Annotated in this window: 128 protein-coding genes and 1 rRNA gene (1 of these 129 running past the window's edge); 88 read left to right on the top strand and 41 right to left on the bottom strand. The window is 55.2% G+C overall.

Annotation, left to right across the window (positions count from 1 at the left end; all coding sequences use genetic code 11):
* The 9 genes from mdcH to glpD all read right to left on the bottom strand — a co-directional run.
* Positions 1-452 carry the 5' portion of a malonate decarboxylase subunit epsilon gene (mdcH, locus tag IBT54_RS11275; protein WP_201252173.1) on the bottom strand. The gene continues 451 nt to the left of window position 1, outside the view, so only the first 452 of its 903 coding nucleotides appear in the window; the start codon lies at positions 450-452; its stop codon lies beyond the left edge, outside the window.
* A complete protein-coding gene (locus IBT54_RS11270; protein ID WP_201252172.1) occupies positions 449-1066 on the bottom strand; it encodes a malonate decarboxylase holo-ACP synthase in 618 nt (205 codons plus the stop codon). Before IBT54_RS11270 ends, mdcH begins: the two co-directional genes overlap by 4 nt.
* A 1-nt stretch (position 1067) precedes the next feature.
* Complete coding sequence (locus IBT54_RS11265; protein ID WP_201252171.1) at positions 1068-2027, bottom strand: AEC family transporter; 960 nt, start codon at positions 2025-2027, stop codon at positions 1068-1070.
* A gap of 133 nt (positions 2028-2160) precedes the next feature.
* A complete protein-coding gene (gene mdcE / locus IBT54_RS11260; protein WP_013359312.1) occupies positions 2161-2961 on the bottom strand; it encodes a biotin-independent malonate decarboxylase subunit gamma in 801 nt (266 codons plus the stop codon).
* On the bottom strand, positions 2961-3794 hold the full coding sequence (locus IBT54_RS11255) for a biotin-independent malonate decarboxylase subunit beta (protein ID WP_013359311.1): 834 nt from the start codon (positions 3792-3794) through the stop codon (positions 2961-2963). Before IBT54_RS11255 ends, mdcE begins: the two co-directional genes overlap by 1 nt.
* Positions 3787-4086, bottom strand: coding sequence for a malonate decarboxylase acyl carrier protein (gene mdcC / locus IBT54_RS11250; RefSeq protein WP_033784182.1), 300 nt, complete (start codon positions 4084-4086; stop codon positions 3787-3789). The genes IBT54_RS11255 and mdcC overlap by 8 nt, the downstream gene beginning before the upstream one ends.
* Positions 4087-4094: 8 nt before the next feature.
* Positions 4095-4955, bottom strand: a complete 861-nt coding sequence (locus IBT54_RS11245; RefSeq protein WP_013359309.1) for a triphosphoribosyl-dephospho-CoA synthase — start codon at positions 4953-4955, stop codon at positions 4095-4097.
* The gene (gene mdcA, locus IBT54_RS11240; protein WP_201252170.1) at positions 4956-6611 is read right to left on the bottom strand and encodes a malonate decarboxylase subunit alpha; all 1656 of its coding nucleotides are present in this window, start codon (positions 6609-6611) and stop codon (positions 4956-4958) included.
* A 349-nt stretch (positions 6612-6960) separates the two neighbouring features.
* On the bottom strand, positions 6961-8466 hold the full coding sequence (gene glpD, locus IBT54_RS11235) for a glycerol-3-phosphate dehydrogenase (protein WP_013359306.1): 1506 nt from the start codon (positions 8464-8466) through the stop codon (positions 6961-6963).
* Positions 8467-8696: 230 nt separating this feature from the next.
* Here glpD and glpE point away from each other — a divergent pair, with 230 nt between their 5' ends.
* The 5 genes from glpE to malQ all read left to right on the top strand — a co-directional run bounded on the left by glpE (position 8697) and on the right by malQ (position 15317).
* Complete coding sequence (gene glpE, locus IBT54_RS11230; RefSeq protein WP_049788879.1) at positions 8697-9023, top strand: thiosulfate sulfurtransferase GlpE; 327 nt, start codon at positions 8697-8699, stop codon at positions 9021-9023.
* Positions 9024-9052: 29 nt separating this feature from the next.
* Positions 9053-9874, top strand: coding sequence for a rhomboid family intramembrane serine protease GlpG (glpG, locus tag IBT54_RS11225; protein ID WP_013359304.1), 822 nt, complete (start codon positions 9053-9055; stop codon positions 9872-9874).
* Between the two features lie 32 nt (positions 9875-9906).
* Complete coding sequence (locus IBT54_RS11220; protein ID WP_013359303.1) at positions 9907-10665, top strand: DeoR/GlpR family transcriptional regulator; 759 nt, start codon at positions 9907-9909, stop codon at positions 10663-10665.
* A gap of 155 nt (positions 10666-10820) precedes the next feature.
* Positions 10821-13226 carry a maltodextrin phosphorylase gene (gene malP, locus IBT54_RS11215; protein ID WP_201252169.1) on the top strand — a complete coding sequence of 802 codons (2406 nt, stop codon included), beginning with the start codon at positions 10821-10823 and terminating at the stop codon, positions 13224-13226.
* Between the two features lie 9 nt (positions 13227-13235).
* Positions 13236-15317, top strand: a complete 2082-nt coding sequence (gene malQ, locus IBT54_RS11210; protein WP_201252168.1) for a 4-alpha-glucanotransferase — start codon at positions 13236-13238, stop codon at positions 15315-15317.
* Positions 15318-15352: 35 nt separating this feature from the next.
* Here the strand turns inward: malQ and nfuA are convergent, their stop codons facing one another.
* Together nfuA and gntX are read right to left on the bottom strand one after the other, a co-directional pair.
* Positions 15353-15928: a Fe-S biogenesis protein NfuA gene (nfuA, locus tag IBT54_RS11205; RefSeq protein ID WP_010253194.1), complete on the bottom strand. Its 576-nt coding sequence runs from the start codon at positions 15926-15928 to the stop codon at positions 15353-15355.
* A gap of 58 nt (positions 15929-15986) precedes the next feature.
* Entirely contained in the window at positions 15987-16667 is a 681-nt protein-coding gene (gene gntX, locus IBT54_RS11200; RefSeq protein WP_201252167.1) for a DNA utilization protein GntX, read from the bottom strand.
* A gap of 34 nt (positions 16668-16701) precedes the next feature.
* On the opposite strand from gntX, the gene bioH reads away from it, so the two are divergent.
* Both bioH and IBT54_RS11190 read left to right on the top strand, forming a co-directional pair.
* Entirely contained in the window at positions 16702-17478 is a 777-nt protein-coding gene (gene bioH / locus IBT54_RS11195) for a pimeloyl-ACP methyl ester esterase BioH (protein ID WP_147789592.1), read from the top strand.
* 170 nt (positions 17479-17648) lie between these two features.
* Positions 17649-17918: a YdgH/BhsA/McbA-like domain containing protein gene (locus IBT54_RS11190; RefSeq protein ID WP_003853019.1), complete on the top strand. Its 270-nt coding sequence runs from the start codon at positions 17649-17651 to the stop codon at positions 17916-17918.
* Here the strand turns inward: IBT54_RS11190 and IBT54_RS11185 are convergent, their stop codons facing one another.
* The 4 genes from IBT54_RS11185 to yjbE all read right to left on the bottom strand — a co-directional run bounded on the left by IBT54_RS11185 (position 17919) and on the right by yjbE (position 23064).
* The gene (locus tag IBT54_RS11185) at positions 17919-19604 is read right to left on the bottom strand and encodes a sugar phosphorylase (protein ID WP_201252166.1); all 1686 of its coding nucleotides are present in this window, start codon (positions 19602-19604) and stop codon (positions 17919-17921) included. It lies immediately after the preceding gene.
* Between the two features lie 127 nt (positions 19605-19731).
* Positions 19732-22059, bottom strand: a complete 2328-nt coding sequence (locus IBT54_RS11180) for a Tex family protein (RefSeq protein WP_201252165.1) — start codon at positions 22057-22059, stop codon at positions 19732-19734.
* Between the two features lie 103 nt (positions 22060-22162).
* Positions 22163-22636: a transcription elongation factor GreB gene (greB, locus tag IBT54_RS11175; RefSeq protein WP_013359296.1), complete on the bottom strand. Its 474-nt coding sequence runs from the start codon at positions 22634-22636 to the stop codon at positions 22163-22165.
* 179 nt (positions 22637-22815) lie between these two features.
* Positions 22816-23064 (bottom strand): exopolysaccharide production protein YjbE, encoded by a 249-nt coding sequence (yjbE, locus tag IBT54_RS11170; protein ID WP_013359295.1) that lies wholly within the window; start codon positions 23062-23064, stop codon positions 22816-22818.
* Between the two features lie 535 nt (positions 23065-23599).
* Here yjbE and ompR point away from each other — a divergent pair.
* Together ompR and envZ are read left to right on the top strand one after the other, a co-directional pair.
* Complete coding sequence (gene ompR / locus IBT54_RS11165) at positions 23600-24319, top strand: two-component system response regulator OmpR (protein ID WP_003853014.1); 720 nt, start codon at positions 23600-23602, stop codon at positions 24317-24319.
* Positions 24316-25683 carry a two-component system sensor histidine kinase EnvZ gene (envZ, locus tag IBT54_RS11160; RefSeq protein WP_013359293.1) on the top strand — a complete coding sequence of 456 codons (1368 nt, stop codon included), beginning with the start codon at positions 24316-24318 and terminating at the stop codon, positions 25681-25683. The genes ompR and envZ overlap by 4 nt, the downstream gene beginning before the upstream one ends.
* A 39-nt stretch (positions 25684-25722) precedes the next feature.
* Here the strand turns inward: envZ and pckA are convergent, their stop codons facing one another.
* From pckA to IBT54_RS11135, 5 genes are all read right to left on the bottom strand, one after another.
* Positions 25723-27342, bottom strand: a complete 1620-nt coding sequence (pckA, locus tag IBT54_RS11155) for a phosphoenolpyruvate carboxykinase (ATP) (RefSeq protein WP_135907570.1) — start codon at positions 27340-27342, stop codon at positions 25723-25725.
* Positions 27343-27710: 368 nt separating this feature from the next.
* Positions 27711-28577, bottom strand: a complete 867-nt coding sequence (gene hslO, locus IBT54_RS11150; RefSeq protein WP_195857619.1) for an Hsp33 family molecular chaperone HslO — start codon at positions 28575-28577, stop codon at positions 27711-27713.
* 50 nt (positions 28578-28627) lie between these two features.
* Entirely contained in the window at positions 28628-29029 is a 402-nt protein-coding gene (hslR, locus tag IBT54_RS11145; protein ID WP_013359290.1) for a ribosome-associated heat shock protein Hsp15, read from the bottom strand.
* 13 nt (positions 29030-29042) lie between these two features.
* Entirely contained in the window at positions 29043-29690 is a 648-nt protein-coding gene (gene yrfG, locus IBT54_RS11140) for a GMP/IMP nucleotidase (RefSeq protein ID WP_013359289.1), read from the bottom strand.
* Positions 29691-29746: 56 nt separating this feature from the next.
* A complete protein-coding gene (locus tag IBT54_RS11135; RefSeq protein ID WP_041457130.1) occupies positions 29747-31882 on the bottom strand; it encodes an intracellular growth attenuator family protein in 2136 nt (711 codons plus the stop codon).
* Positions 31883-32273: 391 nt separating this feature from the next.
* On the opposite strand from IBT54_RS11135, the gene nudE reads away from it, so the two are divergent.
* Positions 32274-32837, top strand: coding sequence for an ADP compounds hydrolase NudE (gene nudE / locus IBT54_RS11130; RefSeq protein ID WP_033784164.1), 564 nt, complete (start codon positions 32274-32276; stop codon positions 32835-32837).
* 75 nt (positions 32838-32912) lie between these two features.
* Here nudE and mrcA read toward each other — a convergent pair whose 3' ends face one another.
* Entirely contained in the window at positions 32913-35462 is a 2550-nt protein-coding gene (gene mrcA, locus IBT54_RS11125) for a peptidoglycan glycosyltransferase/peptidoglycan DD-transpeptidase MrcA (RefSeq protein WP_013359286.1), read from the bottom strand.
* Between the two features lie 117 nt (positions 35463-35579).
* Between mrcA and pilM the strand changes: the two genes are divergently transcribed.
* The 5 genes from pilM to hofQ are packed head-to-tail and all read left to right on the top strand — an operon-like array spanning position 35580 to position 39001.
* Complete coding sequence (gene pilM, locus IBT54_RS11120) at positions 35580-36386, top strand: type IV pilus biogenesis protein PilM (protein WP_061063551.1); 807 nt, start codon at positions 35580-35582, stop codon at positions 36384-36386.
* Positions 36383-36928 (top strand): PilN domain-containing protein, encoded by a 546-nt coding sequence (locus tag IBT54_RS11115; protein WP_236263107.1) that lies wholly within the window; start codon positions 36383-36385, stop codon positions 36926-36928. Before pilM ends, IBT54_RS11115 begins: the two co-directional genes overlap by 4 nt.
* Entirely contained in the window at positions 36921-37418 is a 498-nt protein-coding gene (locus IBT54_RS11110) for a hypothetical protein (RefSeq protein ID WP_201252164.1), read from the top strand. The genes IBT54_RS11115 and IBT54_RS11110 overlap by 8 nt, the downstream gene beginning before the upstream one ends.
* A complete protein-coding gene (locus IBT54_RS11105; protein WP_201252163.1) occupies positions 37408-37791 on the top strand; it encodes a HofP DNA utilization family protein in 384 nt (127 codons plus the stop codon). Before IBT54_RS11110 ends, IBT54_RS11105 begins: the two co-directional genes overlap by 11 nt.
* Positions 37730-39001: a DNA uptake porin HofQ gene (hofQ, locus tag IBT54_RS11100; RefSeq protein ID WP_201252162.1), complete on the top strand. Its 1272-nt coding sequence runs from the start codon at positions 37730-37732 to the stop codon at positions 38999-39001. The genes IBT54_RS11105 and hofQ overlap by 62 nt, the downstream gene beginning before the upstream one ends.
* Before the next feature lie 91 nt (positions 39002-39092).
* Here the strand turns inward: hofQ and IBT54_RS11095 are convergent, their stop codons facing one another.
* Entirely contained in the window at positions 39093-39266 is a 174-nt protein-coding gene (locus IBT54_RS11095; RefSeq protein WP_223811662.1) for a hypothetical protein, read from the bottom strand.
* Between the two features lie 97 nt (positions 39267-39363).
* Between IBT54_RS11095 and aroK the strand changes: the two genes are divergently transcribed.
* From aroK to trpS, 7 genes are all read left to right on the top strand, one after another.
* Complete coding sequence (gene aroK / locus IBT54_RS11090; RefSeq protein ID WP_003852989.1) at positions 39364-39885, top strand: shikimate kinase AroK; 522 nt, start codon at positions 39364-39366, stop codon at positions 39883-39885.
* A gap of 38 nt (positions 39886-39923) precedes the next feature.
* Positions 39924-41012, top strand: coding sequence for a 3-dehydroquinate synthase (aroB, locus tag IBT54_RS11085; RefSeq protein ID WP_033784158.1), 1089 nt, complete (start codon positions 39924-39926; stop codon positions 41010-41012).
* Between the two features lie 72 nt (positions 41013-41084).
* Complete coding sequence (locus tag IBT54_RS11080) at positions 41085-42137, top strand: SPOR domain-containing protein (protein ID WP_201252161.1); 1053 nt, start codon at positions 41085-41087, stop codon at positions 42135-42137.
* 93 nt (positions 42138-42230) lie between these two features.
* Positions 42231-43046 carry an adenine-specific DNA-methyltransferase gene (gene dam, locus IBT54_RS11075; protein WP_013359279.1) on the top strand — a complete coding sequence of 272 codons (816 nt, stop codon included), beginning with the start codon at positions 42231-42233 and terminating at the stop codon, positions 43044-43046.
* A 67-nt stretch (positions 43047-43113) separates the two neighbouring features.
* Entirely contained in the window at positions 43114-43797 is a 684-nt protein-coding gene (gene rpe, locus IBT54_RS11070; protein ID WP_013359278.1) for a ribulose-phosphate 3-epimerase, read from the top strand.
* On the top strand, positions 43781-44458 hold the full coding sequence (locus IBT54_RS11065; protein ID WP_147789583.1) for a phosphoglycolate phosphatase: 678 nt from the start codon (positions 43781-43783) through the stop codon (positions 44456-44458). The genes rpe and IBT54_RS11065 overlap by 17 nt, the downstream gene beginning before the upstream one ends.
* Before the next feature lie 16 nt (positions 44459-44474).
* A complete protein-coding gene (gene trpS, locus IBT54_RS11060) occupies positions 44475-45476 on the top strand; it encodes a tryptophan--tRNA ligase (RefSeq protein ID WP_013359276.1) in 1002 nt (333 codons plus the stop codon).
* Positions 45477-45531: 55 nt separating this feature from the next.
* Here trpS and cysG read toward each other — a convergent pair whose 3' ends face one another.
* Genes cysG through nirB form a run of 3 tightly spaced genes read right to left on the bottom strand, consistent with a single transcriptional unit; the run spans position 45532 to position 49805 of the window.
* Positions 45532-46896, bottom strand: coding sequence for a siroheme synthase CysG (cysG, locus tag IBT54_RS11055; protein ID WP_201252160.1), 1365 nt, complete (start codon positions 46894-46896; stop codon positions 45532-45534).
* 45 nt (positions 46897-46941) lie between these two features.
* Positions 46942-47268 carry a nitrite reductase small subunit NirD gene (gene nirD, locus IBT54_RS11050; protein ID WP_013359274.1) on the bottom strand — a complete coding sequence of 109 codons (327 nt, stop codon included), beginning with the start codon at positions 47266-47268 and terminating at the stop codon, positions 46942-46944.
* Complete coding sequence (nirB, locus tag IBT54_RS11045) at positions 47265-49805, bottom strand: nitrite reductase large subunit NirB (RefSeq protein WP_201252159.1); 2541 nt, start codon at positions 49803-49805, stop codon at positions 47265-47267. Before nirB ends, nirD begins: the two co-directional genes overlap by 4 nt.
* Positions 49806-50026: 221 nt before the next feature.
* Between nirB and IBT54_RS11040 the strand changes: the two genes are divergently transcribed.
* On the top strand, positions 50027-51304 hold the full coding sequence (locus tag IBT54_RS11040; protein WP_013359272.1) for a cytosine deaminase: 1278 nt from the start codon (positions 50027-50029) through the stop codon (positions 51302-51304).
* Between the two features lie 35 nt (positions 51305-51339).
* Here the strand turns inward: IBT54_RS11040 and tsgA are convergent, their stop codons facing one another.
* Entirely contained in the window at positions 51340-52518 is a 1179-nt protein-coding gene (gene tsgA, locus IBT54_RS11035) for an MFS transporter TsgA (RefSeq protein WP_033734170.1), read from the bottom strand.
* Between the two features lie 261 nt (positions 52519-52779).
* On the opposite strand from tsgA, the gene ppiA reads away from it, so the two are divergent.
* The 5 genes from ppiA (at position 52780) to IBT54_RS11010 (ending at position 56124) form a co-directional block, all read left to right on the top strand.
* Positions 52780-53352 carry a peptidylprolyl isomerase A gene (gene ppiA, locus IBT54_RS11030; RefSeq protein WP_003852970.1) on the top strand — a complete coding sequence of 191 codons (573 nt, stop codon included), beginning with the start codon at positions 52780-52782 and terminating at the stop codon, positions 53350-53352.
* Positions 53353-53451: 99 nt separating this feature from the next.
* On the top strand, positions 53452-53622 hold the full coding sequence (locus tag IBT54_RS11025) for a YhfG family protein (protein ID WP_013359270.1): 171 nt from the start codon (positions 53452-53454) through the stop codon (positions 53620-53622).
* On the top strand, positions 53612-54205 hold the full coding sequence (locus IBT54_RS11020) for a putative adenosine monophosphate-protein transferase Fic (RefSeq protein ID WP_147789579.1): 594 nt from the start codon (positions 53612-53614) through the stop codon (positions 54203-54205). Before IBT54_RS11025 ends, IBT54_RS11020 begins: the two co-directional genes overlap by 11 nt.
* Before the next feature lie 41 nt (positions 54206-54246).
* On the top strand, positions 54247-54822 hold the full coding sequence (locus IBT54_RS11015) for an aminodeoxychorismate/anthranilate synthase component II (RefSeq protein ID WP_033784151.1): 576 nt from the start codon (positions 54247-54249) through the stop codon (positions 54820-54822).
* 81 nt (positions 54823-54903) lie between these two features.
* Positions 54904-56124 carry an aspartate aminotransferase family protein gene (locus IBT54_RS11010; RefSeq protein WP_201252158.1) on the top strand — a complete coding sequence of 407 codons (1221 nt, stop codon included), beginning with the start codon at positions 54904-54906 and terminating at the stop codon, positions 56122-56124.
* A gap of 1 nt (position 56125) precedes the next feature.
* Here IBT54_RS11010 and IBT54_RS11005 read toward each other — a convergent pair whose 3' ends face one another.
* Together IBT54_RS11005 and crp are read right to left on the bottom strand one after the other, a co-directional pair.
* A complete protein-coding gene (locus tag IBT54_RS11005; RefSeq protein ID WP_201252157.1) occupies positions 56126-58201 on the bottom strand; it encodes a YccS/YhfK family putative transporter in 2076 nt (691 codons plus the stop codon).
* Between the two features lie 57 nt (positions 58202-58258).
* Complete coding sequence (gene crp / locus IBT54_RS11000; RefSeq protein WP_003852956.1) at positions 58259-58891, bottom strand: cAMP-activated global transcriptional regulator CRP; 633 nt, start codon at positions 58889-58891, stop codon at positions 58259-58261.
* A gap of 303 nt (positions 58892-59194) precedes the next feature.
* Between crp and IBT54_RS10995 the strand changes: the two genes are divergently transcribed.
* Positions 59195-59599, top strand: coding sequence for an OsmC family protein (locus IBT54_RS10995; RefSeq protein WP_013359265.1), 405 nt, complete (start codon positions 59195-59197; stop codon positions 59597-59599).
* 496 nt (positions 59600-60095) lie between these two features.
* On the opposite strand, the gene IBT54_RS10990 is transcribed toward IBT54_RS10995, so the two are convergent.
* From IBT54_RS10990 to IBT54_RS10980, 3 genes are all read right to left on the bottom strand, one after another.
* A complete protein-coding gene (locus IBT54_RS10990; protein WP_013359264.1) occupies positions 60096-60965 on the bottom strand; it encodes a phosphoribulokinase in 870 nt (289 codons plus the stop codon).
* A gap of 61 nt (positions 60966-61026) precedes the next feature.
* On the bottom strand, positions 61027-61245 hold the full coding sequence (locus IBT54_RS10985; protein ID WP_013359263.1) for a YheU family protein: 219 nt from the start codon (positions 61243-61245) through the stop codon (positions 61027-61029).
* A gap of 4 nt (positions 61246-61249) precedes the next feature.
* Positions 61250-62266, bottom strand: a complete 1017-nt coding sequence (locus IBT54_RS10980) for a hydrolase (protein WP_201252156.1) — start codon at positions 62264-62266, stop codon at positions 61250-61252.
* Between the two features lie 58 nt (positions 62267-62324).
* On the opposite strand from IBT54_RS10980, the gene IBT54_RS10975 reads away from it, so the two are divergent.
* Positions 62325-62927 (top strand): LysE family translocator, encoded by a 603-nt coding sequence (locus tag IBT54_RS10975; RefSeq protein WP_013359261.1) that lies wholly within the window; start codon positions 62325-62327, stop codon positions 62925-62927.
* 1 nt (position 62928) lies between these two features.
* Here the strand turns inward: IBT54_RS10975 and IBT54_RS10970 are convergent, their stop codons facing one another.
* Positions 62929-63909: a LacI family DNA-binding transcriptional regulator gene (locus IBT54_RS10970; RefSeq protein ID WP_201252155.1), complete on the bottom strand. Its 981-nt coding sequence runs from the start codon at positions 63907-63909 to the stop codon at positions 62929-62931.
* 236 nt (positions 63910-64145) lie between these two features.
* Here IBT54_RS10970 and tauA point away from each other — a divergent pair, with 236 nt between their 5' ends.
* Genes tauA through tauD form a run of 4 tightly spaced genes read left to right on the top strand, consistent with a single transcriptional unit; the run spans position 64146 to position 67560 of the window.
* Entirely contained in the window at positions 64146-65123 is a 978-nt protein-coding gene (tauA, locus tag IBT54_RS10965; RefSeq protein WP_107320139.1) for a taurine ABC transporter substrate-binding protein, read from the top strand.
* Positions 65124-65132: 9 nt separating this feature from the next.
* Positions 65133-65900, top strand: coding sequence for a taurine ABC transporter ATP-binding subunit (gene tauB / locus IBT54_RS10960; RefSeq protein WP_201252154.1), 768 nt, complete (start codon positions 65133-65135; stop codon positions 65898-65900).
* A complete protein-coding gene (gene tauC, locus IBT54_RS10955; protein WP_013359257.1) occupies positions 65897-66724 on the top strand; it encodes a taurine ABC transporter permease TauC in 828 nt (275 codons plus the stop codon). The genes tauB and tauC overlap by 4 nt, the downstream gene beginning before the upstream one ends.
* Positions 66721-67560: a taurine dioxygenase gene (tauD, locus tag IBT54_RS10950; RefSeq protein WP_095706597.1), complete on the top strand. Its 840-nt coding sequence runs from the start codon at positions 66721-66723 to the stop codon at positions 67558-67560. Before tauC ends, tauD begins: the two co-directional genes overlap by 4 nt.
* A 31-nt stretch (positions 67561-67591) precedes the next feature.
* On the opposite strand, the gene IBT54_RS10945 is transcribed toward tauD, so the two are convergent.
* The gene (locus IBT54_RS10945) at positions 67592-69496 is read right to left on the bottom strand and encodes an ABC transporter ATP-binding protein (RefSeq protein ID WP_095706598.1); all 1905 of its coding nucleotides are present in this window, start codon (positions 69494-69496) and stop codon (positions 67592-67594) included.
* A gap of 112 nt (positions 69497-69608) precedes the next feature.
* On the opposite strand from IBT54_RS10945, the gene kefG reads away from it, so the two are divergent.
* The 4 genes from kefG to slyD all read left to right on the top strand — a co-directional run bounded on the left by kefG (position 69609) and on the right by slyD (position 72946).
* Entirely contained in the window at positions 69609-70160 is a 552-nt protein-coding gene (gene kefG, locus IBT54_RS10940) for a glutathione-regulated potassium-efflux system ancillary protein KefG (protein ID WP_013359254.1), read from the top strand.
* Complete coding sequence (gene kefB, locus IBT54_RS10935; protein ID WP_013359253.1) at positions 70161-71969, top strand: glutathione-regulated potassium-efflux system protein KefB; 1809 nt, start codon at positions 70161-70163, stop codon at positions 71967-71969.
* A gap of 24 nt (positions 71970-71993) precedes the next feature.
* Complete coding sequence (locus IBT54_RS10930; RefSeq protein ID WP_010253033.1) at positions 71994-72188, top strand: YheV family putative zinc ribbon protein; 195 nt, start codon at positions 71994-71996, stop codon at positions 72186-72188.
* Between the two features lie 197 nt (positions 72189-72385).
* Positions 72386-72946, top strand: a complete 561-nt coding sequence (gene slyD / locus IBT54_RS10925; RefSeq protein ID WP_009087618.1) for a peptidylprolyl isomerase — start codon at positions 72386-72388, stop codon at positions 72944-72946.
* A 97-nt stretch (positions 72947-73043) separates the two neighbouring features.
* Here the strand turns inward: slyD and IBT54_RS10920 are convergent, their stop codons facing one another.
* Positions 73044-73262: a SlyX family protein gene (locus tag IBT54_RS10920; RefSeq protein ID WP_095706600.1), complete on the bottom strand. Its 219-nt coding sequence runs from the start codon at positions 73260-73262 to the stop codon at positions 73044-73046.
* Between the two features lie 269 nt (positions 73263-73531).
* On the opposite strand from IBT54_RS10920, the gene fkpA reads away from it, so the two are divergent.
* The 11 genes from fkpA to bfr all read left to right on the top strand — a co-directional run bounded on the left by fkpA (position 73532) and on the right by bfr (position 81773).
* The gene (gene fkpA, locus IBT54_RS10915; RefSeq protein ID WP_013359250.1) at positions 73532-74377 is read left to right on the top strand and encodes an FKBP-type peptidyl-prolyl cis-trans isomerase; all 846 of its coding nucleotides are present in this window, start codon (positions 73532-73534) and stop codon (positions 74375-74377) included.
* A gap of 166 nt (positions 74378-74543) precedes the next feature.
* Entirely contained in the window at positions 74544-75266 is a 723-nt protein-coding gene (locus tag IBT54_RS10910) for a transcriptional regulator (protein WP_013359249.1), read from the top strand.
* The gene (tusD, locus tag IBT54_RS10905; RefSeq protein WP_013359248.1) at positions 75266-75652 is read left to right on the top strand and encodes a sulfurtransferase complex subunit TusD; all 387 of its coding nucleotides are present in this window, start codon (positions 75266-75268) and stop codon (positions 75650-75652) included. The genes IBT54_RS10910 and tusD overlap by 1 nt, the downstream gene beginning before the upstream one ends.
* Positions 75652-76011, top strand: a complete 360-nt coding sequence (tusC, locus tag IBT54_RS10900; protein WP_110330961.1) for a sulfurtransferase complex subunit TusC — start codon at positions 75652-75654, stop codon at positions 76009-76011. The genes tusD and tusC overlap by 1 nt, the downstream gene beginning before the upstream one ends.
* A 9-nt stretch (positions 76012-76020) precedes the next feature.
* Positions 76021-76308 (top strand): sulfurtransferase complex subunit TusB, encoded by a 288-nt coding sequence (gene tusB / locus IBT54_RS10895; RefSeq protein ID WP_095706601.1) that lies wholly within the window; start codon positions 76021-76023, stop codon positions 76306-76308.
* A 124-nt stretch (positions 76309-76432) separates the two neighbouring features.
* A complete protein-coding gene (gene rpsL / locus IBT54_RS10890; protein ID WP_003852912.1) occupies positions 76433-76807 on the top strand; it encodes a 30S ribosomal protein S12 in 375 nt (124 codons plus the stop codon).
* 96 nt (positions 76808-76903) lie between these two features.
* Positions 76904-77374 (top strand): 30S ribosomal protein S7, encoded by a 471-nt coding sequence (gene rpsG, locus IBT54_RS10885; protein WP_009087603.1) that lies wholly within the window; start codon positions 76904-76906, stop codon positions 77372-77374.
* 90 nt (positions 77375-77464) lie between these two features.
* Positions 77465-79579: an elongation factor G gene (gene fusA / locus IBT54_RS10880; RefSeq protein ID WP_147789573.1), complete on the top strand. Its 2115-nt coding sequence runs from the start codon at positions 77465-77467 to the stop codon at positions 79577-79579.
* Positions 79580-79647: 68 nt separating this feature from the next.
* Positions 79648-80832 carry an elongation factor Tu gene (gene tuf / locus IBT54_RS10875; RefSeq protein ID WP_013359243.1) on the top strand — a complete coding sequence of 395 codons (1185 nt, stop codon included), beginning with the start codon at positions 79648-79650 and terminating at the stop codon, positions 80830-80832.
* A gap of 172 nt (positions 80833-81004) precedes the next feature.
* Positions 81005-81199 carry a bacterioferritin-associated ferredoxin gene (bfd, locus tag IBT54_RS10870; protein ID WP_033784140.1) on the top strand — a complete coding sequence of 65 codons (195 nt, stop codon included), beginning with the start codon at positions 81005-81007 and terminating at the stop codon, positions 81197-81199.
* Positions 81200-81299: 100 nt separating this feature from the next.
* Entirely contained in the window at positions 81300-81773 is a 474-nt protein-coding gene (bfr, locus tag IBT54_RS10865) for a bacterioferritin (protein WP_013359241.1), read from the top strand.
* Here the strand turns inward: bfr and IBT54_RS10860 are convergent.
* The gene (locus IBT54_RS10860) at positions 81760-82527 is read right to left on the bottom strand and encodes an A24 family peptidase (protein ID WP_201252153.1); all 768 of its coding nucleotides are present in this window, start codon (positions 82525-82527) and stop codon (positions 81760-81762) included. The genes bfr and IBT54_RS10860 overlap by 14 nt on opposite strands.
* 393 nt (positions 82528-82920) lie before the next feature.
* Here IBT54_RS10860 and rpsJ point away from each other — a divergent pair, with 393 nt between their 5' ends.
* The 32 genes from rpsJ (at position 82921) to IBT54_RS10700 (ending at position 99609) form a co-directional block, all read left to right on the top strand.
* Positions 82921-83232: a 30S ribosomal protein S10 gene (gene rpsJ, locus IBT54_RS10855; RefSeq protein WP_001181005.1), complete on the top strand. Its 312-nt coding sequence runs from the start codon at positions 82921-82923 to the stop codon at positions 83230-83232.
* Positions 83233-83264: 32 nt separating this feature from the next.
* Positions 83265-83894 carry a 50S ribosomal protein L3 gene (gene rplC / locus IBT54_RS10850; protein WP_003850712.1) on the top strand — a complete coding sequence of 210 codons (630 nt, stop codon included), beginning with the start codon at positions 83265-83267 and terminating at the stop codon, positions 83892-83894.
* Positions 83895-83904: 10 nt separating this feature from the next.
* Entirely contained in the window at positions 83905-84510 is a 606-nt protein-coding gene (rplD, locus tag IBT54_RS10845; RefSeq protein ID WP_003850711.1) for a 50S ribosomal protein L4, read from the top strand.
* Entirely contained in the window at positions 84507-84809 is a 303-nt protein-coding gene (gene rplW, locus IBT54_RS10840; protein WP_003850708.1) for a 50S ribosomal protein L23, read from the top strand. The genes rplD and rplW overlap by 4 nt, the downstream gene beginning before the upstream one ends.
* A 17-nt stretch (positions 84810-84826) precedes the next feature.
* Positions 84827-85648: a 50S ribosomal protein L2 gene (gene rplB / locus IBT54_RS10835; RefSeq protein ID WP_013359239.1), complete on the top strand. Its 822-nt coding sequence runs from the start codon at positions 84827-84829 to the stop codon at positions 85646-85648.
* 16 nt (positions 85649-85664) lie between these two features.
* The gene (gene rpsS, locus IBT54_RS10830; protein ID WP_001138115.1) at positions 85665-85943 is read left to right on the top strand and encodes a 30S ribosomal protein S19; all 279 of its coding nucleotides are present in this window, start codon (positions 85665-85667) and stop codon (positions 85941-85943) included.
* Between the two features lie 13 nt (positions 85944-85956).
* Positions 85957-86289, top strand: a complete 333-nt coding sequence (gene rplV, locus IBT54_RS10825; protein ID WP_008927136.1) for a 50S ribosomal protein L22 — start codon at positions 85957-85959, stop codon at positions 86287-86289.
* Between the two features lie 17 nt (positions 86290-86306).
* On the top strand, positions 86307-87005 hold the full coding sequence (rpsC, locus tag IBT54_RS10820; protein ID WP_008927135.1) for a 30S ribosomal protein S3: 699 nt from the start codon (positions 86307-86309) through the stop codon (positions 87003-87005).
* A gap of 12 nt (positions 87006-87017) precedes the next feature.
* The gene (gene rplP, locus IBT54_RS10815; protein WP_008927134.1) at positions 87018-87428 is read left to right on the top strand and encodes a 50S ribosomal protein L16; all 411 of its coding nucleotides are present in this window, start codon (positions 87018-87020) and stop codon (positions 87426-87428) included.
* Positions 87428-87619, top strand: a complete 192-nt coding sequence (gene rpmC, locus IBT54_RS10810) for a 50S ribosomal protein L29 (protein ID WP_003850146.1) — start codon at positions 87428-87430, stop codon at positions 87617-87619. The genes rplP and rpmC overlap by 1 nt, the downstream gene beginning before the upstream one ends.
* Positions 87619-87873, top strand: coding sequence for a 30S ribosomal protein S17 (gene rpsQ / locus IBT54_RS10805; protein WP_003850147.1), 255 nt, complete (start codon positions 87619-87621; stop codon positions 87871-87873). Before rpmC ends, rpsQ begins: the two co-directional genes overlap by 1 nt.
* A gap of 358 nt (positions 87874-88231) precedes the next feature.
* The gene (locus tag IBT54_RS10800) at positions 88232-89584 is read left to right on the top strand and encodes an 8-oxoguanine deaminase (RefSeq protein ID WP_201252152.1); all 1353 of its coding nucleotides are present in this window, start codon (positions 88232-88234) and stop codon (positions 89582-89584) included.
* A 248-nt stretch (positions 89585-89832) separates the two neighbouring features.
* Positions 89833-90204, top strand: a complete 372-nt coding sequence (gene rplN, locus IBT54_RS10795) for a 50S ribosomal protein L14 (protein ID WP_006120590.1) — start codon at positions 89833-89835, stop codon at positions 90202-90204.
* Between the two features lie 10 nt (positions 90205-90214).
* Positions 90215-90529: a 50S ribosomal protein L24 gene (gene rplX, locus IBT54_RS10790; protein ID WP_003850150.1), complete on the top strand. Its 315-nt coding sequence runs from the start codon at positions 90215-90217 to the stop codon at positions 90527-90529.
* A 14-nt stretch (positions 90530-90543) separates the two neighbouring features.
* Positions 90544-91083, top strand: coding sequence for a 50S ribosomal protein L5 (gene rplE, locus IBT54_RS10785; RefSeq protein ID WP_003850155.1), 540 nt, complete (start codon positions 90544-90546; stop codon positions 91081-91083).
* 14 nt (positions 91084-91097) lie between these two features.
* Positions 91098-91403, top strand: coding sequence for a 30S ribosomal protein S14 (gene rpsN, locus IBT54_RS10780; RefSeq protein WP_008927132.1), 306 nt, complete (start codon positions 91098-91100; stop codon positions 91401-91403).
* Positions 91404-91435: 32 nt separating this feature from the next.
* A complete protein-coding gene (gene rpsH / locus IBT54_RS10775) occupies positions 91436-91828 on the top strand; it encodes a 30S ribosomal protein S8 (RefSeq protein WP_003850158.1) in 393 nt (130 codons plus the stop codon).
* Positions 91829-91841: 13 nt separating this feature from the next.
* Positions 91842-92375, top strand: a complete 534-nt coding sequence (rplF, locus tag IBT54_RS10770) for a 50S ribosomal protein L6 (RefSeq protein WP_013359237.1) — start codon at positions 91842-91844, stop codon at positions 92373-92375.
* A 9-nt stretch (positions 92376-92384) separates the two neighbouring features.
* Positions 92385-92738 carry a 50S ribosomal protein L18 gene (gene rplR, locus IBT54_RS10765; protein WP_003850163.1) on the top strand — a complete coding sequence of 118 codons (354 nt, stop codon included), beginning with the start codon at positions 92385-92387 and terminating at the stop codon, positions 92736-92738.
* 14 nt (positions 92739-92752) lie between these two features.
* On the top strand, positions 92753-93253 hold the full coding sequence (gene rpsE, locus IBT54_RS10760; RefSeq protein ID WP_003850164.1) for a 30S ribosomal protein S5: 501 nt from the start codon (positions 92753-92755) through the stop codon (positions 93251-93253).
* A gap of 5 nt (positions 93254-93258) precedes the next feature.
* Positions 93259-93438, top strand: a complete 180-nt coding sequence (gene rpmD, locus IBT54_RS10755; RefSeq protein ID WP_003850166.1) for a 50S ribosomal protein L30 — start codon at positions 93259-93261, stop codon at positions 93436-93438.
* Between the two features lie 3 nt (positions 93439-93441).
* The gene (gene rplO / locus IBT54_RS10750; protein ID WP_003850168.1) at positions 93442-93876 is read left to right on the top strand and encodes a 50S ribosomal protein L15; all 435 of its coding nucleotides are present in this window, start codon (positions 93442-93444) and stop codon (positions 93874-93876) included.
* Positions 93877-93883: 7 nt separating this feature from the next.
* Entirely contained in the window at positions 93884-95215 is a 1332-nt protein-coding gene (gene secY, locus IBT54_RS10745) for a preprotein translocase subunit SecY (RefSeq protein ID WP_003850175.1), read from the top strand.
* A 32-nt stretch (positions 95216-95247) separates the two neighbouring features.
* Positions 95248-95364, top strand: a complete 117-nt coding sequence (rpmJ, locus tag IBT54_RS10740; protein WP_010252805.1) for a 50S ribosomal protein L36 — start codon at positions 95248-95250, stop codon at positions 95362-95364.
* Positions 95365-95510: 146 nt separating this feature from the next.
* Entirely contained in the window at positions 95511-95867 is a 357-nt protein-coding gene (gene rpsM / locus IBT54_RS10735) for a 30S ribosomal protein S13 (RefSeq protein ID WP_003850176.1), read from the top strand.
* Between the two features lie 16 nt (positions 95868-95883).
* A complete protein-coding gene (gene rpsK / locus IBT54_RS10730) occupies positions 95884-96273 on the top strand; it encodes a 30S ribosomal protein S11 (protein ID WP_004160563.1) in 390 nt (129 codons plus the stop codon).
* A gap of 33 nt (positions 96274-96306) precedes the next feature.
* The gene (rpsD, locus tag IBT54_RS10725; RefSeq protein ID WP_008927131.1) at positions 96307-96927 is read left to right on the top strand and encodes a 30S ribosomal protein S4; all 621 of its coding nucleotides are present in this window, start codon (positions 96307-96309) and stop codon (positions 96925-96927) included.
* Positions 96928-96952: 25 nt separating this feature from the next.
* Positions 96953-97942, top strand: a complete 990-nt coding sequence (gene rpoA / locus IBT54_RS10720; RefSeq protein ID WP_003850179.1) for a DNA-directed RNA polymerase subunit alpha — start codon at positions 96953-96955, stop codon at positions 97940-97942.
* A gap of 40 nt (positions 97943-97982) precedes the next feature.
* Positions 97983-98369, top strand: a complete 387-nt coding sequence (gene rplQ, locus IBT54_RS10715; protein ID WP_003850180.1) for a 50S ribosomal protein L17 — start codon at positions 97983-97985, stop codon at positions 98367-98369.
* Positions 98370-98464: 95 nt separating this feature from the next.
* Positions 98465-98836 carry a DnaJ family domain-containing protein gene (locus tag IBT54_RS10710; RefSeq protein WP_013359236.1) on the top strand — a complete coding sequence of 124 codons (372 nt, stop codon included), beginning with the start codon at positions 98465-98467 and terminating at the stop codon, positions 98834-98836.
* On the top strand, positions 98837-99253 hold the full coding sequence (gene zntR, locus IBT54_RS10705; protein WP_013359235.1) for a Zn(2+)-responsive transcriptional regulator: 417 nt from the start codon (positions 98837-98839) through the stop codon (positions 99251-99253).
* A gap of 59 nt (positions 99254-99312) precedes the next feature.
* A complete protein-coding gene (locus IBT54_RS10700; protein WP_071822199.1) occupies positions 99313-99609 on the top strand; it encodes an alternative ribosome-rescue factor A in 297 nt (98 codons plus the stop codon).
* Here IBT54_RS10700 and mscL read toward each other — a convergent pair.
* The 5 genes from mscL to def all read right to left on the bottom strand — a co-directional run bounded on the left by mscL (position 99545) and on the right by def (position 104303).
* Positions 99545-99955, bottom strand: coding sequence for a large-conductance mechanosensitive channel protein MscL (mscL, locus tag IBT54_RS10695; protein WP_201252151.1), 411 nt, complete (start codon positions 99953-99955; stop codon positions 99545-99547). The two genes, IBT54_RS10700 and mscL, sit on opposite strands and share 65 nt — an antisense overlap.
* Before the next feature lie 124 nt (positions 99956-100079).
* Complete coding sequence (trkA, locus tag IBT54_RS10690; protein WP_013359233.1) at positions 100080-101456, bottom strand: Trk system potassium transporter TrkA; 1377 nt, start codon at positions 101454-101456, stop codon at positions 100080-100082.
* A gap of 18 nt (positions 101457-101474) precedes the next feature.
* The gene (gene rsmB / locus IBT54_RS10685; protein WP_013359232.1) at positions 101475-102776 is read right to left on the bottom strand and encodes a 16S rRNA (cytosine(967)-C(5))-methyltransferase RsmB; all 1302 of its coding nucleotides are present in this window, start codon (positions 102774-102776) and stop codon (positions 101475-101477) included.
* A gap of 49 nt (positions 102777-102825) precedes the next feature.
* Positions 102826-103770: a methionyl-tRNA formyltransferase gene (fmt, locus tag IBT54_RS10680; protein ID WP_013359231.1), complete on the bottom strand. Its 945-nt coding sequence runs from the start codon at positions 103768-103770 to the stop codon at positions 102826-102828.
* 20 nt (positions 103771-103790) lie between these two features.
* Positions 103791-104303, bottom strand: a complete 513-nt coding sequence (def, locus tag IBT54_RS10675; protein WP_013359230.1) for a peptide deformylase — start codon at positions 104301-104303, stop codon at positions 103791-103793.
* A gap of 115 nt (positions 104304-104418) precedes the next feature.
* Here def and dprA point away from each other — a divergent pair, with 115 nt between their 5' ends.
* The 6 genes from dprA to IBT54_RS10645 are packed head-to-tail and all read left to right on the top strand — an operon-like array spanning position 104419 to position 108213.
* Complete coding sequence (gene dprA / locus IBT54_RS10670) at positions 104419-105543, top strand: DNA-protecting protein DprA (RefSeq protein WP_013359229.1); 1125 nt, start codon at positions 104419-104421, stop codon at positions 105541-105543.
* On the top strand, positions 105515-105988 hold the full coding sequence (gene smg / locus IBT54_RS10665; RefSeq protein WP_013359228.1) for a DUF494 family protein Smg: 474 nt from the start codon (positions 105515-105517) through the stop codon (positions 105986-105988). Before dprA ends, smg begins: the two co-directional genes overlap by 29 nt.
* 24 nt (positions 105989-106012) lie before the next feature.
* Positions 106013-106561: a topoisomerase DNA-binding C4 zinc finger domain-containing protein gene (locus tag IBT54_RS10660; protein ID WP_033734101.1), complete on the top strand. Its 549-nt coding sequence runs from the start codon at positions 106013-106015 to the stop codon at positions 106559-106561.
* 3 nt (positions 106562-106564) lie between these two features.
* Positions 106565-107137 carry an L-threonylcarbamoyladenylate synthase type 1 TsaC gene (gene tsaC, locus IBT54_RS10655; RefSeq protein WP_201252150.1) on the top strand — a complete coding sequence of 191 codons (573 nt, stop codon included), beginning with the start codon at positions 106565-106567 and terminating at the stop codon, positions 107135-107137.
* Positions 107138-107140: 3 nt separating this feature from the next.
* Entirely contained in the window at positions 107141-107959 is an 819-nt protein-coding gene (gene aroE / locus IBT54_RS10650; protein WP_201252149.1) for a shikimate dehydrogenase, read from the top strand.
* Positions 107956-108213 carry a DUF1488 domain-containing protein gene (locus IBT54_RS10645; protein ID WP_201252148.1) on the top strand — a complete coding sequence of 86 codons (258 nt, stop codon included), beginning with the start codon at positions 107956-107958 and terminating at the stop codon, positions 108211-108213. The genes aroE and IBT54_RS10645 overlap by 4 nt, the downstream gene beginning before the upstream one ends.
* On the opposite strand, the gene IBT54_RS10640 is transcribed toward IBT54_RS10645, so the two are convergent.
* Positions 108180-108734 (bottom strand): gamma carbonic anhydrase family protein, encoded by a 555-nt coding sequence (locus IBT54_RS10640; RefSeq protein WP_013359223.1) that lies wholly within the window; start codon positions 108732-108734, stop codon positions 108180-108182. The two genes, IBT54_RS10645 and IBT54_RS10640, sit on opposite strands and share 34 nt — an antisense overlap.
* 491 nt (positions 108735-109225) lie before the next feature.
* Here IBT54_RS10640 and IBT54_RS10635 point away from each other — a divergent pair.
* A 16S ribosomal RNA gene (locus IBT54_RS10635) occupies positions 109226-109679 on the top strand; the annotation flags it as partial.

The raw sequence follows: 109679 nt of genomic DNA, 5'->3' as shown, positions 1-109679 counted from the left end.
GTTTCCGCATTCAGGTTGGCGATGTAGGTATTGCTGCCAGCCAGCAGTTTCTCAAGACGACTCAGCGTTAAACCGGTGATCGCGGTCAGGCCATATCCCTGCGGATAAGCCTGTTCCATCAGATCGCCGCGCAACGCCACCAGCCGCAGGGCGTCGCTGAAATCGAGCGCGCCGGAAATCACCGCAGCGGGAAATGCACCAATCGACAGACCACTGACGATGTCCGGTTTCACCCCACGGCGGATCAGCTCGCGCGCCCAGGCGACTCCCGCAATCAGCAGACTGAGCTGGACGGCGCGGGTGTGGCGCAGCGCATCAGTGCTGTCGAGCCGGTCGGTCTCGTCGCCCAGTACCGCTCGCACGCTGTTTAACACCGCGTCGCCGTCGGGCAGATGCTGCAGCATCCCGGCACGCTGGGTGCCCTGGCCGGGAAAGGTAAAGAGTATTTTCATGGATTCTCCCTGCTCCAGGGTGAGGCGGTCAGTATCGGTCCGGTATCGGTTTTTAACAGCACGCGACCCTCACGCAGCCACTCGTTCAGCGCAAACGCGCCAGACGGCGTTTCCACCTGGGTATCTACCCGGCAGTCCAGTGCGTCAGTCTGCGTCAGCCACTGTTGCAGCGCATCGCGTGGCAGTGGCTCTGGCGCGCGGATCACTAAATCAAGATCGCTGGCAGCGTGCAGCACAAGTCGCTGCGTCGCCAGCGCATAACCGGTGCTGCCGGTAATGCCCCAGTGCCAGGGCCAGAGAGTCTCGCTGAGCGCAATCGCCGCGCGAACCGGCGCATAAGCGGTAAAGGGTGAATCCAGCAGCCATGTCCGTTCTGCCAGCCTCTCTGGCGTCACCATCCGGACAATATCGGCTGGACTAATCCAGCCGGCGGCGCGCTGCTCACGTCGTTCACCGCGTACACCCACCGGAATCAGACCGGATTCACGGTGGTCGCGCCGTACCACCACCGGCAGATTGGGATGCCAGAACGGGCTGACCCAGCTCTCTTTAACCGCGGCTAACGCGTCACTGTGACGCAGCCAGAGCAGATCGTGGGGGCGCGGCGCACTCATATTACATTCCTGATGTCAGCGTGATGAACAGCGGTAACGATAAAATACACAGAATTGAGCTTAACAGCAGCACGGCTTCAGCATCGGGTGACTGCACGCCAAAGCGGTTGCCGAACACCACGCCGAAGAAACCGGCCGACAGCGCAATCATCAGGATAGCGGTGATGGCGACTGAACCGTTAAGTCCCAGCGCCAGTACCAGACCCCAGGCGATAAAGGGCTGAATCAGCAGCTTAGCCACAGTACCGACGCCGACGACGGCGTTGAGTTTCAGCTGACGCGCAGAGAGGATGACACCCGTCAGGAACAGCGCAGCGGCGGTGGCCGCCAGGCCCAGCGGTTTGATCGCGGCCAGCACCAGATCCGGCATTTTAACGCCCAGCGCTGACAGAACCACCCCAATCAACGGTCCCATCACGATAGGTTTTTTTACTGAACGCCACATCAGGATCGGCAGCATTTTCAGCGTTGAACCGTGTTCGGTACCTGCGGCAAACGCCTTTTCACGTTCCAGGATCAGCAGGCACAGCGGGGTGAGCAGCACTGAACCACAGGCAATCGACACCGCCACGGAGAGGGAGGTGGCCGCATTTTCACCCAGCACGCTGGCCAGAATGGGCAGTCCCAGTGCGGCGTAGTTAGGCAGCGCCACGGTCAGCGTCAGAACGGCCGCATCCTGCGGTGACTTTTTGAACACTTTGGTCGCAAGGAAATAGACGGTGCCATAGGTAATCCACATTGCACCGGTGATCACCACAATCAGCGGCCACTGCGCCACAATGCCTGGCCACGGTGTCTGAACCGTGGCGCTGAACAGCGCGGCGGGCAGTGCAAAATCCATCACGAAGATATTAAGCAGAGAGACATCTTGGTTGTTGACCATTCCGGCCTTACCGGCCCAGAAACCCAGCAGCATAATGACAAAGATCGGAGCAAGGGCATGAACAATTATATAAATCATAAATCACCTGTATTTAAGAAGAACTCTTTAAAAAACAGCGATGTTTATAATTCTGAACACGGCCACTGCTCCGGGGCGCAATTAGCGATGCGCCCCGTCAGACCGGTTTCGGCAGGTTTATTTTTTTAGTTAATTACCAGGCCGCGCGCATACGTTCGCGAACCAGGGAGGAGCTGTGACGATTGGAGGCACCGAGGCGGCTTTTCAGGCTCGGATCCTGGCGAGCGTCGCTGATCGCCTTGTGCAGCGCAATCTCAACCATCGCCACATCGGCGTCAGACGGCGCATCAGGATTGCCCACGTTCAGCAGATCGGAGAGCAGGCCCAGCGTGGCGAAGTTATTTACGTCGTAAGCCATCGGTGGAATGGTCGCAGCCAGTTTTTCCAGCGCTTCCACGGAACGCAGCGTAATACGCGCCGCCGATGCTTTGCCCATGGCATGCACCAGCACACCCTGATCGTTGAGCGCAATCAGTCGGTTAGCCTGATAACCGTGTGCCAGGAACGCACCGGACATCGCTTTGCCGACAATCAGGCCAATCACCGGATGACCGTCAAGGCGTGCGTTGGCATACGCCCCCGCTGCACCCGCCAGCGCCTGATGAATACCAAATGCCTCTTCGCGGCGGCCATAGGCCTGACTTGGCACATCAATCACCGCCACAATCGGACGTTTTACGGCACTGTTTTTGTCTGCTTCGCGCGTTTCATTCACCACTTTCGCCAGCGTCCAGCCCTCCAGCAGACCGACTTCACCCTGCGCGGCGCGCGGATAGTGGTTTTGTGGATCGGGCACGACGGCAATAAAGCGGACGTTTTCGCCATTGAGCTGGCCGTCAGCCACCTGAACAGAGGCACACAGGCCGCTAAGACGCTGTGCATTGGGTGCGAGTTTTTCCAGCCAGGTTGCACCGCGGCTGCTTGTCTGAGTCATTATTTCTCCTCCCGGGCGAAAAGCTGTTTAATCTGCGCGGTATCCGCCTGCTGGCGGGTATCAAACTGCGACAGACGTGACAGGAAATCGGCATAGTTATCGCTGCGGTTCTGAGCCGGAACGCCTTTGGCAATAAACTCATTCATGGCGGTTTTTACCGCGTTGATGCCGTCACTCACCAGCGCATCGACCAGGCCGCTGGCGTAGCGGATTTCGCCGCCGGTCATGCTCCAGATAAACGGGCGATCGCGCGAGTCATACTCTTCAATGCCTGCTTCCTGCTCAATGACCTGCGGACCGTTCAGTCCCAGACGGGCTTCGCGCGTGACAATCAGGTAGCTGCAGAGTGCGGCAGCGATAGACATCCCGCCGAAGCAGCCAACGGTGCCGCTGACGATGCCGATAACCGGGGTGTAGCGACGCAGATCGACAATCGCTGCGTGAATATCCGCAATCGCCGCCAGGCCAAGATTCGCTTCCTGCAAGCGCACGCCACCGGTTTCCAGGCAGAGCACCGCCTGAGTCGGAATGCCGTTGCGATTGTCTTCCGCCGCCAGCTCCAGCGCTGCCGCCATTTTCGCCCCGGAGACTTCGCCCATGCTGCCGCCCTGGAAGGTGCCTTCAATGGCAACCACCACGGCAGGCTGACCGTTCAGGGTGCCGCGTGCGACCACCATGCCGTCGTCTGACTGAGGCACCACGCCCTGCGGGGCCAGCCATGGCGACATAATGCCTTCAAAAGGATCAAGCAGTTCGCGGTAGCTGCCTGCATCCAGCAGCGCATGGGCGCGTTCACGGGCCCGTAATTCAATAAAACTGGCATCGTTACGCATGGCTCACCTCTTCAAAAACCTGTTCAATACGGATACGCGCTACGCCGGGTGTCGCGCCGAAATCGTGAATAATCAGCTTTCCTGCGGGCAGGCCGTTAATTAAGTTCAGGCGGTCAAACAGCGCCTTCCAGCGAGCGTCGCTGTTATCCAGTGAGGTGGTGATATCGATGTTCAGTGTCTGGCCTTCAGTTGCGGTGTACAGCACTTCCATATCACCGGAACCAACGACCCCGGCCAGCGCTCTGCCATTGAGCAGGCGGTTAGCAGGTAAAGATAATGTGATGTGTTCCATAATGGCCTCTAAAAATAAGAATGTTCAGGCGAGCAGACCCGATCAATAAACAGCGTCGCGGCCAGCAAATCGGCGGCCCCGCCAGGCGAAGCATTGAGCGCCAGCATGCGCCGGTCAAGCTGCGACAGCGCCACCTGACCTGCAGCTGTGCGGCAGCCTCCCGCCAGCAGTACGGCGCGTGCGCCCTGCTGCATGGCGTCTAGTCCGGTCATACCCGCACGTGACAGCACGCAGGTATCGCTGAGCGAGGTCATGATCGCCATCAGCGCATCAAGACGGGCTTCACTTTCACTGGCACCCACCGCCCGGCTGGTCAGCAGCTGCGGCAGCGCCAGCTTCATCACGTGAGGAAACGCCTGTTGCGCCTCTTCGCGTGCGCCGGGCACCTGATAGCGGTGCATTGCTTTTAACCCTTTGCTGAACAGCTTTGGCGCAGCCCGGTCGGGCAGGCTGGCCAGTGCGGCGGCGGTGCGGGTCAGCTGGTCGGCACTGGCAGCGCCACCGTGCATGGCCGCGGCACTCACCAGCAAGCCCAGCGCCCAGATTGCGCCTCGATGGGTGTTAACGCCGCCGGTTGCCGCCATCATCTGCTGCTCACCGTCACGGCCCAGGCGGCCTACCGTTTCGCGCAGGGCGATATCAGCGGGACGCAGCCAGCTGTGACGGGCCAGCGCCAGAAAAGCTGGCATCAGGCTGTGAGCGGAACGCTCCATTAGCGCCAGCGTCAGATCCTGATGCGCGCCGTTTCCCCGACTGTCGACCAGACCCGGCTTAGGGCTCAGGCGTGCTTCATCGATCAGACAATCGCGCGCCATCGTCGCCAGCTGGCTGGACTGCGCCTCGGCTTGAGTCTGTGACAGGAGTTTCATTTACCAGCTCCGGAATTTAGCAGGTGGGTTGTACAGGCCATCTGACCATTCAACCAGGTCAGCGACGCTGCCCGCTGCCAGCAGTGAACGCGTGGCGTCAGAGCGGCGGATACCCATATCTTCCGGGTAGACCACTTTGCCGCTTTTACGCAGGGCTGCGACGCGTGCCGCATCCACACCCTGGCCGATGTCGGTAATGCCCGCAACGGCAGCGACCATAGCGCGACGCTCTTCAAGACTTTCTGCGCGATAGAGATAGGCGATGCCTTCCTCAGTCAGCACATGGGTCACGTCATCGCCGTAAATCATGACCGGTGCCAGCGGCATACCGGAGGTTTTGGCGACCTCAACCGCATCCAGGGTTTCAACGAAGGTTGGTTTCGCGCCTGCCTGGAAGGTTTCGACCATCTGCACCACCAGTTTTTTACCGCGCTGCATCGGGTCTGGCTCGGTGATCATGTTCAGCCAGGCGGGCGTTGCGTGACGACGGCCATGGGGATCGTGACCCATGTTAGGTGCGCCGCCGAAACCTGAAAGACGACCACGCGTCACGGTAGAGGAGTTGGCCAGACCATCAACCTGCAGGGTGGCACCGATAAACATATCAACCGCGTACTGGCCGGCCAGCTGACAGAAGGCGCGGTTAGAGCGCATTGAGCCGTCGCTGCCGGTAAAGAAGATGTCGGGACGGGCGCGGATATACTCTTCCATCCCCAGCTCACCGCCGAAGCAGTGCACACTCTCGACCCAGCCGCTCTCAATCGCCGGGATCAGCGTCGGATGCGGGTTCAGCGTCCAGTGCTTACAGATTTTGCCTTTCAGGCCGAGCTGCTCGCCGTAGGTTGGCAGCAGCAGTTCAATCGCGGCGGTATTAAAACCGATACCGTGGTTCAGCGACTGCACCTGGTGTTCGGCATAGATGCCTTTAATCGCCATCATCGCCATCAGGATATGTTCCTGTTTAATCAGGCGCGGATCGCGGGTAAACAGCGGTTCGATAAAGAACGGTTTGTCTGCGACGACGACGTAGTCAATCCAGGAGCCGGGGATATCGACGCGAGGCAGGTCGGTTTCGTCATCGACCAGTTCATTGACCTGGGCTATCACGATACCGTCACGAAACGCGGCGGCTTCCACCAGTGCCGGGGTATCTTCGGTACTCGGGCCGGTATAGAGGTTGCCTTTGCGGTCAGCTTTGTAACCGGCAATCAACGCCACATTCGGGCTGAGATCAACATAGAGGCGGGAATAGAGTTCGATATAGGTATGGATAGCGCCGATTTCCAGCTGGCCATCCTGTAACAGCTGAGACATGCGCAGACTTTGCGGACCGGAAAAAGAGAAGTCGAGTTTGCGGGCGATGCCTTTTTCAAAAATATCGAGATGCTCACTGCGGCCGACGCTGGGCATAATCATATGCAGGTCGTGAATCTTTGCCGGATTCACCGCTGCCAGCGTGCGGGATAAGAAGTCAGCCTGTTTCTGGTTATTCCCTTCAAGCACCACGCGGTCGCCTGGTGCAATGAGTGTTTCCAGTGCTTCGGTAGCTCTTTCTGAAGGAATGACTTTGCCATTAAGGGGAAAGGAAGCTATACGGCGCGCTTTTTCACTGCGGCGTGTGTTCCACTCCCGGGCAGGCGTTTGGCCTGTGTTCATTTCAACCTCCTGATTAGAATCGCTGTTGCTTCGTTTATGCTGAGGGAAGTCTGAGCTTTCTTAATGCATCGTTCAATTAAGCAAAAAAACTGAACGTTAGATTTAAGGTAACGATAGAGAAAGGGGGGGAGAGAGATAAGCGAAGGGTTAAGTGTAGACTGAGAAAGATGACATAAAAGTTACAGTGGTGAATATTGCTGGTCGTAATTAATTATCAATATAAATATTCAGCCATGCTTAATATTCAGCTAGCGTTAATCCTGGAGCGTGAGGATTCTGAACGTTTATCCGGTGAATATGCCATAAAAGAAGCAGGCCGAAGCCTGCTTTCTGTATTTTAAGTCTCTGCTCAGGAGGCCAGTGACAGAACGGGTTTTGCTTTCGCTGCCAGCCACTCGGCAACGCGAGCCTGCTGCTCTTTGGTCAGCCACATACCCTGTTTGGTACGACGCCAGATAGCATCATCCAGTTCACGCACCCACTCATGCTGCACCAGGTAGCGCAGTTCGGCTTCGTAGAACTCGTGTCCGAAGTTCTCACCCAGGTCATCCAGACTTTTCGCGCCAGCCAGCAGGGTTTCCGTACTGCTGCCATAAGTGCGCGAGAAATGACGCGCCATGTTTTCGCTGATGAACGGATAACGACGACGCAGACTGGCTGCATAATCCTCACGGGTGCCGGAGATATTGCCGCCCGGCAACACGCAGTTTTTGGTCCAGGCCGGACCGGCGTTCGGGTAGTACTTCACCAGTTTTTCCAGCGCATGTTCCGCCAGCTTACGATAAGTGGTCAGCTTGCCGCCGAATACGGAAAGCAGCGGTGCCTGACCATTATCGTCGCGTACGTCCAGCGTGTAGTCACGGGTGATCGCCTGCGGTGAATCGGATTCATCATCACACAGCGGACGCACACCAGAGTAAGACCAGACGATATCGTCAGCGGTCAGCTGCTTTTTAAAGTGCCCGTTGAACACTTTCAGCAGGTATTCGGTCTCGTTGTCGTCGATATTGACGTTTTTAGGATCGCCTTTGTACTCCACATCGGTGGTGCCGATGATGGAGAACTCATCCATCCACGGGATGACAAACACGATACGGTTATCTTCGTTCTGCAGAATATAAGCCTGCTTCTCGGTATGAACGCGCGGCACCACGATGTGGCTGCCTTTGATCAGGCGGATACCGTAAGGCGATTTCAGCTTCAGGCTGTCATCAAACAGCTGCTTAACCCATGGGCCAGCAGCGTTGACCAGGCCTTTCGCCTGCCAGGTAAAGGTTTTGCCGGTATCGACATCTTCCGCTTCAACCTTCCACAAGCCACCTTCGCGCCAGGCACGGGTTACACGGGTGCGGGTACGGACTTCACCGCCACGCTTCACCACTTCCTGCGCATTCAGTACTACCATGCGGGCATCATCGACCCAGCAGTCAGAATATTCGAATCCGCGCGTAATCTCCGGCTTCAGGGCCGAATCTGCGCCAAACCGCAGACTTTTACTGCCTGGCAGGCTGGTACGCTTGCCGAGATGGTCATACATAAACAGGCCGGTGCGGATCATCCATGCCGGACGCAGGTGCGGACGGTGCGGCAGACGGAAGCGCATCGGGAACGCCAGATGCGGGGCCATTTTCAGCAGGACTTCGCGCTCGGCCAGTGCTTCACTGACCAGACGGAATTCGTAATGTTCAAGGTAGCGCAGGCCGCCGTGAATCAGTTTTGAACTGGCAGAGGAGGTCGCGCAAGCCAGATCCCGCGCCTCCAGCATTAACACCGACAGTCCGCGTCCTGCAGCGTCTGCTGCAATGCCGGCACCGTTGATGCCGCCGCCGATCACGATCAGGTCTTTGGTTTCCACGTCATCTCCTCCGATGTTCGGAATAGTTCATTAATGTTCGTTTTCGAGCATAATCATAATCGCAAACCAACATTGACGCCAGCTTTTAACCGGGTAAAAACATTTTTGCGTGATATAGCTAACATTCTGCCCACCAAAAAAACAGATAGCCGTAACGATTGTCAGGTTATCGGCGTGGATTCTCGGGTTACACTACGCAGCATTACGACGACGCTGTTATGAGAGATTCCATGGAAATGTTCGAATGTATTAACGTGCAGCAGGCGCAGGCGCATCTGGCCGAGGGTGCACTGCTGGTGGATATCCGCGATCCGCAAAGTTATGCCCTGGGCCATGCGGCAGGCGCGCTGCATCTGACCAACACCAACCTCAGCGACTTTGTCAGTGGCGCAGACCACAGCCTGCCGGTACTGGTAATGTGCTATCACGGCAACAGCAGCAAAAGCGCGGCGCAATATCTGCTGGGACAGGGTTTCAGCGCGGCCTACAGCATTGATGGCGGCTTTGATGCCTGGCGTGCCGCTTTTCCTCAGCAGGTTGCCCTCGGCAGTGAATAAATTGCAGCCCGTCACATGGAGAGTTAATGATGCGCATTACCCAGTTTAATCAGCCACGCATGGCGCAGGCGTTTGTGGACTACATGGCGACGCAGGGCATCACGCTGCGCATCGAGCATGAAAATCACTACGTCATCATGCTGGATGACGAGAGCAAGATCTCAGTGGTCGAAAACGAACTTCAGCAGTTTTTGCACGACCCTAACCATCCGCGTTATCAGGCTGCCAGCTGGCACAGCGGCAAGACTGACAGCGGTCTGCGCTATGAGCGTAGCAACATCTGGGCGAATATCCGCGAGCGGGCCGGTCCGCTGACCATGTCCCTGATGGTGCTCTGTATCGCTGTGTTTATTCTGATGCAGGTGATGGGCGATCAGACCGTGATGGCCTGGCTCTCCTGGCCGGATGCCGACCAGCATCTGCAGGTCTGGCGCTGGTTCAGCCATGCGCTGCTGCACTTTTCACTGCTGCACATCCTGTTTAATCTGATGTGGTGGTGGTATCTCGGCGGCGCGGTCGAAAAGCGCCTTGGCAGCGGCAAACTGTTCGTGATTATGCTGATTTCGGCGCTGCTCAGCGGCTGGCTGCAGGCGAAGTTCAGCGGCATCTGGTTTGGCGGTCTGTCTGGCGTGGTGTATGCGCTGATGGGTTACTGCTGGCTGCGCGGTGAGCGCGATCCTGACAGCGGCGTCTATCTTGAAAGGGGATTGATCGGATTTGCGCTGGTCTGGCTGGTGATTGGCTGGTTCGGCGTCTTTGGTCTGGCGATTGCTAACGCGGCGCACGTCGCCGGTCTGGTCGTCGGGCTGGCGATGGCGCTGGTGGATACGCGTCACGTCACGCGTCGTTAGACAGGATATAAGCGGGTTAACAGGAGAGGAACGTGAAGCAGACGCAACGTCATGATGCGATTATCGATTTAGTCCGTCGTCAGGGATATGTCAGTACTGAGGAGCTGGTGGATCACTTTGAGGTCAGCCCGCAAACCATTCGTCGCGATCTCAACGATCTGGCCGATCAGAACAAAATTCAGCGTCACCACGGCGGCGCGGCGCTTCCTTCCAGCTCTGAGAATACCGCCTGGCACGATCGTAAAATGATGTGGTCAGCGGAAAAAGCGCGGATTGCGCAGCGTGTTGCCAGCCAGATCCCGGATGGGGCCACGCTGTTTATCGACATCGGCACCACGCCGGAAGCGGTGGCGCACGCGCTGCTCAACCACAGCGATTTACGTGTGGTGACCAACAATCTTAACGTGGCGATGCTGTTAATGGGCAAACCCGACTTCCGGGTGATCATCGCAGGCGGTGAAGTACGGACCCGCGATGGCGCGGTGATGGGGGAAGCGACGCTCGACTTTATTTCCCAGTTCCGGCTCGATTACGGCATCCTGGGGATCAGCGGCATCGATATGGATGGATCGCTGCTGGAGTTCGACTATCACGAAGTCCGCACCAAGCGTGCCATCATTGAAAATTCACGCTGCGTGATGCTGGTGGTGGATCACTCGAAGTTTGGCCGTAACGCCATGGTTAACCTGGGTAACATGAGTCTGCTGGACTATCTCTACACCGACAAAATGCCGCCCGCCAGCGTTATGAAAGTGATTGAGCAGCATGAGGTTCACCTCGAACTCTGCTGATTCCTGCTACGCCAGCCGCCCGGCTGGCGTTTTTCTTTGATTGCTGTCGCTTTTTTCCTCACTCACGTCTTTACTTAACGGTTGCTGGCACCCGGTTGCCAGCCCGTGCGCTTTCTATTTTTGCTTCACCTCATTGCGTAACAGAAGGGAGTGATATGCCGCAGCAAAAATTTAATAAAGCCCGTTTTAACGCCGCATTGACCCGCCAGTGGCAGCAGTTAAGTCTCCTCTCCGCACAGCAGATGACCCCGCACCAGGCGTGGCAGGCGGTGAGCGCGGCGCTGGCCGAACTGCTGGCCGCCCAACCGGCACCGCGTCCGGCGGTGCAGCAGCGTCACGTTAATTATCTGTCGATGGAGTTTCTGATAGGCCGTCTGACCGGCAACAACCTGCTGAATCTCGGCTGGTATGACGAGGTTAAAGCGGCGCTGGCTGAGCAGCAGCTCGATTTAACCGAACTGCTGGAGCAGGAGGTCGATCCGGCGCTCGGCAACGGCGGGCTGGGACGGCTGGCCGCCTGCTACATGGATTCAATGGCAACGGTAGGGCAGTCCGCCACCGGCCATGGACTGAATTACCAGTACGGCCTGTTCCGCCAGTCTTTTGACGAGGGTAAGCAGATTGAAGCGCCCGATGACTGGCAGCGCGAACGCTATCCCTGGTTCCGTCACAACGCGGCGCTGGATGTTGACGTCGCGATGGGCGGTCGGGTAGAAAAACTGGAAAACGGCGGTGTACGCTGGCATCCCGATTTTACGCTGCGCGGTGAGGCCTGGGATTTGCCGGTCACCGGCTACCGCAACGGCGTGACGCTGCCGCTGCGCCTGTGGCAGGCAGTGAGCGCGCATCCGTTTGATCTCACCGCCTTTAATGACGGCCACTTCCTGCAGGCGGAGCAGCCCGGTATCGAAGCGGCAAAGCTCACCAAGGTTCTTTATCCCAATGACAACCATCAGGCTGGCAAGCGGCTGCGCCTGATGCAGCAATATTTCCAGTGCGCCTGTGCGGTGGCCGATATTCTGCGCCGTCACCATCTGGCGGGGCGCAGCATTCACAGCCTGCCGGATTTCGAAGTGATCCAGCTCAATGATACCCATCCGACCATTGCCATTCCGGAGATGCTGCGCGTGCTGCTGGATGAGCATCAGCTGAGCTGGGATGAAGCATGGCAGATCACCAGCCGGTTGTTTGCTTACACCAACCACACGCTGATGCCGGAGGCGCTGGAGCGTTGGGATGAGAAGCTGATGCGCAGCCTGTTGCCGCGCCACATGCTGATTATTAAAGAGATTAATCAGCGACTGAAGAAGCAGGTGAAGCAGCGCTGGCCGGATGACAAAGCGATGTGGCACAAGCTGGCGGTGGTGGCTGACGGTCAGGTGCGGATGGCCAATCTCTGCGTCGTCAGCGGCTTTGCGGTCAACGGCGTGGCGGCGCTGCACTCCCGTCTGGTGGTCAGCGATCTCTTCCCGGAGTATCACCAGCTCTGGCCGCAAAAATTCCATAACGTCACCAACGGCATTACGCCGCGTCGCTGGCTGAAGCAGTGTAACCCGGCGCTGGCCGGTCTGATTGATGAGACGCTGAAAACCGAGTGGGCCAATAACCTTGATGCATTGATCGGTCTGGAGGCTTATGCCGACGATCAGGCGTTTCGTCAGCGCTATCGCAGCATCAAACAGCAGAACAAAGCGCAGCTTACAGAGTATATCGCGCGGCACACCGGCATCATCGTGAATCCGGCTGCGCTGTTCGATGTGCAGATCAAGCGTCTGCATGAGTACAAGCGCCAGCATCTCAGCCTGCTGCATATCCTCTACTGCTATCAGACGCTCTGTAATAAACCGGAAGATGTCACCTTTACACCACGGGTATTCCTGTTCGGGGCTAAGGCCGCGCCGGGTTACTACCTCGCCAAAAATATCATCTACGCCATTAACAAAGTGGCGGAGGTGGTGAACAACGATCCGCGGGTTGGCGACAGACTCAAAGTGGTGTTTATCCCCGACTACCGTATCACCGTGGCCGAGCAGATGATCCCGGCAGCGGATCTCTCTGAGCAGATCTCCACCGCCGGTTATGAAGCCTCCGGCACCGGCAACATGAAGCTGGCGCTGAACGGTGCGCTGACGATTGGCACGCTGGATGGAGCTAATGTCGAAATTGCCGAACAGGTGGGCGAGGAGAACATCTTTATCTTCGGTCACACCGTGGATGAGGTGAAGGCGCTCAAGGCAAAAGGCTACAACCCGAAAAAGGTGCGTAAGCAGAACAAGCCGCTGGACGATTTACTGAAATCGCTGGAGAAGGGCAAATTCAGCGACGGGGATAAGCACGCCTTTGACCTGATGCTGGAGAGCCTGACGAAACACGGCGATCCCTGGCTGGTGCTGGCCGATTTCCAGGCCTATATCGAGGCGCAGCAACGGGTGGAAGCGCTATGGCGTGACCCCGAAGGCTGGACCCGCGCCGCCATCCTCAATACGGCACGAACCGGCATGTTCAGTTCGGACCGTTCCATTCGTGACTATCAGCAACGTATCTGGCAGGCACCGCGCTAAGGAGCAGCAATGAAGCAAAATTCCCTCGATCAGGCCGCCCGTGCCGCAGGCATTTCACTGGATTACATCGACGTCAACGGCAGGAAAGAGGCTGTCAGCGATGAGACCAAACGCGCACTGCTGGCGGTGATGGCAGAACCGCAGAAGGCCAGTAAATCCCCGCTGCCGCCGGTCGCGGTGTTCAGCGGCAGCAGTAAGCGACAGCTGACGGCTCAGGGCAGTGGCACTTACAGCTGGCAATTGCAGACTGAAAAGGGCAAACAGCACAGCGGTGAGTTAACCGCCGGGGAGCCTTTTACGCTGCCGGGACCGTTGACCCAGGGTTATCACCAGCTGACGCTCACTAAAGGAAAGAAAAGCTGGCAGACGCGGGTTATCGTCGCACCGCGCCGCTGCTATCTGCCTCCGGCGCTGGAGGCCGGAGAAAAACGCTGGGGTGCACTGGTTCAGCTTTATACCGTGCGCTCTGAACAGAACTGGGGCATCGGCGACTTCGGCGATCTCGATCAACTGCTGGTGCAGCTGGCTGAACGCGGCGGCGATTTCGTCGGGCTGAATCCGCTGCATGCGCTCTATCCCGCCAGCGCCGGTTTTGCCAGCCCGTATAGTCCGTCATCGCGCCGCTGGCTGAACTTAATCTATATCGACGTCAGTCAGGTGACCGATTTTCAGCAAAGCGCGGCGGCGCAGAAATGGTGGAAAAGCGCGAAAACACAGAAGGCGCTGACCAAAGCACGTGAGGCGGAGCAGGTTGACTACGAAGCCGTGATGGCGCTGAAGCTGGCGGCGCTGCGCCATGCCTGGACACACTTTCAGGCGCGTGACAGCCAGAGCGAAGAGCCTCTCTCCTTTGCTGCTTTTGTGCGTGACGGCGGTGACAGCCTGCGCTATCAGGCTGCCTACGATGGCATACAGCTGGAGCGGCAGGCAGACAAGTCGCAGCAGGGCGGCTGGCCTGCCTGGCCAGAGGCGTGGCGCAACAGTCAGTCGCCGGAAGTGCAGCAGTGGTGTGAACAGCAAGAACAGGAGATCGCCTTCTGGCAGTGGCTGCAATGGCTGGCGCAGCAGCAGTTCTCAGGCTGCTGGGCGCACAGTCAGGCGCTGGGCATGAGCGTCGGTCTCTACCGTGACCTGGCGGTGGGCGTGGCGGAAGGCAGTGCGGAGACCTGGCACGACCCGGAGCTTTATCGCCTCAAGGCCTCGGTGGGCGCACCGCCTGACCGTCTGGGACCGCTGGGACAAAACTGGGGCTTACCGCCGATGGATCCGCATGTGATGCAGGCGCGCGCCTATCAGCCATTTATCGACATGCTGCGCGCCAATATGCGTGACTGTGGCGCGCTGCGTATCGACCATGTGATGTCGCTGCTGCGTCTGTGGTGGGTGCCAACCGGAGAGACGGCGGATAAAGGTGCTTATGTGGCCTATCCGGTCAACGATCTGCTGGCTATTCTGGCGCTGGAGAGCCACCGGCTGCGCTGTATGGTGATTGGCGAAGACCTTGGCACCGTGCCTCAGGAGATCGTCAGCCTGCTGCGTAAAAGCGGCGTCTTTTCATGGAAGGTGCTGTGGTTTGAGCAGGAGAAAGATGAGCGCTATCGCGCCCCTGAAGACTATCCACGTCAGTCTATCGCCAGCGCCAGTACCCATGATCTGCCGACGCTGACCGGCTTCTGGGAGCAGGGCGATCTGGAACTGGGCGAGAAGCTGGGTCTTTATCCGGGCGATGCGGTAAAAGCGTTACATGAGCAGCGTGCCGCACAGAAGCAGGCGCTGCTGGATGCGCTGCATCAGGCGGGTGCCTTACCGGCTCGCAGCCAGAAGAAGGCGGAGAAGCTGGCTATGACGCCTGCGCTGAACCGGGCGATCCATCGCTTCCTGGCGGATACCGACAGTGCGCTGCTGGGGCTACAACCGGAGGACTGGCTCGGAATGACCACGCCGGTTAACGTGCCGGGTACGGTGGATCAGTACCCTAACTGGCGACGCAAGCTGAGCAAAACGCTGGAGGAGATTTTTGCGGACAAGGAAGTGAATGCGTTACTGAAGGTCGTGAGTCAGCAGCGTCAGTCAGGAAAGAAAGAGAAGTAAGAAGGGCGCGGCAGCCGGGCTGCCGCGCTTTATCATCAGTAGAACGAGTGTTCGCCGCGCTGATGCTCGGTAATATCGCGCACGCCTTTCAGTTCCGGGAAGGCGGCCAGCAGCTCTTTCTCAATACCATCTTTCAGGGTCACGTCGATCATCGAACAGCCGTTACAGCCGCCGCCAAACTGCAGGATGGCGTAACCTTCATCGGTGATCTCCATCAGCGACACGCGACCGCCGTGGCCAGCCAGCTGTGGGTTGATCTGCGCCTGCAGCAGATACTCAACGCGCTCAACCATGGGCGCATCATCAGAGACTTTACGCATTTTGGCATTCGGCGCTTTCAGCGTCAGCTGTGAACCGAGATTGTCGGTAACGAAGTCGATTTCGGCATCTTCCAGATACGGCTTGCTCAGCTCATCAACGTAGGCAGAGAGCTTTTCGAACTTCAGTTCGGTGTCAGTAGCTTCAACTGCATCGGGCGGACAGTAAGAGACGCCACACTCGGCTGTTGGCGTACCCGGGTTAATCACGAATACGCGAATCTGGGTGCCATCTTCTTGTTTGGATAGCAGTTTAGAAAAATGTTCCTGGGCAGAGTCAGTAATTCGGATCATGTCGATTGCTCAATAGTTGACTAATTTAGTTGGTTATAATACGCCCATCAATGACGCTCTACAAGGTACGGCACAGGCACCAGACCTGCACGCTGGCGGCACCCTGCGCCAGTAACAGACGACTGATTTCATCTACGGTACTGCCGGTCGTAATGACGTCATCCAGCAGGGCGATATGGCGTCCCTGCACCGCCATTTCAAGGCGGAAGGCACCGCGTAAGTTGGTGCGGCGCTGCCGGGCGCTGAGCTGATGCTGTAATGCGCCCCTGCGCCTGCGGGAAACACCTTCACGCCATTCACATCCCAGCCAGTGCGCCAGCGGAGCGGCCAGCAGTACCGTCTGATTGAAGCCGCGCTGCCAGCGTCGCCGCCGGTGCAGCGGAACCGGCAGCAGCAGATCGGGACGCGGCACCGTGCCACGCCGGTAAACATTCAGCCAGCTTAGCAAAAGCAGCCGCGCCAGCATCACCCTGAGTGCGGTTATGTGAGAAAACTTCAGCTGATTAACCCACCGGCTGAACGGCGGACAGTAGTCATTGACGCAGACCAGCGCCTGCCAGGCAGGCGGTTTAAGCTGGCAGCGACCACAGGCGACCTTTGCTGAGCCTGCCGGTAATCCGCAGCGTGGGCAGAGCAATGGCAACGGCGGTAATCCGCGCAGGCATAAACTGCAGATGCCGTGCCGGGCTATCCGTAACGGCATCCGGCATAGCCAACACAGGGCGGGCATTGCTAGCATAGCGATCTCCTTATCAATTTCGGGATAGTAACTGATGACGTCGCTCTACTGGCACACCTGCGGGGAAGGAAAACGCGATCTTGTGCTGCTGCACGGATGGGGACTGAATGCCGAAGTCTGGCAAAGCATTATTCCGCGACTCAGCCCGCACTATCGCCTGCATCTGGTCGATCTGCCGGGTTATGGCCGGAGCGGTGATTTTGGTGCACTGACGCTGGCGCAGATGGCAGAAGAGCTACTGCCTTTGCTGCCACCGCAGGCGATAGTCGTGGGCTGGTCGCTGGGCGGACTGGTGGCAACGCAGCTGGCGCTGACAGCGCCAGAAAAGCTGGCTGCACTGATTACCGTGGCGTCGTCGCCCTGTTTCACCGCCACAGAGCGCTGGCCCGGCATTAAACCGGAGACGCTGCAGAACTTTCAGCAGATGCTCAGCAACGATTTTCAGCGCACGGTAGAGCGCTTTCTGGCGCTGCAGACGCTGGGCACTGAAACCGCGCGTGCCGATGCTCGACAGCTGAAAGAGGTGGTGCTGTCACAACCGATGCCGGAGGTGGCGGTACTGGATGGCGGTCTGGAGATTCTGCGCCAGGTCGATCTGCGCGACGCGCTACCGCAGATCAGGCTGCCGTTCCTGCGACTCTACGGGGCGCTGGATGGACTGGTGCCGCGCCGGATAGCCGCTGAGATAGATGAAATGTTGCCAGATTCGCCTTCGGTGGTTATCGAAAAAGCAGCGCATGCACCTTTTATTTCCCATCCTGACAACTTCTGTCAGCATATTGTTAACTTTATCAGTAATTTATCAGGATAGTGCTGCTTTATATTGGCAAAATCGCTGACAGCAGCAATACTTCTCTCTGTGAGCAAGGCCGCTGCAATTTTATGTGATTAGTCACGGAAATGACTATGCCGTTCCATACTGCCTTACGCGTTTAGCGGCTGCTTACATCTCACAATGGATCATGAATGAGGGTAAACATAATGAAGGTTTTTAAATGGGTTGTGGCTTCAATGATGATGGGCGCGATTTCATTTTCTGCTATGGCAGCGAAAGAAGTCACCAAAGAAGAAGTTAAGACAATGAACCTGCAGAAGATTGGCACCGTTAACACCACGGCGGAAACCACCTCGCCAATGGATGCTAAAAAAGTGCTGTCTAAGCTCGCTGACGAAAAAGGCGGTAAATATTACCTGGTGATCGCCGGTCGCGAACACGGTAAATTCAGCGCCACCGCTGAAGTCTACAAGTAATTAACGTAGCCACATGAACTGCCAGGCATCCAGCTTAACCGGCTGGGTGCCATCAATTTTCTCTCCGCTCACCACATCCTGCAACGTATGCGCCACCGGCAGTTGCGTCATCACTGACCGTCCACTGAGATTAAACACGCACAGCAGTCCGTCGCCGCTCTCTGGCTGATGACGGCTGAGCACCAGCACGGCATTTTCGCTGTCATAGATCGTCATCGGATTATCAGGATGAAACGCAGGCTGGCGACGTCGTAACTGAATCAGCTGGCCAAGACGGGTATAAACCTGCTGACGCAGCCAGTCATCGCCCGCCAGCGCCGCCTCAATCTGCTGCAAATCATACTTCTGCCGATTAATCGCCCGGTTGTGCCCGGCTGCGCGTACGCCATCATAATGGTTACGGCCGCCCAGAATGCTCTGGATATAGATAGCCGGCACGCCAGGAAAGACCAGCAGAATCGCATGGGCCAGCAAAAAGCGTTTCAGCCGCGTGGCGTCATCGTCAGCTTCGCTATTTAACGCATCCAGATAGGTGACGTTGATTTCATAGGGGCTGGTGGTGCCGTCGGGGTTGTTTTTATAGGAGACCAGCGCGCCTTCCAGCGCCAGATCGCGCACCAGCGCCACAATCTCCACCTCCGACAAAATGCCGCGTGCCGGATTCAGCCCGATACCATCGTGGGATGCCAGAAAATTGAAGAAGGTGGTGTCGTTGCTGCTGAGATCCAGCGAACTGGCCCACTGCCGCAGCGCGCGCGCCGATCCGGTATGAATGGCGTGCAGGACCAGCGGCGGCAGTGAAAACTGATAGACCATCTGCGCCTCATCGTGCCCGTTGCCCAGATAACTGATGTTGTCCTGATGCGGCACGTTGGTTTCGGTGATAATCACCGTCCCAGGCGCGACATGGTCGGCAATGGCGCGAAACAGCTTCACCAGCTGATGGGTTTTTTCCAGATGAATACAGCGCGTGCCGGGCGTTTTCCACATATAGCCGACCGCATCGAGACGTACATAGTCAGCGCCACGGATCAGGTAGTCGAGCAGCACGTTGACCATGCGCAGCAACACCTCAGGATTGGCAAAATTAAGGTCGATCTGGTCGGCGCTGAAGGTGGTCCAGATAAAGCGGGTATCGCCATCGGCCATCTTAAACGGCGTCAGCAGCGGCGAGGTGCGCGGTCGCGTGACGGCACTGAGATCGGTGGCGGGCGGCATGCTGATAAAGAAATCGTCCCAGCCAGGATCCTGCGCCAGAAAGTGGCGGAACCAGGCGCTCTGCGACGACATGTGGTTGCAGACGAAGTCAAACATCAGCCGGGTTTCCTGATGCAGGCGCGCAATGTCCTGCCAGTCGCCGCACTGCGGATCGACCTGGTGGTAATCAATCACCGAAAAGCCGTCATCGGACGACCAGGGGAAAAAGGGCAGCAGGTGGACCAGCGGAAACGTGGAATGCAGATGCTGCTGATAGAAACGGGAAAAGGTGCTGAGCGTGGGTTTACCGGCTTCACGAAACTGATCGGCGTAGGTGATCAGCACCACATCCTGTTCATCCCAGTGTGCCTTACGGGGCAGCTTAATCGCCTCGCGGGCGGTAGCGATGTCAGCCTGCAGGCGCGCAAAGGTCGCCTCCGGGAATGTGCCAGCATAAATCTTCTCAATCAGATCGGTGATCGTTTCCATTGTGAATTGGGTGCCACAGCAGGTGTTGTTTTTATGACAGGCGTCTTTTCAGCGTAGCGCGATGGCGGGGATTTTCAACCGGGGAGAAGGGTGTGAAAGGGGGCCAGATGATGGCCCCCTGAAAAGCTTAGCGTTTTTTACCGAATGCCGCGGCCAGTGCATCACCCATCGCGCTGTTACCCGCAGACGTGCTGACCGGACGTGGACGGCCTTTACCGGCGGCCGGACGTTTCTCTTCGCGTGGGGCGGCATGCTTCGCGCCGCCACGTGCATTGCCTTCGCCTGGCTGCTCATCAAGACGCATGGTCAGGGCAATACGTTTACGCTGGAGATCGACTTCCATCACTTTCACTTTGACGATATCACCCGCTTTCACCACCTGATGTGGATCTTCCACAAAGCGGTCAGAAAGCGACGAGATATGGACCAGGCCATCCTGATGCACGCCGATATCCACAAACGCACCGAAGTTAGTGACGTTGGTGACAGCACCTTCGAGGATCATGCCCGGCGTCAGATCGTTCAGCGTTTCCACGCCTTCCGCGAACTGCGCGGTTTTGAACTCAGGACGGGGATCGCGGCCCGGCTTCTCCAGCTCTTTCATGATGTCGGTAACGGTCGGCAGACCAAAACGTTCATCAATGAAATCGCGGGCGCTGAGATTACGCAGGCTGCCCGCGTTGCCCATCAGATCGCTCAGTGCCTGCTCGGTGGCGGCCAGAATTCGCTCCACGACCGGGTAAGCTTCCGGGTGGACGGTCGAAGCATCCAGCGGGTTGTCGCCGTGGTTAATGCGCAGGAAGCCCGCACACTGCTCAAAGGCTTTTGGCCCAAGACGGCTCACTTTCAGCAGCTGCTGGCGATTCTGGAAGCGGCCATTCTCATCACGCCAGCCGACAATGTTCTGCGCCATCATGCGCGTCAGGCCCGCGACGCGGGTCAGCAGCGGCACCGAGGCGGTATTCAGGTCAACGCCGACGGCGTTCACGCAATCCTCGACCACAGCGTCGAGTTTCTTCGCCAGCTGGCTCTGGCTGACATCATGCTGATACTGGCCGACACCGATTGATTTCGGATCGATTTTCACCAGCTCGGCCAGCGGATCCTGCAGACGGCGGGCAATCGACACCGCGCCGCGCAGCGAAACATCGAGATCCGGGAATTCCAGCGCCGCCAGTTCAGAGGCTGAGTAGACCGATGCGCCAGCTTCGCTGACAATCACTTTCTGTGCCGTGACCTGCGGGAACTGCTGCTGCAGATCCAGGAAGAAACGCTCGGTTTCACGGGAAGCAGTGCCATTGCCAATCGCCACCAGCTCGACCTGATGCTTAATGCAGAGCGCGGCAACAGCGGCAGCGGCTTTGGCGGTCTGGCCGGTGTGCGGATAAACGGTATCGGTCGCCACGACTTTGCCGGTGGCATCGACCACAGCGACCTTAACGCCGGTACGCAGGCCGGGATCCAGTCCCATGGTGGCACGCATGCCCGCCGGGGCTGCCATCAGCAGGTCGTGCAGGTTGCGGGCAAAGACGTTAATCGCTTCATCTTCTGCGCGTTCGCGCACCGTACCCATCAGTTCGGTTTCCAGATGCAGCATCACCTTGATGCGCCACGTCCAGCTCACGACGGCTTTACGCCAGCTGTCGGCAGGGGCGTTATTGAGGCGCAGGTTCAGGTGTTCAGCAATCAGGGTTTCGCCGTGGCTTTCACGCGGTGCTTCGTCGAACTGCGGATCGGCATTGAGCGAGAGTTGCAGCACGCCTTCGTTGCGGCCACGCAGCATTGCCAGCGCACGATGCGACGGTACGGTGCTCAGCGCTTCATGATGATCAAAGTAGTCACGGAACTTCGCGCCCGCTTCCTCTTTGCCTTCCACCACGCGTGAGACCAGGTGGGCATTTTTCCACAGGTAGTTACGCACTTTGGCCAGCAGCGCGGCATCCTCGGCGAAACGCTCCATCAGAATGTAGCGGGCACCATCCAGCGCGGCACGGACATCGGCGACGCCTTTATCAGCATCGACATACTGCTCCGCCAGCTGCTCAGGGATGTGCGACGGATCCTGCCACAGTGTGTCCGCCAGCGGTTCCAGACCGGCTTCAATCGCGATCTGTCCACGCGTGCGGCGTTTCTGTTTGTAGGGCAGGTAGAGGTCTTCAAGCTCGGTTTTGCTGAGGGTGGTATTGATGGCGCGGGCGAGGTCGTCAGTCAGTTTTCCCTGATCGTCAATCGACTTCAGAATCGACTGGCGTCGCTCTTCAAGTTCACGCAGATAGCTGAGGCGGGTTTCCAGCTGGCGGAGTTGGGTATCATCCAGGCCGCCGGTGACCTCTTTACGATAGCGTGCGATAAACGGCACGGTATTCCCTTCATCTAACAGGCGAACGGCGGCATCAACCTGCTCTGGTCGCGCCTGTAGCTCACTGGCAATTATCTGGCTCAGAACTTTCATCATCAGGACTGTCTTGCTTTCCGGGTTGAGAAATAGCCGACAGTTATACGGATTGATGGTCAAAATTGCCAGAGACGCGGGCGGCTTTCAGCGATAATCTGAATCGTTATTGCGGGTAGTCAATCGCGTTGACATACCACAGTGCCGGACCCAGTGGCGTCTCAACGGTGGCGGCATCGCCGACCTCTTTTTTCAGCAGCGCCCGCGCCATCGGCGAGTCGATTGAGATGTAATCTTTGCGGCCAAAAATCTCATCGTAGCCCACAATGCGGAAGCGTTTGAGGTCGCCCTCATCGTTTTCAATTTCTACCCAGGCACCAAAGAAGACTTTGCCATCCTGCTGGGGGGAATAGTCAACAATACGCAGCTGTTCAAGACTTTTGGTCAGATAGCGAACGCGGCGGTCAATTTCACGCAGCCGTTTTTTGTTGTACTGATAATCGGCATTTTCACTGCGATCGCCAAGACTGGCAGCCCAGGTGACTTTTTTCGTCACTTCCGGTCGCTCTTCACGCCATAAATAGTCGAGTTCCGCTTTCAGCTTATCGAAGCCTTCGCGGGTAATAAGTCGGGTTTTCATGCTATACCGGCCACAGTGATCTCAGGAGCGACAGTGTAAGGCAAAGAGGGCGCGGCAAAAAAGAGTCGGGGAAAGGGTTTTTAAAGGCTAAAAACCCACGTTGATTTCCCCGGCGGCGAAAGGGTTGGTGCTGTGATTCAAAATCAAACCAGTAATCTGAAGCCAGTAGATGCTTAAACTTATTTTCCGGCGTGAGTCGCCGTGGTGGTCGAGGTGCCGGTGCTGTGACCGTCACCGCCGCCGCCGCCCATGGTGGCCAGCGCAACGCCCAGCAGGGCTGCGACTGCACCCACACCGATGGCGTCAGAGTTACCTTTTGCAGTCGTTGTCGCTGCTGCACCGGCGGCTTCACCGGTTGCTGTGGCAGCATAACCTGGGCTGACGCTGCCTAATGCCAGCGCGCTCAGCAGTAAAATTGTTTTTTTCATTGTGTATTCCCCGTTGAGACATCGAATGTTGCCAGAGCAGTCTGGTTCAAAACGAGAGGGGCGAAAAGTTGGCTTTACTGATTGATTTAAAGGGCTTTAATTTAAACTGGCCTTGCTGAGAGGACCGCTGAAACTAATCCGAGAGGAGCGTGGGGCGTTACGCAGGTTTACTGGAATATTATGCTGCCGCTTCGCTGTTGAGGTAGATTATCTGGAGCTTATCTACAATGATGGCTGATCATTAAGTCAAATTATCTGCTAACTCACTGAATTGATTCATTGATTAAAAACTGGCTCGCTTCTGACGCCAGCGATACAGAGAAACAGGGCCTTTTTTTCAGATTTGCCGTATCAGGGGCCGGGCAGGGGCAAATGGGTTAAAACAGGCCCGAAATCACCTTAATTCAAATATAAGCTCCTGTTTAATATGCTTTGTAACAATTTTGGCTAGAATATAAACCATTAATGACTGTCACTATAAGGCATCTTTTTTTAACAATGTTGGCTCAGGCAATAGCGCCTTTGGGAGTTGAAAATGCAAGAGAACTACAAAATTCTGGTCGTCGATGATGATATGCGTCTGCGTGCACTGCTTGAACGCTATCTCACCGAGCAGGGCTTTCAGGTGCGCAGTGTCGCTAATGCCGAGCAGATGGATCGTCTGTTAACCCGTGAATCCTTTCATCTGATGGTGCTCGATCTGATGTTGCCGGGCGAAGATGGCCTCTCTATCTGCCGTCGTCTGCGCAGTCAGAGCAACCCGATGCCCATTATCATGGTGACCGCCAAGGGCGAAGAGGTGGACCGTATCGTGGGGCTGGAGATCGGCGCTGACGACTACATTCCCAAGCCTTTCAACCCGCGTGAGCTGCTGGCGCGTATCCGCGCGGTGCTGCGCCGTCAGGCCAACGAACTGCCAGGCGCACCGTCGCAGGAAGAGGCGATTATCGCCTTCGGTAAATTCAAACTTAACCTCGGCACCCGCGAGATGTTCCGTGAAGATGAGCCGATGCCGCTGACCAGCGGTGAGTTTGCCGTGCTGAAAGCGCTGGTAAGCCACCCGCGTGAGCCGCTGTCCCGTGACAAGCTGATGAACCTGGCGCGTGGCCGTGAATACAGTGCCATGGAACGTTCGATCGACGTCCAGATCTCCCGCCTGCGTCGCATGGTGGAAGAGGATCCTGCGCATCCGCGTTATATTCAGACCGTCTGGGGTCTGGGCTATGTCTTTGTGCCGGACGGCAGTAAAGCATGAAGCGACTGCGCTTCTCGCCACGGAGTTCGTTTGCCCGCACCCTGCTGCTGATCGTTACCCTGCTGTTCGTCAGCCTGGTCACGACCTATCTGGTGGTGCTGAACTTCGCCATTCTTCCCAGCCTGCAACAGTTCAATAAGGTGCTCGCTTACGAAGTTCGTATGCTGATGACCGACCGGTTGCAGCTGGAAGATGGCACGCAGCTGGAAGTGCCCCCGGCGTTTCGCCGGGAAATCTACCGCGAACTGGGGATCTCGCTCTACACCAATGCAGCAGCAGAGGAGAGCGGATTGCGTTGGGCGCAGCACTATGAGTTCCTGAGCGAGCAGATGGGGCAGCAGCTCGGCGGTCCGACCGATGTCCGGGTTGAGGTGAACAAAAACTCTCCGGTGGTCTGGCTGAAAACCTGGCTGTCGCCCGATATCTGGGTGCGGGTGCCGCTGACAGAGATTCATCAGGGCGACTTCTCGCCGCTGTTCCGCTATACCCTGGCGATTATGCTGCTGGCGATTGGCGGTGCCTGGCTGTTTATCCGCATTCAGAACCGACCCCTGGTGGATCTGGAGCACGCCGCTCTGCAGGTGGGACGCGGGATTATTCCGCCGCCGCTGCGTGAGTATGGCGCGTCAGAAGTGCGATCGGTAACGCGTGCCTTTAATCAGATGGCGGCCGGGGTGAAGCAGCTGGCGGATGACCGCACGCTGTTAATGGCGGGCGTCAGCCACGATTTGCGTACGCCGCTGACCCGTATTCGTCTCGCCACCGAGATGATGAGCGAGCAGGATGGCTATCTGGCCGAATCGATTAACAAAGATATCGAAGAGTGCAACGCCATCATCGAACAGTTCATCGACTACCTGCGCACCGGTCAGGAGATGCAGACCGAGCGCGCCGATCTGAACAGCGTGCTGGGTGAGGTAGTTGCGGCGGAAAGTGGCTACGAGCGTGAAATCGAAAATGCGGTGATGCCGGAAGAGTTAATGCTGGATATCAACCCGCTGTCGATTAAGCGCGCGCTGGCTAACCTGGTGGTCAACGCCGCACGATACGGCAATGGCTGGATCAAGGTCAGCAGCGGACGGGAACTGCATCGCGCCTGGTTCCAGGTGGAAGATGATGGACCTGGCATCAAGCCGGATCAGCTGGCGCATCTGTTCCAGCCGTTTGTGCGGGGCGACAGCGCCCGCAGCACCAGCGGAACCGGTCTCGGTCTGGCGATTGTACAGCGGATTATTGATGCCCATCAGGGCTCGCTGGAGATTGGCGAGAGCGAACGCGGGGGCTTGCGTATTCGTGCCTGGTTGCCGTTAGTGGAAACGATGGCGCTGAGTCACAACAATGGCAGTAACAGCATCTCAAACTGATAAACGCGGCGCGGCAGCATCACTGCCGCGCCGGTTCTTTTAGCGTTGCGGACCGGCTTTCACCAGCGCAGCACCTGCGGCGTTATCTGTATACTTGTCGAAGTTATCAATAAAGCGCTGTGCCAGACCTTCGGCGGCAGCGGTCCACTTCTCTTCACTTTCCCAGCTACGACGCGGATCGAGCGTGTTACTGTCCAGCTCGCCCAGCGCAACCGGCATCTGCAGGTTAAAGATTGGCAGCGTTTCTGTCGGTGCATCATCCAGCTCACCCGCCAGGATTGCATTGATAATGGCGCGGGTATTCTTCAGTGAGATGCGTTTGCCGCTGCCGTTCCAGCCGGTATTGACCAGGTAAGCCTGCGCACCGGACGCCTCCATCCGCTTCACCAGCACTTCAGCGTACTGCGTCGGATGCAGCGTCAGGAATGCCGCGCCAAAACAGGCGGAGAAGGTCGGGGTCGGTGCCGTCACGCCACGCTCGGTGCCAGCCAGTTTGGCGGTGAAGCCTGACAGGAAATGATACTGCGTCTGCTCCGGCGTCAGACGTGAAACCGGTGGCAGCACGCCAAACGCATCGGCGGTCAGGAAAATCACCTTCTTCGCGTGGCCCGCTTTTGAGACCGGCTGCACGATATTGTCGATGTGATTAATCGGATAGGAGACGCGGGTGTTCTCTGTTTTGCTGCCGTCGGCGTAATCAACACTGCCATCTTCGCGCACTACCACGTTTTCCAGCAGCGCATTGCGGCGAATGGCGCGGTAGATCTCCGGCTCAGCCTGCTCAGAAAGGTTGATGGTTTTAGCGTAGCAACCGCCTTCAAAGTTAAACACGCCATCATCGTCCCAGCCGTGCTCATCATCGCCGATCAACTGGCGGTCAGGATCGGTGGAAAGTGTGGTTTTGCCGGTGCCGGAGAGGCCGAAAAAGACCGCCACATCACCTGCTTTACCGACGTTAGCTGAACAGTGCATTGAGGCGATGCCTTTCAGCGGCAGCAGGTAGTTCATGATGGCGAACAGACCTTTCTTCATCTCGCCACCGTACCAGGTGCCGCCAATCAGCTGCATGCGTTCCGTCAGATTGAAGGCAACAAAGTTCTCCGAGTGCAGACCCTGCGCCTGCCAGTCCGGATTGGTGCATTTCGCCCCGTTCATCACCACAAAATCAGGCGTGAAGTCGGCCAGCTCAGCGTCTGTAGGCTGAATAAACATGTTTTTCACGAAGTGCGCCTGCCAGGCCACCTCGGTGACAAAACGAACGCTCAGACGTGAATCGGCATTGGCACCGCAGAAGGCATCCACCACAAACAGACGCTTGCCGGAAAGCTGGCGGGTAACGCAGCTTTTCAGCGCGTTCCAGGTCTCCTGTGACAGAGGCTGATTGTCGTTTTTGCCGGTGCCCTGGTCGTTCCACCACAGGGTATCGCGCGTGGTGTCGTCACGCACAATGTACTTATCCTTTGGCGATCGCCCGGTGAAAATCCCGGTGTCTACTGCAATCGCGCCGCTCTGCGTCAGGGTGCCACGAGCAAAACCTTCGAGGTCCGGGCGCGTCTCTTCCTGAAATAGCGTGTCGTAATCAGGGTTGTAAACCACTTCCGTGGTATCCACGATGCCCAAAGCGGCAAGGTCTTGCGAGGTCAGGCCGTTAACGCGCATTTTACTGCTCCTTAAATCGGTGTCTGTTCTGCAAAGCAGAGATAGGTTGGGATCGTGCCACCGGCTGTTGTATCGGGTGCGGTGAATCACTGACGGTTTACTGCGCGTCGTTACGACAGCCTGCAAAGATAACCGGGCTATTCAGGGCATCTGCCCCTGGCTTCCGGGCGTTTGCACGATCGCGCGCAGTTTACTCTTCTGCGTTAAGGGAAAAAGGGCAGTGATCTAAAAATGCGACTCAGGGCGCGTTAAGGCCATGTTTCGAACGTTTAAAAGATGTTATGAAAGTAAAAAAAGATAATTTGTCTGAAAAATTATGGGGATAGGCTGGGGGAATCGAGAAGGGGCGGCAGACGCCGCCCGATTAATCAGTGCAGTCGGTCGTTATTCTCATGGGAGTGGCTGCGGATGGCGGCAATGTCTACTGCGTCAAACACGTAGTTTGAGCCGCAATAGTCGCAGTGCATGTCAATTTTGCCATCTTCCGCGATGATCTCATCCACTTCTTCCTGCGGCAGCGTGGTCAGCACTTCGCCACAGCGTTCGCGCGAGCAGGTGCACTTGTAGATCACCGGCTGCGGATCGTAGAGGGTGACCTCTTCCTGATGGTAAAGACGCCACAGCGCCTCATTGGCAGGGAGATCGATCAGCTCTTCCGTTTTAATGGTTTCGGTCAGGGTCGCCAGGTGCTCGAAGACCTCTTTCTCCGTGTCCTGCGCGGGCAGCACCTGCAGCAGAATACCGGCAGCGCCTTTGTCGCTGGTGCGGATAAACAGACGCGTGGGCAGCTGCTCGGAGCGCATGAAGTAATCTTCCAGGCACGCCGCGAGGGTGTCACCTTCCAGCCCGACCACGCCCTGATAACGCTCACCTTTTTCAGGGGAGATGGTGATCACCAGATAGCCATTGCCGACCATGCTTTTCAGGGTGCTGTCGTCCGCGATGTCGCCTTTGATACGTGCGACGCCGCGCAGCTCCTGGTTGTTGTTACCGTTGATCACCGCCAGCGACAGCGGACCGTCACCCTGCAGCTGCACGGTGATTTCGCCATCGAACTTCAGCGTAGCGGTCAGCAGGCTGGTGGCGACCAGCATCTCACCCAGCAGCGTTTTAACCGGTGCCGGATAGTCGTGGTTCTTCACGGTTTCACGCCAGGTGTCAGAGACGTTCACCAGCTCGCCGCGCACGGCGGCATTTTCAAACAGATAACGGTGCAGTTGATCCTGGACTGACATATTTTTTTCTCTCACTGGAACGGGGCGATGGTGCGTCAGCGAAGACGGCGTTATTCATCGCCCGATAATTTAAACTTCATCAAATCGCGACGCTCTTTTTTGTCAGGTCGCCGATCGGGATGGGGCATAGTCAGCGCATTCATCTTGCGCGCCTGCGCCATTTTTTCGCGTTTTTCAATGCTGGCATCGGTTTCGTGATAGAGCTGCTGGGCTTCGCTGGCGGGACGGCGCTGCGCGGTGATACCCGCCACCACCACGGTGCGTTCATCATTGCCCTGACGCAGTGTCAGTTCCGCATTCAGCTCTACCACTTTGCCGGGTTTGCTGCGCTGGCCGTTGTAATGCACCTTGCCGCCTTCAATCATTTCCCGCGCCATCGCCCGGGTTTTGTAGAAGCGCGCTGCCCACAGCCACTTGTCGAGGCGGACCTCTTCGCTGCTTTTCTCTTTCATTACTGCTCCTGACTCAGATCAGCGTCCGGTAATCGTCCGTGGCGCGGTGACGCTGAAAGATTTGTTCAGGACGACCCGAATCGGGATTCTTAACGCCTAAACACCAGCCGATGCCCCATAACGTTGCAGCATCCAGAATCAATTCGCTATCGTCGATAAACAGCGTGCGCGGCGCAGAAAAGCCGGTGTGCTGTTGTACCGCGTGCCATAAACGCGGGTCTTCTTTCGGATACCCAAAGGTATGGGTGGAAAGTAATAAATCAAGGTGCGGCGCTAAACCTGTCTGCGCCAGTTTGACGTCCAGATTGTAAGGATGCGCGTTGGTCAGCAGAATCGTGGACTTTCCGGCGCGACGCAGGGCCTGCAAAAAAGGCAGCGTATCGTCACGCAGTGCGATCCGGCTGCGCATCGCCCAGGTCATGGCACGGATGTCCAGCGACAGCGCCTCTGCCCAGTAATCCAGACAATACCAGTTTAGCGTATGGGCGACGGCCTGATACTTTTCCGTGATGATCGCGTCGGCTTCTGCACGGGTGATGTCGCGTTGCTGGCTGAGCTGTTCAGGGACATGCTCCAGCCAGAAGTGGCGATCGAATGCCAGATCCAGCAGCGTGCCATCCATGTCAAGCAGCACGGTATCAATCTCAGACCAGTTGAGCATCGTAGTGTCAGACCCTGTAAAAAACCGGGCGACAGGGTAGCACAGAAGGGCAGGGCTCAGAATATCGAGCGCACGCTCTGCAAAGTGCCGAGGTTATGGTTGAAACACTTGTCGTAGTATTGCTGGATATCGATCATGCGCTGGCGATTACGGTGCATGCGACGCAGCGCCAACAGTCCGTTGATCACGCCGCAGGTCAGTAGCACCAGCAGCAGCAATACGGTGCCGAGATAGCGCCACTGCGCCATAGCGTCCGGTTCATTGTGCAGCATGATGTGACGTGTACCGTTGGCATCGGTAGAAATGCCAGTAATGATGCCGCTGGCGCTGAACGGCGTGTGCAGCAGCATGGCAGAAATACGTTGCAGCTCGTGCCACTGAGAGGGTGGATCAAGATCAAACAGTGACACGGTGGGCTGTGGCTGATTCACCAGCTGGCGACCCTCGTCGCTAACGATCAGGAATCCCCCTGGCGGCGGGCTGTTGAGATTTTCTGCCGCACGACGGGTTTCACGGAAAAAGAAGGTCGAGGTGGCGGTATTGACCAGATTTTCCAGCGCTTCGGCGCTTACCGGCCGCAGCAGCACATTCATGCCGTTGAGCTGACCGGAATCTGCCCGGCGCATCAGCGCTTCCCAGTCTTTAGCATTGCCCAGGTTCACCAGCGCATTTTTCAGGCGCATACAGTCCTGCGGCTGATTGCAGAGATCCTGCGTTTTCATCACCAGATCGGAGAAATCATCCAGCAGAATCATGCCGGACTTCTGAATTGCGGACGCCAGCTGTGGATTGAGTTTGGGATCGGTATTGGTTTCCGGATGCAGCTGCTTTGTCGTGGTATCCAGCAGCGCCGCGGCTTTGTCTATGATGTCAGATTGTGGCTGCGGCAATGGCATGGCGTTATTCCAGTAGACCGCCGAGCAGTCAAACGGCATATAGGCGTAACTGCGGTTGCTCTGGTAGTTGTCCGGCACGGAACACATGCCAGTGCCACTCACTTTGAGGTTGTCGCCAATATTCAGCGGCACGCTGCTGAGTTTATCGACGCTGTTGACCTCCAGACTATCCGTGCCTCTGGCCCAGGCCAGACTGAGCTTAATCGGCATACCCAGCGGGATCCAGGTGACCAGCATGGTCAGCACCATCAGCGAACCACAGGCCAGCACCACGTTTTTCCGCCAGCGCTGGATAGGGAAGTTTTTGACTTCATCCTGCAGCGACAGGAAACGTCCCTGACGCACCACCTGGCGGTTGAGGTAGATTTCGACATCTGTCACCTGACCGAGATCGTGTGCCACATAGGGCTGCCAGTGCGGGGGATAGGCCAGGTCAATAATTCCGAGCGTAATGTTGCTCTGCTCCTGATTAGATTCGCTGAACAGGCCCCAGCGCTTTGGCGCGCCGCGCAGGCAGTGGATATCACGCAGTCCGCGCTCACCGGGAATACGATAGAGCAGCCACAGACTGGCCGCGATCGTGACTGCGCCCGTCAGTACCAGCCAGATCATTAGTGTGGTGGGCACTAGCAGGCTGAAGAAAAAGAGTAAGAAGGCAAGGGAGATCATCACCGCTTCACGCGTGCCGTCTGGCCGTGACAGCCGATACTCTTCCGCTGTCTCTTTGCGCACCTGCAGCAGTTCGACATTTTCCGTTTCTGCTTTGCGGATAGAAGCGTTGGTCGATACCGGGCGCATCAGTGTTGGCAGCGATTGCTGGTCGACCGCGTAATCCACCAGCGAGTGGCCGTTCAGTGAGATTACCAGCGGAATGGACTGGGTGCGGATTAACTCAACGTAGTTTTCGTCGGTGATGTACTGTTCCCACAGCGGCGGCAGATGAACTTCAACTTCATCCAGATAGTAGCGCCATTTATGGGGATCGTCAGTCGAGAGGCCATAGCGGGTAATGGCGCGGGTAACCGGATAGACATTGTTGCTCTGCGCCGTGAGTGTCAGACGTTCAGGCGCGCTGCGCTTATCGGTAGTCAGCGTGGTACGGGGCTGCTTTTCCAGCGCGGCGACATATTTATCGACCGCCTCACGCTCCTGGGCAGAAAGTTTACGGCAGGGCGGACTGATGAATGGCAGCGGTTTCGCCAACGGCGGGCGATGCCGCATAGCGTACCAGAACCCAATACCTGCCAGGATTGAACAGGTCAGCACTATGGCCAGGATCATAAAGATTGTGCTCATGCTCTGCTCAATTCAGCCAAAATGCTGCCTTCACTTTAAACTTTCGCCTCCGGTTATGCTCACTATAAAAGAGGCATTCCGGAAGATTATATAACCCAGAGGAGTCAGACACCCGATGAAATAGTGCCAGCGTATATCTTATTGGCATTTGTTAAACCCTGCCTTGTCCGAATGGTAACTGGCACAGACTGGATTAAATATCGGTATTATCTGAAACTTATCGCAGCATATTGACTAATGCAAATTTAGTCTTAACTGATAACCAAAGGCTGTTATTCAATCGCTGTAATCTATGCAACGATAACGTCATTGCCTGACTGTCGCACAATTGCCTGTGGTTAGGTATGCTAATTCGCTCCAGATAGCCGACGCAGAATAATTTGAGGCTGATATGAAAATTCCAAAAAAACCCGACATCCTCAATATCACCGCCGTGGCACGTTCACGGTTATTCACTATTGAGTCGGTCGATCTGGCTTTCAGCAATGGGGCGCATCGCGTTTATGAGCGGATGAAGCCCTCTGAGCGTGAAGCGGTGATGATTGTGCCGATTATTGATGACCATCTGATCCTGATTCAGGAGTATGCCGTCGGACTGGAAACTTACGAGCTGGGTTTTCCGAAAGGGCTGATCGATGCAGGTGAAACTGTGAATGAAGCGGCGGTGCGCGAACTGAAAGAAGAGGTGGGTTTTGGTGCCGAACAGCTGACCACGCTGGGTAAGCTCACAATGGCCCCCTCCTATTTTTCCAGCAAGATGAATATTGTGATAGCGGAAGGTCTCTACGCCGAAAAGCTGGAAGGCGATGAGCCGGAGCCGCTGATTGTCCACCGCTGGCCGCTGAGCGATATGCTGTCGCTGCTGGACGAACCCGATTTCCGCGAAGCACGCAATGTCAGTGCGCTGTTTATGGCGCGCGAATGGCTGGTGAAACAGGGGCGGCTGAATTACTGATTAAGATGCGTCACTGAATAAAAAAATGGCCGACTTAAAGTCGGCCATTTTTATCGTGCGATTATGTGGGTCACATCAGAACAGCTCGTGACTCTCGCCGTTATCCATAATCGTCGTACCCACATCATGCACCGAATATTCGGTTGGCTGGGTGCCATTGATGAAGTACTCCTGACGAGTGTTGCCTCCGCCATTGGCGAGCTTGCCGGTGCTGCGGTCGATAGTCACTGTGATCACGCCATCCGGCGGGGTTAACGGCTGTACCGGCACACCGTCCAGCGCGCTCTTCATGTACTCATCCCATGCCGGTTGTGCACTCTTCGCACCACCTTCATAGCCCGAAATCTGATCGGGAATCGCACCGGAGAGCGTGCTGCGGCCCAGATTGCGGCGCGCATCATCAAAACCGATCCAGACTGACGTCACCACGCCAGGGCCGTAACCCGAGAACCAGGCGTCTTTCGAGCTGTTGGTGGTACCGGTTTTGCCGCCGATATCATTACGCTTGAGGTCACGCCCGGCACGCCAGCCGGTTCCCATCCAGCCCGGTTCGCCAAAGATATTACTGTTCAGCGCGCTCTTAATCAGGAAGGTGAGTGGGGTATTGATCACGTGCGGCGCATATTGCTGCTCACCCTGCTGTGCCTGCGCCGGAACCTGCTCCAGTTCAGGCTGAGGAACCGCCTGATTCTGGTTGTTATTTGAAGCAGCAACGTTCTCGACGCTCTCTTCATTCAACGCCAGCGCTTTTTTGGTCTCGCCGTAGATGACCGGCAGATTGCACTGCGGACAGGCGATCTTCGGTTTCTCTTCAAAGACGGTGCCGCCCTGTTCGTTCTCAATTTTGGTAATGAAGTAAGGATCAACCAGGAAGCCGCCATTCGCCATCACGGAGTAGCCGCGCACCACCTGCAACGGTGTGAATGAGGCCGCACCCAATGCCAGCGACTCGGTGTGCACAATGTTCTGAGCCGGGAAACCAAAGCGCTGCAGATACTCTGCGGCGTAGTCCACGCCCATCGCACGCATCGCACGTACCATGACGACGTTTTTCGACTGGCCGAGTCCCTGACGCAGACGAATCGGACCATCATACGTTGGCGGTGAGTTCTTCGGACGCCAGTCCGCACCGGCACCCGCATCCCAGCGGGAAATCGGCACATCGTTAAGGATGGAAGCGAGCGTCAGGCCGCGATCCATGGCGGCGGTATAGAGGAAAGGCTTAATGTTAGAACCGACCTGGCGCAGCGCCTGGGTCGCACGGTTAAACATGCTCTGGTTAAAGGCGAAACCGCCGACCAGCGCGCGCACCGCACCATCATTCGGGTCCAGCGAGACCAGCGCCGAGTTCACATCCGGCACCTGGCCCAGCCACCAGTCGTCACCCACTTTGCGCACCCAGATCTGCTGACCAGCCTGCAGGACCTGCGTCACGCTTTTCGGCGTCGGGCCCTGCACGGTGTCAGATTTATAAGGACGCGCCCAGCGCACACCCGCCAGTGCCAGTGACACATTGCTGCCATCTTTCAGCATCACGGTCGCTTCATCGCTGCGTGCTTCTGTGACCACGGCCGGATGCAACGGTCCATAGACCGGCAGCGGCTTCAGCGCCTTCTCAATCTTCGTCTGATCCCAGGCAGGTTCACCCACTTTCCACAGCACGCTGGTCGGGCCGCGATAGCCATGACGCATATCGTAAGCCATGACGTTATTGCGCACCGAGGTCTGAGCGGCTTCCTGCAGACGGCGGGTGACAGTGGTGTAAACCTTGTAACCGTCGGTATAGGCATTGTCGCCGTAGCGTTTCACCATCTCCTGACGCACCATCTCGCTGAGATAGGGGGCAGAGAAGGCGATTTCCGGACCGTGATACTTCGCCACCAGCGGCGTATTGCGTGCCTCGTCATACTGCTGCTGCGTGATGTAATGCTGATCCAGCATACGCGCCAGTACCACGTTACGGCGTGACAGGGCGCGGCTCGGTGAATAAAGCGGGTTAAAGGTGGACGGCGCTTTTGGCAGACCGGCAATCATCGCCATCTCACTCAGCGACAGCTGGTCAACCGGCTTACCGAAATAGACCTGCGAAGCTGCGCCGACGCCATAAGCACGGTAGCCGAGGTAGATCTTATTCAGGTAGAGCTCAAGAATTTCATCTTTGTTCAGCAACTGCTCAATGCGGATCGCCAGGAACGCTTCCTTTATTTTACGCATCAGAGTGCGTTCCGGGCTCAGGAAGAAGTTACGCGCCAGCTGCTGAGTGATGGTACTGGCACCCTGTGAGGCATGACCGGAAACCAGCGCAATGCTGGCCGCACGGAAAATACCCACAGGGTCAACACCATGGTGCTCATAGAAACGGCTGTCTTCGGTCGCAATAAACGCTTTCACCATCACAGGTGGCACTTGCTGCAGAGTCAAAGGGATACGGCGCATTTCGCCATACTGGGCGATTAAATCGCCATCGGCGCTGTAAACCTGCATCGGGGTTTGCAGACGCACATCTTTCAGCGTGTTTACGTCGGGCAGCTGTGGCTCTATGTATTTGTATAAACCATAAATCGAGCCAGCTCCCAACAGGATGCAACACACTGCAAGGATCAATAAATACTTTACGAACTTCACCTGGAATTTCCCATCTCTTGTCGTTTGAGCAGTTTATAAACAACCGCGCGGTAGTATAAAGGCAAGCCAGACGCTTTGATATGTCCATCTTTCCCGGACGATAAGGAGATCGCGCGCATGGCTTTTCATACCTGGCAAATTGGGCTGGATATTCAGAATAGGCAGATTTGTGCCCTGGCCCTCCAGCCTCGTCGTGATGGCTGGCAGCTACGCCACTGGTGGCAGCAGCGGCTGCCGCAAGATACGTTAAGAAACGGCGTGCTGCAATCTTCGCCTGAATTACTGGCAGCCTTAACGGCCTGGCGTCAGCGGTTGCCGCGTCGTTACTCGCTGCGTGTCGCGCTGCCCGCCCGGCTGGTACTGCAGCGCCAGCTTCCCCTGCCCGCACAGTCGCTCAATGAGCCTGCGCTGGGGCACTACGTGCAGGCGGCCGCGCGCCGTCTCTTTCCGCTGGAGCCTGCTGCGCTGGCACTGGATTACCGGGCCGACACACAGAGCGGCCAGCTCTGCGTCACGGCGGCCCGGCTGGAGATTATAGACCAGTGGGCAGCGCCACTGCTGCAGGCGGGATTAAAGCCGCAGGTGTTCGAGCTGACTACCGAAGCGCTCAGGCGGCTGGCCCGGCAGGCCGCGCTGCAGGAGGGTGCGGTACTGGTGCTGCAGCAGGATAACCGCTGGCTCTGGAGCGATGTGCATACCGCGGCTGACAACGGCGAAGCTACCACGCTTGCGGCACTGCAGCAGCAGGCCTTCCCCGATGCCCGTTCAGTTGCCTGGTGCTCAGCCGATAATTCTGCGCTGCCCGCTGATGCCCGCGCGTTTTCCCCTTTTGATCTGTTCCATTATAAACAGCCGCCGTTACCGGAAAGTCCGGGTGCCTTTGCGCTGGCGGCCGGGCTGGCGCTGCGCGACGGAGATCAATGATGGTCGCAGTGAATCTGTTGCCGTGGCGGCAGCGCCGTCAGCAACAGCAGCGGCGACAGAGCCTTGTCGTGCTGTTACTGATGCTGAGTGCTGTTCTGGTGGGAGTCATGCAGCAAAGCTGGCGCATCTGTCAGGCGCGTGAGCAGGTGGCGCAGACGGGCAGGGTACAGCAGCAGGCGCTGGAAAACCTGGACGCGCAGCTGGCGCAGCAAAAGACGTTACTGGCACAGCGCACGGCAGTGCAAAAACAGCAGGCGAAGCAGCGCCAGAAGGCATTGCAACTGACCGCATGGCATCAGTTCTGGCTCGATTTACCCGCGTTACTGCCTGACACCGCCTGGCTGACCCGGCTGGAGAAGCGCGACAATCGTCTCACGCTGGAGGGGCTGGCGCAGGATATGGCGGCGGTCCGGCAGTTCCGTGAGCAGTTAACCACCGTCGCGCTGTTTGGTCAGGTGAGGCAGGGCAGCGTTAAGCGTCAGGCTGATAGTCATTATCGCTTTTCACTGCGGGCAGAGGTGAAGGAGGTGACTGATGAATGAGTGGTGGGATCGCTGGTGGCAGATGGCTGCATTTCCGCGTTACGGCATGCTCGCTGCCGTCTCAGCCGGCCTGTTACTGATCTCATGGGTTTTCTGGTTGCGGCCACAGCAGCAGGCGCTGATCGCTGAACAGCAGAAACTGTTGCAGCTAAACCATACCCTGGAACAGCGCCGGCAGCAGTGGGAGCAGAACCCGGATATAGCGCAGTTGCAGGCGCAGCTGCAGTCGATGCAGACCGCCAGATCTGCACCGGGCGCATCAGCCCGGGCAGTGGAAGCGATGCTGGCGGCACATCGTCATCAGCTGGAAGAGTGGCAGCCGGATTCTCCTTCACGCACGCTGACCCTGCATCTGCAGTGGCCGGCGTTTCAGTCACTTTTTGCCGAGCTTGCCGATGCTTCCCTGGCGTTTCCGGTGCATTTCCAGCTGCGGGCGCAGCCGCAGTATCTGGTGGCTCAACTCTGGCTGGAGCCCGACGATGCGCCATAGCCTGCTGATTTTACTGCTGTGCTGTGGCGGTGTACTGGCACGTGATCCGTTCCGGCCTGTTGCCGGTTCGATTTGTGAGGCGCTCGTGGAGCCGCTTACCGGCTGGCGTCTGCAGGGGATCATTGGCCGTGAGACGGATTTTCATGCCTGGCTGCTAAACCCGCAGGGTGAGAGCGTCGCAGTCCGCACAGGCAAGCCATTTCCCCTGTCGCCCTGGCAACTCGCTGAGATGACCCACCGCAGCCTCTCCTTAGCGGTACCGAATAGCTGCACTGCACAACAGACTTCGTTTTACTTAAAAGGACGTTCGCATGAAAAGGATAGCTACTCTGCTGCTGCTCATAAGCTGCCTGCTGCCGGTTTACGCCGCTGATGAGGGGCCTCTCAGCCTGACATTTGATAACGCGCCGGTAGCGCGCATTTTACAGGCGCTGGCTGACTATCAGCAGATCAACCTGATGATAGCGCCAGAGGTGGAAGGGTCGTTATCGCTGCGGCTTGATAACCTGCCGTGGCATCAGGCGCTGGACCTGGTAGCGCGCATGGCAAAGCTGACGCTGATAGAACAGGATAATGTGCTGCTGGTCTATCCGGAGAGCTGGCAGCAGGCTCAGCAGCAGGCACGGGAAGCGGAGCAGCAGGAAAAGTTGCAGCAGACGCCTTTGCAGCAGCGCGCCGTGATATTGCGCTATGCCAGCGCCAGCGAGGTGCATGCCAGCCTGCTGACTGAACGGCAGTCGCTGATGACACCGCGCGGAAGCGTGACGGTCGACAAACGCACCAACGCCCTGTTACTGCGCGATACGGCGGCAGCGTTGAAAGAGACGGAACGCTGGATACGGGCGCTGGACCTGCCACTGGAGCAAATCGAGCTATCGGCGCATATCGTCACCATCAGCGAAGAGCATCTGCAGGAGCTGGGCGTGAAGTGGGGATTGCAGGCCGGTGACGCCGCCGTGACAGACATCCTACATCATCCCCGGCTGGATATTCCGCTGGCGGTGAGTTCACCCGGCATCAGCGTGGGTATGGCGCTGGCGCGCATCGGCGGTCAGCTGCTGGATCTGGAATTAAGTGCGCTGGAGCAGGAGAACCAGATTGAAATCATCGCCAGTCCGCGTCTCTTTACCTCACATCAGCAGACCGCGTCGATTAAGCAGGGCACGGAGATACCTTATGAAGTGTCGGCGGGAAACAGCGGTGCCACCAGTATCGAGTTCAAAGAAGCGGTGCTGGGCATGGAGGTGACACCGACGATTTCCGGGAATGGCCGCATCCAGCTGAAGATCCATATCAGTCAGAACATGCCGGGTCGCAGCATCAGAACCGGCGACAGTGACATATTATCCATCGATAAACAGGAAATTGAGACGCAGGTCACGGTCAGTGACGGGCAAACACTGGCGTTAGGGGGTATCTTTCAGCAGCAGCGCAGTCACGGAGAGAATAAAGTGCCACTGCTGGGAAATGTGCCGCTGATTGGCGGGTTGTTTCGTCAGCAATCGGAGCAGCGCAAAAAAAGAGAGCTGGTGATCTTCATAACGCCGCGATTGGTCAGGGAAGCAGCGCTTACGGCTGGATAAAACGGAAAATGCGTCCCTTAAGGCCATCTGCGTTGACGCAGGAGAGGAATTAGCTTACAAGGTTTAGCGATTTTCAATACGGTGTAACCGTCTATGCAGGGTAAATCCCGGCAAACAGATCAGAAAACTCCTCTGTAAGCAGCGTTGTAAAGACGCAGCGCTGGCGCGTTACAGTTTCGCGAACACAGGCCAATTCAGAAATGGATGTGCTGAAGGCAATATAATCGGTTGCCAAACAGCCTTGAGTGTTGAGATAATTTTTCATCTGACTCTTGCTAACGCTCATGAGGTCTCAGTTCCTGTCCCGCCAGCAAATGCTGAACGCGGGGTATCATTAACGAATTCTTAGTAATACCGACAAAATGGCAGAGAAACGCAATATCTTTCTGGTTGGGCCGATGGGTGCCGGCAAAAGCACTATTGGCCGTCAGTTGGCTCAGCAACTCAACATGGAGTTCTTCGATTCCGATCAGGAAATTGAGCGACGCACCGGAGCGGATGTGGGCTGGGTTTTTGATGTCGAAGGCGAAGCTGGCTTTCGCGATCGCGAAGAAAAAATCATTAACGAACTGACCGAGAAGCAAGGCATCGTCCTGGCGACAGGCGGTGGTTCCGTCAAATCCCGGGAAACGCGTAATCGTCTCTCCGCCCGCGGTGTTGTGGTTTATCTTGAAACCACCATCGAGAAGCAACTGGCGCGCACCCAACGTGACAAAAAACGTCCGTTGCTGCAGGTGGATTCACCGCCGCGCGAAGTGCTTGAAGCGCTGGCTGGCGAACGCAACCCGCTCTACGAAGAGATCGCCGATGTCACCATTCGCACAGATGATCAGAGTGCAAAAGTGGTGGCGAATCAGATTATCCACATGTTGGAAAAAAGTTGATCCAACGTTCGAAGGCTTTTTAACAGGTATCGGGCATCATGGAGAAGATCACCGTCTCACTGGGGGAACGCAGTTACCCCATCACTATCGCCGCCGGACTGTTTAACGATCCGGCTTCTTTTTGGCCGCTGACCGCGGGCGAAAACGCCATGGTGGTGACAAACCAGACGCTGGCTCCGCTCTATCTTGACCAGCTGACAGCGCGGCTGACAGCGGCAGGTGTAAAAGTGGATCAGGTGATCTTACCCGACGGCGAGCAATATAAGACGCTGGCCGTGATGGATCAGGTCTTTACCGCGCTCCTGCAAAAGCCGCACGGTCGTGATACGACGCTTGTCGCCTTAGGCGGCGGCGTCATTGGCGATCTTACCGGTTTTGCTGCGGCCAGTTATCAGCGTGGCGTACGCTTTATCCAGGTACCGACCACCTTACTGTCGCAGGTTGATTCTTCAGTTGGCGGCAAAACGGCCGTTAACCATCCGCTGGGCAAAAACATGATCGGCGCGTTTTATCAACCCGCGTCAGTGGTGATTGATACGGCCTGTCTGAAGACGCTGCCTGCGCGTGAGCTGGCGTCTGGCTTAGCGGAAGTCATTAAGTACGGCATTATCCTCGACGGTGCGTTTTTCCAGTGGCTGGAGCAGAATCTCGATGCTCTGCTGGCGCTGGATGAACAGGCGCTGGCGTACTGCATTCGTCGCTGTTGTGAACTGAAGGCTGAAGTCGTGGCGGCCGATGAGCGTGAAAACGGTCAGCGGGCGTTGCTTAATCTGGGCCATACTTTTGGTCATGCGATTGAAGCACACATGGGCTACGGCAACTGGCTGCACGGTGAAGCGATTGCGGCGGGCATGGTAATGGCAGCACGCACGGCTGAACGTCTGGGACAGTTCCGGGCGGAAGAGACCGACCGCATTATTGCCCTGTTCAGGCGTGCCGGTTTACCGGTGCATGGGCCGCAGGCAATGAATGCAGAGATGTATCTGCCGCACATGATGCGCGATAAAAAAGTTCTGGCGGGCGAACTGCGGCTGATACTCCCGCTGTCGATTGGCCGCTCTGAAGTGCGTGGTGGCGTGGCACATGATATGGTGCTGGCTGCAATTAACGATTGTCAGCAACCCTGAGATTAAGCAGTTGAGTGGTGACGCGGCGCGCAGGGTGCGCAGTGCGGAATGCCGCTTTACGGAGGAGCCAAAATGGATGAGTTTAAACCGGAAGACGAGTTAAAGCCTGACGCCAGCGACCGCCGTCCCTCGCGCCCTCGTAAGTCCTCTACTGCGGCCAAAACACCGGTTTCGCGCCAGCGTATCATGATGGGCGTCGGGATCCTGGTTCTGCTGTTACTGGTACTGGGGATTGGTTCGGCCCTGAATGGCCCGGATGAGAAAAAACCGGCCACGGCGGGAACAACCCCTGCCACCAATGGCGGTTCCGGCAGCGAGAAGAACATTGACCTGGGCGGCTCCTCTTCCATGTCCGGTGGACAGACGCCTCCGTCAGGTGCGCAGACTACCCCCGCCACCAGCGAAAATAACGCGGCGACCAGCGGTGATGCTGCCTCTAATCCGCAGCGCGACATTTCGATGCCGCCTGTGGCTTCAACGCCTACCCAGGCCGCACCGGTTGATGCGCCCGCGAATCAGCAGCGTGTCACGCTGCCGGGCGATCTGAATAGCGCACTGACTAATCAGCAGCAGCAGGTTGACAGTGCCGCGATGGGCACGCAGGGTGGCAGTTCACTGCCAACGGCGCCAGCAACGGTCAGCGGCAATGCCGGAACGGCTGCTAATCCTGTTACGGCACCTTCAGTCCGTCAGACACCGAACAAATCCAATACCGCTGCTCGTCCGGCGCACGATTCATCGCATAAAACAGCATCGAAGCCTGTAACCCGTGACAGCAAAACGCACACCACGCCAGCGCGTACGCCAGTGAGTTCTGCGCCAGCTACCACGGCTGCGGGCAGCAGTTCAGCCAGCAAATCACTGCCAGGTGGCAGCTACACTCTGCAGCTGAGCGGTGCATCGAAGCCGGAAAGCCTGAATGCCTGGGCTAAGCAACAAAATCTGAGTGGATATCACGTCTACAAAACCACCCGTAACGGTCAGTCGTGGTACGTGCTGGTGAGTGGCTCCTATGCCACACCGGCCGATGCCAAACGCGCTGTAGCATCGCTGCCTGCAGACGTGCGTGCGAAGAACCCGTGGGTAAAACCCGTCAGCCAGGTGAAGAAAGAAGCCAGCCAATAGCGGATGTGGGGCCAGGCTCTGGCCCCGTTTTAAGCGCAGATCTGCTGTCGGTCCAGCCACAGCCTCACAATAAGATGTTATAACCACGACAGCATGAAAAAAAATCGCGCTTTCCTGAAATGGGCAGGGGGAAAATTTCCCTTAGTAGAAGAGATCCATCGTCATCTGCCGCAAGGCGACTGTCTGGTCGAGCCATTTGTTGGCGCGGGTTCGGTGTTTCTGAACACGGAATTTGATCGCTACCATCTGGCTGATATCAACAGCGACCTGATTAATCTCTACAACATTGTCAAAACGCGTACCGCGGATTTCATCCGTGACGCGCAGCTGCTGTTTACGCCGGAAGGTAACAACGAAATCTGTTATTACCAGCGGCGCACCGAATTTAATACCAGCACCGACGCCTACCAGCGTGCGCTGCTGTTCCTCTATCTGAACCGTCACTGTTACAACGGCCTCTGCCGCTATAACCTGCGTGGTGAGTTCAACGTGCCGTTTGGCCGCTATCGCAAACCCTACTTTCCGGAAGCCGAACTGTTATGGTTTGCCGAGCGCGCGCAAAAAGCGACGTTTGTCTGTGAATCGTACGATGTTACCCTGACCAGTGCTGGTAAAGGCTCGGTGGTCTATTGCGATCCGCCTTATGCACCGCTGTCGGCCACGGCCAATTTTACGGCTTATCATACCAACAGCTTCAGCCTGCGTGAGCAGGAGAATCTGGCGGCGTTAGCGGCACAGCTGGCTGCTTCGGAGCACCGGATTCCGGTACTGATTTCTAACCACGACACTGCACTGACGCGTTTATGGTATCAGGATGCAGTGTTACATGTGGTCAAAGCACGGCGATCTATCAGCCGGAGCATAGCCGGTCGCACCAAGGTCGACGAACTGCTGGCACTTTATCGCTAGTCTGTTTCGTCCGCGACCAACGCATTACGCCAGCCTGAGTGCTGGCGCACAACAGTGGGAGAATCGGATGAAACAATATTTGCTGGCCCCTTCAATCCTGTCGGCGGATTTTGCCCGCCTGGGCGAAGACACAGCCAAAGCGCTGGCGGCCGGAGGTGACGTGGTTCACTTCGACGTAATGGACAACCACTACGTCCCTAATCTGACCATGGGTCCGATGGTGCTGAAAGCACTGCGCGACTATGGCATCACTGCCCCCATCGATGTGCATCTGATGGTAAAACCGGTCGATGCGCTGATCCCGGAGTTTGCCAAAGCCGGTGCCACCTATATTACCTTTCATCCGGAAGCCAGCGAGCACGTTGACCGCACCCTGCAACTGATCAAAGAGCACGGCTGTAAAGCGGGTATGGTGTTTAATCCGGCGACCCCGCTGAGCTACCTCGATTACGTCATGGATAAGCTGGATATCATTCTGCTGATGTCCGTGAACCCAGGTTTTGGCGGTCAGTCATTTATTCCCGGCACCCTGGATAAACTGCGTGAAGCGCGCAGACGTATCGATCAGAGCGGCTACAACATTCGTCTTGAAGTGGATGGCGGCGTGAAGATCGACAATATCCGCGAGATTGCGGCTGCCGGTGCAGATATGTTTGTCGCGGGTTCTGCCATATTTGGTCATCCTGACTATAAAAAAGTGATCGACGATATGCGCAACGAACTGGAGAAAGCCAATGGCTCATTTCACTGATATTCGTGCGCTGGCGTTTGATCTCGATGGCACGCTGGTGGATAGCGCGCCAGGCCTTGCCGATGCGATCGACCGCACGCTGAAGGATCTTCGTCTGCCGCAGGCGGGCCTTGAGCGTGTCTCAACCTGGATTGGCAACGGTGCCGATATCATGATGGCCCGTGCGCTGACCTTCGCGCTGGGCCGTGAGCCGCAGCCGGAAGAGCAGCGCGATGCACGCGCGCTGTTTGACCGCCACTACGCCGACACCGTGGATGCGGGCAGCACGCTGTTCCCACAGGTGAAGCAGACGCTGGATGCCTTAAAAGCTTCCGGGCTGCCGATGGCGATTGTGACCAACAAGCCGACGCCGTTTGTGGCACCGCTGCTTGAATCGCTTGGCATTGCCGATGCGTTTTCGCTGATTATCGGTGGCGATGATGTGCCGGTTAAAAAACCGCACCCTGCAGCGATCTTCATGGTGCTGGGCACCTTCGGCGTACTGCCGAACGAGTTGCTGTTTGTTGGCGACTCTCGCAATGATATCCAGGCGGCGCAGGCGGCAGGCGTACCTAATGTCGGTATGACCTTTGGCTATAACTATGGCGAGCCGATTGCCACCAGCCAGCCCGATTTAACCCTCGACTCTTTCGACGAACTTTTGCCCACACTGGGGCTGTAAATATCAGGACTTAAGTATGAAACCCATCGTTTTCAGCGGCGCACAGCCGTCCGGCGAACTGACCATTGGCAACTATATGGGAGCGCTGCGTCAGTGGGTGCAGATGCAGGATGATTTCCACTGCATTTACTGCATTGTTGATCTGCACGCGATCACCGTGCGTCAGGATCCTGCTGCACTGCGTAAAGCGACGCTGGATACGCTGGCGCTCTATCTGGCCTGTGGTATCGACCCGCAAAAAAGCACCATCTTTGTTCAGTCGCATGTGCCAGAGCACACGCAGCTGAGCTGGATCCTGAACTGCTACGCCTATTTCGGTGAACTGAGCCGTATGACGCAGTTCAAGGACAAATCAGCACGTTACGAAGAGAACATCAACGCCGGACTGTTCGACTATCCGGTGCTGATGGCGGCAGACATTCTGCTCTATCAGACCAATCAGGTGCCGGTCGGTGAAGATCAGAAGCAGCACCTGGAGCTGAGCCGCGATATTGCGCATCGCTTCAATGCGATCTATGGCGATATCTTCCGGGTGCCAGAGCCGTTTATTCCGAAGTCTGGCGCGCGCGTGATGTCGCTGCTGGAACCGACCAAAAAAATGTCCAAGTCTGACGATAACCGCAACAACGTGATCGGCCTGCTGGAAGATCCGAAAGCGGTTGTGAAGAAGATCAAACGCGCCGTTACCGATTCTGAAGAGCCGCCAGTGGTGCGCTACGACATCAAAGAGAAAGCGGGCGTCTCTAACCTGCTGGATATTCTGTCGGGCGTGACCGGTAAAACCATCGCCGAGCTGGAGCAGGAGTTCGAAGGCAAGATGTATGGCCATTTGAAAGGCGCAGTAGCCGATGCGGTGTCGGGCATGCTCTCTGAGCTGCAGGAGCGTTATCACAGCTTCCGCAACGATGAAGCGCTGCTGGAGCAGGTGATGCGTGATGGCGCGGCGAAAGCACGTGCACAGGCGCAGGAAACGCTGAAGAAGGTTTATGAAGCGGTAGGCTTTGTCGCGATGCCGTAATGGCTGAGCAGATAAAAAACGGCGGGCATTGTGCCCGCCGTTTTTATTTGCCCATTCAGAACCAGCGCAGGCTGTCGCGCAGACTCACCACGCTGCCAATAATTATCAGGCTGGGGCTGCTCACCTGACCGGCTAACGCTTCCAGCTCATTCAGTGTTCCGGTGACCACGCGCTGACGCGTGCTGGTGCCGTTTTCCACCAGCGCCACCGGCATATCGCTGCGCATCCCATGTTGTATCAGCTGCTGCTGAATTTCTCCGGCCTGGCCCAGCCCCATATAAAACACCAGCGTCTGCTGTTCTGCCGCCAGCGTCTGCCAGGCGAGCGTACCGGATTTCTGCAGATGCCCGGTTACCAGCCTGACGCTCTGCGCATGATCGCGATGGGTCAGGGGAATGCCACTGTAGGCCGCACAGCCTGATGCCGCGGTGATGCCCGGCACCACGCTGAACGGAATCTTCAGCTGTGCCAGCGCTTCCAGCTCTTCACCGCCGCGACCAAAGATAAAGGGATCGCCGCCTTTAAGCCGCACCACGCGTTTGCCGCGCTGCGCCTGTTCGCAGAGCAACTGGTTGATGGCATCCTGCGGCACGCAGTGATGTCCGGCGCGTTTACCGACAAAGATGCGTTCGGCATCGCGGCGTACCAGATTCAAAATCTCATCGGAAACCAGCCGGTCATAGACGATGACGTCTGCCTGCTGGATCAGCTGCAGGCCTTTGAGTGTGAGCAATCCGGCATCGCCCGGACCGGCACCGACCAGCGCTACTTCACCCTGTTGCGGAAGGTCTGCGCTAAAAAGCGCGTCGGTAATCTGATCCGCGCGTTCACCGTCGCCGTTAGCCAGCGTCTGGGCCAGCCGTTCGCTGTTAAAAAAGCGCTCCCAGAAGTGGCGTCGGGCATTGAGGGAGCCGAATTGCTTTTTCACCCGATCGCGCAGGCCGCCCGCCAGCTGCGCCAGCTGACCCAGATGTTGTGGCAGCATCGCCTCCAGCTTCTCCCGCAGCAGCCGCGCCAGCACCGGCGCGCGTCCACCGGAAGAGACGGCGACCATCAGCGGTGAGCGGTCAATGATCGACGGCATAATAGCGCTGGCCTGCTGCGGCGCATCCACCAGATTGCAGAAGATCTGCTGTTTTTCAGCTGTGTCAGCCACCTGCTGATTGACCTCGTTATCACTGGTGGCGGCGACCACCAGCCAGCAGCCGGTCAGCCACGCGGGATCGAAATGCCCTGGTAGCAGCGTGACGGCTTTCTGCTGCGCCCATTGCAGGAAGGCAGGGGAGAAATCGGGGGCTCCGACCAAAAGATCGGCACCGGCCTCCAGCAGCAGGCGCGCTTTTCGCTCCGCCACGTCACCCGCGCCGACCAGCAGACAGCGTCGGCCCTGCAGGCGGCAGAACAAGGGGAAATAGTCCATCAGAGGTCCTTAAAAAAGCCCGCTAAGGCGGGCTGTTAACAGGCGTTACAGGCAGACTTCAACCTGTCCGGCATTGACCCGCACCGGCCAGGCCGCCACGGAGCGCGTTTCATCCTCCATGCAGTAGCCATCGCTGAGGCGGAAATGCTGCTTTTTCAGCGGGCTGGCCACCCACAGCGCATCCTGATGTTCGGCGATAATGCCGCGTGACAGCACGCTGGCATCGGCAAACGGGTCGATATTGCTGATGGCATAGAGCTGCTCATCGTCGCGCGGGCGGAAAATAGCCACCTGTTGGCCTTTGACCAGCGCACAGACGCCCGTGGCGGGCAGGATCTGCGTCAGCGGGCACACCGGATTCCACTGGCTCATGATTCGGTTTCCTCAATCAGGGTCACGGCAATACGTTCTTCGGGGCGCGCCGGGCGATGCTGATCGCGCTCTGCCACCCGCTGCACAGCAGGATCGCGTTGCGGCGAGTTGATAAAGTGGGCAAAGCGCGTCAGCTGGCTCTCATCTTCCAGCGTCGCCTGCCATTCACAGCGAACGCTGGCACGCAGCGCGGCGAGCTGCTGTTCCATCTGGCTGTTAAGGCCGAGTTTGTCATCCACGATCACGCTACGCAGATAGTCGATGCCACCTTCCAGACTCTCGAGCCACAGCGAGGTGCGCTGCAGGCGATCGGCGGTGCGGATATAGAACATCATGAAGCGGTCGAGATAGCTGACCAGCGTCTGCTGATCGAGATCTGCCGCCAGCAGGTCGCCATGACGCGGTTTCATGCCGCCGTTGCCGCAGACGTAGAGGTTCCAGCCTTTTTCGGTGGCGATAATACCGACATCTTTGCCCTGGGCCTCTGCGCATTCACGGGTGCAGCCAGAGACACCAAACTTCATCTTGTGCGGTGTACGGATGCCTTTATAGCGGTTCTCGAGCATGACGCCGAAGCCGAGGCTGTCGCCCACGCCGTAACGGCACCACGCGCTGCCGACGCAGGTTTTCGCCATACGCAGCGCTTTAGCATAGGCCTGACCGGTTTCAAATCCGGCCTCGATCAGCTGTGACCAGATAGCGGGCAGATCGTCTTTCTGCGCGCCAAACAAGCCGATGCGCTGCGAGCCCGTGATTTTGGTGTAGAGCTGGTAGCGTTCGGCGATCTCGCCAATCACTTTCAGTCCCTGTGGTGTAATTTCACCGCCGGGCGAGCGCGGGATGACCGAATAGGTGCCATCTTTCTGAATATTACCCAGATAGAGGTCGTTGCTGTCCTGTAACGGCGCGTGCTGCGGCTTGAGCACATACTCATTCCAGCAGGAGGCGAGCAGGGAGCCCACCGCAGGCTTGCATATTTCACAGCCGTAACCCTGACCATAGCGGGCCAGCAGCTCATCAAAGGTTTTAATCTCTTCAACCTGAATCAGGTGATACAGCTCCTGACGTGACCAGGCGAAGTGGGCACAAAGGTGGTTATTGACCTCGATACCCTGACGACTGAGTTCACTGTTCAGTACCTGGGTAATCAGGGGGATACAGCCGCCGCAGCCGGTACCGGCTCGGGTGCTGCTTTTCAGGGCGGCCACGGTGTGACAGCCACCCTGAACCGCTTTGATGATGTCGCCTTTGCTGACGTCGAAGCAGGAGCAGATTTGCGCGCTGTCAGGCAGGGAATCGACGCCGATGGCCGGTTTATCTCCGCTGCCCGCAGGCAGAATCAGCGCTTCCGGGTTATCCGGCAGTGGAATACCATTCAGCACCAGCTGCAGCAGGTTGCCATAGTCGCTGGTGTCGCCCACCAGCACCGCACCCAGCAGGGTTTTCTGATCTTCGCTGATAATCAGACGCTTGTAGACCGATTTGCTTTCATCCAGCCAGACCACGCTGCGTGCGCCTGGCGTGGTGCCGCGCGCATCGCCAATGCCACCGACATCGACACCCAGCAGCTTGAGTTTGGCGCTCATGTCCGCGCCGGTAAACGCATTATCGCGGCCCAGCAGCTGGTCGCTGGCGACCTGCGCCATTTTGTAACCCGGCGCCACAAGGCCATAGACGCGATTCTGCCAGGCGGCGCACTCACCGATGGCGTAAATGGCGGGATCGCTGGTGCGGCACTGGTCATCAATGGCGATGCCGCCGCGCGGACCCAGAGCTAATCCACACTGTTTTGCCAGTTTGTCCTGCGGGCGGATGCCGGTGGAGAAGACAATGAAATCGACTTCCAGCGCACTGCCGTCGGCGAACTGCAGCGTTTTACCGCCGTGCTCATGATGCACTATCTGCTGGGTGTTTTTGCTGGTGTGGACCCGCACGCCCATCTGTTCAATCTTGCGACGCAGCTGTTCCCCGCCTTGCTGATCGAGCTGTTCTGCCATCAGTACCGGCGCAAATTCAATGACGTGGGTTTCAATACCCAGATTTTTCAGCGCGCCCGCGGCTTCCAGTCCCAGCAGGCCGCCGCCAATCACCGCACCGCGTTTGCTGCGGCGCGAGCAGGCTTCAATGGCGTTGAGATCTTCGATGGTGCGGTAGACAAAGCAGTCGCTGCCTTCGGCACCCTTAATCGGCGGGATCCACGGATAAGAACCGGTGGCAAAAATCAGCGTGTCGTAGTGAACGGCTCGCCCGGTGCTGGAGTGGATGAGCTTCTCATCACGGTTAATGGTGATGGCGCGCTCGCCCAGCAGCAGATTGACCTGATGTTTGTCGTAATAGCCTTCACGAACCAGCGACAGCTCTTCGGCGGTGTGATGGGAGAAGTAAGCGGACAGATGGACACGGTCGTAGGCGACGCGGGGTTCTTCACAAAAGACGGTCAGCGAAAACTGGTCGGGTTCCGCTTTCTCAAGTAACTCTTCTATGAAGCGGTGGCCGACCATGCCGTTACCGATAACGACGACATTGTGCTTGCTCATTTTTGCCTCAAATTTGTGATATCTGCGGCTACAATAGCGCGCCCTTTCTGACGCTTATTGATATGCATCAACCACAACGCCATATACCCATTAAGAGGTATATAGTTGATTTTAATTAGTTTTATCTGGCGCGGCTAACCTGCTGAATATCCTGCATTGCCACGGGTGGTATGAATCGTGTTAGTTTTAACCACACGGGTTTTTCGGATAAGGAATCAGCCATGCTGTCACCTAAGTGGATCAATAACGTGCGTTTACCCTGGCGGGAAGGATTGTGGCAAATCGAAATCGCCGACGGAAAAATAGCCCGGATTTCAGCCCAGCCGCAGCAGCCTTCTCCGGTGGAGCAATCGCTGGACGGCGAGGGCGGCTTAGCCTGCGCGCCCTTCATTGAGCCGCATATTCATCTGGATACCACCCAGACGGCGGGTGAACCGGCATGGAATCAGTCCGGCACGCTGTTTGAAGGAATTGAGCGCTGGGCCGAGCGAAAGGCGCTGCTCAGCCATGAAGATGTCAAACAGCGGGCGTTGCAGACGCTGAAGTGGCAGATCGCCAACGGCATTCAGTTTGTCCGCACCCATGTTGACGTGTCTGACCCCTCACTGACGGCGCTGAAAGCGATGCTGGAAGTGAAAGCGGAGATGGCACCCTGGATCACCATCCAGATTGTGGCGTTTCCCCAGGAGGGCATTCTCTCTTATCCTAACGGCGAAGCGTTGCTGGAGGAGGCCCTGCGGCTGGGCGCGGATGTCGTTGGCGCGATTCCGCACTACGAATTCACCCGCGAATATGGCGTCGAGTCGCTGCATAAAACCTTTGCGCTGGCTGACCGCTATGATCGGCTGATCGATGTTCACTGCGATGAGATCGATGATGAACAGTCGCGCTTTGTGGAAACCGTGGCGGCGCTGGCACATCGCGACGGCAACGGCGCACGCGTGACGGCCAGTCATACCACCGCGATGCACTCTTACAATGGCGCGTACGCCTCACGGCTGTTCCGGCTGCTGAAGCTGTCGGGCATTAACTTTGTCGCCAATCCGCTGGTTAATATTCACCTGCAGGGCCGCTTCGACACCTATCCTAAGCGGCGCGGCATTACGCGGGTAAAAGAGATGCTGGAGGCAGAGATCAACGTCTGCTTTGGCCATGACGATGTGTTTGATCCCTGGTATCCGCTGGGCACCGCCAACATGCTGCAGGTGCTGCATATGGGATTACATGTCTGTCAACTGATGGGCTATGAGCAGATTGATGCGGGTCTGGATCTGATTACGCATAACAGCGCGAAAACGATGCAGCTTGCAGGCTATGGCATTCAGAGCGGCAACGAGGCCAGTCTGATTATATTGCCAGCAGAGAGCGGTTTTGATGCGGTAAGAAGGCAGGTCCCGGTGCGCTATTCAGTGCGTCGTGGCGTGGTGGTGGCGGAGACGAAGCCTGCAGAAAGTGAGATTTACTGGCGGGAACGGGAGCGCGTAGATTTCCGACGTTAAGGAGCAGGGCGGCGATCGCTCGCCGCCCTGAAGGATTAATGCGTGACGTGACCGTGAGTACGATGACGGCTGACAAAGCCAAGCAGGGCACACATCACAAATACCACGGCGTAAAGCGCATTCGCCGTCGCCAGTGCGGTATGCACACCACTTTTCTCAACGATAGGCGCCGTGACCACAAAGGTCAGCATGGTGCCGACGGTGCCGCAGGTCAGAATGAAGTTCACCAGCTTCGGTGACGCCACTTTGGTCTGGAGCGAGCCGAGAGTGATGATGGTGGTATAGATAGCACTTGAGCTGAAGCCCAGAATCATGATGATCCATTTCAGCATGCCGGCATCGCTGCTGCTGACGAACCAGTACATCAGTACCGTAGCCAGACCCGCCAGCACCATCAGAATACGTTGCAGATCGAAGAAGCGCAGCAGGAAGCTGAAGGCCCACATACCGACCATATACGCCGTCCAGAAGCTGCCTACCAGTTGTCCGGCGTCATTGATGTTCATGCCCATGACTTTGGTGGCATATTCCGGCACCCAGGAGATAAAGCCGAGCTGGCCCAGGATGTAGCAGAGAGCCGCGACAGCCAGCAGCAGCACACCCACACCCCATTTCTCTTTCTCAACAGTCGGGCTGTTCTCAGGCTTGCGCAGCACCGGGAACTCCACAAACAGCGTCATGACGAAGATGGCGACGTAGATAACGCCGATGCAGACGTAGACCCAGTACCACGGCAGCTGACGCGCCAGCAGAATGCCTGCCAGCACCGGAAACAGCGTGCCCGCCATGCTGAAGAAGGAGTCGGTAAACAGCAGACGTGAACCACGCTGACGGCCTTCATACATGTGAGTGATCAGGAAGGTGCCGATCGACATGGTGATGCCGCTGACCACGCCCAGCACAAACATACAGAGCGAGAAGATGGTCAGATCGCGGCTGGTCATCAGCCCGATTATCGCCAGCACCATCAGGACGAAGCCGAAAATCAGCTGGCGCTTCAGTGGCACAATCACCATCAGCCAGGCGTTCAGGAAGACCGCCGCCAGGATGCCGCTGTTGAGGAATGTGAAGGTGTTACTCATGCTGGAGATAGGGATCTGGAAATCTTTTGCGATATCGCCCATTACCATGCCAGTAACGATCACCAGCGCGCCGGTCAGCGCGTAGGAGAAGAAGCTTATCCAGGTAAGGCCAATACGATTACGGTTTGTCATGTTCTGAACCTGTTGAGAACCGGGTGCCAAAAAGTGTCAGAAAGTGTAAACGGAACTGTGATCTTAATAAACAAGCAGTGAAACTACAGATCCATATTTCATGTGTTGTGTGATTTTAATCACGCAATTACGGTTGTTTAACGTTTGCTCAGCGCTTTTGCCGCAACAGCGTAAATATAGGTAAAACGCTGGCTCATGGAATAGAGTCTCTTTACAATCAATCACGTTTTTGTGCCCGCTCTCCCAGGTAAGGAATCTTTCATGTTTAAACGTACTTTAACAGCGGCCATCACCCTGTTAGCGCTCTCTTCCGTTTCCGCCCAGGCGCTGGCCGCAAAAGGTGACACCCACGTTCTGCTCACCACCTCCGCCGGCAATATCGAACTCGAACTGAATAACCAGAAAGCGCCGGTTTCTGTGAAAAACTTTGTTGATTACGTCAACAACGGTTTTTACAACAACACCATTTTTCATCGCGTGATCCCGGGCTTTATGGTGCAGGGTGGTGGCTTCACCACGGATATGCAGCAGAAGCAGACCAACGCGCCAATTAAAAACGAAGCGGACAATGGACTGCGTAACCTGCGCGGTACCATCTCTATGGCGCGTACTGCCGATAAAGACAGTGCCACCAGCCAGTTCTTCCTCAACGTTGCGGATAATGCCTTCCTCGACCACGGCCAGCGCGATTTCGGCTATGCCGTATTTGGTAAGATTGTGAAAGGTCAGGATGTGGTTGAAAAAATTTCTCAGGTTCCGACCAAAGATGTGGGTCCGTACCAGAATGTGCCGTCCAAACCGGTAGTTATCCTCTCTGCCAAAGTCCTGCCTTAACGCTTTTTGTCGCCATCTGCGGATGGCGACCGCCTGTCGCTTCCGGCAAAGCCAGAATTTGCTCTTATACTTAGGGCAAAAACCTGAGCAGGAGGCGGTATGGCGAACAAACTCACCGAAAAACAGAAGGTCACTCTGTGGCAACAGCGGCGTAGCGCCAGCTATCAGGCCAGCTGTAAGCTGGAGGGCTTTGCGCCGAATGAAACCAGCCTGAACAGTGAAGATGCGGCTGCACGCCTGGCGTCACTGAGGAGGCAATATGGACTCTAATACCGCTGTGACCCAGGATCCTTACCTGTGGCAGCATGACACGGTGCTGAAAAATCTGGCCGACATTCATGACGCCGCGCAACTGCGCAAGGCGGAGCTGAGCTTCAGTGCAGCGCGTGCCGCCACGCTGGAACTGGGGCCGCGTAATCCCGGATTGCCCTACCTGCGCCAGATCCACCGCACGCTGTTCCAGGACATTTACAGCTGGGCTGGCGAACTGCGCACCATCGATATCTGGCGTGATGAGACGCCGTTCTGCCATTTTGAATATATCGAAAAGGAAGGTAACGCGCTGATGGCCGCGCTGGAAGAGGAGAAAGGCCTGGCTGAGTTGCCGCGTGACGAATTTATTCAGCGCATCGCTCATTACTACTGCGAAATCAATATGCTGCATCCTTTCCGTCATGGAAATGGCCGGGCGCAGCGGATTTTCTTTGAGCAGCTGGCGCTGCATGCCGGTTATCTGCTGTCGTGGGAAGAGACGGACGCGGAGAGCTGGAAAGCCGCTAATCAGGCGGGTGTAGCCGGAGACCTGACTCCGCTGGAGCAGGTGTTTGCGAAAGTGGTGAGTGAGGCGGCTTAACCGCGTAGAATAGCGGCGCGGTTTATCATTCTGGACGCGTCATGCTGCTGCTTATCGACAATTACGACTCCTTTACCTGGAATCTTTATCAATACTTCTGCGAGCTGGGCGCGCAGGTTCAGGTGGTGCGCAATGATGCCATCACCCTGGAGCAGATGGCAGCGTTACCGCTGACCCATCTGGTCATCTCTCCTGGTCCCTGCACGCCGTCAGAGTCGGGCATCTCGCTGGCGGCGATTCGGCATTTCGCCGGTAACGTGCCGGTGCTGGGTGTCTGCCTGGGCCATCAGGCAATTGCGCAGGCGTATGGCGCGAAGGTGGTGCGGGCGCGTCAGGTGATGCACGGCAAAACCTCCGCGATTCAGCACACCGGCCAGGGCGTGTTCCGCAATCTCAATAATCCCCTTACCGTGACCCGCTACCACTCGCTGATTGTGCAGCGCGATTCCCTGCCCGATGCGTTCGAGGTGACGGCCTGGACGGTGCGTGACGGCGAGCCTGACGAAATTATGGGATTCCGCCATAAAACCCTGGCGCTGGAAGGCGTGCAGTTCCATCCCGAAAGCATTCTCAGCGAGCAGGGACATCAGCTGCTGCGCAATTTCCTTGCGCAATAAGTTGCCTTTGAGTGATTTTTTATGCATATTTTGTGATTATTATTTCAATGTTGCACAACAATCATTCAAATGGGGTCACTAATGGCAGCGGAAAAAATGGCGGTCACGCGGGAGACGTTCGATAACGTTATTTTGCCTGTTTATGCACCTGCGCAGTTTGTGCCGGTAAAAGGCAAGGGCAGTCGCGTATGGGATCAGCAGGGCAAAGAGTATATCGACTTCTCGGGTGGTATTGCCGTTACCGCACTTGGACACTGCCATCCTGCGCTGGTGGAAACACTGAAAAGCCAGGGCGAAACGCTGTGGCACACCAGCAATGTCTTTACCAACGAACCGGCACTGCGTCTCGCCAGTAAGCTCATTCAGGCGACCTTTGCCGATCGCGTCTTCTTCGCCAACTCCGGTGCCGAAGCCAATGAAGCGGCGTTTAAGCTGGCGCGTTACTATGCCTGCAAACGTCACAGCCCGTTCAAAAGTAAGATCATCGCGTTTCATAACGCTTTTCATGGCCGGACGCTGTTTACCGTTACGGTCGGCGGCCAGCCAAAATATTCTGATGGATTCGGCCCGAAACCGGCGGATATTGTCCACGTGCCGTTCAATGATCTGGACGCCGTGAAAGCGGTCATCGACGATCACACCTGTGCCATTGTGGTTGAACCGATTCAGGGTGAGGGCGGCGTCATGCCCGCGACGCAGGAATTTATGCAGGGACTGCGTGCACTTTGCGATCAGCATCAGGCGCTGCTGGTACTGGACGAAGTGCAGAGCGGTATGGGACGTAGCGGCAAACTGTTCGCCTATGAGCATTATGGCGTCCAGCCCGATATTCTGACCTCAGCCAAAGCGCTGGGCGGCGGTTTCCCGGTGAGCGCCACGCTGACCACCAATGAGATCGCTTCGACCATGGCACCAGGCGTGCATGGCACCACCTATGGCGGTAATCCGCTGGCCTGCGCCATTGCTGAAACCGCGCTGGATATTATTAATACGCCGGAGGTGCTGGCGGGCGTCGAGATGCGTCGTCAGCACTTTGTCACGGCGCTGCAGGCCATCGACGCGAAGTATGACCTGTTCAGTGACATTCGCGGCAAAGGTCTGCTGATTGGCGCGGCGCTGAAACCTCAGCATGCCGGCAGGTCGCGCGACATTCTGAATGCAGCTGCCGCTGAAGGGGTGATGGTGCTGGTGGCGGGCATCGATGTGATGCGCTTTGCTCCGTCGCTGATCATCGAGCCTGCTGACATTGAAGAGGGCATGCGCCGCTTCGCCACCGCCGTCGGCAAAGTGCTCAACGGCTAGCTTAGTTTTTGCGTAAGCGTCTGATTAGCCAGCGGCCATGTTGCGGTCGCTGGTTCCACGCCAGCGATGAAATGGTGTACATCACGCTCAGATGATCGAGAATGCGCCGCACATGCTGTTCCACCACCGTGATCGGTCCTTCACTGATGTTCTCCAGGTCATCCAGCAGATTCACCTGTGAGCTTTCACCATCATATTCCAGCCGCTGCTGACACCGCTGCAGCGCAATTTCGCAGGATTGCAGATAGCGTTGAGCCAGCGAGGCGGTCAGCATCGTGTGCTCGCGCGCCAGAATCGTGATTGCATTGATATGCTCGACGATAAACTGACTGTGGGTGACCCAGAGCCGCATATCACTCAGATAGCGGGAGTTGAATGCCGGTTCCTGCATCGCCTGATTCAGTGAGTTAAACAGCGCATTGTGTACCTGATTCACTTTCACGCGCTGATAAGCCAGTTTCTCTGGCGACTGTTCATCGCCCAGCAACAGCCGCAGCGCATCCTGATAGGTTTCCAGCGCGTCGTGGGCGTTCTGCCGCAATAAGCCGCTCTGCCACTGCGGCCACAGCCACAGCATCCCGCCAAAGGCGATCAGACAGCCCATCAGCGTATCCATCAGTCGCGGCAGCAGAAACTGCGCGCCATTCAGTGACAGCAGTTGCAGCGAGTAAACCGCCGTAACCGTAAAGCCAATCATCGACCAGCCATAGAACTGGCGGGTAAAGCGATAGCTGATAAAGGTGATTGCCAGCATGATCAGCAGTACCAGTGACTCCGGCACCGCCAGCCGCAGCGTGGCAGCCGCAATCACCAGTCCTGCAAAGGTGCCCAGCGCCCGGTGCTGGATACGGACGCGGGTGGCGCTGTAGCCGTTCTGGCTGACGAACATAATGGTCATCAGGATCCAGTAGGGCTTAGGGATGTTGAAGAACAGCGCCAGCGCGCTGCCCAGCATCAGCATCACCGCAAAGCGACCCGCCGTTCGCAGCGCCGACGAGCGAAACGAGAGGTAGCTGCGCAGCGCCGGTAACAGCGGCAGGCGGCGCTGGCGGTCTGCCATCAGATCGCGCTGGTAAAGCGGCTTCTGGGTGCGCAGCACGCGCGCAATGCGGTTGAAGTGATAAAGGCAGAAGTTACCCACCGGATTATCGGGGTGTTGGTGAGCAATTTTCTCCAGCGCGCCGAGCTGTTTATCCATCGCAAAGCGGTCGGGTAACTGGTGATAAAGGATGTTATCCGCCAGTACCCGCAGCCGGGCCGAGATGGTTTTGGCATTCCAGCGGATCACCGCTTCAGCATGGCTCTGCTCCACCAGTTTCTGTACTTCTTCCGGCCGGTGCAGGCTGACCGAGATATGCTCCTGCAGATCGAGCGCCACCTGAAAAGCGCGCGTCAGCCGCTTATGGCTGTGATCGCGGCTGGCCGACAGCATGTGCATCTGCTGATAACAGGTGTTGATCAGATCGACCACTTTCTGCTGGTGAGCCAGCAGCGGCGGCAGCGCTTTTTCGGGATCGGTCAGCTGCGTCAGCAGGGTATATTTGGCGTCGCAGTAGTTGGCCAGTTCGCGGTAGATCAGGCTCAGGCTCTCACGCATCGGCTGCTCTTTCCACAGCCAGAACCAGAACCAGTTAAATACCCCATACCAGAGCGTGCCGCCGATATAGAGCAGCGGAGTGACATAGATGGGCATGCGGCCAATCAGGCTGAGGGTAAAGATCGCGGCAATAAGGGTGCCGGGCAGCAGGCGACCATGCAGCGGACTGATCTCACCGGTGACGCCAAGCAGCAAAGGCATAGCGAAGAGGATCAGCGGCAGTGGAATCGCATGCAGGGTGAGCCACTGGATCAGAAAGCTGCCGAGGGCAAACAGGCTGCCGCCCACAATCAGACGTTTGAAGAAGCGTTTATGCGGAGTATCGAGACCGGCGATATTGCAGCAGGCGGGCACTAACGAGAACAACAGACCTTTTTGCAGGTCGCCAGCCAGCCAGCCCAGCGCCACCGGCAGACAGAGCACCAGCGTTTGCCGCAAGGCGTAGTTAACTTCAGGATGGTAAATGATTCGACGCCACATCGGCCCAACACAAACAATAACGGCGTGATGTTGCCATCACGCCGTGGATGACAGGAATTAGCGGGTGCCGTAAACGACGATGGTTTTGCCGTGTGCGGAGATCAGGTTCTGATCTTCCAGCATCTTCAGAATACGGCCCACGGTTTCACGTGAACAACCCACAATCTGGCCAATTTCCTGACGAGTGATTTTAATTTGCATGCCGTCGGGATGCGTCATGGCATCTGGCTGCTTCGCCAGGTTAAGCAGAGTCTGTGCAATGCGTCCGGTGACGTCGAGGAAAGCGAGGTTACCCACTTTTTCAGACGTGACCTGCAGGCGACGCGCCATCTGCGAGGAGAGTCGCATCAGGATGTCGGGGTTAACCTGGATCAGCTGACGGAATTTCTTGTAAGAAATCTCCGCTACTTCGCACGCGCTTTTCGCACGTACCCAGGCGCTGCGCTCCTGACCTTCTTCGAACAGGCCAAGCTCACCAATAAAATCGCCCTGATTCAGGTAGGAAAGAATCATCTCTTTGCCTTCTTCATCTTTAATCAGAACCGCGACGGAACCTTTCACGATGTAGTAAAGCGTTTCTGCTTTTTCACCTTGGTGAATCAGCGTACTTTTGGATGGATACTTGTGAATATGGCAATGGGACAGGAACCATTCGAGTGTAGGGTCTGTTTGCGGTTTGCCGAGAACCATTCGCTATTATCCTCTGTTGTAATCGTGCCCAAAATACAGGGGGCAGTTTTCCCTGTCAGGCGGTGAAAGCTTCAAGCGTTTCCTTTTCAGGAAATTATTCGGGCCGCATCAGGCGCAGTGCGCATCATTCTTCCCGGCTTCGCCATCGGGTGACGAAAAATATTTTCAGCACTGTTTGTAGCACAGCTTTTGCCGACTGTCTTCTGTTGTCTCGCTTCAGCTACGGGCGGATTTCTCTGGATTGCTGTTTACCAGGTGAAAGCGTACTCTGGCGACAAAACAGCGTATTCCGGAGCAAAAATCATGCAGGCAAGAGTGAAATGGGTAGAAGGGCTGACATTCCTCGGAGAATCCTCATCCGGCCATCAGATACTGATGGATGGCAATTCGGGTGATAAAGCGCCCAGCCCAATGGAGATGGTGCTGATGGCGGCGGGTGGATGCAGCGCGATTGACGTGGTTTCAATTCTGCAAAAAGGCCGCAACGATGTGGCTGATTGTGAAGTAAAACTGACCTCAGAACGTCGTGAAGAGGCGCCGCGAATCTTTACGCACATCAACCTGCATTTTATCGTGAGTGGAAAAGCGCTCCAGGATAAAGCGGTCTCACGCGCCGTCGATCTTTCGGCTGAAAAATATTGCTCGGTGGCCATCATGCTGGGTAAAGGTGTGACGATTACGCATAGCTATGAGGTAGTTGAGCTTTAATGGCCGCAGGGATCATCGCAGACCTGCGCAGACCTATTAACTTCACTTCCATTGTCTGATGCAGGTTGCTTTAAGACTGTGCCTGCGCAGAGAACCGGGTCAGATCGGAAAGACGCAAAAACCGCCATCCATGGCATGCTCGGCCCGCGCGATTACGCACCTCATCCCTGAGGTGCGCCCGTAGCCGGGCCAACGCGTTGCGTTGTTCAAAAACGCTCCAGGCGTTTTTGTCCCAGGCGCGGGACGCTTTCCTCTTCTGACCCGGTTCCCTGCGTGTTGAGCTTATCTATTGCTGTCAGATTCTTTGTGCCCATGGTTTGTCTGTAGCGGTCTTACTGAAACCGGATGCGGTTGCCGGACGTGAAGCGAAGGGAGCATACGCCTGTAGCAAAGCATAGCGGGCCAGGGATGGCGGTTTTGCATCTTTGCGAAAGGCGTATGCTCCCTGAAGCCTGCTCAGCAGTCATTCTTTACCGCACGAAAGTCATCTGCTCTCTTACTCAATCCGTTTACCTTCCATAAGCCGTTTCACCAGCGGGCCCATGATCAACTCCATCGCCAGCCCCATTTTGCCGCCAGGCACCACCAGCGTATTTATGTGCGAAATAAACGAACCCTGCAGCATTGCCAGCAGGTACGGGAAGTCAATGTCCTCCAGCCCCTGAAAGTGAATCACGACAAAGCTCTCATCCAGTGACGGAATGGCGCGGGCTGCGAACGGGTTGGAGGTATCAATGGTTGGAACGCGCTGAAAGTTGATATGGGTGCGTGAAAACTGGGGCGTGATGTAGTTGATGTAATCTTCCATTGAGCGCACCACGGAATCCATCACTGCTTCACGTGAATGACCGCGCTCGCCGGTGTCGCGCACCAGCTTCTGAATCCACTCCAGGTTAACAATCGGTACCACACCCACCAGCAGATCGACCTGTTCCGCCACGTTGTGCTGCGCCGTCACCACACCGCCGTGCAGCCCTTCATAGAAGAGAATATCGGTGTTCTGCGGTAACGGCTGCCAGGGCGTAAAGGTGCCGGGCACCTGGTTCCACGGCACCGCCTCATCGTAGGTGTGCAGATATTTACGCGACTGCCCCTGCCCGCTGTGACCATACTCTTTAAAACTCTGCTCCAGCAGGCCAAAGTCATTGGCTTCCGGGCCGAAGTAGCTGACATGACGTCCCAGATCGCGCGCCTTACGAATCGCCATATCCATTTCCGGGCGGGTAAAGCGATGAAAGCTGTCACCTTCAAGCTCCGCCGCATGCAGGTCAAGCTGCTGAAAGATTTTGCGGAATGCCAGGCTGGTAGTGGTGGTTCCTGCGCCGCTGGAACCGGTCACCGCGATAATGGGATGACGTGCAGACATAGAAAAGCTCCCTGTGAGGTCGGACGATGAGCATTGTTATCATGAAAGGGTGCCGGGTGCATCAGCCACGAAATTCTTTGCGCGGCATGATATTGACCGATTCATGCAGTTCCGACCACACCAGCACTACTTCACCGGTTTCCAGCTGGCGTCGCACATCAGCCACCTTGTCCAGCAGGCTGCGTTCATGCTCGCCATAGTCAGTGCCTTCACGCAGCACAAAGGTTTCAATCAGATTTTCAAGGGTCTCAGGAGAGACCTGTTGCCAGGGAATAATCACGAGATCAGTTATCCAGAAAAGGGGCGATCCACTGCGGGATGCGCTGTTCCAGCCACATTTCGGGCTGGCGTAATGTCCCGCCGACAAAACCGACGTGGCCGCCGTGTGGTGTCAGTTGATAAGTAATAGTGGCAGATAATTGGCTGCTGTGCGGGATCACCTCATCACTCATAAAGGGATCGTCTTTGGCGTGGATGATCAGCAGCGGTTTCTCTGCGTGCTTCAGCCAGGGCATGGCGCTGGCACGATGATAGTAATCGGCTGCATCGACAAAACCGTGGGCACGGGCAGTAATCGCATCATCAAAATCGCGCAGTCGCCGCAGTGCTTTTAGCTGCGCCAGATTGACCGGCAGCGTGTCCGGCCAGGCGTGCAGTTTACGGCGGGCATTTTTCTTCAGCTGCGCCAGCAAATAGTATTGATAGAAGCGTGAGAAGCCGCGTTCCAGTTTTACGCTACACGGCTCAAGCAACAGCGGGGCGGAGACAATGACGCCTGCATCCACTTCGGCAGCTGCGCCCTGCTGGCCCAGCAGGCAGCCCAGCATATTGCCGCCCAGCGAAAAACCGATGGCAACGGTCGGCACATGGCCCCAGCGCGTTCGCAGCCAGTGCAGGAAAAAGCGGGCATCTTCCGTTTCGCCGGAGTGATAGATACGGTTTAGCCGGTTAGGTTCGCCGCTGCAGCCGCGAAAATGCATCACTACTGCCAGCCAGCCGCGCGCACGGCAGATGTTCATCAGGCCATGAATATAGGGGCTGTGAAAGCTGCCCTCGAGTCCATGAAACAGCACGACGCGCGGTTTATGCTGCGCCAGTTGTGGATCTTCGCTCCAGGCGAGATCGACGAAGTCGCCATCCGGCAGATCGAGTCGCTGCCAGTGAGGAACGAACGTGACACGGCGACGCAGCAGGCGCGGCAGCATCGTCTGAAGGTGGGCGTTACGCAGGCTGTCAGGCGGCGTGAATTGCTCGTTTTCCGGTCCGGTAAATTTCATGTGGTAAAAGCTTGTCTGTTCCATATCACACTGTTAGCTTCGATAAGTTTTTTCTTGCAAGGGTAAGGAGTACCCGATTGCCATGGAACTGAGTCTTTTCTTATCAATGTTGGGCTTTCTTTGGGTCGCGGCGATTACGCCCGGGCCTAATAATATGTTACTCACCGCCTCAGGCGCTAATTTTGGCTTTTTGCGCACCATTCCACTGATGATCGGCATCATGATCGGCATGCAGGTGATGCTGCTGATGGTGGCCTTTGGCGTTGGCGGTCTGATCCTGCTCTATCCGTCGCTGCACCTGGTGCTGAAGATCGCTGGTAGCCTCTATCTGCTCTGGCTGGCGTGGAAGATAGCGACGTCCAGCTATGAAAAGCTGGAAACCGATCAGGCACCGGATGCGCCGATGCCGTTCTGGCAGGGTGGGTTGCTGCAGCTTATCAATCCTAAGGCCTGGCTGATGGCGCTGGGCGCGGTCGCCAGCTTCAGTCTGGCGGGTGATGCATATCGTCATTCAGTGATGGCGATAAGCGTCGGCATGTTTCTGGTTAATCTGGTGTCAGGCGCGATCTGGATGGCTTTTGGCGCGATGATCGGCCGCATTCTGCGCAGCCGTCGTGCCTGGAAAATCTTTAACCTGGCTATGGGGCTGCTGACTGCGGCCTGCGTGCTGTTAATCTGGCACTGAGTCAGCTGGATGCGCGTTCAACGCGCGTCCAGGGCAGTACCTCACGAATCACTGGCGCATTCGGATTGCGGATCTTCTGCAGCAGCAGCTGCACGCTGCGCGCGCCGAGCTGATTCATCGGCTGCTCAATGGTGGTCAGCGGTGGATTCAGGCTGCGGGTAAACGGCACGCCATCAAACCCGACGACCGCCAGATCTTCCGGCACGCGCAGACCTGCTTCCAGCGCCGCATGCACGACGCCCACCGCCAGTACATCTGATACCGCAAACACTGCATCCGGCGGTTCCGGCAGCGCCATCAACTCCCTCAGCCCCTGGCTGCCTGCTTCAGGAGAGATTTCATAGGTATAAGAGACGCCAGACCACGCATACCCCAGCTCCTCAATCGCCTGTCGGTAGCCTTTTTCACGATGATGCGAGTAGAGGTAGCGCATGTCGCCATTGACCAGCCCGATGCATTTACGCCCTTTACCGGCGAGGTAATGGACGGTGTCACGCGCGGCTTCAAGGTGATCAATGCTGACCGAGGAGGCGGGAATATCCGGATCAAATTCACAGCACTGCACCCAGGGGGCTCCGGCGATCAGCGCCTGCAAATCCTGTAAGCCGGAGGCCGCATCCATGGTAATCACGCCATCCACCACTTTGCCGGTCAGCAGACTCAGATAGGCGGCTTCGCGCTGAAGCTGCGAGGCGGAGTTACAGAGCAGGATATGATAGCCATGCAGTTCCGCTTCGGCCTCAATGCCCTGAACCACGCGTGAACAGAAGGGATTCGTGATATCCGAGATCAGTACCAGCAGCATGTTGCTTTGCGCCGTACGCAGCTGACGCGCCAGCAGATTGGGCTGATAGTCGCAGGCAGAGATTGCCGCCAGAACTTTCTCACGCGTATCGGGCTTTACGCCGGGATGCGCGTTGAGAACCCGCGATACCGTGGCTTTGGAGACGCCAGCCAGCTGAGCGACTTTCTCGATCGACATCGGATACAGAGACCTTAACAGGCAATAATTGGGAACGCATATCAATAGCACAGGGATAATGTGAGCGCCTGACATTTTTGCTTACTTTAGCTATTTTCAGCATTTGCGATTTTTAACTTAGTTTTGCAGATAGTGATCTAAGAACTTATTTCTATTAGGGATAATTTTTAATTCCTTTATGAAACTATAGCGGCCGCAGACACTACCTCCACTATAAAAACGGCGGGGTAATGATCATGGCAGCAACACGTTTAACTTTTTTAGCCGCAGCGCTGGCACTGCTGGCGTTTCGGGCAGATGCGGTCAATGTCACCGTGGCGTACCAGACCTCAGCCGAACCTGCGAAAGTGGCGCAGGCTGACAACAGTTTTGCGAAAGAAAGCGGGGCCAGCGTTGACTGGCGTAAGTTTGACAGCGGTGCAGGCGTCTTACGCGCACTGGCGTCCGGCGACGTCCAGATTGGCAACATCGGTTCCAGTCCCTTAGCGGTCGCAGCAGCGCAGAAATTGCCAATTGAAGCGTTTTTACTCGCCTCTCAGCTGGGCAACTCTGAAGCGCTGGTGGTAAAAAAGACCATTACCTCTCCTAAAGATCTCATTGGCAAACGCATCGCGGTGCCGTTCATCTCTACTACTCACTACAGCCTGCTGGCTGCACTGAAACACTGGGGCATCAAGCCGTCGCAGGTTCAGCTGGTAAACCTGCAGCCGCCAGCGATTATCGCGGCCTGGCAGCGTGGTGACATTGATGGTGCCTATGTCTGGGCGCCCGCAGTCAATGAGCTGGAGAAAGAAGGCAAGGTGTTAACCGACTCTGCGGAAGTGGGGAGCTGGGGTTCACCGACGCTGGATGTCTGGGTAGTCCGCAAAGATTTTGCCGAACAGCACCCGGAGATCGTGACCGCCTTTGCCCGCAGCGCGATCGATGCGCAGCAGGCCTATCTTAACAGTCCCGACAGCTGGCTGAAGCAGCCTGATAACCTCAGCAAACTCTCACGCCTGAGCGGCGTGCCGGAAGCGCAGGTGCCGGGTCTGGTGAAGGGCAATACCTACCTGACAGCGCAGCAGCAGGTTGAGCAGCTGGGCAAGCCGGTCAATAAGGCGATCGTCGATACCGCGCAGTTTCTGAAAGCGCAGGGCCGGGTGCCGCAGGCAGATAACGACTACAGCGGTTATGTGACCTCCCGTTTCGTCGAGCCATTAGTTAAACCGTAAGGAGGCACTATGCTGCGCATCGCTCACCTTAATGCCCGTTATGCCGGACAGCCCGTGTTGCAGGATATCAATCTGCAACTGGATAGCCAGGAACTGCTGGTCGTGCTCGGCCCCTCCGGCTGTGGCAAAACCACGCTGCTTAATCTGGTGGCCGGATTCCTGCCGGTGGAGTCGGGCAGCATCACGCTGGATAACCAGCCGGTGACCGGGCCAGGCGCGGAGCGCGGCGTGGTGTTTCAGAATGAAGGGTTACTGCCGTGGCGCAACGTGCTGGATAACGTCGCCTTTGGCCTGCAGCTGGCGGGGATGCCGCGCCAGGCACGTGAGGCCATAGCGCGGAAACTCATCAGGCAGGTCGGGCTGGAAGGGGCGGAAAAGCGCGCCATCTGGCAGTTGTCCGGCGGTCAGCGTCAACGGGTAGGTATTGCCCGTGCGCTGGCCACCGATCCGCAACTGCTGCTGCTGGATGAGCCGTTTGGCGCACTGGATGCTTTTACCCGTGAGCAGATGCAGAACCTGCTGCTGACGCTATGGCGCGACAGCGGTAAACAGATCCTGCTGATTACACACGATATAGAAGAGGCGATTTTCCTCGCCAGCGAACTGATTCTGCTGTCGCCAGGACCGGGCCGTATCGTGGAGCGGCTACGGCCCGAATTTGGCCGCCGTTTTGCTGCGGGAGAGTCGTGCCGCAGCATCAAATCCGATCCGCAGTTTATCGCTCAGCGCGAATATGTGCTGAGCCGGGTATTTGATCAGCGGGAGGCGTTTGCATGAGCGCGTTAATCCACGATAAGTCTCTGCCGGTGCGCCGTCGGCTGCGCTGGCCGTTTTCAACCGCCTTTACGCTGAGCGTGCTGAGCCTCTCTCTGCTGTTACTGCTCTGGTGGGGTGTCACCGCGCTGGGCCTGATTGCCCCGCTGTTCCTGCCGTCGCCGCAGCAGGTGTTCAGCAAGCTGCTGGTGATTGCCAGCGCGCAGGGCTTTATGGATGCCACGCTGTGGCAGCATCTGGCCGCCAGCCTGACGCGGATGCTGATCGCGCTGACGGCTGCTGCCGCTATCGGTATTCCGGTGGGGATTCTGATGGGCCTCAGCCCGGTCGCTCGCGGCCTGCTCGACCCGTTGATTGAAATTTATCGTCCCATTCCGCCACTCGCCTATCTGCCGCTGATGGTGATCTGGTTCGGCATTGGTGAGACATCAAAAATCCTGCTGATCTATCTGGCGATCTTCGCACCCGTGACGCTCTCTACCCTGGCCGGGGTGCGTAACACGCAGCAGGTACGTATTCGCGCCGCTCGTTCGCTGGGGGCTAACCGCTGGCAGCTGCTGCGCTGGGTGATCCTGCCGGGCGCGCTGCCGGAGATTCTGACCGGTCTGCGTATTGGTCTGGGAGTAGGCTGGTCAACGCTGGTGGCAGCGGAGCTGATTGCCGCCACACGGGGGCTCGGTTTTATGGTGCAGTCAGCGGGAGAGTTTCTCGCCACCGATGTGGTGCTGGCGGGTATCGCAGTGATCGCCTTTATTGCTTTTAGTTTAGAACTCGGGCTCCGCGCGTTGCAGCGCCGTCTGACGCCCTGGAGTGGAGAACAGTCATGAATGAACGTATCAGTTTTACCCCGCTTGGCCCCTATATCGGCGCGCAGGTTTCAAACCTGGATGTCTCCCGGCCATTAAGTGATGCGCAGTTTGAACAGATTTACCATGGCCTGCTGCGCCACCAGGTGCTGTTTCTGCGTGACCAGAAAATTACGCCGGAACAGCATCGCGCCCTGGCGATCCGCTTCGGCGACCTGCATATCCATCCGGTCTATCCCCATGCAGAAGGCGTTGAGGAGATTATCGTACTTGATACGCATCAGGATAATCCGCCGGATAACGACAACTGGCACACCGACGTCACCTTTATCGACACGCCACCGGCTATCGCTTTGCTGGCCTCAAAAGTGTTGCCGGAGGCGGGCGGTGACACGCTCTGGACCAGCGGCATTGCGGCCTATGAGGCGCTCTCTGAGCCTTTTAAACAGCTGCTGGCAGGCCTGAGTGCCGAGCATGATTTCAAAAAGTCATTCCAGGAGTATAAGTACCGCAAAACCGAAGAGGAGCATCAGCGCTGGCAGCAGGCGGTGGCGAAGCATCCGCCGGTGCAGCATCCGGTGATCCGCACCCATCCGGTCAGCGGCAAAAAAGCGCTGTTTGTGAACGAGGGCTTTACCACGCGGATTGTGGATTTAAGCGAGAAGGAGAGTGATGCGCTGCTGGGCTTCCTGTTTGCGCATGCCACCAAACCGGAGTTTCAGGTGCGCTGGCGCTGGCAGCCAGACGATCTGGCTATCTGGGATAATCGGGTGACGCAGCATTATGCCAATGCCGACTACTATCCCGCCCGGCGCATCATGCAGCGGGCAACGGTGCTGGGCGATAAACCGCGTTAAAAGATTCTCCCCGCGAGCGGGGAGAGTTTATTTATGAAGCCATCATCTGTTCGAGCTGTTCCTGGGCCTCCAGCCACGCCATCTCAACCTCTTCCAGCGCAGACTTACTCTCCGCCTGACGCTGCAGCGCGGTGGTCAGGTCCGCTTTACGGCTCGGCTCATAAATTGCACTGTCTGAGAGCTGCGCTTCGGCATCGGCCAGCTGGCTCTGCCATTTGCTCATCTGCTTTTCCAGCTTCTCGATCTCTTTGCGCAGTGGTTGCGTCTGGGTGCGCAGTTCGGCATCGCGGCGCTTCTGATCTTTACGCGCCTGGGCACTGTTGCCGTTATCCTGCTTCGGTGCGGCATCCTGTTGCGCCTGCTGTTTCTGCAGATCGCTCAGCCACTGCTGATAATCTTCGAGGTCGCCCTCAAACACATCCACTTTGCCATCGTGCACCAGATAGAGATCGTCGGTGGTGGCGCGCAGCAGGTGACGGTCGTGCGACACCACCACCAGCGCACCTTCGAAGTCGATCAACGCTTCGGTCAGCGCCTGACGCATATCGAGATCCAGGTGGTTGGTAGGTTCATCGAGCAGCAGCAGGTTAGGGCGCTGCCAGACAATCAGGGCCAGCACCAGTCGCGCTTTCTCACCGCCGGAGAAGCGCTCGGTGTTTTCAGTGACTTTATCGCCACGGAAATCGAAGCCACCCAGATAGTCGCGCAGCTGCTGTTCCAGCACCTGAGGCGCAATGCGCGACAGATGCTGCAGCGGCGACTCGTCAGCCCGCAGGTACTCCAGCTGATGCTGGGCGAAGTAACCGAGCTTGATCCCTTTCGCCAGCCCCATCTTGCCGTCCATCGCTTCCAGCTCACCTGCCAGCAGCTTGATAAGGGTCGATTTACCGGCGCCGTTACGTCCCAGCAGGCCGATACGCGATCCCGGAACCAGGTTGAGCTTGATGGCGTCGAGAATGATACGGTCGCCATAGCCCGCGGTGACCTTCTCCATCTTCATCAGCGGGTTAGGCAGGTTCTCCGGCTTGCGGAAGGTGAAGCTGAACGGATTGTCGACATGGGCCGGCGCGATCATCTCCATGCGCTCCAGCATCTTGATTCGGCTCTGCGCCTGCTTGGCTTTAGTGGCCTGCGCACGGAAGCGATCAATGTAGCTGTGTAAATGCGCCACTTTCTCCTGCTGACTCTCATACAGCGCCTGCTGCTGAGCCAGTTTGGCGACGCGCTGCCGCTCAAAGGAGCTGTAGTTGCCGGTGTATTCGAACATCGACTCCTGTTCGATATGGATAATTTTGTCGATGACCGGATCGAGGAAGTCACGATCGTGCGAGATCAGGATCAGCGTGCCTTCATAACTCTTCAGCCAGCGTTCCAGCCAGATCACCGCATCGAGATCGAGGTGGTTGGTCGGTTCATCCAGCAGCAGCAGATCGGAACGACAAATCAGCGCCTGGGCCAGATTAAGGCGCATACGCCAGCCACCGGAGAAGTCGCTGACCGGACGCTGCAGCTGTTCCTGACTGAAGCCCAGACCGTGCAGCAGGCTTGAGGCGCGCGCATGAATGCTCCACGCCTGCACCGCATCCAGCTTGCCATGCAGCAGCGCGATGGCATTGCCATCGTCGCGCAGATTGGCGTCCGCCAGTTCTGCTTCAAGCTGGCGAAACTGGCGATCGCCATCAATCACGTACTCCAGCGCAGCTTTATCCAGCGCGGGAGTTTCCTGATTCACCCAGGCCAGCGCCCAGTGAGAGGGGAACGTGACGGTACCGGCATCGCTGGTGATTTCACCTTTTAACAGCGACAGCAGCGTGGATTTCCCACAGCCGTTTTTACCCACCAGCCCGACCTTCTGACCGGGATTGATAGTGGCGGTGGCATTGTCGAGCAGGACGCGGATGCCGCGGCGAATTTGTAAGGCTGAGAAGACAATCATGTAAGCGCCGTATCGTCAGAATATGTTAATTTACTGGCAACATAATGAGATTTTGCTGCGTCGTGCATGGTAGCGGAAAACCGCACCAATGACGACGCTTTGGAGGGAAAGGATGTCGCAGCCACCCAGGGTTTTGCTGCTTTATGCTCATCCGGAATCACAGGATTCGGTCGCAAATCGGATCCTGCTGCAGCCGGCTCAGGCACTGGAACACGTCACCGTGCACGATCTGTACGCGACCTATCCGGATTTTTTTATCGATATTCACTATGAACAACAGCTGCTGCGCGAACACGACGTCATCATTTTCCAGCATCCGCTCTATACCTATAGCTGTCCGGCGCTGCTGAAAGAGTGGCTGGATCGCGTTCTGTCACGCGGTTTCGCAAATGGTGTGGATGGCAATGCGCTGGAAGGCAAGTACTGGCGCAGCGTAGTGACGACCGGGGAACCGGAAAGTGCCTTTAAACAGCAGGGTCTGAACCGCTATTCGCTCAATGACATTATGCGTCCTTTTGAGCTGACCGCGCAGATGTGCCGTATGCACTGGATGCCACCGATGATCGTCTACTGGGCGCGTCGGCAGAGTCCGGAATTAATGAAAAATTATGCCCGCGCCTATGGCGACTGGCTGGCAGCACCGCTGCCGAATGGAGGGGTATAGATGGAAGGGCAAACGCTGCTGACCGCCGGGGTGATTTATCTGGTCGCGGCGGTATTGATTGTGCCGGTGGCGGCTCGCCTCGGTATTGGTGCTGTTCTGGGCTATCTGGTGGCGGGTATCGCTATCGGCCCGTGGGGATTAGGCTTTATCAGCGACGTCGACGAGATTCTTCACTTCTCTGAACTCGGCGTCGTTTTCCTGATGTTTATTATCGGACTGGAGCTGAATCCGGCAAAGCTGTGGGCGCTGCGCCGCTCCATTTTTGGCGTCGGCGCGGCGCAGGTGATCTTCTCAGCGGCTATTCTGGGCGGCTTATTATGGCTGACCGACTTTAGCTGGCAGGCGGCAATTATCGGCGGGATTGGTCTGGCGATGTCTTCGACCGCCATGGCGCTGCAACTGATGATGGATAAAGGTATGAACCGCAGCGAAGCCGGACAGTTGGGCTTTTCGGTGCTGCTGTTTCAGGATATCGCGGTCATCCCGGCGCTGGCGCTGATCCCGCTGCTGGCCGGCACCGACAGCGGTCACATCGACTGGATGAAGGTCGGTATGAAAGTGCTGGCGTTTGCCGGCATGCTGGTGGGCGGACGCTATCTGCTGCGGCCGATCTTCCGTTACATCGCGGCATCAGGCGTGCGCGAAGTCTTTACCGCGGCGTCGCTGCTGCTGGTGCTGGGTTCCGCATTGTTCATGGATGCGCTGGGCCTGTCGATGGCGCTGGGCACCTTTATTGCCGGGATCCTGCTGGCAGAAAGTGAATACCGGCATGAGCTGGAAGTCGCTATCGATCCGTTTAAGGGGCTGCTGCTGGGCCTGTTCTTTATTTCGGTGGGCATGGCACTCAACCTCGGAGTGCTCTATACCCATATTGTGACCATCCTGCTGGGCGTGGTAACGCTGGTGGCGGTGAAAACGCTGGTGCTCTATCTGCTGGCGCGCATTTATGGCCTGCGCAGTTCCGAGCGCCAGCAGTTTGCTGGCGTACTGAGTCAGGGCGGCGAGTTTGCCTTTGTGCTCTTTTCAGCGGCCTCGTCGGCAAAGCTCTTCTCAGGCGATCAACTGCCGATGCTGCTGGTGACGGTGACGCTGTCGATGATGACCACGCCGTTGCTGATGAAGGGTATCGACCGACTGCTGGCACGCCGCTTTAATGAGCCGGACGAAAATGCAGAGAAACACTTTGTCGAAGATGATCAGCCGCAGGTCATTGTGGTGGGCTTTGGTCGCTTCGGACAGGTGATAGGTCGCCTGCTGATGGCGAACAACAAACGCATTACCGTGCTGGAACGGGACATCAGTGTGGTGAGTCTGATGCGCAAATATGGTTACAAAGTCTATTACGGTGATGCCACCGAGCTGGAGTTACTGCGTGCCGCCGGTGCAGCCAGCGCCCAGTCGATTGTGATCACCTGTAATGAGCCGGAAGATGTGATGACTATCGTGCATCTGTGCCAGCAGCATTTTCCGCAGCTGCAGATTCAGGCGCGCGCCCGGGGCCGTGTGGAAGCGCATGAGCTGCTGCAGGCAGGCGTCACCCAGTTCTCGCGTGAGACCTTCTCCAGTGCGCTGGAGCTGGGCCGTAAAACATTGATGTCACTGGGGATGCATCCCCATCAGGCGCATCGCGCTCAGCAGCATTTTCGCCGGCTTGATATGCGGATGCTTCGCGAGCTGGTGCCGACGCTCTCTGAAAGCGCTGCACAGGCTTCACGTGTCCGTGAAGCGCGGCGTGAACTGGAAGATATCTTCCAGCGTGAAATGCAGCGCGAAAAGCGGCAGATCGACGGCTGGGACGATGATCAATAACCTTTTTAAAACAGGCAGAAGCTAATGCGTAAACGTTTTATTGCTGGTGCGACATGCCCGCACTGCCAGGAGAAGGACACGCTGGCGATGTGGCGTGAAAACAATGTCGATGTAGTGGAGTGTGTGAAATGTGGTCATCAGATGCGTGAGGCAGATAAGCAGGCGCGCGATCAGGTTCGGACCAATGAACAGGTTATCGGCATTTTCCATCCTGAATAGCGGAATCGGGCAGCTTTTTTCACGCTTAAACTTACAGCGGGATTGAATTCCGTTACAATTGACGCCATTAAGGCTGAAGTCGCAAGAGAAAGTGAAACCCCTCTTGCACTCAACCCCGAACCTTTCTGGTTGGTGTTATTGCACGCAAGAATAGACCAATGAGACGGGATCTCAGCTCTCAACGGTTAGGAGATATCATGAAAGTAGCAAAAGACCTGGTGGTAAGCCTGGCCTATCAGGTACGTACAGAAGACGGCGTGTTAGTTGACGAGTCACCGGTGAGTGCACCGTTAGACTACCTGCACGGTCATGGTTCCCTGATTTCTGGTCTGGAAAATGCGCTGGAAAACCACGTTGCCGGCGACAAGTTTGACGTGCATATCCCGGCAAACGATGCTTACGGTCAGTATGACGACAACCTGGTGCAGCGCGTACCTAAAGACGTCTTCATGGGCGTTGACGAACTGCAGGTTGGCATGCGCTTCCTGGCAGAGACCGATCAGGGTCCGGTACCGGTAGAAATCACCGAAGTGGAAGACGATCACGTCGTGGTTGATGGTAACCACATGCTGGCGGGTCAGAACCTGAACTTCAACGTTGAAGTGGTTGCTATCCGTGAAGCCACACCGGAAGAACTGGCTCATGGCCACGTTCACGGTGCAGATGGCCATCATCATGACCACGATCACGGCCATGATCACGACCACGACCATGGTAAAGGCGGTTGCGGTACTGGCGGTTGCGGCTGCAGCCACTAAGTCTCAACAGACCTTTCAAGGCCACCTCCGGGTGGCCTTTCTTTTGGCTGATACTCTGGTTCGGCCCGGCTGAGCCAGGGCCAGACACCGCCCATCATCAGTAGTGTGGCGGTGGCGTCTCTTCAGACTGCGAGGCGACCATCGATGGCGCATTCGCTTTGAGCTTGTCGGTTAAAATGCGCATCTGCTCACGCATCTTGTTCATCTCCAGCTCGTGCTGAACCACCGCGTTGTTCAGCTGCTCAATGGTCATCTCCTGAAAGGCCAGTTTACTTTCTAACGTCTCCAGACGCTGTTCCCACTCAGATTGTTGCATGACCTGTTCCTCTGTTAAGGTGCGACTCAGGGCGTGATTCTACGACCTGAATGCCAGGAATCACCTGTTTTTTTCACGCCCGGAGGCGTTGCGCTTGAAAAAAGGCAGCGCGGCATCATCTCTGATGAAACTTCCCGATGTTATAAAGGTCGGAGGTAGACCGGGTAATTACATTGTGGGAGTGTTCGACACTGCCACGTAAAGTTATAGTGTGGGCCCTGAAGTCCGCAATGTTTCCCGAGGTTAGACGCTTCGGTTTTGGAGAATGGATGAAATCACTGTTTAAAGTCACATTGTTAGCTACCACCATGGCTGTTGCACTGAATGCATCAATGGCAATGGCAGCAGACACCGCTGCGGCGCCACAGGCTGCACCAGCCGCCGCGCCACAGTCCGCGCCTCAGGCACCTAAGAATGCGGCTTTCAAAGATGAAGACCAGCAGTCTGCCTACGCACTGGGTGCTTCACTGGGTCGCTACATGGACAACTCCCTGAAGGAGCAGGAAAAACTGGGCATCAAACTGGATAAGCAGCAGCTGATTGCTGGTGTTCAGGATGCGTTTGGTGGCAAGAGCAAACTGTCTGACGAAGAGATTGAGCAGACGCTGCAATCCTTTGAAGGCCGCGTGAAAGGCGCAGCCTCAGCGAAAATGGAAAAAGATGCGAAAGAGAACGCTGAAAAGGGCGACGCTTTCGCAACCAAATTTGCTAAAGAGAGCGGCGTGAAGAAAACCGAAAGCGGCCTGCTGTATAAAGTTGAGAAAGAAGGTACTGGCGACGCACCTAAAGACAGCGACACTGTCGTGGTTAACTACAAAGGTACGCTGATCGACGGTACTGAATTCGACAACTCTTATACCCGTGGTGAGCCGCTCTCATTCCGTCTGGATGGCGTTATCCCAGGCTGGACTGAAGGTCTGAAGCACGTGAAGAAAGGTGGCAAGATCAAGCTGGTGATCCCACCGAATCTGGCTTACGGCAAAAACGGCGTTCCGGGCATCCCTGCTAACTCCACTCTGGTCTTTGATGTTGAACTGCTTGATATCAAACCCGCGCCTAAAGCAGATGAAAAAGCACAGGCTCCTGCGCCTGCTGCTGCAGAAAAAGCGCAGTAATGTGCTGACCGCCGCCTCCGGGCGGCGGTTTCATTTTAGCTTCACGACAAACCTCTGGCATAAGCCGACGACATTTGCCAGACTAATGCCTGCCTAATTATCCCAATATTGAGTCTGCCCATAAGCCGCTGTGACAGGCTCCAGCCATTCAGGGTGATACTCTTCAATGTCTAATCCATTCAATCCGGGTGAACTGAGCGACTTCGATCTTCTGGAGCAGCGCCCGTTCGAAGAAACTGATTACGATATTCTGAAATCGTACGAGGCTGTCGTGGATGGCCTGGCGATGTTGATCGGCTCGCATTGTGAAATTGTCCTGCATTCGCTTGAAGATCTGAAGTGTTCGGCCGTGCGTATCGCCAATGGTGAACACACTGGTCGTAAAGTCGGTTCGCCGATTACCGACCTGGCCCTGCGTATGCTGCATGATATGCATGGCGCGGACAGCAACGTGTCACGTGCCTATTTTACGCGTGCCAAAAGCGGCGTGCTGATGAAGTCGGTCACCATCGCGATCCGTAACCGCCAGCAACGGGTTATTGGCCTGCTCTGCATCAACATGAACCTGGATGTGCCGTTCTCACAGATCATGTCGACTTTCATGCCGCCTGAGATGCAGCAGGTTGATTCCAACGTCAACTTCGCCAGTTCGGTCGACGATCTGGTGATGCAGACGCTGGAGTTCACCATTGAAGAGGTGAGTGCCGATCGCAACGTGTCGAACAACGCCAAGAATCGTCAGATTGTGCTGAACCTGTATGAGAAGGGAATCTTCGACATTAAAGATGCCATCAATCAGGTGGCGGACAGGCTGAACATCTCGAAGCACACCGTTTATCTCTATATCCGCCAGTTTAAAAATGGCGACTTCCAGGGACAGGATCGGTAATGCGTTACACCCTGCTGGTCACCGGCCCGGCTTATGGGACGCAACAGGCGACCAGTGCATATCTGTTCGCCCGCGCGCTGCTGACGGCGGGCCATCAGCTCGAAAGCGTATTCTTCTATCGCGAAGGGGTGCTGAACGCTAATCAGCTCACCGCTCCGGCCAGCGATGAGTTTGATCTGGTGCGCGCGTGGCAGACATTACATCAGGAGCAGGGTGTGGCACTGAACATCTGTGTAGCGGCTGCGCTGCGGCGTGGTGTCAGCGATCAGCAGGAAGCGGCCCGACTCCAGCTGGCGGGCAGTAACCTGCAGCCGGGTTTTACCCTGAGCGGGCTGGGTGCGCTGGCAGAAGCGGCGCTGAGCTGTGAACGTATGGTGCAGTTCTGATGAATCGTGTCGCATTTGTCTTTACCCAGGCTCCGCACGGTAGCAGTGCAGGGCGCGAAGGGCTGGATGCCGCGCTGGCCACGGGGGCACTCAGTGAAGATATCGGCCTGTTTTTTATCGGCGATGGCGTGTTGCAGCTCAATCTGCACCAGCAGCCTGAGGCGATTAAGAGCCGTCACTATGCCGCGACCTTTGGCGTGCTGGCGCTGTATGACATTGAACAGTGTTATCTCTGCCGGACATCGCTGATAACGCGTGGATTAGCGGTTGACGCTGACCGGTTGCTGGATGTTACGCTACTGGACGCGACGGAGCTGCGTCAGACGCTGGCCAGCTACGATCGCATTCTGACTTTTTAAGAGACGTTAATGCTGCACACCTTAATGCATTCACCGGCACACTGTGACCTCGAAACCCTGCTTTTAATCGCGGGTGAGGGGGATGACCTGCTGCTGCTGCAGGATGGCGTGCTGGCTGCCTTAGCAGGCAGTCGCGCATTGGCGCAGTTGTCAGCGTGTAAAGCAACGCTATGGGTGCTTGCTGAAGATGTCCAGGCGCGCGGACTCACTGAACAAATTTCAACCAGCGTGCAGTCAGTAGACTATACTGGCTTTGTCACGCTAACGATCAGGCATCCGCAACAAATGGTCTGGTAATCGGCTAAAACCTGGTTATTTCTTGACACCCCTTTGACTCAGCCCTAAAATTCTGCCTCCTCGTAATTCTACGAGGCGATTTATTACGTGTTTACGAAGCAAAAGCAAATCCAGGAGCTATTTAATGGCAACAGTTAACCAGCTGGTTCGCAAACCACGCGTCCGCAAAGTTGCAAAGAGCAACGTGCCGGCGCTGGAAGCTTGCCCGCAAAAACGTGGCGTTTGTACTCGTGTGTACACCACCACTCCTAAGAAACCAAACTCCGCACTGCGTAAAGTCTGCCGTGTGCGTTTGACCAACGGTTTTGAAGTTACCTCCTACATCGGCGGTGAAGGTCATAACCTGCAGGAACACTCCGTGATCCTGATCCGTGGCGGTCGTGTAAAAGACCTGCCAGGTGTGCGTTACCACACCGTTCGTGGCGCGCTGGACTGCTCAGGTGTTAAAGACCGTAAGCAGGCTCGCTCCAAGTACGGCGTGAAGAAGCCAAAGGCTTAATGGTTCTCCGTTAAGTAAGGCCAAACGTTTTAAATTAAATGTCATAATAAACTCATAGAGTTTTGGACAATCCTGAATTAACAACGGAGTATTTCCATGCCACGTCGTCGCGTCATTGGTCAGCGTAAAATTCTGCCAGATCCTAAGTTCGGATCAGAGCTGCTGGCTAAATTTGTAAATATCCTGATGGTAGATGGTAAAAAATCTACTGCAGAATCAATCGTTTATACCGCGCTTGAGACCCTGGCTCAGCGTTCAGGTAAAAACTCCCTGGAAGCCTTTGAAGTAGCGCTGGAAAACGTGCGTCCGACTGTCGAAGTTAAGTCACGTCGCGTTGGTGGTTCTACTTATCAGGTACCAGTTGAAGTCCGTCCGGTTCGTCGTAATGCCCTGGCAATGCGCTGGATCGTAGATGCTGCTCGTAAACGCGGTGATAAATCAATGGCTCTTCGCCTGGCGAACGAACTTTCTGATGCTGCAGAGAACAAAGGTACTGCAGTGAAGAAACGTGAAGACGTTCACCGTATGGCTGAAGCCAACAAGGCGTTCGCTCACTACCGCTGGTAACAGTCGCGTAGTTGTTAAACCAGCGGGCGCCCAAAGGGCCAACCCGCTGGGGTTGACTAATTTTGAACGTCCGAAAAACCGAGGAATCAAATGGCTCGTAAAACACCCATTGCTCGCTACCGTAACATCGGTATCAGTGCGCACATCGACGCCGGTAAGACTACCACTACCGAACGCGTTCTGTTCTACACCGGTGTAAACCACAAAATCGGTGAAGTACATGACGGCGCAGCAACCATGGACTGGATGGAGCAGGAACAGGAACGTGGTATTACCATCACTTCCGCTGCGACCACCTGTTACTGGTCTGGTATGGCTAAGCAGTTCGAACCACACCACATCAACATCATCGACACCCCAGGACACGTTGACTTCACCATTGAAGTAGAACGTTCTATGCGTGTGCTTGATGGCGCGGTAATGGTTTACTGTGCAGTTGGTGGCGTTCAGCCACAGTCTGAGACCGTATGGCGTCAGGCTAACAAATACAAAGTTCCACGCATTGCGTTCGTTAACAAAATGGACCGCATGGGTGCTAACTTCCTGAAAGTTGTTAACCAGATGGAAGTTCGTCTGGGCGCAACTCCAGTTCCTCTGCAGCTGGCTATCGGCGCAGAAGAGAAATTCACCGGTGTTGTTGACCTGGTGAAAATGAAAGCAATCAACTGGAACGACGCAGATCAGGGTGTAACCTTCGATTACGAAGATATTCCAGCTGATATGCAGGAACTGGCTGAAGAATGGCGTGCGAAGCTGGTTGAAGCCGCTGCTGAAGGCTCTGATGAGCTGATGGAGAAATTCTTCGGTGGTGAAGAACTGACTGAAGAAGAGATCAAAACATCTCTGCGTAAGCGTGTTCTGAACAACGAAATCATCCTGGTAACCTGTGGTTCTGCATTTAAGAACAAAGGTGTTCAGGCGATGCTGGATGCAGTTGTTGAATATCTGCCAGCACCGACTGACGTTACCGCGATCAACGGTATGCTGGACGACGGTAAAGACACGCCGGCTGTTCGTCACTCAGACGACAACGAGCCGTTTGCTGCACTGGCGTTCAAAATCGCTACTGACCCGTTTGTAGGTAACCTGACCTTCTTCCGCGTTTACTCTGGTGTTGTTAACACTGGCGACACCGTGTTCAACCCGGTTAAGTCAAACCGTGAGCGTCTGGGCCGTATCGTTCAGATGCACGCTAACAAGCGTGAAGAGATCAAAGAAGTCCGTGCGGGTGATATCGCAGCTGCAATCGGCCTGAAAGATGTGACCACTGGTGACACCCTGTGTGACCCAGAGAACGTCATCATCCTTGAGCGCATGGAGTTCCCGGAGCCGGTAATCTCTATCGCCGTTGAACCAAAAACCAAAGCTGACCAGGAAAAAATGGGTCTGGCTCTGGGCCGTCTGGCGAAAGAAGACCCATCATTCCGCGTATGGACTGATGAAGAATCTAACCAGACCATCATCGCAGGTATGGGTGAGTTGCACCTCGACATCATCGTTGACCGCATGAAGCGTGAGTTCAACGTTGAAGCAAACGTGGGTAAACCACAGGTTGCTTACCGTGAAGCGATTCGCAACAAAGTTACCGATGTTGAAGGTAAACACGCCAAGCAGTCTGGTGGTCGTGGTCAGTACGGTCATGTTGTTATCGACATGTACCCACTGGAGCCAGGTTCGAACCCGAAAGGTTACGAATTTGTCAACGACATCAAAGGTGGTGTGATTCCTGGTGAATACATCCCTGCGGTTGACAAAGGTATCCAGGAGCAGCTGAAATCAGGCCCTCTGGCTGGTTATCCGGTTGTGGATCTGGGCGTGCGTCTGCACTTCGGTTCTTACCATGATGTCGACTCCTCAGAACTGGCGTTTAAACTGGCCGCGTCTATTGCCTTCAAACAAGGCTTTAAACAAGCGACACCTGTTCTGCTTGAGCCTATCATGAAGGTTGAAGTTGAAACGCCAGAAGAGAACACGGGTGATGTCATCGGTGACCTTAGCCGTCGTCGTGGTATGCTCAAAGGGCAGGAATCTAACGCTACTGGCGTTCAGATTCACGCTGAAGTTCCGTTATCTGAAATGTTCGGATACGCAACTCAGCTGCGTTCTCTGACCAAAGGTCGTGCTTCTTACTCCATGGAGTTCCTGAAGTATGACGATGCGCCGAACAACGTAGCGCAGGCCGTTATTGAAGCTCGTAGCAAATAAGCTACGGTTTAAATTTGAACTGATGCCTTCACCCAGATGGTGAAGGCACAACGTAAGGAATTATCGCCATGGCGAAAGAGCAATTTCAGCGTAACAAACTGCACGTAAACGTGGGCACCATCGGTCACGTCGACCACGGTAAAACCACCCTGACTGCAGCTATCACCACCGTACTGTCTAAAACTTACGGCGGCCAGGCTCGTGCATTCGATCAGATCGATAACGCACCAGAAGAGAAAGCACGTGGTATCACCATCAACACTTCACACGTTGAGTATGAAACCCCGTCACGTCACTATGCACACGTTGACTGCCCAGGCCACGCCGACTATGTGAAAAACATGATCACCGGTGCTGCGCAGATGGACGGCGCGATCCTGGTTGTTGCTGCGACTGATGGCCCGATGCCACAGACCCGTGAGCACATCCTGCTGGGTCGTCAGGTTGGCGTTCCTTACATCATCGTGTTCCTGAACAAATGTGACATGGTTGATGATGAAGAGCTGCTGGAACTGGTTGAGATGGAAGTGCGTGACCTGCTGTCAGCCTATGACTTCCCAGGCGACGACACTCCAATCGTTCGTGGTTCTGCTCTGAAAGCGCTGGAAGGCGAAGCTGAGTGGGAAGCGAAAATCATCGAACTGGCTGAGCATCTGGATACCTATATCCCAGAACCACAGCGTGCGATCGACATGCCGTTCCTGCTGCCAATCGAAGACGTATTCTCAATCTCTGGCCGTGGTACCGTTGTTACCGGTCGTGTTGAGCGCGGCATCGTTAAAGTCGGCGACGAAGTTGAAATCGTGGGTATCAAAGATACTGCTAAATCAACCTGTACCGGTGTTGAGATGTTCCGTAAGCTGCTGGACCAGGGTCAGGCAGGCGAAAACTGTGGTGTTCTGCTGCGCGGTATCAAGCGTGAAGACATCCAGCGTGGCCAGGTTCTGGCTAAGCCAGGCTCAATCAAGCCGCACACCCAGTTCGAGTCAGAAGTTTACGTTCTGTCTAAAGACGAAGGTGGCCGCCATACTCCGTTCTTCAAGGGCTACCGTCCACAGTTCTACTTCCGTACCACTGACGTGACCGGTTCAGTAGAGCTGCCAGAAGGCGTTGAAATGGTCATGCCAGGCGACAACATCAAAATGGTTGTTACCCTGATCCACCCAATCGCAATGGACGAAGGTCTGCGCTTCGCAATCCGCGAAGGTGGCCGTACCGTTGGCGCGGGTGTTGTTGCTAAAGTTATCGCTTAATTGTGATACCTGCTGTGGTCGTGCAAACGGCCATTGCAACACAGTGAAAAAGAGCACTCCGGTGCTCTTTTTTTTGCTCTGAAAATGGTCATAACCCTGCAAAGGGTAGGTTTGAAATAAAAACGATTCGCATTTACACTGTGTACAGAAAATGTACCCGAGTGATGAATCAATGTACGTCTGCCTGTGTAATGCCATCAGTGATAAAACCCTTCGTGAAGTTGTGCGTCGATATCAGCCCAAATCTATTCAGCAGCTGCGCCAGTTTGTTCCGGTAGGCAAACAGTGTGGCAAATGCGTTCGTGCTGCGCGTGAGATTATGGATGAAGAGATGCAGCATGCCCCGCTCTATAAAGAGATAGCCTGACTGCCCCTGGATGTGTGAATACCCACAATATCTGTCGCGTTTTTTTGACTTCTTTTTAACCACATCTACGCTCTAATAAACCAGACGCGGAGGGTTAACAATGAAGGGCGATATCAAAGTTATCAGTCATCTTAATAAACTGCTTGGAAATGAACTGGTTGCCATCAACCAGTACTTTCTGCATGCGCGCATGTTTAAAAACTGGGGGCTGACGCGCCTCAACGATGTGGAGTATCACGAATCGATCGACGAGATGAAGCATGCTGACAAATACATCGAACGCATTCTCTTTCTTGAGGGCATTCCAAATCTTCAGGATCTGGGACGTCTGCGTATTGGTGAAGACGTCGAGGAGATGCTGAGTTCAGACCTGAATCTGGAGCTGGAAGGCGCTAAAGATCTGCGTGAGGCCATCTCCTATGCTGACAAGGTACATGACTATGTCAGCCGTGACATGATGATTGAAATCCTGGCTGATGAAGAGCATCACATCGACTGGATTGAAACGGAGCTTGAGTTAATCCAGAAGATGGGCATCCAGAACTATCTGCAGGCTCAAATCAAAGAAGAGTGAATCGGGTCTGCAGCACGATCGTTACCCAGCCCGCAATGGCCAGGAAAGGGCCGAACGGCAGCGGGCTTTTCCCCTGAATTATCCCGCGACGCTGCAGCATTACAATTGTCGCCAGTGCCAGAAAAGTGCTTCCCAGTGCAATCCAGGGTAGAGCCTGCCATCCACAGCACGCGCCTAACGCCGCGAAAAGCTTCATATCACCATAACCCAATCCTTCGTGGCCCCGAACCTGCCGATAGCTCCAGGCGAGCAGCCACAATGTACAGTAGCCCGACAGGGCGCCCCATATCGCTGCTGTTTCATTTCCGGTTACGGTCGCGTGAAGTAATCCCAGCCAGAGCAGCAGATAGCTGAGCGGGTCAGGTATACAGAAGTGGTGGCGATCAATGGCAGCCACCAGAAGCAGCAGGCTGGAGGCGGTAATGATGAAGATAGCGTCGGCAGGATCGGTGAAGCTTTGCAGCACCAGCAGGCAAAGTATTGCGACCAGCCATTCAGTGATAAAGCTTTCCGCACCGAACGGATGATGACAGAAGCGGCACCGACCTTTTAGCCGTGGCCAGCTAATCAATGGCAGCGCATCGTGCCATAGCAGATGCTGCTGACAACAATCACACCGTGAACCGGGAAAGCAGAGTGCGACAAACCACTGAGCGGGTGAGAGGGCGGATGAGAAGCGCAAACAGGCCAGCGAAAGAAAGCTTCCCAATGCGCCTCCGCCAGCGAGTGCTATGAATTGAGTGAACAGTGACATGATGCTGCTCCGGATGAGAGGTTAAGAGCACTTTCATCGGCTTCTTATTCTGTGTCATCCATGGATAAATAACGGCGGAAAAGTGCTCGCAACAAAATTTGTGGTTTAACCGCTCTGTGGCAATGCATTGCGACGCGTGCCGCACGAACCGGCCACTATTTAGCAGGGAAAACCACAACACGGGTTGCTTCCTGAACAGATTTACGTATAATGCGCGGGCCTGCAGATATTGCAGGCGCGATTCGAGCAGAATCGCAGACGGCTGAAATATAGGCCGCCTGACAATACTCCCAATTGGGGAGTTATATGCTGAACGATTACACTCTCCCATCAATCGTAATGGGCTCGAGTAGTAATTTTTTTCGTCTATAAAAAGTTTGGAGCTCTGGTCTCATGCAGAACCAAAGAATCCGTATCCGTCTTAAAGCGTTTGATCATCGTCTGATCGATCAATCAACCGCGGAAATCGTTGAGACCGCCAAGCGCACTGGTGCGCAGGTTCGTGGTCCAATCCCGCTGCCAACCCGCAAAGAGCGTTTTACTGTTCTGATCTCTCCGCACGTTAACAAAGATGCGCGTGATCAGTACGAAATCCGCACTCACAAGCGTCTGGTAGACATCGTTGAGCCAACTGAAAAAACGGTTGATGCTCTGATGCGTCTGGATCTGGCTGCCGGTGTTGACGTGCAGATCAGCCTGGGTTAATCAGGTCATCGAGCGATTGAGAGGTTGAAACAATGATTGGTTTAGTCGGTAAAAAAGTGGGCATGACCCGCATCTTCACTGAAGATGGCGTTTCTATCCCCGTCACCGTAATCGAAGTTGAAGCGAACCGCGTGACTCAGGTCAAAGGCCTGGAAAACGATGGTTACCAGGCAATTCAGGTTACCACCGGTGCTAAAAAAGCAAACCGTGTGACCAAACCTGAAGCTGGTCATTTTGCTAAAGCTGGCGTTGAAGCTGGCCGTGGCCTGTGGGAATTCCGCACCGCTGAAGGTGAAGAGTACTCTGTAGGTCAGAGCATCAGCGTTGAGATTTTCGCTGAAGTTAAGAAAGTTGACGTAACCGGTACCTCTAAAGGTAAAGGTTTCGCCGGTACCGTTAAGCGCTGGAACTTCCGTACCCAGGACGCTACTCACGGTAACTCCTTGTCTCACCGCGTTCCGGGTTCTATCGGTCAGAACCAGACTCCGGGCAAAGTGTTCAAAGGCAAGAAAATGGCAGGTCAGCTGGGTAATGAGCGCGTAACCGTTCAGAGTCTGGACGTAGTACGTGTTGACGCTGAGCGCAACCTGCTGCTGGTTAAAGGTGCAGTTCCCGGTGCTACCGGTAGCGACCTGATCGTTAAACCAGCTGTGAAGGCGTAAGGGGATAGCAATGGAATTAGTATTGAAAGACGCGCAGAGCGCGCTGACTGTTTCCGAAACTACCTTCGGTCGTGATTTCAACGAAGCGCTGGTTCACCAGGTTGTTGTTGCTTACGCATCTGGCGCCCGCCAGGGTACTCGTGCGCAGAAAACTCGCGCCGAAGTAACCGGTTCAGGCAAAAAGCCATGGCGTCAGAAAGGCACCGGCCGTGCGCGTGCAGGTTCTGTAAAGAGCCCAATCTGGCGTTCAGGTGGCGTGACCTTTGCTGCGAAGCCGCAGGACCACAGTCAAAAAGTTAACAAAAAGATGTACCGCGGCGCGCTGAAAAGCATCCTGTCCGAGCTGGTACGTCAAGATCGTCTGATCGTTGTCGAATCATTTGCTGTAGAAGCACCGAAAACCAAGCTGCTGGTACAGAAACTGAAAGACATGGCTCTGGAAGACGTGCTGATCATCACCGGTGAACTGGATGAGAATCTGTTCCTGGCTGCGCGTAACCTGTACAAGGTTGACGTGCGTGATGCATCCGGTATCGACCCAGTTAGCCTGATCGCCTTCGACAAAGTCGTTATGACTGCTGATGCAGTTAAGCAAGTTGAGGAGATGCTGGCATGATCCGTGAAGAACGTCTGCTGAAAGTACTGCGCGCGCCGCACGTATCTGAAAAAGCATCTAGCGCGATGGAAAAAACTAATACCATCGTTCTCAAAGTTGCTAATGACGCGACCAAAGCAGAGATCGTTGCTGCTGTTGAGAAACTGTTCGAAGTAGAAGTTAAAGACGTAAACACCCTGGTAGTTAAGGGCAAAGTTAAGCGTCAAGGACAGCGTATCGGTCGTCGTAGCGACTGGAAAAAAGCTTACGTCACCCTGAAAGAAGGCCAGAATCTGGACTTCGCTGGCGGCGCTGAGTAAGTCGGAGGAGAAAGACAATGGCAGTTGTTAAATGTAAACCGACATCTCCGGGTCGTCGCCATGTAGTTAAAGTGGTAAACGCGGAGCTGCACAAGGGCAAACCATTTGCCCCGCTGGTAGAAAAAAACAGCAAATCCGGTGGCCGTAACAACAATGGTCGTATCACTACCCGTCATATCGGTGGTGGTCACAAGCAGGCTTACCGTATTGTTGACTTCAAACGCAACAAAGATGGTATCCCGGCAACCGTTGAACGTCTTGAGTACGATCCGAACCGCTCTGCGAACATCGCACTGGTTCTGTACAAAGACGGCGAGCGCCGTTACATCCTGGCCCCTAAAGGCCTGAAAGCCGGCGACCAGATCCAATCTGGCGTTGATGCTGCGATCAAAGCAGGTAACACACTGCCGATGCGTAACATCCCGGTGGGTTCAACCGTGCATAACGTAGAAATGAAACCAGGCAAAGGCGGTCAGATTGCTCGCTCAGCTGGTGCTTACGTGCAGATCGTTGCGCGTGAAGGTTCTTACGTTACCCTGCGTCTGCGTTCAGGTGAAATGCGTAAAGTCGAGTCTGACTGCCGCGCAACACTGGGCGAAGTCGGCAACGCTGAGCATATGCTGCGCGTTCTGGGTAAAGCTGGTGCAGCCCGTTGGCGTGGTGTTCGTCCGACCGTTCGTGGTACCGCGATGAACCCAGTTGATCACCCGCACGGTGGTGGTGAAGGTCGTAACTTTGGTAAGCACCCGGTAACTCCGTGGGGCGTTCAGACCAAAGGTAAGAAGACCCGTAGCAACAAGCGTACCGATAAGTTTATCGTACGTCGCCGTAGCAAATAATATTAGAGGATAAGCCATGCCACGTTCTCTCAAGAAAGGTCCTTTTATTGACCTGCACTTGCTGAAGAAGGTAGAGAAAGCGGTGGAAAGCGGTGACAAGAAGCCTTTGCGCACTTGGTCCCGTCGTTCAACGATCTTTCCTAACATGATCGGTTTGACCATCGCTGTCCATAATGGTCGTCAGCACGTTCCTGTCTTTGTTTCCGACGAAATGGTTGGTCACAAACTGGGTGAATTCGCGCCGACACGTACTTATCGCGGTCACGCGGCTGATAAAAAAGCCAAGAAGAAATAAGTAGGAGGAAGAGATGGAAACTTTAGCTCAACATCGCCACGCTCGTTCTTCTGCTCAGAAGGTTCGCCTTGTTGCTGACCTGATTCGCGGTAAGAAAGTGTCGCAGGCACTGGACATTTTGACCTACACCAATAAGAAAGCGGCTGTACTGGTCAAAAAAGTTCTGGAATCTGCCATTGCTAACGCCGAACACAACGATGGCGCTGATATCGACGATCTGAAAATCACGAAAATTTTCGTTGATGAAGGTCCGACCATGAAACGCATTATGCCGCGTGCCAAAGGTCGTGCAGATCGCATCCTGAAGCGCACCAGCCACATTACTGTGGTTGTGTCCGATCGCTGAGACTCTGGAGACTAGCAATGGGTCAGAAAGTACATCCTAATGGTATTCGCCTGGGTATTGTAAAACCATGGAACTCTACCTGGTTTGCGAACACCAACGAATTCGCTGACAACCTGGACAGCGATTTTAAAGTACGTCAGTTCCTGACTAAAGAACTGGCTAAAGCATCTGTCTCTCGTATCGTTATCGAGCGTCCAGCGAAGAGCATCCGTGTGACTATTCACACCGCTCGTCCGGGCATCGTTATCGGTAAGAAAGGCGAAGATGTAGAAAAACTGCGCACGGTCGTCGCGAAAATCGCTGGCGTTCCTGCACAGATTAATATCGCCGAAGTCCGCAAGCCGGAACTGGACGCGAAACTGGTAGCTGACAGCATCACTTCACAGCTGGAGCGTCGTGTGATGTTCCGTCGTGCTATGAAGCGTGCAGTTCAGAACGCCATGCGTCTTGGCGCGAAGGGTATTAAAGTTGAAGTTAGCGGCCGTCTGGGTGGCGCTGAGATCGCACGTACCGAATGGTATCGTGAAGGTCGCGTGCCATTGCACACACTGCGTGCTGACATTGACTACAACACCTCTGAAGCGCACACCACTTATGGTGTAATCGGCGTTAAGGTATGGATCTTCAAAGGTGAGATCCTGGGTGGTATGGCTGCTGTTGAACAACCGGAACCGGCTGCTCAACCTAAAAAGCAGCAGCGTAAAGGCCGTAAGTAAGGAGAGTCGCTGATGTTACAACCAAAGCGTACGAAATTCCGTAAGGTGCACAAAGGCCGTAACCGCGGTCTGGCTGCGGGTACGGATGTCAGCTTCGGTACTTTCGGTCTGAAAGCTGTTGGCCGTGGTCGTCTGACTGCTCGTCAGATCGAAGCAGCACGTCGTGCTATGACCCGTGCAGTTAAGCGTCAAGGTAAGATCTGGATCCGAGTATTCCCGGACAAACCGATCACCGAGAAGCCGCTGGAAGTGCGTATGGGTAAAGGTAAGGGTAACGTAGAGTATTGGGTTGCCCTGATCCAGCCTGGTAAAGTCCTGTATGAAATGGACGGCGTACCAGAAGAGCTGGCCCGTGAAGCATTCAAGCTGGCAGCAGCAAAACTGCCTATCAAAACCACCTTTGTAACTAAGACGGTGATGTAATGAAAGCAACTGAGCTGCGTGAAAAAAGCGTTGAAGAGCTGAACACTGAGCTGCTTAATCTGCTGCGTGAGCAATTTAACCTGCGCATGCAGGCAGCATCTGGCCAACTGCAGCAGACTCATCTGCTGAAACAGGTTCGCCGTGATGTTGCACGCGTTAAGACTTTACTGACTGAGAAGGCGGGTTCGTAATGACCGATAAAATCCGTACTCTGCAGGGTCGTGTAGTAAGTGACAAAATGCAGAAATCTGCAGTTGTTGCTATCGAACGTTTTGTGAAACACCCGATCTACGGCAAATTCATCAAACGTACGACCAAGCTGCACATCCATGACGAGAACAATGAATGTGGAATTGGTGACGTGGTAGAAATCCGCGAATGCCGTCCACTGTCCAAGACTAAATCCTGGACCCTGGTTCGCGTAATCGAGAAAGCGGTTCTGTAATAAGAATTGTATTCTCTGAGGAAACCCTCTGCTTCGGCAGGGGGTTTTTTTTTGCCTGTAATCGGGGGTTGATCCATTTGTGCCTGTGACAGAGCAGATTTGATGGTGCTCAAAAATTTAGCAGATTGTCAGGTCTAAGCTGAGACGGTTCAGGCAATGAGGCCTGAAAGCTGCGGGCCATAAAGGTCCGGGTTATCATAACTGTACAAGGAAATGTGCGGTGAAAATGGAGAGTCCTGACCGCTTACGCCGGTCACTGATAAAGCTGCCACTCTTAGCTGCGTTACCTGCGATTAGCTCTGCCAAAAGCTTGCCGCTATTATCGGGTAGCACACAATCTCAACCCACAGGCAATAGCATGGAACGAACTCTGTTACTGAAGAATGCTGAATGCGTGGTCTGCATGGATGCCGACCGGCGGGAAATACGGAACGCCAGTATTCTGATTAAAGGAAATCAGATCGTTGCGGTCGGGGAAGCAGGATCGTTACCCGATAGCGCAGATGAGATTATCGATCTGCGGGGACACATTATTATACCTGGCCTGATTAATACGCATCATCACATGTATCAGAGCCTGACCCGGGCTATTCCTGCGGTACAAAACGGCGAACTGTTCAACTGGCTTACCCATCTCTACCCACTATGGCAGAATCTGACACCTGAGATGATTCATATCTCAACGCAGATTTCGATGGCCGAGTTAATGCTCTCCGGTTGTACCACCACCAGTGACCATCTCTATGTCTACCCTAACGGCTGTAAGCTTGACGACAGCATTGAGGCTGCAGCGTTAATGGGCATGCGTTTCCATGCCAGCCGGGGCAGCATGAGCGTCGGTAAATCCCTGGGTGGCCTGCCGCCTGATTCGCTGGTTGAGAATGAAGCCGCCATCCTCAGGGACACGCAGCGTGTGATTGAGTGCTATCACGATGACAGCCACGGCTCGATGTTACGCATCGTGGTGGCACCATGTTCACCGTTCTCGGTCAGTCGTGAGCTGATGAAGCAGTCCGCTGCACTGGCACGCAGCTTCAACGTCTCGATGCATACTCATCTGGCGGAGAACGACAGCGATATCCGCTATAGCCGCGAGAAATTCAACATGACGCCAGCGCAGTACGTTGAGGACCTCGGCTGGGTAGGGCCGGATGTCTGGCATGCACACTGCGTAAAACTGGATCAGCATGGTATGGAGCTCTTTGCACGTACCGGAACCGGCGTCGCACACTGCCCCTGTTCAAACATGCGTCTCGGTTCGGGTATTGCACCGATACGCCACATGTGTGATGCCGGTGTCCATGTCGGTATGGGCGTGGATGGGTCAGCCTCCAATGACAGCTCAGACATGATGGCAGAGGTACGTCAGGCGATGCTGTTGCAACGCGTGGGTTTCGGCCCGGATGCGATGACGGCACGTCAGGCTCTGGAGCTGGCGACGCTGGGTGGAGCAAAAGTGCTGAATCGCGACGACGTGGGCGCCATTGCACCGGGCATGATGGCTGACTTGGCGATCTTTGACCTGAATCGCATTGGTCTTGCCGGGGCAGGGCACGATCCTGTCGCCGCCCTGGTGTTCTGTAATCCGGGGCAGGTCGCTTACAGCATCATCAACGGAAAAGTCAGGGTGCGTGACGGACAACTGGCCGGAATTGAACTGCCAGCCGTGCTGCATCAGCATAACCAACTGGCCAGAAAACTGGTTAGTTGAGTCAGAAGGGCACTTTATTAGGGAGGCGACGAAAAATAAGGCAGATTACATTTGCTACTGTTCGCACTATTCCCTAGAATACGCCCTCCCTGTCATCAGGGAAAATCAGCGGCTCGATTGAGAGCCGTTTATTTTTTCTACCCATCTGTGAGAACCGGTGTTACAATGCCGCGCCCTCAATTATGGGGCTTTCTAACGACCTGAGGTTTAGGTCCCGAAGTAGTAGTTGACATTAGCGGAGCACTAAAATGATCCAAGAACAGACTATGCTGAACGTCGCCGACAACTCCGGTGCACGTCGCGTAATGTGTATCAAGGTTCTGGGTGGCTCGCACCGTCGCTACGCAGGCGTCGGTGACATCATCAAAGTTACCATCAAGGAAGCAATTCCTCGTGGTAAAGTCAAAAAAGGTGATGTCCTGAAGGCGGTAGTGGTGCGCACCAGGAAGGGTGTTCGTCGCCCGGACGGTTCTGTCATTCGCTTCGATGGTAATGCATGCGTTATTCTGAACAATAACAGTGAGCAGCCTATCGGTACGCGTATTTTTGGGCCGGTAACTCGTGAACTTCGTACTGAAAAGTTCATGAAAATTATCTCTCTGGCACCAGAAGTACTCTAAGGAGCGAACAATGGCAGCTAAAATCCGTCGTAACGACGAAGTTATCGTGTTAACCGGTAAAGATAAAGGTAAGCGCGGTAAAGTTAAGAATGTCCTGTCTTCTGGTAAGGTCATCGTTGAAGGTATCAACCTGGTTAAAAAACATCAGAAGCCGGTTCCGGCCCTGAACCAACCAGGCGGCATCGTTGAAAAAGAAGCTGCTATTCAGGTTTCTAACGTTGCACTGTTCAACGCGGCAACTGGTAAGGCTGACCGTGTAGGCTTTAGATTCGAAGACGGCAAAAAAGTCCGTTTCTTCAAGTCTAACAGCGAAACTATCAAGTAATTTGGAGTAGTACGATGGCGAAACTGCATGATTACTACAAAGACGAAGTAGTCCAGAAACTCATGACAGAGTTTGGCTACAATTCTGTCATGCAAGTCCCTCGGGTCGAGAAGATCACCCTGAACATGGGTGTTGGTGAAGCGATCGCTGACAAGAAACTGCTGGATAACGCAGCAGCTGACCTGGCAGCAATCTCCGGTCAAAAACCGCTGGTCACCAAAGCACGCAAATCAGTTGCAGGCTTCAAAATCCGTCAGGGCTATCCGATCGGCTGTAAAGTAACTCTGCGTGGCGAGCGCATGTGGGAGTTCTTTGAGCGTCTGGTCACCATTGCAGTTCCACGTATCCGTGACTTCCGTGGCTTGTCCGCTAAGTCATTCGATGGTCGTGGCAACTACAGCATGGGTGTACGTGAGCAGATCATCTTCCCAGAAATCGACTACGACAAAGTCGATCGCGTTCGTGGTTTGGATATCACCATTACCACTACTGCGAAATCTGATGATGAAGGCCGTGCTCTGCTGGCTGCCTTTGACTTCCCGTTCCGTAAGTAAGGTAGGGTTACTTAATGGCTAAGCAATCTATGAAAGCGCGCGAAGTTAAGCGTGCAAAATTAGCAGACAAATTCTTCGCTAAACGCGCTGAACTGAAAGCGATCATCTCTGATGTGAACGCTTCCGACGAAGACCGTTGGGATGCTGTTCTGAAGCTGCAGAGTCTGCCGCGTGATTCCAGCCCTTCACGTCAGCGTAACCGCTGCCGTCAAACAGGTCGTCCGCACGGTTTCCTGCGGAAGTTTGGGTTGAGCCGTATCAAGGTCCGCGAAGCCGCCATGCGCGGTGAAATTCCGGGTCTGAAAAAGGCTAGCTGGTAATTGTCACCAATTGAATCACGGGAGTAACACAGATGAGCATGCAAGATCCGATCGCGGATATGCTGACCCGTATCCGTAACGGTCAGGCCGCGAACAAAGTTGCGGTCACCATGCCTTCCTCCAAGCTGAAATTGGCAATTGCCAACGTTCTGAAGGAAGAAGGATATATTGAAGATTTCAAAATCGAAGGCGACATCAAGCTGGAACTGGAACTTACTCTCAAGTATTTCCAGGGAAAAGCTGTTGTAGAAAGCATTCAGCGAGTAAGCCGTCCTGGCCTGCGCATCTATAAGAAAAAAGATGAGCTGCCAAAGGTAATGGCTGGTATGGGCATCGCTGTAGTTTCTACATCTAAAGGTGTCATGACTGATCGTGCAGCGCGCCAGGCAGGTCTTGGTGGCGAAATTATCTGCTACGTAGCGTAATCGGAGGATACATATGTCTCGTGTTGCTAAAGCACCTGTCGTTGTTCCTGCCGGCGTAGAGGTAAAACTCGACGGTCAGGTAATTTCGATTAAAGGTAAAAACGGCGAGCTGACTCGTACTATCAATGATGCTGTTGAAGTTAAGCATGCTGACAACGCTCTGACTTTCGCTCCGCGCGAAGGTTTCGTTGACGGCTGGGCGCAGGCGGGTACTTCTCGCGCGCTGCTGAACGCAATGGTTATCGGTGTTACCGAAGGCTTCACTAAGAAGCTGCAGCTGGTTGGTGTAGGTTATCGTGCAGCCGTTAAAGGCGACGTGGTAAACCTGTCTCTGGGCTTTTCTCATCCAGTCGATCACCAGCTGCCCGCGGGTATCACTGCAGAATGTCCAACTCAGACTGAGATCGTGCTGAAAGGCGCTGATAAACAGCTGATTGGTCAGGTTGCTGCGGACCTGCGCGCCTACCGTCGTCCTGAGCCTTATAAAGGCAAGGGTGTCCGTTACGCCGACGAAGTCGTGCGTACCAAAGAGGCTAAGAAGAAGTAAGGTAACACTATGGATAAGAAATCTGCTCGTATCCGTCGTGCGACCCGTGCACGTCGCAAGCTCAAAGAGCTGGGTGCTACTCGCCTGGTGGTACATCGTACCCCGCGTCATATTTACGCACAGGTAATCGCCCCGAACGGTTCCGAAGTTCTGGTCGCTGCTTCTACTGTAGAAAAAGCTATCACTGAACAACTGAAGTATACCGGTAATAAAGAAGCCGCAGCTGCAGTAGGTAAAGCTATCGCAGAACGCGCAATCGAAAAAGGCATCACTGGTGTTTCTTTCGACCGTTCCGGTTTCCAATATCATGGTCGCGTCCAGGCACTGGCAGATGCTGCCCGTGAAGCTGGCCTTCAGTTCTAAGGTAGAGGTCTAAGATGGCACACATCGAGAAACAAGCTGGCGAACTGCAGGAAAAACTGATCGCGGTAAACCGTGTTTCTAAAACTGTTAAAGGTGGTCGTATCTTCTCCTTCACAGCACTGACTGTGGTAGGTGATGGTAATGGTCGCGTAGGTTTTGGTTACGGTAAAGCGCGTGAAGTTCCAGCAGCGATCCAGAAAGCGATGGAGAAAGCCCGTCGCAACATGGTTAACGTCGCGCTGACCAACGGCACCCTGCAGCACCCTGTTAAAGGTGCACACACGGGTTCCCGCGTGTTCATGCAGCCGGCTTCAGAAGGTACCGGTATCATCGCCGGTGGTGCAATGCGCGCCGTTCTGGAAGTCGCTGGAGTTCATAACGTACTGGCAAAAGCCTATGGTTCTACTAACCCGATTAACGTGGTTCGTGCAACTATCGACGGCCTGGGCAATATGAAATCTCCGGAAATGGTCGCTGCTAAGCGTGGTAAATCCGTTGAAGAAATTCTGGGGTAATCACGATGGCTAAGACTATTAAAATCACTCAAACCCGTAGTTCAATCGGCCGCTTGCCTAAGCATAAAGCCACTCTGGTTGGCCTGGGTCTGCGTCGTATTGGCCACACCGTTGAGCGTGAAGACACGCCTGCAGTACGCGGTATGGTTAACGCGGTTTCCTATATGGTTAAAGTGGAGGAGTAAGAGATGCGTTTAAATACTCTGTCTCCGGCCGAAGGGTCTAAGCACGCTACCAAGCGTCTGGGTCGTGGTATCGGTTCTGGCCTCGGAAAAACCGGTGGTCGTGGTCACAAAGGTCAGAACTCACGTTCTGGCGGTGGCGTACGTCGCGGTTTCGAAGGTGGTCAGATGCCTCTGTACCGTCGTCTGCCGAAGTTCGGTTTCACCTCTCGCAAAGCAATGATCACCACAGAGATTCGTCTGTCTGATCTGGCGAAAGTTGAAGGCGGTATCGTCGACCTGAACGCGCTGAAAGCAGCCAACATTGTCGGTGTTCAGATTGAATTCGTTAAAGTAATTCTGTCTGGTGAAGTATCTACACCGGTAACGGTTCGCGGCCTGCGTGTCACCAAAGGTGCTCGTGCTGCAATCGAAGCTGCTGGCGGTAAAATCGAGGAATAAGTAGCAGATGGCTAAACAACCGGGATTAGATTTTCAAAGTGCCAAAGGCGGCTTTGGTGAGCTGAAACGCAGACTGCTGTTTGTAATCGGCGCACTCATTGTCTTCCGTATTGGCTCTTTTATTCCAATCCCTGGTATTGATGCCACTGTACTTGCCAAACTGCTTGAGCAACAGCGTGGCACCATCATTGAAATGTTTAACATGTTCTCTGGTGGTGCTCTCAGCCGTGCTTCTATTTTCGCACTGGGTATCATGCCGTATATTTCGGCATCGATTATCATCCAGTTATTAACGGTGGTTCATCCAGCGTTAGCGGAAATTAAGAAAGAAGGGGAGGCTGGCCGTCGTAAGATTAGCCAGTACACCCGATACGGTACGTTGGTATTGGCCATATTTCAGTCGATCGGTATTGCTACCGGTCTGCCGAATATGCCAGGGATGCAAGGCCTGGTCATGAATCCAGGCTTTGCTTTCTACTTTACCGCTGTTGTGAGTCTGGTCTCAGGAACGATGTTCCTGATGTGGCTGGGCGAACAGATTACTGAGCGTGGTATCGGTAACGGTATTTCGATCATTATCTTCGCAGGTATTGTTGCGGGTCTTCCGCCGGCCATTGGCCATACCATCGAGCAAGCGCGGCAAGGCGACCTGCACTTCCTTCTGTTGCTGTTGGTTGCAGTACTCGTATTCGCAGTGACCTTCTTTGTTATCTTCGTTGAACGTGGTCAGCGCCGCATTGTGGTGAACTACGCAAAACGTCAGCAGGGTCGTCGCGTTTACGCTGCACAGAGCACACATTTACCGTTGAAAGTGAATATGGCGGGCGTTATTCCAGCCATCTTTGCTTCCAGCATTATTCTGTTCCCGGCAACGATTGCATCGTGGTTTGGGGGCGGTACCGGTTGGAACTGGCTGACAACAATTTCGCTGTATTTGCAGCCAGGACAGCCGCTTTATGTGCTACTCTATGCGACTGCAATCATCTTCTTCTGTTTCTTCTATACGGCGTTGGTTTTCAACCCACGTGAAACAGCAGATAACCTGAAGAAGTCTGGTGCATTCGTACCGGGAATTCGTCCGGGAGAGCAAACGGCGAAGTATATTGATAAAGTAATGACGCGACTGACCTTAATCGGCGCGCTGTATATTACTTTTATCTGCCTTATCCCGGAGTTCATGCGTGATGCGATGAAGGTTCCCTTCTACTTTGGCGGTACTTCACTGCTCATCGTAGTTGTCGTCATCATGGACTTTATGGCTCAAGTGCAAACTCTGATGATGTCCAGTCAGTATGAGTCGGCACTGAAGAAAGCTAACCTGAAAGGCTACGGCCGTTAATTCAGTTGGTTGAGAAGTTACGGAGAGTAAAAATGAAAGTTCGTGCTTCCGTCAAGAGATTATGTCGTAACTGCAAAATCATTCGTCGCGACGGTGTCGTACGTGTGATCTGCAGCGCCGAGCCAAAGCATAAACAGCGCCAAGGCTGATTTTGTCACATATTTTTCTTGCAAAGTCGGGTTGAGCTGGCTAGATTAGCCAGCCAATCTTTTGTATGTCAGTACGTTTCCATTTGAGTATCCTGAAAACGGGCTTTTCAGCATGGGACGTGCTTGTTTAATTATAGGAGTGCATAGTGGCCCGTATAGCAGGCATTAACATTCCTGATCAAAAACATACCGTTATCGCATTAACTTCGATCTTCGGTATCGGTAAAACCCGTTCAAAAGCCATCTGCGCTTCAACGGGTATTGCTGAAAATGTTAAGATCAGTGAGCTGTCTGAAGAACAAATTGATCAGCTGCGTGATGCAGTTGCGAAATTCGTTGTAGAAGGTGATCTGCGCCGTGAAATCACCCTGAGCATCAAGCGTCTTATGGACCTTGGTTGCTACCGTGGTTTGCGCCATCGTCGTGGTCTTCCGGTTCGCGGTCAGCGTACTAAGACCAACGCACGTACCCGTAAGGGTCCGCGTAAACCGATCAAGAAATAATCGGGGTGAGTAAATAATGGCAAAGGCACCAGTTCGTGCACGCAAGCGTGTAAGAAAACAAGTCTCAGATGGCGTGGCTCATGTCCATGCTTCTTTTAACAACACCATCGTTACCATTACTGATCGTCAGGGTAACGCACTGGGTTGGGCAACCGCCGGTGGTTCCGGTTTCCGCGGTTCACGTAAATCCACTCCGTTTGCTGCTCAGGTCGCTGCAGAGCGCTGTGCAGAAGCGGTAAAAGATTACGGAATTAAGAACCTGGAAGTTATGGTAAAGGGTCCGGGTCCAGGTCGCGAATCTACGATTCGTGCTTTGAACGCCGCTGGTTTCCGCATCACTAATATTACTGATGTGACTCCGATCCCTCATAACGGTTGTCGTCCGCCGAAAAAACGTCGCGTATAACGCCCGTTTTTTTAGGATAGTTGGAGAAAGAAAATGGCAAGATATTTGGGTCCTAAGCTCAAGCTGAGCCGTCGTGAGGGCACTGACTTATTCCTTAAGTCTGGCGTTCGCGCGATTGATTCCAAGTGTAAGATTGAACAAGCCCCTGGTCAGCATGGTGCGCGTAAACCGCGTCTGTCTGATTACGGCGGTCAGTTACGTGAAAAGCAGAAAGTGCGTCGTATCTACGGCGTGCTGGAGCGTCAGTTCCGTAACTATTACAAAGAAGCAGCTCGTCTGAAAGGCAACACCGGTGAAAACCTGTTGGCTCTGCTGGAAGGTCGTCTGGACAACGTAGTTTATCGTATGGGCTTTGGTGCCACTCGTGCAGAAGCACGTCAGCTGGTGAGCCATAAGTCTGTTCTGGTAAATGGCCGCGTTGTTAACATCGCTTCTTATCAGGTATCTCCGAATGATGTCGTTAGCATCCGTGAGAAAGCCAAAAAGCAATCTCGCGTGAAGGCCGCTCTGGAGCTGGCTGAGCAGCGTGAAAAGCCAACCTGGCTGGAAGTTGATGCGACTAAGATGGAAGGTGTGTTCAAGCGTATTCCTGAACGTACTGATCTGTCTGCGGACATTAACGAACACCTGATCGTCGAGCTTTACTCCAAGTAAGGCTTAGTACCAAAGAGAGGACACAATGCAGGGTTCTGTGACAGAGTTTCTAAAACCGCGCCTGGTAGATATCGAGCAAGTGAGTTCGACGCACGCCAAGGTGACCCTTGAGCCTTTAGAGCGTGGCTTTGGCCATACTCTTGGTAACGCACTGCGCCGTATTCTGCTTTCATCCATGCCGGGTTGCGCGGTGACCGAGGTTGAAATTGATGGTGTACTTCATGAGTACAGCACCAAAGAGGGCGTACAGGAAGATATCCTGGAAATCCTGCTCAACCTGAAAGGGCTGGCGGTAAGAGTTCAGGGTAAAGATGAAGTTATTCTGACCTTGAATAAATCTGGCATTGGCCCTGTGACTGCAGCCGACATTACCCATGATGGTGATGTCGAAATCGTCAAGCCTCAGCATGTCATTTGCCATCTGACCGATGAGAACGCTGCTATCAGCATGCGTATCAAAGTTCAGCGTGGACGTGGCTATGTGCCGGCTTCTGCCCGAATTCATTCGGAAGAAGATGAGCGCCCAATCGGCCGCCTGTTAGTTGACGCTTGCTACAGCCCTGTAGACCGTATCGCCTACAATGTTGAAGCAGCGCGTGTAGAGCAGCGCACCGACCTGGACAAGCTGGTCATCGAAATGGAAACCAACGGCACAATCGATCCTGAAGAGGCGATTCGTCGTGCGGCAACCATTCTGGCAGAACAACTTGAAGCTTTCGTTGACTTACGTGATGTACGTCAGCCGGAAGTTAAAGAAGAGAAACCAGAATTCGATCCGATCCTGCTGCGCCCTGTTGACGATCTGGAATTGACTGTCCGCTCTGCTAACTGCCTTAAGGCAGAAGCTATCCACTACATCGGTGATCTGGTACAGCGTACCGAGGTTGAGCTGCTTAAAACGCCTAACCTTGGTAAAAAATCTCTTACTGAGATTAAAGATGTGCTGGCTTCGCGTGGTCTTTCTCTGGGCATGCGCCTCGAGAACTGGCCGCCAGCAAGCATTGCTGATGAATAATCAGATCACAGGTTAAGGTTTCACTGAGAAGGATAAGGTCATGCGCCATCGTAAGAGTGGTCGTCAACTGAACCGCAACAGCAGCCATCGTCAGGCTATGTTCCGCAACATGGCCGGTTCACTGGTTCGTCATGAGATCATCAAAACGACTCTGCCGAAAGCCAAAGAACTGCGTCGCGTAGTTGAGCCGCTGATTACTCTTGCCAAGACCGACAGCGTAGCTAATCGTCGTCTGGCATTCGCCCGTACTCGTGATAACGAGATCGTGGCAAAACTGTTTAATGAGCTGGGCCCGCGTTTCGCGAGCCGTGCCGGTGGTTACACTCGTATTCTGAAGTGTGGCTTCCGTGCTGGTGACAACGCTCCGATGGCTTACATCGAGCTGGTTGATCGTCCAGAAGCTCAAGCAGAAGCAGCCGCAGAGTAATCTGTAGCAACGTAAAAAACCCGCTTCGGCGGGTTTTTTATTGCCTGAAATTTACTACCTTAGAAAGATGTCTTTCATGTTCAAAGGAGCCGATTATGTGGCTGGTTGATGAACTTGCGGAACAGCATATTAAGGCAGCGCTGGAAAAGGGTGAGCTTAGCAATCTTCCGGGCTCTGGAAAGCCATTACAGCTGGATGATGACAGCCATGTTCCTCCTGAATTAAGAGCGGGCTACCGGCTACTGAAAAACGCGGGCTTTCTGCCGCCGGAGCTGGAGTTAAGACGGGAGGCGATGGAAGTGAACGATCTTATTCGCCAGCTCGATCCCGCGGATCATCACTATCAGGATCATTGTCATCGGCTTCAGTTGCTGGCGCTGCGATTACGCCAGGCGGGTATGAGCACGGATTTTCTGCATGGCGATTATTCGACAGCCCTTCAGAATCACTTCAGCGAGGAGGAGTAGATGTTTCGCATCGGACAGTTAGCTAAGCTTGCTGACGTCACGCCAGACACCATCCGTTTTTATGAAAAACAGCAGATGATGGATCATGACGGTCGTACGGAAGGGGGGTTTCGCCTATATACCGAGGCCGATCTTCAGCGTCTGAAATTTATCCGCTACGGTCGTAAACTCGGGTTTAGCCTTGAAGCCATCAGAGAGCTACTTTCCATCCGGGTCGATCCTGCGCATCATACCTGTCAGGAATCAAAAGCGATCGTTGAAAAACGGCTAAGTGAAGTGGCTCAGATGATCGCAGAATTAGAAACGATGCAGCGCTCTTTGCGACACCTCTCGGATGCGTGTTGTGGTGACAGTCACAGTAGCATTTCGTGCTCAATTCTTGAGGCGCTGGAGCGTGGAGAGGCGTTGAGTAAATAAGCATCTTGTTATTTTGCTGCAAAGGAATAGAGTATCTGACCATCTCAACAGGAGGCTTTATGAGTAAATATCAGCATACTAAAGGGCAAATTCGCGATAACGCGATTCAGGCACTGCTGCACGACCCGTTATTTCGACAACGTATTGAGCAGAAGCAAAAGGGTAAAGGCAGTTTTAAGCGGAAAGAGAAACATGGTAAGGGGACTGGATGGGAGGGCAGTGATAAGAAAGCGTCTTATCACTGCCCTTCTGCTTTTACAGTAAAAAACCGCCTTCGTGGCGGCTTATTCACTATACCCGGGTATTCTGCTGTTTCAGCAGATCGCGGATTTCGGTCAGTAAGACTTCTTCGTTAGACGGTTTAGCGGCTGGCTTCTCCACTTCTTTTTTCTTGTACAGACGATTCATCAACTTAATCGCTATAAAGATCGCGAAAGCGATAATGACGAAATCAAAGATGGTCTGAAGGAAGATACCGTACTGCATAACAACAGCTGGCGCATCGCCTGTTGCGGGCTTAAGAACCCATGCGAATGATTTGAAATCGACTCCGCCGATCAGCAAGCCTAATGGTGGCATGATGATATTAGCGACTAATGATGAAACGATTTTACCGAATGCTGCACCGATGATGACACCCACGGCTAAATCCATTACATTGCCGCGCATTGCGAAATCACGAAACTCTTTGATTAAACTCATACTTATCTCCTTGCCTAAGCCAACGCCATAAAGTCTAACAAACCTCACTGTTTTTGCCATCAACGCAGCCATTTAAGCGGCAGTTTTGCATGCAGCATGCTGAGTTAGCCCGTAAAAGCGGCATTTACAGGAAAAACGGACTCGGCTGGAAGAGGCGTTCCACATCTGATACGAATTTCTTATCGGTCAGGAACATGATGACATGATCGCCTTGTTCAATACGCAGGTTATCATTGGCAATCATCACATCATCACCACGAACGACGGCGCCAATAATGGTCCCTGGCGGCAGTTTGATGTCATCAATCGAACGACCCACAACGCGTGACGTCGACTCGTCACCATGCGCTATCGCTTCGATCGCCTCTGCAATACCGCGTCGTAACGATGAAACGCCCACGATATCCGCTTTGCGCACATGACCCAGCAGAGCAGAGATCGTGGCTTGCTGAGGGGAAATAGCGATATCGATGACGCTGCCCTGGACCAGATCGACGTAAGCGCGGCGCTGAATCAGTACCATCACTTTTTTCGCACCCATCTTTTTCGCCAGCATGGCTGACATGATGTTCGCTTCATCATCGTTGGTGACGGCGATAAACAGATCGACCTGCTCAACGTGCTCTTCAGCGAGCAGCTCCTGATCGGACGCATCGCCATAAAACACCACGGTGTCATGCAGATGTTCTGCAAGTTCCGCTGCGCGCTGGGGATTCCGCTCAATCAGCTTAACGCTGTAGTGTTTCTCAAGTCGCTGCGCCAGACCGAAACCGATGTTGCCGCCACCGACCAGCATAATCCGTTTATAAGGTTTCTCCAGCCGCTGCATTTCACTCATCACCGCACGAATATTCTGACTGGCAGCGATGAAGAACACTTCATCACCTGCTTCTACAATGGTTGAACCCTGCGGACGAATAGGACGATCCTGCCGGAATATAGCGGCTACGCGTGTATCGATGTGTGGCATGTGCTCACGCATGATCGAGAGCGGATTTCCTACCAGCGGCCCGCCATAATAGGCTTTTACCACTGCCAGACTGACTTTTCCCTCAGCAAAGTTAACCACCTGCAATGCGCCAGGATACTGAATCAGCCGGTAGATATTGTCGATTACCAGCTGCTCAGGTGAGATCAGATGATCAATAGGCACTGCTTCAGGTATAAACAACTTGTCTGCATCGCGCAAATAGTCGGCCGCGCGGATACGGGCGATGCGATTCGGGGTATTGAAAAGCGAATAAGCAATCTGGCAAGCGATCATGTTGGTTTCATCCGAGTTGGTTACGGCAACCAGCATGTCGGCATCTTCCGCACCCGCCTCACGCAGAATTCGCGGATGGGAACCATGGCCCTGAACAACGCGCAAATCGAACTTATCCTGCAGATGACGCAGACGTGAAGAATCGGTATCGACCACCGTAATGTCGTTGTTTTCACCGACCAGATTTTCTGCCAGGGTTCCGCCAACCTGTCCTGCACCCAGAATGATTATTTTCATCGCTTATCAATACTCATCTCAGTTTGTACCCGATTTCTTTATCAGCTTAGCGTAGAAGAAACCATCTCCGCCTTCGGCCTGCGGGAATACCTGCAAGCCGTTCGCCGGCGCACCCCTGAGGGATTCTGCCTGAGCATCGTGCTGGCGTTGCAGGAAAGCCTCAATCTGCTGATGATTCTCTTCAGGCAGGATCGAGCAGGTGGCATAAATCAGCGTACCGCCTGGTTTCAGGTGCGGCCAGATGGCGTCAAGAATTTCACTCTGAAGCTTTGCCAGCTCGGCGATATCGCGATCGCGACGCAGCCATTTAATATCAGGATGGCGTCGGATTACACCGGTCGCAGAGCAGGGCGCATCCAGCAGAATACGGTCAAACTGACGATCACCGCACCACTGTTGCGGCGTTCGTCCATCACCCTGTTTAACGTCTGCTTTCATGCCCAACCGCTGCAGATTTTCCTCAACACGTTTAAGGCGCTGCGCATCTACGTCGACGGCCATCACTTCTGCTTCCGGCGCAATTTCAAGAATGTGGGTCGTTTTACCGCCAGGCGCCGCGCATAAATCCAGAATCTGTTCGCCATTTTGCGGTTCAAGCAGCAAAGCACAGCGCTGAGCGGATAAATCCTGCACGGTCACCCAACCCTGATCAAAGCCGGGTAGCTGGCTGACCGGGGCAGGCGCGTCAAGCCGCAGCGCATCCGGTACGTCGTCAGCGGGTTGTGCATTTCTGTCGATTTCGACCAGCATGGCCAGCCATGCGTCACGATTGTGGTGCTGGCGGTTAACCCGCAGCCACATCGGCGGACGAAGATTATTGGCTTCGACGATCTGCTGCCACTGTTCAGGCCAGGCATGCTGTAACCGCTTTAGCAGCCATCCCGGATGAAGATAACGCTGTGGACCATCCTGAATGCTGGCAAGCAGCTCTTCCCGCTGGCGCTGAAACTGGCGTAATACACCATTTAACAAGCCTTTCAGGCTGGTACGCTTCAGGACTTCGGCGCCCGCGACGGTTTCTGCCAGTGCGGCATGGGCAGGCACACGGGTATATTCCAGCTGATAAAGCCCGACCATGATCAGATAGTGCAGAACCCGCTGTTTGCCGGTCAGTGGACGCTCCATCAGTCTGCCGATCAGCGCTTCAAGCTGCGGCAATGTGCGCAATACGCCAAAACAGATTTCCTGCACTAACGCGCTATCTTTGTCAGAGAGTTTTTTCTGGGCGGCCGGCAGTGCGGTATTCAGGGATTCGCCTTTGTCGACCACACGCTCAATAAGTTGAGCGGAAAGGCTTCGCAGGTTGATAGATTTAGTCATAGGGTTTTGTCATCAAACAAAAGGCCCGGTGAGTGACCGGGCCTGGGAGTCAGTCGAGAAGGGTTCCAGGTTCAAACCATTCCCGGCGCGAGTTGAGAAGATCCTGAGCCGACATCGGTTTTTTACCGGCAGGCTGTAACTGCAGCAGATTCAGTACACCCTGAGCCGTCGCGACCTGTATGCCATGCTTATCCGCACTGATAATTTCACCCGGCGAACGATCGCTGTGCGGCAGAACGCTTGCCTGCCAGACTTTTACGGGTTGATCATCAATGGTGAAAAAGCTCATCGGCCACGGGTTAAACGCGCGAATACAACGTTCAAGCTGGTCTGCAGAGAGGGTCCAGTCGAGACGTGCTTCCTCTTTGCTAAGTTTCTCAGCATAGTTGGCCAGTGTTTCATCCTGCTTTTCAGGTGAAGCCTGTCCTGTGCTCAGTAACGTCAGCGTATCCAGCAGCCCCTGTGGACCAAGCTGTGCCAGCTTGTCATAGAGCGTTGCACTGGTATCTTCAGCGGTAATCGGGCAAGCCAGCTTATGCAGCATATCGCCGGTGTCTAACCCCACGTCCATCTGCATGATGGTCACGCCGGTTTCGCTGTCGCCAGCCCACAGTGCGCGCTGAATAGGCGCGGCTCCACGCCAGCGCGGCAGCAGCGAACCATGAACGTTGATACAGCCGAGACGTGGCATATCCAGTACGGCCTTTGGCAGAATTAATCCGTAGGCCACAACGACCATCACGTCTGCCTTCAGATCAGCGACCAGCTGCTGATTTTCTTCAGGTCGCAGTGACTTAGGCTGATAAACCGGAATGTCATGTGCCAGCGCCAGCGTTTTGACCGGGCCCGGCGTGAGTTTGTTACCGCGGCCCGCAGGACGGTCGGGTTGTGTGAATACGCCGATAACCTGATGTTCAGAAGCAAGCAGCGCGTCAAGATGACGCGCTGCGAAGTCAGGTGTGCCGGCAAAGATGATTTTTAGCGGGGCAGACACGTTTATCCCTTCTTAAGATCTCAGGAAGCCTGCGCGTTCTGACGCGCCAGTTTCTCTAACTTAGTTTTGATTCGTTGCCGCTTCAGAGGCGACAGATAATCAATAAACAGTTTGCCTTCCAGATGATCAATCTCATGCTGGATGCAGATGGCCAGTAACTCGCTGGCTTCCAGCTCGAAACTTTTACCATCACGATCAAGTGCGCGAACCTTTACCCGCTCAGCACGTGGAACAAACGCGCGCTGTTCCGGAATAGAGAGGCAACCCTCTTCAATACCGGTTTCGCCGCTTTTTTCCAGCAGCTCAGGGTTAATCAGGACTAAACGCTCTTCACGACTTTCAGAGACATCAATCACGATAATGCGCTGATGAATATCGACCTGCGTAGCCGCAAGACCGATACCTTCTTCGGCATACATCGTCTCGAACATATCATCAACGATACGCTGAATGTCTGCGTTAACTTCTTTAACGGGCGCAGCGACTTTGCGAAGACGCTCGTCAGGGAAATGTAATACCTGCAAAACTGACATAAATATCCAGATCTGTATTCGGTTAAGAAAAGATTACTGCCTCATATTGTAGACTTTTCGAGGCCTGATTGACAGCATTGTGCGGCAGGAAGCAAGGGCGATCAGGGAGCAAGAGATGGACAAAACAGGGCAGTATGTGCGGCTGGCGGCCGTCACCGGAATGACAGGAAAACGCTGGGTTGACGTGGCGCAGCAGACAGGTGCCGGACTGGCAGACGATGAGCAGCTTATCCGGCTTGGGTTAGATGCCAGCCAGCGACAGCAATATTATGAATTTAATGAAAAAAATATTGAGGAAGTCTTTTCCTGGCTGGCGCAGAGTCCGGCTCATCATCTGATTACCGCTCTGGATGCAGCTTATCCAGCCCGTCTTAAAGAAACCAATCGCTTTCCGCCGCTGCTTTATATTGATGGCGATCCTGCTGTTATCAGTACACCACAGTTAGCAATTGTAGGAAGCCGGAACAGCTCTCACTATGGCCGTTACTGGTGTGACTGGTTTACCCAGCATTTAAGCCTGGGCGGATTGACCATCACTAGCGGACTGGCGCGGGGTATTGATGGCGTTGCGCATCAGGCCGCACTTAACGTGGGCGGTAAAACGGTGGCGGTGTTAGGAAGCGGGTTGCAGCATCTTTATCCCAAAAACCATACCCGTCTTGCCGCAGAGATTGTCGGGCAGGGCGGTGCTATCGTTTCTGAGTTTCCACTGACCACCATACCGCATCCCCTTAATTTTCCACGCCGTAATCGTATCATTAGCGGCCTGAGCCACGGTGTGCTGGTGGTAGAAGCCTCGCTGAAAAGTGGCTCACTGGTGACGGCCCGCTATGCGCTGGAGCAAAATCGTAATGTCTATGCCTTACCTGGCGCGCTCGGTAACCCGTTAAGCGAAGGCGTAAACTGGCTGATTCAGCAGGGCGCGCTGCTGGTGGCTCATCCCAATAACATCGCAGAAGATCTGGCAAATGCACTTAACTGGCTACCTGTGGCTCAGGCGGATGAAATTTATTCTGAGGTGAGGGACGATGCTCCATTGCCATTTGCTGATGTGTTGGCTAACGTAGGAGATGATGTTACACCTGTTGACGTTGTCGCTGAACGTGCCGGCCAATCTGTGCCAGTTATCTCAGCTCAGTTGCTGGAACTGGAGTTAGCAGGATGGATCGCAGCTGTACCCGGCGGCTATGTCCGATTGAGGAGGGCATGCCATGTTCGACGTACTGATGTACTTGTTTGAGACATATATCCACAACGAAGCAGAAATGGGTGTTGATCAGGACAGATTGACAGATGACCTGACGGATGCCGGGTTCCATCGTGAAGATGTTTACAGTGCGCTGAACTGGTTAGAAAGACTGGCTGACTATCAGGAAGGTCTGGTAGAACCAATTTTACTGACAAATGATCCGCTCTCCATGCGTATTTATACCGATGAAGAGAGCAAACGTTTAGATGCTGACAGCCGTGGTTTCCTGCTGTTCCTGGAGCAGATTCAGGTGCTGAACCTGGAAACCCGTGAAATGGTCATCGAACGTATCATGGCGCTGGATACCTCTGAGTTTGATTTGGAGGATCTCAAATGGGTAGTGCTGATGGTGTTGTTCAACATCCCGGGATGTGAAAATGCCTATCAGCAGATGGAAGAACTGCTATTCGACGCCAATGAAGGTATGCTGCATTAAATTTCCTTTCATGCATTGATCGCTATGAGTAAAGCTGCACTCTTCACCGTGCGTAAACAGGATCCCTGCCCCGCTTGCGGGGCAGAACTGGTTATCCGTTCCGGTAAACACGGTCCTTTTCTGGGCTGCGCGAACTACCCGGCTTGTGACTACATTCGACCTTTAAAAGGTCAGGCCGATGGCCATGTGGTCAAAGTGCTGGAAGGACACGCCTGTCCTGAATGCGGTGCGGATAAAGTGTTGCGGCAGGGACGTTTTGGTATGTTTATCGGCTGCAGCCTCTATCCGGAATGCGGATACACAGAAACCATCGATAAACCGGATGAAACCTCGCTGGCCTGTCCACAGTGCCATGAAGGCCGGTTAGTTCAGCGGCGTTCCCGTTATGGCAAAACGTTTCACTCCTGCGATCGTTATCCGGCCTGCCAGTTTGTCGTCAATCTGACACCCGTTGCCGGAATCTGTCCTTATTGTGAGTATCCGCTGTTAGTTGAGAAAAAGACGGCGCAGGGCGTTAAGCGCTTCTGCGCCAGTAAGAGTTGTGGCAAAGCCATCGCTGAAGAGAATTCATAGACCATGGAAAATCAACACCTCGCCGATTCACTTGAGACCTGTTTAGAGCATCTGAATCGTCAGGCAGTCATCGCCTATCCTACGGAAGCCGTATTTGGTCTGGGCTGTGACCCTGACAGTGAATCTGCCGTTATGGCGTTGCTGGCGCTGAAACAGCGCCCGATAGAGAAGGGGCTCATCCTGATTGCGGCTGATTACAGTCAGCTAGAACCTTACATCTCGGCGCGCGAACTTTCTGTAGTCCAGCGAGAGCGGATGTTTGCCTGCTGGCCCGGCCCGGTGACTTTTGTCGTGCCTGTGCCGCCACAGACGCCTCGCTGGCTTACCGGACAGTTTGATTCACTGGCCATTCGCGTCAGTGACCATCCGGATGTTCAGGCGCTATGTCGGGCGTTTGGCAAACCGCTGGTTTCGACCAGCGCAAACCTGTCAGGCCAGCCTCCCTGCCGTACGGCTGAAGAAGTGAAGCAGCAGTTTGGTGAGCCGTTCCCGGTTCTGTCGGGGAAAACGGGTGGACGACTCAATCCTTCTGAAATCCGCGATGTCATCAGCGGCGAACTCATACGTCAGGGTTAATTCATGGATCACTTCGCCGTTTTCGGTAATCCGATCAGCCACAGTAAATCGCCGCTGATCCATCAGGCTTTCGCTGAGCAGACGGGCATTGAACATCGCTATGGTCGCATCTGTGCCCCGGTTGATGGTTTTCCTCAATCGCTTTCTGCCTTTTTCGAACAGGGAGGTCGTGGTGCCAACGTGACGTTACCCTTCAAACAGCAGGCATGGGAATTTGCCGATCAGCTCAGCGAACGTGCAGCTCTGTCCGGTGCGGTAAACACCGTTAAAAAGCTCAGTGATGGGCAGATCCTGGGAGACAACACGGATGGTATCGGCCTGTTAAGCGATCTTGAACGGCTGAATATGATCAATGCTGGCGACAATGTCTTGCTGGTAGGAGCGGGCGGGGCCGCACGCGGTGTTATTCTGCCGCTGCTTTCAGCAGGCGTGACACTGACCGTCGTCAATCGTACCGCCGTGCGCGCTGAAGAGCTGGCGAACCTGTTTAGCGCGAGCGGGGCTATCCGGGCATCTGGTTTTGAGCAGCTGGCGGATCAACGCTTTGATCTGATCATCAACGCCACTTCAAGTGGTGTGAATGGAGAAACGCCTCCTTTACCTGCAGAGGTCATCCATTCTGAAGTGCGCTGCTACGACATGTTTTACCAAAGCGGGCTGACGCCTTTTTTACGCTGGTGTCAGGCGCACGGAAGTGATCATCTGGCCGATGGACTGGGGATGCTGGTGGGTCAGGCTGCGCATGCTTTCTACATATGGCACGGTGTGATGCCGGAAATCACGCCCGTGATTGCTCAGCTTAAGCAGGCCATGCAGCCATGAATCAGGCGATACAGTTCCCGGATGAGGAAACCTATGACGCTGAACTGAACGCGGTCTGTTTTCCAGTACTGGTCAACGGCATGCGGCTGAATTGTGCAATCAGCCGCGATTCGCTGAATTCACGTTTTGGTGAAGGAGAGGCGATGGCGCTGTTTCAGCACCATCGCTGGGATCTGGAAGATGAGGCCGAGGCGGCCATTCGTCAGGATGATGTAGATAATCAGGGCTGGATCTGGTTATCTCCCGCCAGATAATCATCCTTCCAGCCAACATAGTTATTAGCGGAATAGCGTAAACCTTCCTTTTCACTGTCATTCAGCGGCCTGACCTGCTTTACCGGGCTACCCAGGTAGAGATAGCCACTCTCAAGCCTTTTACCCGGCGGCACCAGACTTCCGGCACCAATCATTACCTCTTCTTCTACTATTACGCCATCCAGCAGAATCGATCCCATTCCGACCAGCACGCGATCGCCAATGGTACAGCCGTGTAGCATCGCTTTATGCCCGACGGTGACGTCCTCGCCGATAATAAGAGGGAAGCCCTGGGGGTTGGCGGCTGATTTATGCGTGACGTGCAGAACACTGCCGTCCTGCACGTTAGTACGGGCACCAATGCGGACCTGATTCACATCACCTCTTATCGCAACCAGCGGCCAGATGCTAACGTCATCCTCCATAATCACATCACCGACGACAACACTGCTTGGATCGACCATAACGCGCTGGCCCGTTTGCGGGAAAAGATCTTTATAGGGACGTAGGGCGGAAGTCATCTTGTTCTCCTTTGTTCTATTTTCACTGCAGCCTGATGCCATTTTAGCCAGCTGACAAGCCAATTCTGAAGCGGATCGCTGGCGATCTCACCAATCTGGATCATTTATAACCGTTCAGATAAAAGATCCTAAAAAAGGGTTGTGCTCTCAAACGGGATCCCTATAATGCGCCTCCATCAACACGGAACACCGGCAACGGGAAACGGGCTGAGAGGCACAGGAGACTGCGCCGCCGGAGAAAAACTTCTGAGAAAGAGGTTGACTCTGCAGGAGGAAAGCGTAATATACGCCACCTCGCGACAGGACGCTAACGCACTGTTCGCACTGCTCTTTAACAATTTATCAGACAATCTGTGTGGGCACTCGCAGGATTGATATCAGCGTCTTAGGACGCAACAAAATATCAAAGCCTCACGAGTGAACACATAATGAAATTCATTATGACGTTTTACAGATGAGCACCGCTTAACTTGTTTAAGCAAATCAAACTTAAATTGAAGAGTTTGATCATGGCTCAGATTGAACGCTGGCGGCAGGCCTAACACATGCAAGTCGGACGGTAGCACAGAGAGCTTGCTCTTGGGTGACGAGTGGCGGACGGGTGAGTAATGTCTGGGGATCTGCCCGATAGAGGGGGATAACCACTGGAAACGGTGGCTAATACCGCATAACGTCGCAAGACCAAAGAGGGGGACCTTCGGGCCTCTCACTATCGGATGAACCCAGATGGGATTAGCTAGTAGGCGGGGTAATGGCCCACCTAGGCGACGATCCCTAGCTGGTCTGAGAGGATGACCAGCCACACTGGAACTGAGACACGGTCCAGACTCCTACGGGAGGCAGCAGTGGGGAATATTGCACAATGGGCGCAAGCCTGATGCAGCCATGCCGCGTGTATGAAGAAGGCCTTCGGGTTGTAAAGTACTTTCAGCGGGGAGGAAGGCG

It is taken from the genome of Pantoea sp. S62 (assembly GCF_016658625.1).
In the GTDB taxonomy this organism is placed as follows: Bacteria; Pseudomonadota; Gammaproteobacteria; order Enterobacterales; family Enterobacteriaceae; genus Pantoea; species Pantoea vagans.
This window is presented reverse-complemented; position numbering and strand designations above follow the sequence as displayed.

What these genes read in the sequence shown, in the direction of transcription:
- ompR (WP_003853014.1), top strand. Translation starts at nt 23,600, where the DNA reads ATGCAAGAGAACTACAAAATTCTGGTCGTCGATGATGATATGCGTCTG.
- greB (WP_013359296.1), bottom strand. Translation starts at nt 22,636, where the DNA reads ATGAAAACCCGACTTATTACCCGCGAAGGCTTCGATAAGCTGAAAGCG.
- fusA (WP_147789573.1), top strand. Translation starts at nt 77,465, where the DNA reads ATGGCTCGTAAAACACCCATTGCTCGCTACCGTAACATCGGTATCAGT.
- tsgA (WP_033734170.1), bottom strand. Translation starts at nt 52,518, where the DNA reads ATGACAAACCGTAATCGTATTGGCCTTACCTGGATAAGCTTCTTCTCC.
- nirD (WP_013359274.1), bottom strand. Translation starts at nt 47,268, where the DNA reads ATGAGCCAGTGGAATCCGGTGTGCCCGCTGACGCAGATCCTGCCCGCC.
- IBT54_RS11245 (WP_013359309.1), bottom strand. Translation starts at nt 4,955, where the DNA reads ATGAAACTCCTGTCACAGACTCAAGCCGAGGCGCAGTCCAGCCAGCTG.
- rpmD (WP_003850166.1), top strand. Translation starts at nt 93,259, where the DNA reads ATGGCTAAGACTATTAAAATCACTCAAACCCGTAGTTCAATCGGCCGC.
- cysG (WP_201252160.1), bottom strand. Translation starts at nt 46,896, where the DNA reads ATGGACTATTTCCCCTTGTTCTGCCGCCTGCAGGGCCGACGCTGTCTG.
- rplB (WP_013359239.1), top strand. Translation starts at nt 84,827, where the DNA reads ATGGCAGTTGTTAAATGTAAACCGACATCTCCGGGTCGTCGCCATGTA.
- bfd (WP_033784140.1), top strand. Translation starts at nt 81,005, where the DNA reads ATGTACGTCTGCCTGTGTAATGCCATCAGTGATAAAACCCTTCGTGAA.
- IBT54_RS11095 (WP_223811662.1), bottom strand. Translation starts at nt 39,266, where the DNA reads ATGAAAAATTATCTCAACACTCAAGGCTGTTTGGCAACCGATTATATT.
- IBT54_RS11065 (WP_147789583.1), top strand. Translation starts at nt 43,781, where the DNA reads ATGGCTCATTTCACTGATATTCGTGCGCTGGCGTTTGATCTCGATGGC.
- IBT54_RS11185 (WP_201252166.1), bottom strand. Translation starts at nt 19,604, where the DNA reads ATGGAAACGATCACCGATCTGATTGAGAAGATTTATGCTGGCACATTC.
- secY (WP_003850175.1), top strand. Translation starts at nt 93,884, where the DNA reads ATGGCTAAACAACCGGGATTAGATTTTCAAAGTGCCAAAGGCGGCTTT.
- hslR (WP_013359290.1), bottom strand. Translation starts at nt 29,029, where the DNA reads ATGAAAGAGAAAAGCAGCGAAGAGGTCCGCCTCGACAAGTGGCTGTGG.
- glpE (WP_049788879.1), top strand. Translation starts at nt 8,697, where the DNA reads ATGGAAATGTTCGAATGTATTAACGTGCAGCAGGCGCAGGCGCATCTG.
- pilM (WP_061063551.1), top strand. Translation starts at nt 35,580, where the DNA reads ATGGCTTTTCATACCTGGCAAATTGGGCTGGATATTCAGAATAGGCAG.
- rplD (WP_003850711.1), top strand. Translation starts at nt 83,905, where the DNA reads ATGGAATTAGTATTGAAAGACGCGCAGAGCGCGCTGACTGTTTCCGAA.
- IBT54_RS10920 (WP_095706600.1), bottom strand. Translation starts at nt 73,262, where the DNA reads ATGCAACAATCTGAGTGGGAACAGCGTCTGGAGACGTTAGAAAGTAAA.
- dprA (WP_013359229.1), top strand. Translation starts at nt 104,419, where the DNA reads ATGGACAAAACAGGGCAGTATGTGCGGCTGGCGGCCGTCACCGGAATG.
- IBT54_RS10990 (WP_013359264.1), bottom strand. Translation starts at nt 60,965, where the DNA reads ATGTCTGCACGTCATCCCATTATCGCGGTGACCGGTTCCAGCGGCGCA.
- rplO (WP_003850168.1), top strand. Translation starts at nt 93,442, where the DNA reads ATGCGTTTAAATACTCTGTCTCCGGCCGAAGGGTCTAAGCACGCTACC.
- IBT54_RS11015 (WP_033784151.1), top strand. Translation starts at nt 54,247, where the DNA reads ATGCTGCTGCTTATCGACAATTACGACTCCTTTACCTGGAATCTTTAT.
- rplQ (WP_003850180.1), top strand. Translation starts at nt 97,983, where the DNA reads ATGCGCCATCGTAAGAGTGGTCGTCAACTGAACCGCAACAGCAGCCAT.
- IBT54_RS11135 (WP_041457130.1), bottom strand. Translation starts at nt 31,882, where the DNA reads ATGAGCACAATCTTTATGATCCTGGCCATAGTGCTGACCTGTTCAATC.
- aroB (WP_033784158.1), top strand. Translation starts at nt 39,924, where the DNA reads ATGGAGAAGATCACCGTCTCACTGGGGGAACGCAGTTACCCCATCACT.
- rplW (WP_003850708.1), top strand. Translation starts at nt 84,507, where the DNA reads ATGATCCGTGAAGAACGTCTGCTGAAAGTACTGCGCGCGCCGCACGTA.
- IBT54_RS11020 (WP_147789579.1), top strand. Translation starts at nt 53,612, where the DNA reads ATGGACTCTAATACCGCTGTGACCCAGGATCCTTACCTGTGGCAGCAT.
- IBT54_RS11115 (WP_236263107.1), top strand. Translation starts at nt 36,383, where the DNA reads ATGATGGTCGCAGTGAATCTGTTGCCGTGGCGGCAGCGCCGTCAGCAA.
- IBT54_RS10910 (WP_013359249.1), top strand. Translation starts at nt 74,544, where the DNA reads ATGTCTAATCCATTCAATCCGGGTGAACTGAGCGACTTCGATCTTCTG.
- IBT54_RS11180 (WP_201252165.1), bottom strand. Translation starts at nt 22,059, where the DNA reads ATGATGAAAGTTCTGAGCCAGATAATTGCCAGTGAGCTACAGGCGCGA.
- gntX (WP_201252167.1), bottom strand. Translation starts at nt 16,667, where the DNA reads ATGCTAGCAATGCCCGCCCTGTGTTGGCTATGCCGGATGCCGTTACGG.
- trpS (WP_013359276.1), top strand. Translation starts at nt 44,475, where the DNA reads ATGAAACCCATCGTTTTCAGCGGCGCACAGCCGTCCGGCGAACTGACC.
- IBT54_RS10980 (WP_201252156.1), bottom strand. Translation starts at nt 62,266, where the DNA reads ATGGAACAGACAAGCTTTTACCACATGAAATTTACCGGACCGGAAAAC.
- zntR (WP_013359235.1), top strand. Translation starts at nt 98,837, where the DNA reads ATGTTTCGCATCGGACAGTTAGCTAAGCTTGCTGACGTCACGCCAGAC.
- IBT54_RS11190 (WP_003853019.1), top strand. Translation starts at nt 17,649, where the DNA reads ATGAAGGTTTTTAAATGGGTTGTGGCTTCAATGATGATGGGCGCGATT.
- IBT54_RS10800 (WP_201252152.1), top strand. Translation starts at nt 88,232, where the DNA reads ATGGAACGAACTCTGTTACTGAAGAATGCTGAATGCGTGGTCTGCATG.
- tauC (WP_013359257.1), top strand. Translation starts at nt 65,897, where the DNA reads ATGAGCGCGTTAATCCACGATAAGTCTCTGCCGGTGCGCCGTCGGCTG.
- malP (WP_201252169.1), top strand. Translation starts at nt 10,821, where the DNA reads ATGCCGCAGCAAAAATTTAATAAAGCCCGTTTTAACGCCGCATTGACC.
- rplE (WP_003850155.1), top strand. Translation starts at nt 90,544, where the DNA reads ATGGCGAAACTGCATGATTACTACAAAGACGAAGTAGTCCAGAAACTC.
- tusC (WP_110330961.1), top strand. Translation starts at nt 75,652, where the DNA reads ATGAATCGTGTCGCATTTGTCTTTACCCAGGCTCCGCACGGTAGCAGT.
- IBT54_RS10970 (WP_201252155.1), bottom strand. Translation starts at nt 63,909, where the DNA reads ATGTCGATCGAGAAAGTCGCTCAGCTGGCTGGCGTCTCCAAAGCCACG.
- IBT54_RS11005 (WP_201252157.1), bottom strand. Translation starts at nt 58,201, where the DNA reads ATGTGGCGTCGAATCATTTACCATCCTGAAGTTAACTACGCCTTGCGG.
- IBT54_RS10995 (WP_013359265.1), top strand. Translation starts at nt 59,195, where the DNA reads ATGCAGGCAAGAGTGAAATGGGTAGAAGGGCTGACATTCCTCGGAGAA.
- slyD (WP_009087618.1), top strand. Translation starts at nt 72,386, where the DNA reads ATGAAAGTAGCAAAAGACCTGGTGGTAAGCCTGGCCTATCAGGTACGT.
- rplP (WP_008927134.1), top strand. Translation starts at nt 87,018, where the DNA reads ATGTTACAACCAAAGCGTACGAAATTCCGTAAGGTGCACAAAGGCCGT.
- bioH (WP_147789592.1), top strand. Translation starts at nt 16,702, where the DNA reads ATGACGTCGCTCTACTGGCACACCTGCGGGGAAGGAAAACGCGATCTT.
- IBT54_RS10860 (WP_201252153.1), bottom strand. Translation starts at nt 82,527, where the DNA reads ATGTCACTGTTCACTCAATTCATAGCACTCGCTGGCGGAGGCGCATTG.
- tauA (WP_107320139.1), top strand. Translation starts at nt 64,146, where the DNA reads ATGGCAGCAACACGTTTAACTTTTTTAGCCGCAGCGCTGGCACTGCTG.
- trkA (WP_013359233.1), bottom strand. Translation starts at nt 101,456, where the DNA reads ATGAAAATAATCATTCTGGGTGCAGGACAGGTTGGCGGAACCCTGGCA.
- hofQ (WP_201252162.1), top strand. Translation starts at nt 37,730, where the DNA reads ATGAAAAGGATAGCTACTCTGCTGCTGCTCATAAGCTGCCTGCTGCCG.
- yrfG (WP_013359289.1), bottom strand. Translation starts at nt 29,690, where the DNA reads ATGCTCAACTGGTCTGAGATTGATACCGTGCTGCTTGACATGGATGGC.
- tuf (WP_013359243.1), top strand. Translation starts at nt 79,648, where the DNA reads ATGGCGAAAGAGCAATTTCAGCGTAACAAACTGCACGTAAACGTGGGC.
- rplX (WP_003850150.1), top strand. Translation starts at nt 90,215, where the DNA reads ATGGCAGCTAAAATCCGTCGTAACGACGAAGTTATCGTGTTAACCGGT.
- rpsG (WP_009087603.1), top strand. Translation starts at nt 76,904, where the DNA reads ATGCCACGTCGTCGCGTCATTGGTCAGCGTAAAATTCTGCCAGATCCT.
- rplN (WP_006120590.1), top strand. Translation starts at nt 89,833, where the DNA reads ATGATCCAAGAACAGACTATGCTGAACGTCGCCGACAACTCCGGTGCA.
- rpsL (WP_003852912.1), top strand. Translation starts at nt 76,433, where the DNA reads ATGGCAACAGTTAACCAGCTGGTTCGCAAACCACGCGTCCGCAAAGTT.
- rpsK (WP_004160563.1), top strand. Translation starts at nt 95,884, where the DNA reads ATGGCAAAGGCACCAGTTCGTGCACGCAAGCGTGTAAGAAAACAAGTC.
- crp (WP_003852956.1), bottom strand. Translation starts at nt 58,891, where the DNA reads ATGGTTCTCGGCAAACCGCAAACAGACCCTACACTCGAATGGTTCCTG.
- rpe (WP_013359278.1), top strand. Translation starts at nt 43,114, where the DNA reads ATGAAACAATATTTGCTGGCCCCTTCAATCCTGTCGGCGGATTTTGCC.
- rpmJ (WP_010252805.1), top strand. Translation starts at nt 95,248, where the DNA reads ATGAAAGTTCGTGCTTCCGTCAAGAGATTATGTCGTAACTGCAAAATC.
- rplR (WP_003850163.1), top strand. Translation starts at nt 92,385, where the DNA reads ATGGATAAGAAATCTGCTCGTATCCGTCGTGCGACCCGTGCACGTCGC.
- IBT54_RS11010 (WP_201252158.1), top strand. Translation starts at nt 54,904, where the DNA reads ATGGCAGCGGAAAAAATGGCGGTCACGCGGGAGACGTTCGATAACGTT.
- IBT54_RS10645 (WP_201252148.1), top strand. Translation starts at nt 107,956, where the DNA reads ATGAATCAGGCGATACAGTTCCCGGATGAGGAAACCTATGACGCTGAA.
- tsaC (WP_201252150.1), top strand. Translation starts at nt 106,565, where the DNA reads ATGGAAAATCAACACCTCGCCGATTCACTTGAGACCTGTTTAGAGCAT.
- glpG (WP_013359304.1), top strand. Translation starts at nt 9,053, where the DNA reads ATGCGCATTACCCAGTTTAATCAGCCACGCATGGCGCAGGCGTTTGTG.
- IBT54_RS11110 (WP_201252164.1), top strand. Translation starts at nt 36,921, where the DNA reads ATGAATGAGTGGTGGGATCGCTGGTGGCAGATGGCTGCATTTCCGCGT.
- rpsQ (WP_003850147.1), top strand. Translation starts at nt 87,619, where the DNA reads ATGACCGATAAAATCCGTACTCTGCAGGGTCGTGTAGTAAGTGACAAA.
- malQ (WP_201252168.1), top strand. Translation starts at nt 13,236, where the DNA reads ATGAAGCAAAATTCCCTCGATCAGGCCGCCCGTGCCGCAGGCATTTCA.
- IBT54_RS11025 (WP_013359270.1), top strand. Translation starts at nt 53,452, where the DNA reads ATGGCGAACAAACTCACCGAAAAACAGAAGGTCACTCTGTGGCAACAG.
- aroK (WP_003852989.1), top strand. Translation starts at nt 39,364, where the DNA reads ATGGCAGAGAAACGCAATATCTTTCTGGTTGGGCCGATGGGTGCCGGC.
- nirB (WP_201252159.1), bottom strand. Translation starts at nt 49,805, where the DNA reads ATGAGCAAGCACAATGTCGTCGTTATCGGTAACGGCATGGTCGGCCAC.
- kefB (WP_013359253.1), top strand. Translation starts at nt 70,161, where the DNA reads ATGGAAGGGCAAACGCTGCTGACCGCCGGGGTGATTTATCTGGTCGCG.
- rpsE (WP_003850164.1), top strand. Translation starts at nt 92,753, where the DNA reads ATGGCACACATCGAGAAACAAGCTGGCGAACTGCAGGAAAAACTGATC.
- dam (WP_013359279.1), top strand. Translation starts at nt 42,231, where the DNA reads ATGAAAAAAAATCGCGCTTTCCTGAAATGGGCAGGGGGAAAATTTCCC.
- IBT54_RS11080 (WP_201252161.1), top strand. Translation starts at nt 41,085, where the DNA reads ATGGATGAGTTTAAACCGGAAGACGAGTTAAAGCCTGACGCCAGCGAC.
- rpsD (WP_008927131.1), top strand. Translation starts at nt 96,307, where the DNA reads ATGGCAAGATATTTGGGTCCTAAGCTCAAGCTGAGCCGTCGTGAGGGC.
- IBT54_RS10660 (WP_033734101.1), top strand. Translation starts at nt 106,013, where the DNA reads ATGAGTAAAGCTGCACTCTTCACCGTGCGTAAACAGGATCCCTGCCCC.
- fkpA (WP_013359250.1), top strand. Translation starts at nt 73,532, where the DNA reads ATGAAATCACTGTTTAAAGTCACATTGTTAGCTACCACCATGGCTGTT.
- rplV (WP_008927136.1), top strand. Translation starts at nt 85,957, where the DNA reads ATGGAAACTTTAGCTCAACATCGCCACGCTCGTTCTTCTGCTCAGAAG.
- rpsS (WP_001138115.1), top strand. Translation starts at nt 85,665, where the DNA reads ATGCCACGTTCTCTCAAGAAAGGTCCTTTTATTGACCTGCACTTGCTG.
- tauB (WP_201252154.1), top strand. Translation starts at nt 65,133, where the DNA reads ATGCTGCGCATCGCTCACCTTAATGCCCGTTATGCCGGACAGCCCGTG.
- bfr (WP_013359241.1), top strand. Translation starts at nt 81,300, where the DNA reads ATGAAGGGCGATATCAAAGTTATCAGTCATCTTAATAAACTGCTTGGA.
- rpsH (WP_003850158.1), top strand. Translation starts at nt 91,436, where the DNA reads ATGAGCATGCAAGATCCGATCGCGGATATGCTGACCCGTATCCGTAAC.
- mscL (WP_201252151.1), bottom strand. Translation starts at nt 99,955, where the DNA reads ATGAGTTTAATCAAAGAGTTTCGTGATTTCGCAATGCGCGGCAATGTA.
- pckA (WP_135907570.1), bottom strand. Translation starts at nt 27,342, where the DNA reads ATGCGCGTTAACGGCCTGACCTCGCAAGACCTTGCCGCTTTGGGCATC.
- IBT54_RS10945 (WP_095706598.1), bottom strand. Translation starts at nt 69,496, where the DNA reads ATGATTGTCTTCTCAGCCTTACAAATTCGCCGCGGCATCCGCGTCCTG.
- nudE (WP_033784164.1), top strand. Translation starts at nt 32,274, where the DNA reads ATGAAAATTCCAAAAAAACCCGACATCCTCAATATCACCGCCGTGGCA.
- IBT54_RS11265 (WP_201252171.1), bottom strand. Translation starts at nt 2,027, where the DNA reads ATGATTTATATAATTGTTCATGCCCTTGCTCCGATCTTTGTCATTATG.
- tusB (WP_095706601.1), top strand. Translation starts at nt 76,021, where the DNA reads ATGCTGCACACCTTAATGCATTCACCGGCACACTGTGACCTCGAAACC.
- IBT54_RS11255 (WP_013359311.1), bottom strand. Translation starts at nt 3,794, where the DNA reads ATGCGTAACGATGCCAGTTTTATTGAATTACGGGCCCGTGAACGCGCC.
- IBT54_RS10975 (WP_013359261.1), top strand. Translation starts at nt 62,325, where the DNA reads ATGGAACTGAGTCTTTTCTTATCAATGTTGGGCTTTCTTTGGGTCGCG.
- IBT54_RS11105 (WP_201252163.1), top strand. Translation starts at nt 37,408, where the DNA reads ATGCGCCATAGCCTGCTGATTTTACTGCTGTGCTGTGGCGGTGTACTG.
- rplF (WP_013359237.1), top strand. Translation starts at nt 91,842, where the DNA reads ATGTCTCGTGTTGCTAAAGCACCTGTCGTTGTTCCTGCCGGCGTAGAG.
- ppiA (WP_003852970.1), top strand. Translation starts at nt 52,780, where the DNA reads ATGTTTAAACGTACTTTAACAGCGGCCATCACCCTGTTAGCGCTCTCT.
- IBT54_RS11270 (WP_201252172.1), bottom strand. Translation starts at nt 1,066, where the DNA reads ATGAGTGCGCCGCGCCCCCACGATCTGCTCTGGCTGCGTCACAGTGAC.
- envZ (WP_013359293.1), top strand. Translation starts at nt 24,316, where the DNA reads ATGAAGCGACTGCGCTTCTCGCCACGGAGTTCGTTTGCCCGCACCCTG.
- nfuA (WP_010253194.1), bottom strand. Translation starts at nt 15,928, where the DNA reads ATGATCCGAATTACTGACTCTGCCCAGGAACATTTTTCTAAACTGCTA.
- def (WP_013359230.1), bottom strand. Translation starts at nt 104,303, where the DNA reads ATGTCAGTTTTGCAGGTATTACATTTCCCTGACGAGCGTCTTCGCAAA.
- mdcA (WP_201252170.1), bottom strand. Translation starts at nt 6,611, where the DNA reads ATGAACACAGGCCAAACGCCTGCCCGGGAGTGGAACACACGCCGCAGT.
- IBT54_RS11040 (WP_013359272.1), top strand. Translation starts at nt 50,027, where the DNA reads ATGCTGTCACCTAAGTGGATCAATAACGTGCGTTTACCCTGGCGGGAA.
- mdcC (WP_033784182.1), bottom strand. Translation starts at nt 4,086, where the DNA reads ATGGAACACATCACATTATCTTTACCTGCTAACCGCCTGCTCAATGGC.
- IBT54_RS10640 (WP_013359223.1), bottom strand. Translation starts at nt 108,734, where the DNA reads ATGACTTCCGCCCTACGTCCCTATAAAGATCTTTTCCCGCAAACGGGC.
- rpsN (WP_008927132.1), top strand. Translation starts at nt 91,098, where the DNA reads ATGGCTAAGCAATCTATGAAAGCGCGCGAAGTTAAGCGTGCAAAATTA.
- yjbE (WP_013359295.1), bottom strand. Translation starts at nt 23,064, where the DNA reads ATGAAAAAAACAATTTTACTGCTGAGCGCGCTGGCATTAGGCAGCGTC.
- aroE (WP_201252149.1), top strand. Translation starts at nt 107,141, where the DNA reads ATGGATCACTTCGCCGTTTTCGGTAATCCGATCAGCCACAGTAAATCG.
- rsmB (WP_013359232.1), bottom strand. Translation starts at nt 102,776, where the DNA reads ATGACTAAATCTATCAACCTGCGAAGCCTTTCCGCTCAACTTATTGAG.
- tusD (WP_013359248.1), top strand. Translation starts at nt 75,266, where the DNA reads ATGCGTTACACCCTGCTGGTCACCGGCCCGGCTTATGGGACGCAACAG.
- hslO (WP_195857619.1), bottom strand. Translation starts at nt 28,577, where the DNA reads ATGTCAGTCCAGGATCAACTGCACCGTTATCTGTTTGAAAATGCCGCC.
- smg (WP_013359228.1), top strand. Translation starts at nt 105,515, where the DNA reads ATGTTCGACGTACTGATGTACTTGTTTGAGACATATATCCACAACGAA.
- rplC (WP_003850712.1), top strand. Translation starts at nt 83,265, where the DNA reads ATGATTGGTTTAGTCGGTAAAAAAGTGGGCATGACCCGCATCTTCACT.
- tauD (WP_095706597.1), top strand. Translation starts at nt 66,721, where the DNA reads ATGAATGAACGTATCAGTTTTACCCCGCTTGGCCCCTATATCGGCGCG.
- rpoA (WP_003850179.1), top strand. Translation starts at nt 96,953, where the DNA reads ATGCAGGGTTCTGTGACAGAGTTTCTAAAACCGCGCCTGGTAGATATC.
- IBT54_RS10930 (WP_010253033.1), top strand. Translation starts at nt 71,994, where the DNA reads ATGCGTAAACGTTTTATTGCTGGTGCGACATGCCCGCACTGCCAGGAG.
- mdcE (WP_013359312.1), bottom strand. Translation starts at nt 2,961, where the DNA reads ATGACTCAGACAAGCAGCCGCGGTGCAACCTGGCTGGAAAAACTCGCA.
- IBT54_RS10710 (WP_013359236.1), top strand. Translation starts at nt 98,465, where the DNA reads ATGTGGCTGGTTGATGAACTTGCGGAACAGCATATTAAGGCAGCGCTG.
- IBT54_RS10700 (WP_071822199.1), top strand. Translation starts at nt 99,313, where the DNA reads ATGAGTAAATATCAGCATACTAAAGGGCAAATTCGCGATAACGCGATT.
- rpsC (WP_008927135.1), top strand. Translation starts at nt 86,307, where the DNA reads ATGGGTCAGAAAGTACATCCTAATGGTATTCGCCTGGGTATTGTAAAA.
- rpsJ (WP_001181005.1), top strand. Translation starts at nt 82,921, where the DNA reads ATGCAGAACCAAAGAATCCGTATCCGTCTTAAAGCGTTTGATCATCGT.
- rpmC (WP_003850146.1), top strand. Translation starts at nt 87,428, where the DNA reads ATGAAAGCAACTGAGCTGCGTGAAAAAAGCGTTGAAGAGCTGAACACT.
- kefG (WP_013359254.1), top strand. Translation starts at nt 69,609, where the DNA reads ATGTCGCAGCCACCCAGGGTTTTGCTGCTTTATGCTCATCCGGAATCA.